Origin of the sequence: Sediminispirochaeta bajacaliforniensis DSM 16054, from assembly GCF_000378205.1 — a bacterium.
Lineage (GTDB): Bacteria > Spirochaetota > Spirochaetia > DSM-16054 > Sediminispirochaetaceae > Sediminispirochaeta > Sediminispirochaeta bajacaliforniensis.
Map to the genome: position 1 here is coordinate 1 of NZ_KB899411.1, position 114,261 is coordinate 114,261.

Here is a 114,261-nt window from a genome sequence, read left to right on the forward strand (position 1 = left end):
TTCCCTCCGGCCTTGATGCTCATATCACCTGAGGCATCAAGGCCCACATTCCCCTTTGAGCTGGCCTTCAGATTTGCGTTTGCCTTGATGATGGCCTGGCTGGATGAAGCGGTAAGCTTTCTGCACTTGATGTTGATGTCCCCAAGTTCGTTGACGATCTGAATGCCGGCCGATGAGAGGCTGATCCTCATCTTACCCTCCCTGGCGCTGATCACAAGCTCCTCTTCTCCTTCCTTGTCGTTCATCATGATCTCAAGGCCGCTTCTTGTCCTGATGTACTTCTTGTCGTTGGCTCCGTCCTGCTCGTAGTAGGGAGGGGTCCGTTTGGTGTGCACCGAGCCGATGACAAAGGGGCAGTTGGGATTGTTGAGGTAGAATCCCACCACCACCGCATCCCCGATGTCAGGCAGGCTCCAGATCCCGTAGCCCTTTGAGGCCCAGGGGCTTAAACATTGTATCCAGGGGCTGGGGGTATCATCCCCGAAGACCAAAGGTGCTATGACCTTTACCCTGCCAAGCCCGTCGGGGTCGTGGTTGTCCACCACCTTGCCCCAGGTGGCCGTTGCCTTCAGGCGGGGGTCTTTCCATTGATGCCAGATAAAGCGTGAGGTCCTGTTGGCAGGATCGTAGTATTTAGTTTTGATACGCTGAAGTTCGCGGTAGTCGATACGCATGCTATGTTCTCCTTTTTTATGATAATTTTTTAATCAAATAAAACCCTAAGGCAGGAATATTGGACTGTCAATTGCTTCTGTGGCCGACGGGAGGAAAAAACGCAGTTTTCTTTGTAGTTTCTAATTACTTATATAATAAATAAATAAAAGAATTGGATTCATATATCAAAACATATGAACTATTTTTGTATGAAAAAGCATTGCACATATATGCAAAGAGATTTCATATATACTTTTTTTGATTGCTTCTTGCAATCTTTATTCAAATTTTATTTGACCTTTAAGAATTGGTATATTTTTGACTAAGCATTCATAAAAGCCTTGATTTTTACTTCTACGAGAGTAACATAAGGATCAAAGAATCAAGTTTTATGGAGGATATCAAGATGCGAAAACGAAAGACATTGCTCCTGCTGCTGGTGTCTGTTGCGGTGCTGCTTTCATCCTGCGCCGGGGGTACTTATGTCCAAAAGTCTCCCGAAACGGTGTACGACCTTACGGTGCTGCACACCAACGATCACCACGGTCACGTCCTGAAATTCTACGACTACCCTGCTCCGGACAACGGAGGGCTTCCGGCACGGGCGACCTATGTCAAGCAGGTCCGTCAGGAGGTGCCGAACGTATTGGTTCTCGATGCCGGTGATGTGAATACCGGTATGCCCGAATCGAATTTTTTTAACGCAGAACCCGATTTTATCGGCTACAGTTACATCGGCTACGATGCAATGACCCTCGGAAACCATGAGTTCGACAATCCGAAAGAGGTTCTTGCCGCCCAGATGGAAGAGTCGAACTTTCCCTTCCTTTCGGCAAACATAAAAGATGCCAATGGTAAGCTTATCGCCACTCCCTACATCATCAAGGAGTTCGACGGCTTCAAGGTTGCCATCTTCGGCCTCACCACAAAGGAGACCGCAACCATCGGAAATCCACAGATCGTGGCCGACCTCACCTTCGAAGATGAGGTTGAAACGGCAAGGGCCCTGGTTCCCGAGCTGAAGAAAAAGGCGGATATCGTCATCGCCCTGGTCCACATGGGGATCTATGATGAGAGCAAAGAGGGTCTGGGCAGCCGCTGGCTTGCCAGGAATGTGGATGGCATCGATATGATCATCGACGGTCACAGCCACACCTTTCTTGAAAAGCCCATTGTAGAGAACGGCGCCTATATCGTTTCGGCAAAGCAGTGGGGGCTTTACGTCGGAAGAGCCGACATCAAGATCCAAAACATGAAAATCGTCGACTTCTCCTGGGAGCCGGTACCCATCAACCTGAAAACACGGGAGAAAAAGGCGGACGGCAGCTCGGTATTCCACTATGTGGACAAGGAGATCCCCGAGGATGCGCAGCTTTTGGCCATACTTACCCCCTATGCAGATAAGGTTGAAGCCGCCCTTGCCGAAGAGATCGGAACAGCGGCGGATGTCTTTCCCAACGAGATGGTCAGACAGGAAGAAACGGCCTTGGGTGACCTGGTTGCCGATTCCATGAAATGGTATGCCGAAAAGATGAACCTCGATGTCGACTTTGCCATCAATAACGGCGGAGGCATCAGGGAAACCCTTCCCACGGGAACCATAACGAAAAAGACCATCTACCAGATTCTCCCCTTCGACAACTCGGTTTATGTGATCACCATGAAGGGTAGCGATCTCAAGGGCCTCTTTGATTACATCCCCACGGTTGTCGGAGCGGGAGCATACCCCCAGGTATCCGACGGCATCAGCTTCACCATCGATCTTGGTACAGGGAAGGTGAAAGATCTCCTGATAGGCGGAAAGCCCCTCGATCCGAATGCCACCTACAAGATCGCGACCAACAGTTACATGGCAACGGGAGGAGACGGCTACGTGGTCTTCAAGAATGCTTCTCAAGGCTACGACACATCGATGTTCCAGAGAGACGCAACCATCGAATATATTCAGCAGCTCGACGGAGCGATAGTTCCTGAAATTGCCGGCCGCGTGAAGATTATCAAGTAGCGCTGCCTTTTGCGTCTTAGCAATAGAATCCCCGTCCGCCAAACGGATGGGGATTTTTTATGCATAAAAATTGATTTTAAACGCATATTATTTCACAAAGCCGCTGGCAGCACCTGTTGACAGAAACATCGATCAAAGTATATACAATGATACATGGAAACACGGGAACTTTACGAAACAGCGTCCCTTGCCCGGCTCTCCCTCGGGGAGGATGAAGCCGCCGTTCTGGCCGAAGAGGTCGGAAGGCTTCTGGAATATGTTTCCCGTATGCAAGAAGTCGACATAGAGGGACTCGAACCCACCACTCATGCTCTTTCCGAAGAGCCAATTCTCCGCAATGACGAGGTGCACGGGGAGAATCTTTCAGATTCTCTCCTGGATAATGCCCCGGAACTGGAAGACCGGTTCATCGTCATCCCCAATGTGCTGTAAGCATCGCGAACAGCGCGCCCGGTCAAGACAACAGACAAGACGATACCCAAAAATTATGAAACAGGAAAGCGGTTCAGGGTTGGACCAACCGCTGGTTAAGGAGGAATCATGAGCGATGCTGCTCTATTCGGATGGAGTTCCACCGCCGAATATTGTACTTATCTAGATGAGAACGATAAAAAGGTGGGCGCCTTTTTATCAAGAACCGGTGCCGACGAATTTCAATCCGCATTGGAGCGAAGTCGTTCAGAAGCGAGCGACCGAAGTCCCTTGAGAGGGATGCCCTTTGCGGTGAAAGACAATATTGCAGTTAAGGGTCTCCCTCTCAGTTGCGGCTCCAAGATGCTTGAAACCCTAAGCAGTCCCTATTCGGCCACTGCCGTAGAAAAGCTGCAACAAGCGGGAGCCGTGGTCGTGGGAAAAACGAACCTGGATGAATTCGGTATGGGTTCATCCTGCGACAATTCGGCCCTGGGGACGACACACAATCCCTGGGATGTCGCAAGGGTTGCAGGCGGATCGAGCGGAGGTTCGGCTGCGGCTGTCGCCGCAGGGATGGTGCCCTTCGCCCTCGGCAGCGATACCGGAGGCTCAATCAGGCAGCCTGCCGCTTTTTGCGGGACCTACGGACTCAAACCCTCCTACGGGGTTGTCAGCCGATTCGGTCTTGTCGCCTACGCCTCAAGTCTTGAAACCATCGGGATCATCTCCCTGGATGCACAGCTGCTGCGTACCGTTTTCGATATCATGCGGGGGCAGGACCCGAAGGACCAGTCCAGCCGTCCTTTTTCCCCGCAGGCCTCGGAAAAGAGGCAGGGTGAAAAGCCGCGGATCGGTGTCATTACCGATATAGAGGGGCTTGCGCCTGCTATGGAGAGCGCCTATCGGGAACGCCTGGACTTGATTCGCAAGAAGGGTTATGAAATCGTCGAAATCGAACTCCCCATGCTCGAATATGTGGTACCGGCCTACTACACCATCGCCTCGGCGGAAGCAAGTGCAAACCTCGCCCGATATGCAGGAATTCGCTATGGCCACAGAACGGACTGGGCCGACGAACATAGTGAATTAACGGAAAAAAGTCGCGACGAAGGCTTCGGCGATGAGGTAAAGCTGAGGATACTCCTGGGCACCTATGTGCTGAGATCGGGATTCAAGGACCAATACTACCTCCGGGCCCAAAAGATCAGGACCCTGCTTCGCAACGAGATCCTTTCGGCCTTCCAAAAGGTCGACCAGATTCTTTCGCCGGTATTTCCCACGGCAGCCTTCCCGCACGGCGATGCCGGTTTAGACCAGTTTCAGCAGAAATTGGCGGACAAGTTTACCGCAACGGCAAACCTTGCAGCTATCCCCGCCCTCGCCTTCCCGGCCGGGCAGTCAGAGGGCCTGCCCTTCGGACTCCAGCTCCTGGGCCCGGAGTTCAGCGAACACAAACTTATCGATACTGCATCAGAATTTACCGAACTGTGGGAGCCGAAAACGGCACCCGGCTTCAGGGAATGGAGGTAAGCCATGTACGACACCTTTATTGGACTTGAAATTCACATTCAGTTGCTGACGAAGACAAAGGTATTTTGCGGCTGCTCCAATAACTATGGCGACGAACCAAACACCAACGTCTGCCCCGTCTGTCTTGGTTATCCAGGAACCCTGCCGGTTCTTAATACCGATGCACTCTTCATGGCCTACCAGGTGGTCGGCGCCCTCAAATGCAAGCGTGCGGAAGCAGCAATCTTTGAACGAAAAAACTACTTCTATCCAGATATGCCGAAAAACTATCAGATCAGCCAGTTTGCCGATCCGGTCGGCATCAACGGCGAGGTAATCTTCCCCTTCCAGGGAGAAGAACACAGGGTCCGCATCCACGACGTCCACCTTGAGGAGGATGCGGGGAAGATGATCCATGCCGGGGATATGTCCCTCTTGGACTACAACAGGGCGGGAACACCGCTGCTTGAGATCGTCACCGAACCCGACCTTCGAAGCGGAGAGGAAACCGAAGCCTTTCTCCGCTATTTCCGCACCCTGGTACGGACCATCGGGGTTTCCCGCGGAAACATGGAAGAGGGGAACCTCAGATGCGACGCAAATATATCGATAAACACCCACGGAGCAGGCCTTGGGACCAAGGTGGAACTCAAAAACATCAACTCCAGCCGCTTCGTTCGCCTTGCCCTCGAATATGAGAAGGAACGTCAAATCGGTATTGTCGAAGCTGGAGGAAGCGTAGACCAGGAAACACGGCTCTGGAACGAAAACAAAGACATTACCGTGGTGATGCGGCGCAAGGAAGAGTCCAAGGATTACCGTTACTTCCCGGAGCCCGACCTGCCTCCCTATCGTCCCGGTGAAGATTTCTTCCGCAGAGTCGAAGAAAGCCTGCCGGAACTCCCCCTTGACCGTCAGAAACGCATGGAGGCAGCTTTTTCCCTGACAGACGAGCAAGCCTCCTACCTTTGTGAAGAAAAGGCAAGAGCAGACTACTTTGAAGCGGCAGTTGCGGCCGGGTCCGAGGCCCAGCATCTTTACTTTTGGATGTCCGGCGATCTTGCGGCCCTCGTTAACAAAAGCGGAACTCCCCTTGAGGAAAGCAGGCTTTCACCTGAGAAACTGGCGACCGTACTCAGGCTCCTTGACAACGGAGCGATACACGGTCCCATCGCCAAAAAGATGGTTGCGCTGCTCTTCGAGGAGGAACACGATCCGGAAGGGCTGATCGCTGAGCGAGGATGGAAGGCCCTCGACGACACATCGAAAATCCTTCCCATCGTAAAGAAGGCCGTAGACGCGAATCCCTCGGCAGCAGAGCAGCTCAAACAAGGAGAGACAAAGGTCCTCGGCTTTTTCATGGGCCAGGTCATGAAAGAAACCGGCGGAAGGGCGGACCCGGAAACCGCAAAGGCCTTAATTACTTCATATGTGAAGGGAGAAATAGTATGAGAGTTTTATGCAAAGATATAGCAGGCAGCAATGGACAGGAGGTTGAGGTAAAGGGCTGGATTCACCGTATTCGCGACCTCGGCGGGGTCTGTTTCATCATGCTCAGGGACCGAAGCGGTATGGTTCAATTGATTTTCGAATCAGCGCCCGATGTAACCCTGGAATCTGTAGTTTCCGTCGAAGGAACGGTGCAGGAAAACCAGAAAGCTCCCGACGGCTATGAAATACAGGTCTCGACCATGAAGGTGCTCTCCCGTGCTGCCGCCGATCTTCCGATCCAGGTAAACGGCGATCCCGACAAACTGGGCATCGAGGCGATCCTCGACAACCGGGTCATCAGCCTTCGGAATCCCAAGATCCGCTCAATCTTTCACCTTCAATCCAATATCCTTGCCTATTTCGCCGAATATCTTCGCAGCCAGGACTTTACCGAAATTAAAAGTTCCAAGCTGATCGGCAGTGGTTCGGAGGGAGGAACAGGCCTTTTCGAGGTTGAGTACTTCGACCGAAAGGTATATCTTGCCCAGAGTCCACAGCTCTACAAGCAGACCATGGTCGCCTCCGGGATGGAACGTGTCTTTGAGATCGGCGCAGCCTACCGGGCCGAAAAACACGACACGCCGCGACACCTGAACGAATACGTCAGCCTCGATGTGGAAATGGGATTCATAGAAAGCGATCAGGACCTCATGGATCTGGAAACGGGAATCCTCAAGCATATCTTCGGCCGCATTGCCGAATCCGACAGTGCGATTCTCGAACAGTGGGGAGCCAGCGTACCGAGTCAGGAGGCCCTGGACCATATCCCCAGGATCAGCCACGACGAGGCAAAGGCGATCCTCTCCGAACGACTTGGCAAGCGGGTATTCGAGCTCAATCCCGAAGGTGAACGGGAGTTGTGTGAATGGGCCCTTGAGAACCATGGCGTCGAGCTGGTTTTCGTAAACGCCTTTCCCAGAAAAAAACGCCCCTTCTACACCTACCCCGACGGCATGAAAACCATGAGCTTCGACCTTCTTTTCCGGGGACTCGAGATAACGTCGGGGAGCCGAAGGATCAACGAATACGATATGCTGGTGGAAAACATCAAGCGTTTCGGTCTTGATCCGGCAGGCCTTGCAGGCTACCTCGAGGTGTTCAAGTACGGAGCCCCTCCCCACGGGGGATTTGCCATCGGCCTTGAACGTTTCACCCAGAAGGTCCTTGGGCTCTCCAGCATCAAAGAGGCATCGCTCTTTCCCCGGGATAGGAAGCGGGTTACTCCCTAACAGGAAGCATATGAAAGCTTCGGCGAAGCTGAAACAACGGGCCCTTCGGCTAAAAAAAGAGATAGGCGCCATTGCCTATCTCGTACAAGAACCGGGGCTCTCACTTTTGCCGAAGCTGCTGATGTTTCTTACCCTTGCCTACGCCCTCAGCCCGATTGACTTGATTCCCGATTTCATTCCAGTCCTTGGTTATCTGGATGATCTTCTCATCCTTCCGGCCCTCATAGCACTTACCGTCAAAACCATTCCGAACGATGTCATGAAAGCCGCAAGGGAACGGGCGGAAAGAGAGCCGCTTCAACTTAAAAAAAGGTGGTTTTTCGCCGTCATTTTTATTGTGATATGGCTCTCTCTCGCCGGACTGATACTTAGGTCTCTATTTAAAGCGTAATACTCTCCTCGTTTTTTAACAGTGTGCCCTTGCAGGAAATCGACTTAAGAAAACGCTGGGCATCCTTTCGCGTACCGACAATGTCCCCCCAATGATAAGGGACAACCATGGAGGGTGCGATCGCTTTCGCGGCCTTGGCGGCCTCCTCCGCATCCATGGTAAAGGTACCACCCACCGGCAAAAGGGCCAAATCGATACCGTCGAGTCCACCCATCTCCTCTATAAGGTCGGTATCACCCGCGTAATAGACCTTTTTGCCTTCCATGGAAAGAATAAAGCCAAGCCACTGCTTCTCACGCGGATGAAACTCTTTTTCGAGATTGTAGGCAGGAACGGCCGTAATAGCTATGGAACCGGAAACCGTAACCGAATCTCCCGGCTTGACGGCGGTTCCATACCCAAGTTCCTCGACAACATCGGCAGATGCAACGATCTCGGTATTATCCCTTCGCAGGGCCTTGATGTCGTCGATTGAAAAATGATCGTAATGGGAATGACTTATGAGGATTACGTCGGCGTCGTGGGGTTCTCCTTCAATCTTCCACGGATCGATATAAACGGTTTTCGAGCCAAAGACTAGAAAACTTGCATGCCCAAGCCATGTAAGTGTAAGCGACATTGCACGCCTCCTTATCAGAGAACAGATAATACTATAATTATAATGATGACTTCCTGACGGAAGCAACTTTTTTTAAACGGGCAGCCCCTTATTCTTCCGCTTTCACCATTTTCCCGTCAAAAAAACTACGGTAGGCGGCATCGCTGCCCAGAATATGGTTTTGTACCCAATCCATGAGGAAATTCAGGGCATCCACCGAAATGAAAAGCTTACCTGCCTGAAATTGCTCTTGAAGATCTATTGCCTTTTGTGTGAAGAATTGATGTTCGGCCTTATGCTTATCAGTGTCGGGATAATCATATTGCTCAAAGGCCTTCTCTTCGGAGCTAAAATGATAGACGGTATATTTTACGAGTTCATCAAGAACTTTCGCGATGATCTCATTGCTCTTTCCGTTACGCATTGCATCGTGAAGGGCATTCAAATGACCAATCAGGACTTTATGCTGATCATCGAAGGTGTCAACTCCCACACTTAAACTTTGATTCCAGCTTATCAGTGCCATATCATCTCCTTTTCTTAGGAATTAGGTCAACATACCACAAAGGATACCCTTTGGCCAGTTCAAAAAAAAACGCATAGGAACTGCTGTTATAAGCCTGCCGTAGTTGGCGAGAAGCGAGCGCTTCGCTACAATATCCCTATTATGATCGACGGATATAAACAACAGTTGGGATTAATGGCTACCGAACGTGGTATTAAACTGATCAAGGATACCTTTGAGCAGGAGCTTTCCAGAGGACTCGATCTGCAGAGAGTCAGCGCCCCCAAATTCCTCGAGGTAGGAGACGGGCTTCAAGACGACCTTGCAGGAACCCAGGAACCGGTCAGTTTCCGAGTAAAACACCGCCCGGCTAACATCGAAATCGTACATAGCCTTGCAAAATGGAAAAGAATGGCCCTTTCCAGATACGGTTTTGCTCCTGATACGGGCCTGTACACCGATATGGATGCGATACGAAAGGATGAGGATGTCAGCGAAATCCACAGCATCTACGTCGACCAATGGGACTGGGAAAAACGCATCACCCCTGAATATCGAAATTTGGACTACCTGAAGGAAACGGTGCGTTCGATCTATCTTGCAATGCGAAAGACAGAGCAGATTGTCCACGAAGCATTTCCTATCATCGAACCTCGAATGCCTCATCAGATTACCTTCATCCACTCCGCCGAATTGGAAAAACGATGGCCGGAACATACCCCAAAAGAACGCGAGGAGCTGGCTGCAAAGGAGTATGGAGCCTTCTTTCTCATCGGCATCGGTGCAAAACTTGCATCGGGTAAGCCCCACGATCTGAGGGCTGCCGACTACGACGACTGGATCACCGAAAACAGCGACGGCTATCAGGGGCTGAACGGCGACATCATTGTCTTTGATCACACCAGAGGGCGGGCCATGGAACTCTCCTCCATGGGGATTCGAGTCTCCCCGGAATCGCTGAAGGCCCAGCTCAGTGAGATGGGTCAGGAAGAGCGGCTCTCCTGGAGCTTCCACCGGGGTGTTATCGACGGATCTATTCCCCTCTCCATCGGGGGAGGAATAGGACAGAGCAGGCTCTGTATGTTGCGGCTTCATAAGATGCACATCGGAGAGGTTCAGGCAAGTATCTGGCCGGACTCAATGATCGAAGAATACGCAAAAATCGGGGTCTCCTTTCTATAGAAAGAAGCCCCCCGCCCTTTTATTCTCCGGGAAGGACCCCTTTCTTGAGTATGATGCATGCATACAACGCCTGATCACCGGTGGAAACCACCGCGTATGCGGATTTGGCCCGTTCGTAGAAGGCAAAGCGCTCAATATACTCAAAATCGGTAAAGCCTGTATGGTGACGTTTTACGATACTTCGGAACTCATCCCACCGTTTCGGCTTTGTCGAATCGCCGGGAACCACCTCAAGGAGCCCCGCCGGTTTTTCTACAAAGGTATCAAGAGGAAAAAGCTGGAGGATCGCGTCAAGCACCTCGGGCACATTGTGCCCGTCGCAGCGCACAAGCCGTTTTGCGCATGATGCATGGGGGAAGTTCCCGTCTCCGATGACAAGATCGTCTCCATGTCCCATCTCCATCAAAATTTTCAAAAGATCCGGGGGAAGGATCTTGGGAATACCTTTCAGCATACTAACCTCCTCGTGCTTCCTGCCCTATTCGTGGCGATACAGCTCCCAGCCGAGATAACGCCCCGTCGCTTCCTCAATAATATCGGCGACAAGCCCCCGGCTCATGGCAATATGATGCTCAAAGCCATTCCGCGTGATGTGGCGAAGCAGGTTGTTCAAATTTTTGACCTTACAGACCGCAATTCCCCCGTCCATGCCGTAGGGATCGTCGGTAAAGGCCCCCTCACCCAGATAGGATTTTATCACACCTCTGCGATCATCGGTGGAAATTCGAAAGAAGGTAAAATATCCGGGTGCAACCTTTCCCTTAATCGCACCAAAACAGCGGTCGGGCCCGATGGTATTGCCCAAAATGTCGAGGTTGGAGATCTCCAGCTCGCTTCCCATGAAACTCTTCGGGTAGTTCGAGCAGTGGGTACAGACGCAGGTATCGGCGCCGTAATCGAAATTGTTATTCCAGTCGAGGAATCCCGGGGGATTCCCGGATGCAAGAAGAAGGGTATACATAGAGACAGCACCGGCAACATCCATCTCACAGGCAGAGGGCCTTTGCTTCTCTCCCATCATACTCATGGTCAGGCAGGAAGCACAGCCGTAATTGTACTCCAGGGAGTCCCAACACTGTATGGCACTGGCATCCAATTCGTTTTCCTCCATGAAACGATTCACGGCAACGGAGAAACGGGACTGAAGCAGAATATGCTCCTCGGAAATGCTCTTTGGAATCCTGCCATAGGCCCCTATGGCCTCACGCATCGATTTCACTGCGGGATCGGAGGTCCCGAGGGAACGGGCTGAAGCAAGGATCTCGGAGAGATCTATCGGCACCACCGTTATACCGGATGCCTGCAGCAGCTTCTCCGAAAAGCGGACCGTTTGGAACCCGGCAGGTCGTGCTCCAATGGCTCCGATACGGGCCCTTCGCAAGCCACGAACCGTCCGACAAACGGCGGCAAAGCGGTGAAGGTCGGCAAGAAATTCATCGCTTCGAAGATCGCAGGTATGGTGGGTCGTGTCGGTAAAATCGATACCGTACTGGTAGAGATTATTGCATACCGATATTTTTCCGCAGAAGGAATCTCTGCGCTGAAGGATACCGACCTTATCGTTTTCATCATTTGCGGCCTGGACCAACACGGGAACCTTAAGATCCGCCATGGTCAGGGTATTCACAACCCCCAACTCGTCACCGAAATTGGGTAGTATGACGATGACTCCGTCGATATCACCCCGGTGTCCGTCGAAGAGTTCCGCGCAGAGTTTTGCATCCCGATATGTCTCGATACAGCCGCTGGTGGTCTGCCCTTCATCGGGGATGACATAGTCGTAGCCGGTTTTATCCAGGATCTCCAGAAGCGCCCTGCGGTCGGTCAGGGCAAGCTCGGCATTGAAGATATTCCGTGTAGCGGGAATGATACCGAATGTAAGTTTTTTCTCCATGATTTTCATGCGATCTCCGCCTCCTCACGTTTTTTTGTTTCGCCGCCGGTCAGCGAGACCGACGAACGCGCCTTCATCTGCTGCTGCATCTGATCGAAGATAACAGCCGCAACAATAACGACTCCCTTGATAACATTCTGCCAGAACTCGGAAACCCCCATCATCACCAAACCATCGCCCAGGACCCCCATGACAAAGGCACCGATAATGGTTCCGCCGATGGTCCCGATGCCACCCGAAAGGCTGGTCCCGCCGAGAACGGCAGCCGCGATTGCAGACATCTCATAGGTTTCACCGGTTGCAGGATGGGCGGCAACAAGCTGCGATGCGATGATAAGTCCCACGATGGCGGAACAGAAGCCGGAAAAGGCGTAGACAATCGTGGTTATTCGCTTCACCTTTACCCCGGACAACCTGGCAGCCCTGGCGTTGCCCCCGATGGCGTAAATGTGCCTGCCCAGAGGCGTCTTTTTGGCCACATAAATACCAATGGCAAGGATGATGATCAGAATCCAGATTGAAACGGGAATACCGATGATCTTTCCGGCACCGAGGAAGGGAAATCCGGTGTTCCCAAGCCGTGGCTGTCCCTGAAGATTGGGGAAGGTGGCACCACCTGAGCGAATATTAGCAAAGCCCCTGGCTATATACATCATGCCGAGGGTCCCGATAAATGGGGCCACATTGAAGCGTGTTATCACAAGACCGTTGACAAGCCCGATCAAGGTACCGAGGACCAGGGTCAGAATGATAATGACCCATACATGATAGTAGATCGTCATGCGAAACATCGGAAGATTTAGGCCCTCATGGATCAAACCTCCCGCAATCATGCCGCAAAGGCCGACAATGGAACCGACGGAGAGGTCGATCCCTCCGGTGATGATGACAAAAGTCATGCCGATGCCGAGGATTGCCGTAATCGCCACATGCTTCGTGACGGTAAGGAGGTTTATCGGCGAAAGGAAATTGATCCCCCGATTCGACAACAGCAACGTAAAGGCAACGGTAAGAATGAACAAAGCGATAAAGGTACGCGCCTGCATCAGAATCATACCGATCGAGATATTCTGTTTATTGTTTTTCATGGTACTCCTCTTCGTTTAGTTCCGGCCTTCCCGCACAGCGGTGGTGATGTGCCCCACGGCCGAAGCCTCGACAAGGGCCTCTTCACTTGCCTCTTCCCGGGGGAAGATGCCGGTCACCGCCCCCTTCGACATAACGAGAATGCGATCGGAAATCGCACGTAACTCTCTAATTTCGCTGGTGACAAAAATGATGCCGAGTCCCTGCCTGGCAAGCCTGTTCATGATGGAAAAAACTTCCCCCTTGGCGGCCACATCTATTCCCCGTGTAGGTTCGTCCATCAGAAGGATCTGGGGTTGGGTCAGGAGGCTTTTCCCTATTACGACCTTTTGCTGATTTCCTCCGGAAAGACTGCTTACCAAAACCGCTGAACCGGCGGTCTTCAGGGACATCTCACGAATAAGGCGATCAACCTCTCCCTGCTCATCCTTTTTCCGAAGATGGATTCCCTTTATAGCGAGGCGAAAGAGACTGGCGAGAGTCATATTATCCGCCACCGACATGGTCGGAACCAAACCTTCCCGCTGCCGGTCCTCAGGGATAAGTGCAAAACCATCCCGGATTCTTCCGGCGATGGTGGTGCTTAGGATCTTCTCCCCTTTGAGATACACCTCGCCGGTAGCCTCAGGATGCTCCCCGATGAGCGTCTCAAGCAGTTCCGACCGGCCCGCACCCATCAAACCGTAGATACCGAGAATTTCACCGGCATGAAGCGCAAAGGAAACATCGCGGACGCTGTAGCCCTCTCCCTCCCGGGGGAGATAGATGTGTTTACACTCAAGAATCGTATCACCAAGAGCATGGGCCTCTCCGGTAAAAATCTCATCCGACTCTCCGCCCACCATCTGCTTAACAATCCACTGAAGATCGATGGAGGCTATCGTACTTTCCGTAACAAGGCGCCCATCCCGCAGAACGGTAATATAGTCACCGATCTGCAAAAGTTCTTCCAGCCTATGCGATATATAGACGATGGTAACCCCGTGGGCCCTCAGTTCATCGATCATCTCGAACAGTATATCGACCTCACTTGTAGAGAGGGCCGAGGTCGGCTCATCCATGATAAGAATCTCTGCATTCTGGGCAAGAGCCTTGGCAATCTCCACAATCTGCTGCTGGCCGATCCTCAAAGAACTCACCAAGACCCGGGGATCGATATCCTGTTTCAGCTTTTTCATGAGTAAAGCGGTAAACTCCTCCTGAGAGCCGTAATCCACTCGTCCGCCCTTTTTGATCTTTTCCCTTGCAATGAAAATATTGTCGCTGACGTTGAGATTGGGGAAGAGATTCATCTCCTGATATATAATGGAAATTCCCCTGGCCGCGGCATCGTTCGGAGAGAAGAAACGGCATTTTTCGCTCTTTAGGAAGATATCGCCGGAACTTGGCTGTTCAACTCCTGCGAGAATCTTCATCAAGGTTGATTTTCCCGCACCGTTTTCTCCCACAAGGACATTCACCTTTCCACGATATACGGTAAAATCAACATTACTCAGGGCAATCGTTCCAGGGTATTTCTTGTAGATTCCTTTTGCCTGAAGGATAATCTCGTCTTCTTGCTGTTTCGCCATTCCTATTCCTCCGGCTTTAGTTCCACGGGAGTGATAAGGATGCTCTTGCCTTCCACCCACTGGAAGGCGCCGAGAAAGGCGACTACTTTTCCCTGAAGCGCCTCACGATCAAGATCATTCAGTACCACGGCCTTTATCTTGTTATTCAGTTCGCGGGAGACATTGGCAAATTCCAGCTGATTGGTAAAATCATCAAAATTAATAAAATCCATCGAGTCCCGAACGGCTGTTCCCTTTATAACAGGGCCTATCTGAATTTCGACCGGTTTACCATCGGGACCGGTAAGGTCGAGAGAGATGGTGGATGCAGCCGACTCGGTGTTGACCGATACAACCTTTGCCGCACCGCTTACCATAAAATTAAAGGGTGCGGTAATCTCGATTCGATATCCATATTTCTCGATGGCCGTATCAGGTTTTTCCTTCAGCATGCCGAAAAGGGTGTCGGCTTCCACTGCCTTCTCCCTGATTCGGGGCAAAACACGCTCATTCCACATCGAATCGACATAGACTGCTGCATCGAATTCCCCGGTGTCGAAATAGATTGAAATCCCGCCATCCTCGTTCTCCTGCTCATCATCGTGTCGTACAATGGTACAGCCGCTGCCGAAGGTCAAAAAAACGACAAGCATAAGACCGAAGACCGGTGGGGCTGAATCTCTTATCATCATGTGCACAATGCGCTCCTCTTGGTGATATCAAACCGGGTCGGGGCCTCCCCGACCCGGAAGATGGTGTCGAACTTTTCGATTATGCTACTGCTCCAGTACGAAATTGTCCAATTTTTCCGCATTGCTGCTGTCGATGAGCACGCAGTCGGTAAGCTGTTTTTCGGGGGCCCCTGTTGAACCTGTCTTGATGTATTTGTCTGCCTGCTGAACGGCAAGGCGGGCATTATATGCACAGGTTTGGAGAACGGTAGCCTTGATGTCACCCGCAAGAATAGAATCACGTACATCGTTTGAGCCATCGAAGCCGACAACGATAACATCACCCATACCTGCAGCCTTTAGAGCAGCCATAGCTCCCATTGCCATGGTATCATTACCGCAGATAACACCTTTGATATCGGGATTGGCCTGCAGGATCGATTCCATCTTTTCATAGGCTTCGGTTTGGCTCCAGTTCGCACTTTGCCTGGCAACCATCTCAAGGGCCGGATATTGGTCGAGGATCTCATGATACCCCTTTGACCGAATACCCGCATTGGTGTCCGATTCTTTACCCACCAGTTCCACAAACTTTCCTTTCTCACCCATCAACTCGACGAATTTTTCGGCCCCGATAACCGCACCCTGATAGTTGTTCGATACGATCTGACTGACGGCAAGGCCTGTTTCATTGATCTCACGGTCGATAAGAAAGCTGGGGATCCCCGCCTCTTTTGCCCGTCGTACGGGACCGATCGTTGCGTCGGCGCCTGCATTATCCACGATGATGGCCAGTGCACCGGCGGCAATGGCGGTGTCGAACTGCTGATCCTGCAGGTTCGCATCGTCATCATGGGAAAGCACCGTTGTTGCGTATCCCATTTTCGTTGCCTCGTCGTCGGCGGCCACAGCTTCGGTTTTGAAAAAGGGGTTGTCATGGGAAGGAGTAATAATAAAGATGGTATTACCCTTTTTTTCCGATTTTGCCTCCTGATCTCCGGACGCCCACAATCCAACGGTCATAAACGTTAGCAAAAGAAAAATAATCGCAGTTTTTTTCACCTTTTTATCCTCCTGGTGATCTTGTTTTGGATAACACTTACGTTTTAACACGACATAACTCAGCTGTCAAACATTAATTTTCTATTTTTTTCTTTATTTTCTTGTTTTTATTTTGTTTTACTTTGTTTTATACATATTTTTTCTTTGACTACTTTCGTATACTATGCTATCCTTCACCTATATGGAGGCCATATGAAAAATAAATACCGGCTGTCTCACTCCGAAATAGCCATAAAAGCACGTAGTATCAGAAAAAAAATCATCGAAATGAACGCTCACGCGGGGGCGGGACATACAGGTACGGATCTTTCCGAGGTCGATATCCTGGCGACTCTCTACTTTCATATCCTGAATGTCGACAGCGAAAGGCCTGATGACCCTGATAGGGATCGTTTTATCCTCAGCAAGGGACATGGAGCCGGAGGCTATTATTGCACCCTCGCCGAAGCAGGATTCATCGAAGAAGAACTGCTGCAAACCTATTTGCAGGCGGATTCGAAATTACCGGGACATCCCGTCAGGCAGAAAACAGCCGGAGTGGAATTGAATACGGGAGCTCTCGGCCACGGTCTCCCGGTAGCCTTTGGCCTTGCTCTCGCGGCCAAAAAGCAAAACAAGAGTTGGAAAAGCTACGTCTTGCTCGGAGATGGGGAACTGGGCGAGGGCTCGAACTGGGAGGCTGCCATGGCGGCAAGTCATTACAAGCTGGACAATCTCACGGCGATTATCGACCGCAACACCCTGCAGCTTGCCGACCGTACCGAGAAAATTATGGGGCTTGAGCCTCTGGCCGATAAGTGGAAGGCCTTTGGTTTCGAGGTACATCATGCTGATGGAAATGATCCCCAGTCATTACTGGAATGTTTTGCCAGTCTCGAGGTGGGAAATAATAGGCCGAAACTCATTATTGCCCGAACCACAAAGGGGAAAGGGATATCGTTTATTGAAGATAAGGCAGCCTGGCACCACAGGATTCCAGTGGGCAACGAAGTGTTTGCCGCAATCAAGGAGTTGGAATAAAATGAAAGCGGGATTACGAGAAACAATGGTCGAAGTAATGACCGAAGAGGCCGAAAAGGGTAAAAACCTTGTGGTCATGGTGAGCGACTCGACTTCAACATCAAAAATACAACCCTTTCAGGAAAAATTTCCGGAGAAGTTGGTGAATGTCGGTATTGCGGAACAAAATCTGATCGGTGCGGCGGCTGGGATGGCTCTGGGAGGAATGATTCCGATAACAGCGAATGCCGCCCCTTTTCTGATCGGCCGATCAAACGAGCAGGTCAAGAATGATATCTGCTACTCAAATACCAACGTAAAGCTTGTCGGACTCAATCCAGGCTTCGCCTATGGCCCCCTCGGTCCGACCCACCACTGCATCGACGACATATCGATCATGAGAGGCTTTGGAAATATTACGATCTTTGCCCCCCAGGATCCGAGAGAGGTCCGTGCCCTCTTTCACTACCTTCTTTCCCATGAGGGACCAGCCTATATTCGTCTCGATTCCCTCAGCTGCGAAAACCTGCCGGGCACATCGGAAATCTTCAAACCCGGGGCCCTAACCTTCCATAGAGGAGGAAGGGGGGACGATTCCGACCTTGCAATCATCTGTCTCGGTACCGCCTCTCATGCAGGCCTTGCCGCGGCCGAACGCCTCGCAGCCGAGGGCATTAATGCGGCAGTTGTCGGAATATCCTCCATTCGTCCCATAGACAGGGGGGCCCTTTCAGCGGTGATGGCAAGCTGCGGCAGGGTCCTTACCGTGGAAGAACACTCCGCTCATGGGGGAATAGGGAGCCTTGCGGCGGAAGTGATTGCGGAAAACGGGCTGTCGGCCATACTCAGGCGGCTTGCGGTACCGGAAGGCCAGTTTGCTCCCGCAAGTCCCGTTCCGGCGATTCGAAAAGGCTATCAGCTCGACAGCGAGGGAATCGTGGCTGCAACACATGCATTTCTCCGGGAAACAAGGAAGGACGATTGATGAAGGAAGCTGCACTCCTCTCCATCGACCAGGGAACCAGCGGCTCCAAAGCTATTCTATTCGGCCTAAGCGGGAAGCTGGTGGCCAAGGTAACCGTGGCCACTAGGCAGAGGTATCCACAGGCAGGGTTTGTTGAGCAAGATCCCGAGGAACTCTATCGATCGGTTATACAAGCGGTGGAAACTGCGGTAAAACAGTACGAAGGGGAAGGCGGAGACAGAAGGACCATTCGCTGCTGCGGGATCTCAAACCAGAGAGAGACCTTTCTTCTCTGGGATCCTGAAGGAAAGCCTCTTCGCCCTGCCGTGGTCTGGCAGTGTAAAAGGTCGGTTGCCGTCTGTTCCAGGCTTGAGGAGGAAGGATACGGCGACGATCTTACCCGGCGGACAGGGCTTATCATCGATCCCTATTTTTCGGGAACAAAGCTGACGGCCATACTGGAGCAGGAGAACGATATTGCCGAACAGGTACACGCCGGCAAGGCCTTCTTCGGGACGGTGGATAGCTGGTTGCTTTTCAGACTTACCGGGGGAGCGTATGCAAGCGACTTTACCAACGCCTCCAGAACCCTCTTCATGAACCTCGACTCCCTAAGCTGGGATGAAGAGATGATTGCGCTTCTTTCCGCAGAGGGCCTAAGGCTTCCTGAACTCGGCCCTTCTTCACGAATATTCGGTACAAGTGATTTCGAAGGGATTTTCCCTTCTCCCATTCCCATCAGCGCGATGATAGGCGATTCCCATGCCGCAGCCTTCGGTGAACGCTGCTTCTCTTCGGGCAACGCCAAGGCTACCCTGGGAACGGGGTCCTCGATCCTCATGAATACCGGTTCACAGCGTCCGGTTTCGAAAAACGGCATGGTTGCAACCATATGCTGGAGTGCAGGTGACAGGGTCGACTACGCCCTTGAAGGTATTATCGTCTCCTGCGGGTCGACCATAACCTGGATGCGCGATCAACTCGGACTTTTCGACGAGAGCCGCGATTCCGATATCCTGGCCGAAAGCGTAGCAAGCAGCGAGGGCGTATGCCTCATCCCGGCCTTCTCAGGCCTGGGGGCCCCCTATTGGAAGATGGATCAGAAAGGGATGATCACCGGCCTTACCTTCGCAAGCAGCAAGGCCCATGTCGTTCGAGCGGGACTCGAATCGATTGCCTTCCAGATCAAGGATGTGATAACGGCAATGGAAGCCGACAGCGGCATAACGCTTCGAAGCCTCAAGGCAGACGGGGGACTGACAGTCAGCAACTTCACCCTCTCGCTGATAGCCTCACTATTGCAAGTGCCGGTAACAGCCATCGACGTAAAAGAGGCATCCGCCCTTGGAGCGGGCTTGCTCGCAGCTCTCGGTGCAGGAATTTTTTCGAGTATTGATGAAATCGCGGCAATACCCTACAATTCTGTCGACCACAAGCCGAAAGCCAGCCCTTCAGCCCTTGAGGCCTATGCTTTGTGGAAACAGACAATAAGGACATTATAGCCGAGATGCTCGCCGAACAACGCCGACAGAAGATCATTGAACTTATCCGGGAAAACGGGAGTGCACGGGTAAGCTACCTTAGCGAAACCTTTGGGGTCACGGAACCGACTATTCGCCAGGATCTTATGAAACTGGAGAGCGACGGGGAAATTGTCAGGGACCACGGCGGTGCTTTCTTAAAGGACTTTTCAAAGGGCGTAAAAGAGCTATCCCTCCACCATATGGAAAATCTCGACAAAAAGATTCCGATAGGGAAAAAGGCCGCCGAATTCATTCACGACGGAGACACCATCATTCTTGACTCAGGCTCCACGGTAACCGAGGCGGCAAAGAATATCGCAGGGAGAAAGAATCTGAAGGTCATTACCAACAGCTTGAATATTACCCTCCTGCTTGGCGCCGAACCGAGCCATGAAGTACATCTTACAGGAGGGGAATTCAAGGCACCGACCCTTTCCCTCACAGGAGAAAAGGCGGCGGAGTTTATTGCAAACACCTTCGTCGACAAGCTGTTTCTTGCAACGGCGGGAATATCCTTGAAAGCTGGTCTGATGTATCCCGGATTCAGCGATCTCCCTGTAAAACGGGCCATGATAGACGCCGCAGAAACTGTCTATCTCCTCGCCGATTCAACCAAGATAGGAAAGACTGCCTTTGCCCTTTTGGGAGGGCTGGAGTGTATCGACTATCTGATTACCGACCCGGGAATCTCAAAAGCCGACATCGAGCAACTTCAGGATTTGGGCATCGAAGTGATTATTGCCGAGTAAAAAAGAGAGGATCTCAGAATAAAAGTATTATTCGGGAAAGCGCTCATCCATCTCGGCGACAAATTTAGCGAAACTTCCCCTTGAGAAATGCTTTATCTCATTTTCAAAGGTGAGATAGGTTTCAACGAACCCCTCGCCGTACTCGGTAAGGACCGCCCCCTCCCGGGCTTCGCCCCCCTTGCGTCGGCTTAAAACCTGTCTACCCAGGGCCTCTTCCAGTCTGCGCATCATCATATGGGCCTTGGCGTAGGAAAGGTTCATCTCTTTAGCCGCCTTCCGGATGGAACCGTGGCGCCGGATCCCCTCTAAAAGCCAGAGGACCCCGGCGCCCATAAACTTTTCACCCTCTTCATCCACAAAGTAGATCTTGAGTTTCAAATCCATGGCGTACTACAGCACCTCACCGGCCGCTTTCAGTATCGTCTGGTAGAGTTCTTCAAGGTTTTCGATCTCCACACTGGAATAGGCGATCCTGAGATACTTCTCCTGAATCGATATGGTCCCGACTCCATACTTCTCCAAAAGGTGAAGCCGGAGTTTTTCACTATTGCCTTTATAGACAAACGTCATGAAATAACCACTGTTAAAGGGAAGGGGCTGAAGCGGCGCATCGGAGGGAAAACGGCCGACAACATCACGGACCTTGCGGTATCTGGCCTCAAGAATGGAAAAAGCCTCCTGCTTTTGATCGAGATATCCCGGCTCTTTCATGCCCCGAAGCAAGAGGCTCTGAGCAATCTTACTTGAATTACTGATGGATGATCGAATGGCACCCATGGTTTTCTTTTCCAAAGCCTCATACTGATCACCACTCATTCCATGACCGGCGTAGGTGATGAAACCGATCCGAAAACCCCAGGCGAACTCCTCCTTGGTTGCACCGTCCACTTTCACGGCAAAAATATTCTCGTGAAGATCGGCAAGTCGTGCAAAAAGCGACTCGGTACAGGTTCCCTTTTCATAGAAGAGACCGAAATAGGCATCATCGGTAATACACAGGACCTTCTTTCCCTCATCGGCAAGGCTCTTGAGAACGGCCACGATCTGGTCGGCCTCACGTTCGGAGGGACTGTAACCGGTGGGGTTATTCGGAAAATTGAGGATGAGGGCCACCTTATCCCCCTCGACCGATTCGAGGGTATCTTTAAGGGCGGAAACATGGAGCCCGCCTTCATCATTGAAAAAGGGAAAAGAGAGAATTTTCGCCTTGTTCCTGCCCTCGAATATCAGACGATAATTGCCCCAGAACATATCGGGCACAACGATGCTGTCCCCTTCGTCGAGAAAAAGGTCAGAAACAACGGAAATTCCGTGGGTTAGGCCGCTGGTAACAAGGGGAAGACTCGTGTTCTTTCCTTTGAGAGAAGGATTCTTCCGGTCCATTTCGCTTCTCCAAAGCTTACGAAGCTCGGGGACACCGGGGGTCGGAGCATAGGGAAATATCTCCTGTTCCTCGATTCCCGGAACAAGATCCTTGATTCCCTTCAGGTACATCGGTACGGGCCCTTTTGTGGCCATTCCTACCGTTGCGTTAAAGCGATGGGCTTTCTGCTTCGCCTCTGCGGATTGAGCAACGATCCCCTTTGGAAAGTAAAACCGTTTTCCAAAATCGGACAAGAGCCGATACGCAGTACTTCCTTCCAAACGCTCGTTCAGTTCATGTGCAATTGTATTCATCGGACCTATACCTCTTTCACTTCCAGTTTTCGCTGGCCTTAGTGTAGCATTTTCCCGGGGGCCGCGCAATTTCTTTCCTCCCAGCTTCCCACAAAAAAGGGACGCCGGTCATCCGGCGTCCCTGCCCCTACTATGTCTTCAAAGAAAAACATACTGAAAATCAGGCCCGTATGTGTGTCCCCGTTTTCCCTTCAATGGCATCCAGTGCCTTATCCAAACTGGTAATAATCGCTTCTTTTCCGCTCCACGAGGCGAACCGGATCGCCGCCTCAACCTTCGGCCCCATGCTTCCAGCAAGGAAATGCCCCTCTGTCATGTAAGCCTTTGCCTCGTTCACCGTAATTTCACCAAGCTCCTGCTGGTTCGGTTTATTGAAATTGATGCATACCTTCTCAACATCGGTAAGAATCATGAGAATATCGGCGGATACTACCTGGGCAAGGCAAAAACCGGCACGGTCTTTATCAATAACAGCATCCACCCCGGAATAGCTACCATCATCCTCTTTCTTAACGGGAATTCCACCGCCGCCGGAAGCTATCACAAGTGCACCATGTCGTACGAGGTCCTGGATAATTTCCTTTTCAAGGATTGATATGGGTTCAGGAGAGGGCACGACCCTACGCCATCCCTTGTGAACGCCGGGCTTAACCTCTTTTATCCTGTATCCTTTTTCGCGCTCCAGCCGTACCGCCTCATCTGCGTTATAAAAAGGGCCTACCGGCTTTGAAGGATTTTGAAAATCGGGATCATCCGCGCTTACTTCAACTTGCGTCACTAAAGAACAGACGGAAGCCGTAAGGTCTGCTTTTTGCAGGTGGAAGGCTATTCTGTTCTGCATCATCCATCCGATCTGTCCCTGCGTCATGGCACCGCAAACGGCAAGACTCTGAGGAGGAACACTCGCCTTGGCCTCTTCCTGCTGTATCAGAAGTGCGCCTGCCTGGGGGCCGTTTCCGTGGGTAATAACCGGTTTATATCCCGACTCCACAATTTTGGCGATCTGTTCGGCAGTCTTATCCACATTGAGAAACTGTTCTTCCGTCGTGCCCGTCTCATGGGCTTGTTTGATGGCGTTTCCGCCGAGAGCAATAACGATTACTTCACCAGCCATTGGAACTCTCCTCATCCGCTGCAAAATGCATGGGAAATTTGGCTCCATTCAAAGCAGAAAAAGAGGGCTACGTCAAGTACCGCAACAGCTTGCAACATATTTTTTTTCGAAAATCGTACAAAATGGACCGTTTACCCCATGCAAAGAGTCATAACAGCATCGGACCAGATCTCAACGGCACTCAGTAAGTCGGCCTCGGTGATATATTCATCAGCCTTATGGGCCGTCAATTCCGAGCCGGGAAAGAGGGGACCGAACCCGACGCAGTTACTCATGGCACGAGCGTATGTTCCACCGGACATGATAACGGGGCGGGCCGAAATATCTCCGGATATGGATCGATAGGAGGCAAGGAGCTTCCCGACAAGGGGGAGCCCTTCGGGAAAGGAGATGGGAGGCAGATGTCGGAGCGGAAGAACATGCCCGCCCCATTTCTCAAGACTGCTACGGATCATCCCGGTCACGAAATCAGGAGAGGCGCTTATGGGATAACGAAGCTGGACCACAATCGAAAAGCGGCCTGACTGCAGGCAGGCAAGCCCGGGATTACAGGAAACCTTACCGGATTCATCGGAAAGCTCACCAAGGCCGAGGCCCTCCCCGTGAAACTGCTCCAACAGAGAAGCGGTGCCAAAGGCGGCGATGCGGTCAAAGGGAGAAGCAAGAGGTATCCTCACAGCACAGCGATCAAGAAACGAGAGAGCGGCGACAAGCGCATTCACCCCCAACCAGGGCGTGGTCGAGGGGGCTGCCACACCCGAAAAACGGAGTTCGACCCTGCAGGGTTTAAGCTCATTTGGAATGGCAAAATCAACCATAGGTTCCTGCTCCACCAAACCGCGAAAATCATCAAGCAGGCGGCAAGGAACGGAAAGGAGCATACGGCAGAAGGCGGGGACCGACCTTACCGAAGCATCGGGACCGTTTTCAAGCTCCAGGAGCACAATGGAGTCTTCATCTTCCGCAGAATGTGAGGAAGAAAGCTCCCAGACAAACTCACAATCAAGGATGCCTTTCTCGCCGCGGACAACGGGAAAGGGAGCATCGGGGGTAAAGGAGAGATGAGGATCGGGACGACGGCGACGGTATTCGGCAATTCCCTGCATACCGCTTTCCTCGTTTGTGCCGAGAATGATACGGATCGGTTGAAAGGGGAGAAATCCCTCTTCACGGAGGGCAGCAAGGGCATACAAGATCCCCAGGGCCGGACCTTTGTCGTCGAAGACCCCTCGTCCGAACAATTTCCCCTCGTTACGGCTCAAGCGAAACGGGGGGACGCTCCATGTACCGTAGGCCGGGACCACATCTACGTGGACTATCACCCCGATTCCGGCGTTTCCAGTCTCAAAAGGATCCCAGAGGACCTCTCCGGCAAATCCATCAAAATTTGATGTATGAAAACCGAAGCTACGGGCCCGGGAAAGGTACCACGAAAGAGCAGCGGCAGGCCCAGGTCCGAAGGGGGCCCCAGGTAAAGGCTCCCCCTCGATGCTCTCTATTGAAATAAATTCGTCAAGATCAGAAAGAAATTGATCCCATGATGTTTCGAGGAATCCCTTAATCGACAAGTGCTACCATCTCGATTTCAACCAATCCCCCGAGGGGAAGTTTGGCTACCTCGACGCAGCTTCTCGCAGGATAGGGTTCGGAAAGATAGGAGGCATATACCCCATTCATTGCGGCAAAATCGTCCATGCTGTTGAGAAAGACCATCACCTTCACTACCCGATCAAGTCCGCTCCCCGCAGCTTTAAGCACAGAGATAAGGTTTTCAAAGGATTGGCGTGTTTGCGCCTCAATACCCTCTGCAAGCTCACCACGATCCTTGTCGAATCCGAGCTGCCCCGAAGTAAACACCAGGTTTCCCGCCCGTACGGCATGACTGTAGGGACCGACGGCGGCCGGTGCGCCTGGAGCATTAATTGCTTTATGCATGAAGAACCTCCCGAAACATATGCTTTTACCGATGATAGCCCGAATCAAAATGTCAGTCCAGTCGCGCTATCCCCTTTTCCTGATCCAAGGCCCGGGAGAGATCATAGAGGCTCGTGAAGCTTCTAACCCCGTTCTCATCCTCCACTTCCCAGGTGCAAAGCGTCTCTGCACGACGGATACGTATCCTGAAATCGGCATGCTCCCGATCACCATCCTCGACGGAAGCCACGCCGACACGGGAAAGAGCGCGACCGGTCCACATCTTAATTGGTGCCTCCGCCTCGTCCGAGAGATCAACAACGGCACGAGCCAGAACAGGACGGTCGGCAACAAAGGCCCCAAGCTCCCGATTGAAGCTGACCCCTTCGCCATGGAAAACCTCTTCCAGCACGCCGCTTAACACCAAATCCTCGGGAGCTCCGAAACGCATTCCCCCTCTCTGTTCCATAAGCCACACCCTGTCGCTTGAACGGAGCACGAGTTCGAGATCATGGCTGGAGAGCAGGATAGAGGTCCCTTCCTCCCTGGCAATGGTGCGAAGGAGATGCATGAGTTCGACCCGACGGGTAAGATCGAGAAAAGCAGCAGGCTCGTCGAGAACGAGGAGCTCCGGCTCCTGCGCCAGAGCCCGTGCAATCATGACCTTTTGGAACTCTCCATCGGAAAGATCGGAGGCCCTCACGGAGGCAAGATCTTCTGCTCCGACCAAAACAAGAGAACGGTCAACGATAGCCTCATCCTCTTTTTTCGTCCCCGTACCATAACGCCTGTGGGGATAGCGTCCCATGGAAACAAGTTGCCGCACGGTAAGAAAGCCGGAATCTGGGCGGCCGGTAAGAACAACTGCAATAGAGCGGGCACGATCCCCGGCGCTTATCGAAAGAAGCGGGACCTCGGAAAGATAGATACTCCCCGACAGAGGAGGAATCACCCCTGTCAGGGTCTTTAACAACGTTGATTTCCCGGATCCATTGGGTCCGATAAGGCAGACCATCTCACCGCGATACAGTTCAAGATCAGGCAGTCGCCCGAGAATTCGCTCGCGATGCCGACTGCGGTATCCGGTAACCAGGGCATGAGTGGACAGAATCGGCTTCCGCATTACAGGGCCCCCGAGCCGCTTCGCTCCCGCAGGAGCACATACATCACCACGGGTGCCCCGAAGAGGCTGGTGACGGCGTTTAACGGCAGGGAAAGATTACTGCCCGGCAGCCGTGCTATCAAATCCGCAGCAAGAGCAACCGAAGCCCCCGAAAGGGCGGAGGCGGGAATCAGAGTCCGATGATCCGAAGCCGAAAAGATCCCCCTGGCAAGATGGGGAACGGCAACGCCGAGAAAGGTAACGGGTCCGCAGAAGGCCCCGACGGTTCCGGCAAGAAGAGCGGTACAAACTATCATGGCACCCCGTACAGCAATGATCGGAACTCCCATGGTTACGGCATAGACCTGTCCAAGGATCATCACATCGGAGGGGCCGGCAATCATGAACGAAACAAACAGGGCAAGACCGAGGACAGGAGCCATGACGGCCAGATGGTCCCAACTCGTGGAGGCAAAGCTCCCGAAACTCCAGGTGATATAGGAGTGGATCTGCTCGGCAGCGGAAAAATGGATCAGCAGGGTAACGAGGGCATTTGCGGCATAGCCAAAAAGGATGCCAAAGAGCAGGAGCACGGTGACGGAGGCCACTCTTCTGGAGGCAGCAAGAATAATCAAGAGAACAAGCAGAGAGCCGCAAACCGCGGCAATGGCGAGGCTCCAGCGCCCGGCACCGTTAAGCCCGGTAAGCAGGCCGGCGCTGCCTCCGATACCACTGCTGAGAACCACCAGGGCGACCCCAAGGTTTGCACCCGCATTGATACCCAAAACAGAAGGCCCTGCAAGGGGGTTTCGGAATAACGTTTGCATGAAAAGACCGCTTACGGAGAGAGCTGCCCCGGCTAAAAGGGCGGTAAGAGATCGGGGAAGCCTGAATTCGACGATGATGGTTCTCCATTGTTCGGGAACCCCACCGGTAGTATATAGCGCTCTCCACACCGTAGACAAGGGAAGATCCACCGAACCGAAGAGGATTCCAGCCAGCAAAAGAAGCAAAAGAAGCAACAGCAATCCGCTCCATTGAAAGATTCTATTCATTACCGCCCCTCCTTAGAAAGCGGGCGATAGTAGACGAAGTGGTGGTCGGGCAGAAGGTCGGGATGAAAGATGGCAACCAGATCGGACAATATCAGATCGGGGCGAATGATTCCCGACCCATAAAACTCATTGCCGCCTCCCGGGGTACGCGCCTTATCGTTATTGATCACCGCCCCGTTTCGAACCGCCCGAAAATCGGCGAATCGAGGGTCGGCGGCACGAACATCACCAAGAGAACTCCAACCGTATTGGTGGAGCCATATATCGGCATCATACGCCCGAAGAAAAACCGCTTCCAGGTCAAGAGAAACGCTGCCGGTTCCCGGAACATCGTCCCATAGATAGCGCCCCCCCGCATCTTTAATCAGGCGGGCCATATAACTCTCCCCTCCGGGAACGGTCCAACTGCCTCCGAAGGGATTGTTGAGGAGGACCGTCGGCCTATCGGAAAAAACAAGATCCGAGGTAAGCTCAGCCGTTTCGCGATAGCGTTTTTCGATCGTGGAAAAGATTTCCTTTGCTTCCTGCTCCTTACCAAAAAAGAGTGCGATAAATTTGATCCATTCCGCCCGCGCAAGGGGAGATGCCTCGAGATAATCGCCATTGAGTACGGCCGTCAGCCCCCCCTTTGCAAGCAGCGGTACCAGGTTCCACTCCCCGGAGGCACCGGTAGTCATAACGATATCGGGTGCTGCCATGAGAAGCCGTTCGATATCAAGTCCGGGGCCGTTGCCGACTTCGACAATCTTTCCGACATCAAAACGTTCTAAAATCTCCTCATCCCCAACAGAGCTCATTGCATCATGGGCGACAACGGCATCGGCAAGCCCCAACATCACCAGGGGATGAAGATAGGTTGAGGAGAGGGTTGCTATGGAGTGCACCGGAATTCTGACAGGAAGAGCTCCCGCAAACTCCGGAGTATCTGTATCAACCTCACTATCCGGCGGAAGTAAAAGATAAAGGGCGGGGGCCGCCGCAGCACCAGCCCAGGAACGCTCTACCGAGAGAAGGGCATATTCGCCGGAACCAGAGGTTCTGTAACGGACGGAAAATCCCTTTGCATAGCGGGGTGAAATCCGAAAAACGGGATCCTGCCAATATGCCCCGTCCCCCTTCCGCTCGACGGGAACCTCCACCGCCACGACAGACGAAGAAGGTTCCGGCACTCCGGATGCAAAAAGATATGGAGGAAGGAAGGCGATTTTCAACAGACAAAGGATAAAAACAGTACGTAAAGATGGTTTCAAGCAGCCATACTCCTTTCCGCTTACTTTCGACTGTCCAATTATTGTAGTCGCTCCGCTGTTTCTTGACCAGATGCAGGAAGAATACAAAAGTATTGATTCTTCTGCCTGAGCGCCGTACTATCTTTTCATGAACAACTACGACACAACACCGGACAGACGGGGAACGGGGTCGATCAAATGGGATCAAAAACCCCATGAAAGCGCCCCCGAACAAATTCCCCTATGGGTTGCAGATATGGATTTTCCGACTCCGGAAGCGGTAACCAAGGCCATTGCCGAACGGAACAGCCATCCCATATTCGGATATACCATGGCAGGCGACGGTTATTACCGGGAACTCGACAGATGGTTCTCAAGGAGGTTTGATTTTTCGATAGAAAAAGAGAGCGTTACCATATCCCCGGGAATCGTTCCGGCAATACATGCCGCGATAAGGGCCTTTACCGAACCGGGAGACGATGTCATCATCCAAAATCCGGTCTATTACCCTTTTGCTTCGGCTGTTACTGATAATGGCCGAAATCTCATGGTCAATAATCTTGTTGAAAGACACGGATACTACACCATGAATCTTCAAGAGCTCGAAGAGATGGCCGCCTCTGCAAAATTGATGGTCCTTTGCAGCCCGCACAATCCTGTCGGAAGGGTGTGGGATCCCGGAGAGTTGGAAGATGTTGCCCGCATCGCGAAACAGCATAAGCTTATCGTGGTTTCCGACGAGATTCACTGCGATTTAGTCATGCCTGACGCTCCCCGTCGCCACACACCCTTTCCTCTGCTGGATGAGGGAGTCGCGGAACAGACAGTTCTCTGTACGGCACCGAGTAAGACCTTCAATATTCCGGGACTTGCAACCAGCAACATCGTCATCACCGATAGTCGGTTGAGAAAGCGTTTTCGCGAGGAACTCAAGCGAAGTTGCGGTGATCTGCCCAATTGCTTCGGCGCCGTTGCCTGCGAAGCAGCCTACCGAGAGGGCGAGGCATGGCTCGAGGAGACATTGAAATACATTATGGGTAACAGGGATGCCTTGACCCTTTTCCTAAAAGAAAATATCCCTGATATCACCGTCATGCCCCTGGAGGCGACATACCTGCTTTGGCTTGATGTTCGGCCGATTCTAGCGAAGAGCAGTTTGACAAGCTCGCAGCTGGAACGCTTATTCATCGATGAAGCGGGAGTCTGGCTGGAATCGGGATCGCTCTTCGGCACTTCGGGCGAGGGTTTTCTCAGGGCCAATATTGCCTGCTCAAGAACGCTTCTACTACAGGCTTTTGAGAAGGTGGCGGCGGTTCTGCAAGCATAAGGTATTGCATTTTTTTGAAAAAAAATGCAATATCGAATAGTGATGGCGCGTTATACTGGCGCTTTCATTGATAATGACGGATGAAATAACGGAAATCTGTGAAAATCAGATGCGGGCGTGCCGCCGTAAGCGATCATGACAAGGTCGTAAGCCGGAAGACGATTTTATCCGTCAGGGGTCACTTCGACCTTCATTACCGCATCTCTCACGTACAGGGAACGGTAAAGTGACATGCTTGCAACCAATCGCAAAAGCAGGTTTCGTCTCTTTACCTCCTTCCGGAGGCTACATGAACCACAGATTCATTTCAATCGTCATTCTCGTTTTCACCCTTATATTGTTTGGGCTCATTCCCATCTGGGCCGGGGAAGAGGCAGAAAACGGAGAAGCATCAAAAATCAGCGTTGTCGTAACCGCAAACAGGGTTCCGACGAAAGAGAGCGAGACTACCGCGGAGGTGACTGTCATCACTGCCGATGAAGTACAAGAAAGCGGAGTTACATCTATTGTCGATCTGCTGGAAAGGGTCCCCGGGGTTCAGTTCCGCAGTGATTCCACAACGGCAAAGAGCCAAATTTCCATGGGCGGTTTCGGAGAAAGCTCCTTCGGCAGGGTTGTGGTAATGGTAGACGGGAAACGGCTCAACAATCCCGATATGAGCTCGATCAACTGGCAGTCTATCTCGCTGGAATCCATTGAGCGGATCGAGGTCCTCCACGGTGGGGGTTCGGTACTCTACGGAAGTGGAGCAATAGGTGGCGTCATCAATATCATTACAAAAAAGCAAAGCGCCCCCCTGTCTCTGAGCATCTCGAGCACCTTGGAAAGTTACCAGAGTTTTATGGAAGCCCTCTCCGCCGGGGTTGCGAAGGGAAGTGGATCACTCTGCGTCAGCGGAGACTATTATTCGAGCGACGGCTATCGGGATAGCAGCGAACAACAGGCAGCCCACGGGAAAATAACAGGAAGCCTTTACCCCACGAGCAACCTGGTCCTTGATCTCGGTCTCGGCTACAGCTACAACTATTACCAGATGCCGGGCGGTCTTACCAAGGATCAGTTCGAGGAAGATCCCACCGAGGCCGTCAATCAGGCCGACGAGTCTACCGAACACATCCTCTCGGCAGATCTTCACGGCGAATATCAGGCAACGGACAAGCTGCTTTTCGATAGCCTCCTGGCCTATGAGTATAAAAATTTCTCCCCGGATATGCCGTCATGGGGTAGCTGCTATTACGACAACATCTATCACTCGCTAAGTTTTCAACCCCAGGCAAGCTTCGAAACCACTGCCGGGGAACACTACCCTATCACCATGGTTTCAGGAATCGACACGAAGTACAGTTATCTCGACTCCAGCACATACGATTCGGCCGAACGAAATAACGCCACGGCCGAGACAGAGGTTTCTCTCCTTTCCCTTGGAGGCTACACGAATATGGAGGTTAAGATCGGCGACAGCATAGGGGCTTCCGGAGGTTTCCGTTTTGACGGTGCCGATATCTTTACCGACGATGATAATGCGTGGCACATCGGCCCGGCTTGGTCCATAGGCCTGCGCTGGAACCCCGACGAAAATTCAAAACTCTATCTGCGTCACGAACGGGTCTTCCGTTATCCCTTTACCGATGAACAGATAACCTACGGAACATTCCTTCCCGACCTGGAAGCGGAAAAGGGCTACCTTTTCGAAACGGGGGGCTCGCTAAAAATTTCTTCCCTGCTCGAAATAAAGGGCCGGGCCTATCTCAATCTCATGAAAGATGAAATTGTCTATAATACGGCCACCTCTCAAAATGAAAACATGGATGAGACCCGGAGAATCGGCGGCGAGACAGAGTTAACGTTGAAACCGAAACCATGGCTGACCATGACCGGCTCTTACGCCTATGTGTTACCGACCTTTATACACGGGGACAACGAAGACAAAGAAATTCCCCTTGTTTCCAAGCATGTAGCCGGAGCATCGCTGCTCTTTGCCCTCCCCTATCGATTTGAAACGGAGCTTGGAACAAGCTACCACGGCTCCTCTTACCAGGGGGGTGATAATGCCAATACCCAGGAAAAGGTCGACGGCTATGTTATAGTCGATGCATCTTTACGCTGGAAACCCACAACACGAATGGGTAACCTTACCATCATCTTTTCAGTCGATAATCTTTTGGATGAAAACTATGCATCCTACGTCTATTACAACAGCTGGTCGGACACCAGCAGCTATTACCCAGGTCAGGGAAGATCATGGACCCTGAGCGGACGCTATAGCTTGTAGATAAGGATGTCGGCAAAGGTGTCTGAGCAGCTTGAAGAACACAGGAGGCAGGCGGTGGCGATAGCCGCGGCTGCCTTGCTCCATGCTCTCTTTTTTCTTTGCTTCGGAAGATGGCTGGATGGTGCACTCTTTCAAAATCCATCCCACATGGAGAAGCAGATCTCCGAGCTCTATCTGGATCTCGGATCACCCGAGCAAAAACGTGTTGTCACTCAGGACAGGCCAGAGTCCCTGCCCGATTCGGGAGATCGGGAAACTTCCCCGCCGAAAGTAGAAACACCTGCCGTTCAAAAGCAAGACGAGGCACCGGCAAAGGTGGGTTCAAAGTCAACAGAACATCAACAAACGTACGACTCATCTACACACTCCCGCGCTTTACAAGAGCCAGAAACGATACCTCGTCCTCATGAGGGAACGGCAGGAGGAAGGGAACAGGCATACCGTCACGTCAATGAAGGCTCAACAGAAACCGGGGAGGAAGCGGGCGCCGATAATGTAGCCGATGTTTCCGACCTTTTCCTCATGATTCTCAAAAACCGCATATCACGAAACTTCACCTATCCTCCCATAGCCAGAAACAGAGGAATAGAAGGCCTTGTAGCGGTAAGGCTTTCGATAGCGCCCAACGGAAGCCTCGAAGAGTGCCTGCTCCAACGCTCTTCAGGAAGCTCGCTGCTGGATAAAGAGGCCCTTGCCCTTCTCAGATCGCTTTTCCCCTTCGACATCGCTCCCGGCGAACAGATACAATGTTCAATCGAGGTAGAGTATACCCTCAGCGACAGCTAATTCGATAAAGCAATCCAGTGAAGCAATCCCTTTTCTCTTGTTTGAAAAAAGGCTTCGAAGTATACTGCTTTGGCACAATAGCAACAACATGAGCTTTTCGAAAGGATATAGCATGCTCGACCCGTCACTACACAATCACATAGCAGAAATGATGACAAAATCACTAAAACCTGACCAAATAGATGAGCTGGGATCTCTTCTTATGAACCACTATTGCTCCCATACCATCCTGGGCCTCGATCCCCATATAACCGTTCCGACCAGGAAAGCGGCAACTGCCTTTATCCAGGAATGTGAGCAAAAAGGATATGAAGAACGGCTTTTGAAACTTCTAATAGAAATCGACGGAAATCAGCTTCTCGGGAAAACCGTGAATCTCGAAGGCATCGAAGAGATGAGAAACATGATGATCTATTCGGGGATAGTTTACGATGAAAAGAAGCGTAAAATTCGTAAGCTCAGGGAAGATCCTTCGGAGCTTTCAAATTGGGGTGCCTTAAAGAAGGGAAAGCGTTACGACATGACCATTGCGAGTGTCGATATTGTCGGGAATTCTGCCATTGTAAAAAAGCACGGAATAAAGAAGGCTGAAAAGCTTTATTTCAGATTCTGGGCCTTTTTGCGAAAGGTTTTGGAGGATTACGATGGCAGAATCTGGAACTGGGCAGGAGACGGCGGTATTCTCGCTTTCACCTTTAAAGCGCATCAGCAGCGTGCCGTGATGTTCGCCCTGGAGGTGCAAAGCCTCATCGGGGTTTTCAATGCCTCCCCCGACAAGCCGATCAACGAAATCATTCGTCTCAGGATCGGCCTGGATACCGGGAAAGTAAAATTCGCAGATGAAACCGGACAGATCGTTTCGGAAACCATCAACTATGCCGCCCACTTGGAAAAAAACGGTACCGATCCGGGCAGCATATCCCTATCGGATGAGCTGATCGGCTCCCTTCCGAAGTCTTTACGTTCTCTTTTTAAGGAGAACGGGGTTTTTGAAGAACGAACGGCCTGGAAATATAAAGGAGCGCTTCAATGAAACGACTCTATCTCATGCGCCATGCAAAGCCGGAACATGGCGATGGTAAACGGGACTTCGATAGAGAACTGACCACTCAGGGCCGTATGGATGCCGAGGCAATGGCCGCCCGGCTCATAGAGCTTAGCCCGCTGCCACGTCAAATCTTCTGTTCCGAGGCTGCCAGGGCCCTTGAAACCGCCCGCATCATGGCAGCAGCCCTCCCCCAATGTTCCACCCCCGTCCCGCTTGCGGGACTCTACACAGGAACAGCAGACGATTATCTGAACCTGATAGCGGGCACGGCATCGGCCCCGGCCGTTATTGTCGTGGCGCATAATCCGGCGATGGAACAACTTGCCGCTTTTTTCGAGAACAGCAACACGGGAATGTCTGCGGGAGATATTGTTTGGTTTGATTTTCCCATCGACCAGTGGGAATCACTCAACGCCGGATTAAGGCCGTTATCCGGAGGACGACTTCATCGGGATTCTGCGCGTAAAGCGAAATGAGCCAATAATGGATGCGGCCAACTCCTACGCGCTTTTTTCCTATATCCTCTGGGCAATGATAGCGGAAGCCTTGCCTTTTCTCCTTTTGGGATCGCTGATTGCGACCATTGTTCGCTACTATCTGAAACCCGAGACCATAGAGCGAATCACGGCGGTACCGATCTTCGGAATTTTGCTTGCATCACTCATAGGACTGATATTTCCCCTCTGCGAATGTGCCATCGTACCTGTTGCACGCAGCCTGAGAGAAAAGGGGCTCTCTCCCGCGGCCGCTTACACCTTTATGATAGCGGTGCCTCTGATCAATCCGATAGTCATTTTTTCAACCGCCTACGCCTTCAGAGGAGAAGCTAAGGTGATCGCCGGCAGGTTCATCCTCGGATGGGTGGCCATTCTGATTATCGGTGCGCTGTTGTTGCTCATTCTGCCCTCCCCCAGCGGTGAAAAGAAAAAGCATCTACACCACAAACACAGCGGGGACAATCATGACACCAGTTGCGGCTGCGCAAGCTGCAGTTGCGAAGCAACGCTACATGAGAAGCACGGCATAAAGGCCTTTATATCGTCGGTCGCCGGAGAGTTTTTTTTCATGGGGCGATATTTTCTCCTCGGGGCCGTGATCACCGCTGCGGCACGAAGTTTCATCCCCATGGAATCGCTCATGAAGATTGGGAGGATTCCGATCCTTTCCGAAATTATCATGATGGTGCTGGCTTTTCTCTTTTCGGTCTGCTCCGAAGCCGACGCCTTCATCGCCAGAGGCTATCTGCCGTGGTTCTCACAAAAAGCGATACTGGCGTTTCTCATTCTCGGTCCCATGCTCGACCTGAAAAACACCCTTCTCCTTTTCCGTTCTTTTCCTCGGCGGGAGGTCATCCTTCTCATCATCATTATCGTGGGAACGGTTTTTGTAACGGCGGCTATAGCATGAGGGGTTCATGGATTACGCGGCTTGCCTCACTCTGCTATGCGGCAGTTTTTCTCACGCTTGTGACCACCGACCGGGTAAGGTTTCTTCTCGCCCCCCGCTACATCCCTGTGCTGCTTGCCGCATCGGCCTTGTTTCTTCTCTTTGCCATCACAGGCGCTCCAGCGCCGAAGGACGGCATGCTGGCCTTTTTCCTCCCCTTGCTTTTTCTTCCGGGAATCTATACTGCACGGTTTCCGGAAGCCTCGGGGAGCCAGGCCGTATCCATCGTGAACAAACAGAAGCCGGCGGTTCAAAGGCAGGAAGAAGCGGAAGAGGCGATTCCGCAGGAGGGGCCTATCGTGCTGGACCAGGAACACTACTACTCGTGGTACCAAGCGCTCTATGATCATCATGAAGCCTATATGGGAAGAGAGATCACGGTCGACGGCTTTATCCATACCGGAGCAGGACTTCAGGAGGGGCAGGTATTGCTCGGACGAATGCTGATGTGGTGCTGCGCGGCGGATGCTCTTACCATCGGTTTTCTGATACACAACCCGGAAGTATTGCCTGCCATAACAGAAGAAAGCCAGTGGTATCGGATAACAGGGCGCATCACCGAAACCAGCTATTACAACCCCTCAACGGGAGAAAGCTACAGGGTTCCGGCAATCGAAACAGAGCGCTGTAGCCCTATACCGACGCCGGAGCTTCCCTGGGTGTATCCCGACCTTTAGCACAAGAGAAAGTATACCGCAGACAACGATTCCTCTATCGCTATTTCAGACGATCGGGATTCAGGGCCTGGAAGGCTTCATGGACGAAGCGGCCATCCTTCCGGACCAATTCGCCGTCGATGCTGATCTCACCGCCGCCCCACTCCGGCCGCTGAATGCAAACGAGGTCCCAGTGGACCGCACTGCGGTTCCCGTTGTCGCAGTCGTCATAGGCGTTCCCCGGTGTAAAGTGAAACGACCCCGCAATCTTTTCGTCGAAAAGGGTATTGTCCATGGGACTTTCGATCCAGGGGTTGCATCCAAAGGAGAATTCCCCGATATAGCGTGCCCCTTCATCCGTATCAAGCACCTGGTTGATACGTTCACTGTCATTGGCCTTTGCCTCGATGATCCGCCCCTTTTCAAATCGAAAAGAGATATCACGGTAGGTAAATCCATCCAGAGTAGAAGGAGTATTATACAGGATCGTCCCCTCAACGCTCTCACGAACAGGACAGGTATACACCTCCCCGTCGGGAATGTTGGCGCTCCCGTCGCACTTGACCGCAGGAAGGCCCTCGATAGAAAAGCGGAGATCGGTCCCAGGCCCGGTGATGTGGACCGATTTTGCCTGGGAAATGAAATCCGCGGCCCGATCCATGGCCCGGCTCATTGCCGCATAATCGACTCCGACGGAAACTCGATAGTAGAAATCCTCAAAGGCCTCGGTGGACATTGCCGCCTGATACGCCATGGTTGGCGTAGGATAACGGAGCACAACCCACTTCGTGTGAGGCACCCGAATACCGAAATGAACGGGCTGCACGTAATCGGTTCGATAGAGGCTGCGCTGATCGGCACCGATATCCCCCATCTCCAGCTCGTTCCAGGAAGCCCTGATCCCAATATAGGCATCCATCTTTTTCATGCGGTCCGATTCGGTCTCAGCAAGCGAGGCAATGCTTTCGGCACTTGCTCCCGCCGCAAGGGCCCGCTGGACCCGTTCACTGGTCATATTAACGATCGGATGTCCGCCCACCGCATACACTGCACGAATCAGTGCTTCCACCATTTCAACAGGAACATCGACGCTCTGAATCAGACAGCGCTCCCCCGCTTGCAGGCGGATAGAGTATTCGACCAGCAGTTTCGCCAGCTCATCATGTCGTTGATCTTTCATTTCTTGCCGCTCCTTACGGATTTTTTTATATTAATACAAGGAGGTGTTTCTATGTCCGATATAGATTCAATCGCCCCGAATACATACCCCAGCCCGGTTCCCGGCCCGGTGGAAGAAGTTCCTCCAGAGGAAGAAGAACATCCACCTGCCGAGGCTCCCGATACACATCACTATGAGCAATGGGACGACCAGCGAGGAACCCGGATCGATACCACTAGATAAACTGTCCCACCTCTTCTTCCGGAAATGATATATGCTCAGCACCCATCATCGCGGCAATCCGCTGAAGGGATGAGAGAATAAGGTTTTGTTCCCATGTTTCAAGGGTCTGAAAGCTATTGATAAAATCGGCCTGAAGCACCGAGGGATTGGTTTTCAGTATCTCCTCTGCCTTATCGGTGGTTCGTACAATGACCCTCCGCTTGTCGAGGGTACTGCGTTCCCGGGTTACCATACCACGCTTTTCAAGACGATCGATAATATTGGTGACTGTAGCCTGGCTCAGGGAGACCTTCTTCGCCACATGACCGATGGTGATATCCGTACCCGATCGAATTTCTTTCAGAATCATGAGTTGCGGGCCGGTAAGCCCATATTCCTTGCCAAGCCTCTTTGAATGCATATCGATTGCTCTAATGATACGACGAAGCGTAACAAGCACATCGTAGCTGATATCATAGTGTTCAGGCATCCATCCGACCTCCGAAACGATCTCTACCGTTATTCTACATGGTTTTCATTTTTCCGGCCAGTCTTCTTTACAGCTCTAAAGAAATCAATCTATGGAATTTTTTCCCTGATAATATATTTAGCAGTATATTTTATTAAACATAACACTATAAACATATATTGTTCTTAAAACGATAAAAACATAATATAATTACTATTATTGTAAACAATTAAATTATACATAACATACTTACATCACAAATTTTAAATATCCTTTCATTGACCAATCTTCAATAAATTGTTTATACTAATAAACACAATTCAACATATAGGGAGGGCGTATTAACCTTTCGACCTATCTTCATTATTATGGGCCGACCTTGTTGCTGCAGTTTCTCCAGCATCTCAAGGTTGTGCTTCTCAGCATCCCCTTCTCGATTATCATCAGCGTACCCATTGGTTTTTTCATATCGGGCAAGCCAAAATTGGCAAAGATCATCATATATATCTGCAGTATTCTGATGACCATCCCCAGTCTGGCACTTTTCGGAATCATGGTGGTTGTTCTGGCGCCTGTCAAACTCGGCATCGGTATAACCCCAGCTATTCTGGCAATCATGATGTATTCCCTTTTACCAATCATTCGAAACACCTATGCAGCCCTCAATAGCGTGTCTCCCCGGATGATCGAAGCTGCAAAGGGAATCGGCCTGACCGGACAGCAGATACTCTTCCGCATAAAGCTCCCGCTTTCGATTCCGGTCATCATGGCAGGGGTGCGAAACGCCATTGTACTCGGCGTCAGCGTTGCTACATACGCCTCCCTGGTAGGAGCCGGAGGTCTGGGCTATTTCATCTTCAGTGGAATCGGACGAGCCAACTTTCTTATGGTGCTTTCCGGAGCCCTTGTAGTATCGGCCCTCGGTATAGGAATCAACATGCTTCTCATGAAGGTCGAAGAATTGCTAACCCCTCGCGGATTGAAAATCACCCCCGTATCGGAGCGTATAGAATGATAGAGCTCAAACGTGTAACCAAACGATTTGATAAGAAACTTGCAGTAAAAGACCTCTCTATGACCATCGAACAGGGAAAGATTACCATGCTGATCGGTCCTTCCGGGTGTGGGAAAACCACAACGTTGAAAATGATCAACCGGTTGATTGACGCAACCGAAGGGGATATTACGATCTCCGGGCGTTCTATCTACGATCTCGATGCGGTACAGCTACGAAGAAGCATCGGTTACGTCATTCAAGAAACAGGACTCTTTCCCCATATGGACGTCTTTACAAACATAGCGATGGTACCGAGGCTCATTGGATGGGATGAGCGGAAAATCAAAAACAGGGTGGATGAACTGCTGCATCTTGTGACCCTAAACGGCAGCTACGTTCATAAATATCCCTTGCAGCTCTCCGGAGGAGAAAGACAGCGGGTGGGTCTCGCACGTGCCCTTGCTGCCGATCCGGAAATTTTACTTATGGACGAACCCTTCGGAGCCATTGATCCGATCAATCGCTCTCGCCTGCACGACTCTTTCTTATCGATTCAGGAAAAGATAGAAAAGACCATTGTCTTCGTTACCCATGATATCAATGAGGCGATAAAGCTCGGCGATAAGATTGCAATCATGCAAAACGGGAATCTTGTACAATATGACAATGTAAACAACATCCTGTACGAACCTGAAAACAAATTTGTAGAAAAACTCCTTGGTCATGACCGAAACATCAAGGCCCTTGTCCTGAAGAAAAACAAAGACTACATCGTTACCACGGGATATGTGCAGGTACACAAATCGGATAAGCCGGAAGCCGTTATCCGAAAGATGGAAGAAAAGGGAAAGCGGGTTGCGATCGTCACCGACAGCGAAGAGAAATTTCTCGGCCTTTTCGCTCTGGAAAAGAGCAGAAAGGATCCTCAACCACACCTCTCATTTATCGACAACGCGGTTACGGTAGAAAAAAACAACAACCTCCAGGAGACCTTCAGCCTGATGATTGATGCAGGGGAGAGTTCGCTCCCTGTCGTCACCGAGGGCAACCGCTTCGTCGGAGCTATAAACCTCGAAGACATTTTCAATGAATTCAAAAAGGCACAGGAGGATTGATGTCGATAGTAGCATATGTCTCGGAAAACCGGGAACAAATACTTGCCCTCGTAGGGCAGCACCTGGTCCTTTTTTCCGTTTCAATCCTGTTCACCGTGGTTATAGGACTTGCCGTCGCGATTGCCGCCAGCAATGAGAAGAGGAGGAATCTCGGCAGAATCATTCTAACGACAACAGCGGCGGCCCAGGCCGTTCCCTCTATTGCCGTCGTAGCCCTCGTATTCCTGATTGTCGGCATCGGTATGAGGCCGGCCATCATTGCACTTTTCTTCTACAGCCTGGTCCCTATTGTATTCAATGCGACCAGCGGCTTACTGAGTATCGATACCAAAACAATCGAAGCGGCCAGAGGCATAGGACTGACCGACCGCCAAATCTTATGGAAAATTAAGTTTCCTATGGCCAGCCCCGTTATCATGGCCGGCATACGAAGTGCCGCGACTATCAACGTGGGAACCGCCACCGTTGCCGCGGTAATCGGCGGAGGCGGATTGGGAGACCTTATTTTTATCGGACTCAAACTTAATAAAAACTACATCATACTTACGGGCGCACTATTAACCGCACTTATCGCAATTATCGTAGATACCTTCCTTGCCGTAATGGAACGGCGAGTGACGCCGAAAGGATTAAAACTCGGCCGATAAGGCAAAGTTTTAATATCGAAGAACACTATCTGTACAAAAAGGAGAAGATCATGAGACAAAAAGCCAAACTTTTTGCGGCCTTTGCTATTGTCGTCCTTACATCGGCCATCCTATTTCCGGGATGTGCAAAAAAAGAGGAGACGGGAAAAGAGGAGCAAAAGGGAACACTAACCGTCGGAGCAAAGAATTTCACAGAACAATACATCGTGGGCAACATGATGGCAGAACTTTTAAGGAATAAGGGCTTCGAGGTAAAGGAACAGTTCGGCACAGGAAGCAAGATTACCAGAGACGGTCTTGACACAGGACAGACAGATCTTTATGCCGAATATACAGGTACAGCATGGTCCGTATACCTTGGGCATGACACAACAATTACCGATCCGGAAACACTTTATACAAAGGTAAAGGAAGAGGATCTGTCCGAGCACAATATTGTCTGGCTCGATCGATGGGAGCTCAACAACACCTACGCCCTTGCAATGAAGCAGGACGAAGCGAAAGAGCTCGGCTTCGCCTCAATAGGTGATCTCGGTAGCTACGTTTCCAAACAGCCGGAGGCACTGAATTTCGGTATCGATCAAGAGTTTTACGAACGCCCCGATGGATTCTTTAAAATGGTCGAAACCTATGGCTTCACAGTACCCAAAAAACAGGTAAAAACCATGGATGTGGGGCTTTCCTACGAAGCCCTGGATCGAGGTCAAGTTGATGTTGCCATGGTCTTTGCCACCGATGGTCTCTTAAAGAAATACGGCCTAAGGGTTCTTTCCGACGATAAGAACTTCTTTCCCGTCTACAACCTCGCGGTAACCGTGCGAAAAGAGATCCTCGACAAACACCCCGAGATTGCCGATATCATGAAACCCCTTGCCCAGCTCCTTGATGACACAACAATGCAGGGTTTAAATTATCGGGTCGATGCGGAGGGGTTACCGGCTAAAATGGTGGCAGAAGAGTTCTTGAAAGATAATGGTTTAATTGAATAGATATGTACTGTTCCGAATCCTGGTGATTTCATCAATCGGCATGAGAGGAAAAAGAGTAACATAGTCAATCTACCACACCCATGAGCCGCAGAGCTCTTCTGCCCGGCTCATGGGTTGATTTTTTCTTACGTTTACATTTCAAGAGATCTTGTTTTAAAACCGTATCCCACCACATCATGCACATCATGCATAACCATAAACACCTTGGGATCTTCCTCCAAAGCAATCCGTTTTAGAACGGCGGTCTGTCGCATATGAAAGGTTACATAGATCACCTTGATTCCTTTTCGCGAATAAGAGCCCATGCCCCTCAGGAACGTCACCCCCCGATCCATCTCCTCGTAGATTCGTTCCTTTATCCGTTCAACCGCTCCGTCGTCCATAGAGATAATATAGGCAGCCTTCACCCGACTAAAGCCTTCGGTCATGATGTCCGCAAAGCGCGAGGAAAGGAAAAGGGCAAAGTAGCTCCAAATGATTATATTGATATCTCTAAAGACAAAGCCGGTAAAAAGAATGATGACCGACTCGATGATAAGGTAGCCATTTCCAATCGAGATATTGAATTTCTTTTTCATGAGAGCAACGGGAATATCGGTCCCCCCCGTAGAGGCTCTGCTCTTAAAGATAAGACCGATACCTATTCCCATCAGAATCGAACCGGCTATGGCCGCAACGAAAACATCATCAGTAAGGGCCCAGTCGAGAGGATCGGTCAGAACACCATTTTTTGTATTGTATTTTTCAATGAGATCCCGCATAAGATTCCAGCAGTAAAGACGCTTGGGTGCCACAAGATCGGTCATAAGAGCACTGACAAAAAAACCGACAAAGGTTCCAAGGCCGAATTGCCTGCCGACAAACACTATTCCCATAATCCAGAGGGGAAAATTCATGATGATCATGCTGATTCCCATACTCCAGCCGAACATGTGATAGAGAATTTGACTAAGGCCCCCTACTCCGCCGGGAACAATTTTAAAGGGGACCAAAAACCAGGACAGCCCGATTCCATATACAAGGCTGCCGGCAAAAATCCCGCAGAGTTGGCGAAACAGTGAAAAAAAGCTATGCTTTCGCATCACACCCTCGGACATACACTCCTCCCACTATTTAAAACAAGAGCCAGATTGCGATCAGGGAACCTCCAAGGAATAGATAGTTGTGCGCTTTCAGCTTCTCTCTCCAGACAAAGGCACTGGTGATGCTGGTAAGGACGATGATGGAGATACCGTTAAGCGGATAGGCAATCATCCCCGGAAGCAGCTCAACAGCCTTCATAAAAAAGACTGCCGCATGATAATTTATCAAGCCAAGGATCACTCCCAGAAAAACAGATCTGAAAGTGATTCGGTTCCTGCGAATTCGAATCCACAGAATGGAAAAAAGAAGCGAGATAATGTAGACGACAAAAAGGAAAGAGTTCGTATCGAGAGAGAGGTAAAACTCACTTTTCAATTTGAATGCGAGATCATTCATGCCGAAAAAGAAAAAGAGGGCGAGGGCCCAGCCAAGACCTCCATGGACCAGGCGACGCAGGTTCTGGCGATCGGGAACCTCATCTCCCGAAAGCGGGATAATGGCAAGCGCAAGAACCAGCCCTATGGTTTGCTTCCAGTCAACGCTTTCGGAAAACAGCAGGATGGAACAGAGGGTTGGTATGACGAGGGAAAGCCGCCCCAAAGAAACAGTAATCGAAACCCCAAGCCTTGGAATCGCAAGATTCATCACTGCGTAACAGAAAACAAAAAGTGTGCCCAACAGTACGGCAAGAAAAGAGGCGCCGAGGTCCATACCGGAAAGAGAAAAGTGATCGGATCGTATGATGCTCAATACAATGGCAACCACATAATTTGTCATCAATATGGGATAGATCGGCAGGTCCCGCTTTTCCCGGTATTTAAAGAGATGGCCAATAAGAACGGCACATGCGACGGAAATGAAAAGATATCCCATACGTTAACCTTTACTCGCTTAATCGATTTCAGCGTAGTGCTTAAGAACGGCAAAAAGATCGTCAAGGGCGCGGCAGTGGGTCCGTTCGTAACCATGACTTGCCGAAACCCCAGGCCCGATTAATCCGTGACGCAGGTCGTTACCCGCAGAAAGTGCGGCATCGGCATCACTTCCGTAAAAGGGATAGACATCCAGCGCAAAGTCGACATTGAGCGAACGAGCGGCAGCGGTTAATCCTTGCAGAACCTTCCGATCAAAGGGCCCCCTGGAATCCATGGCGCATATGGAAATCGTGGTATCGGAACCGGAAAGGTCCTCTCCGACCACCCCCATATCCACTGCAACAAATTCTCCGACATCGCTTCCGAAACCGGTTGATCCTCCATGACCGACCTCTTCATGAAGGGAGAAAAAAAGCGACAAACGCCGCTTTGGATGAAAAGATCCGTCCGCGACTGCGTCGGATAAGGCCAAAAGCACCGCTACGGCAGCCTTATCGTCGAGATGCCGGCTTTTGATAAAGCCTGTCTCGGTGACGACGGTCCTCGGATCAAAAGAAATCCAATCTCCGGGAGCAATTCCAAGCTCCCTGCACCGGACATCAGAATCGATACATTGATCAAGGACGATTTCGAGATTTTCATCACTTCGCTTGGCCTCCGAAGCATCCTTGCTTGCATGAACGGAAGGGTTGGAAAACTGCACTGTGCCACTATAAGACAGCCCTGATGCAGTATGGACCACACAATTCTCCCGCTCGACAGAGTGGTCGGGGTAAGAACCGATCTTGGCAAAGCGAAGCCTTCCGTTGGATTTTATCGTACGGACCATGGCCCCCAGGGTATCAAGGTGAGCGGAATAGACCAAAGGTCGCCCCGCTCCTCCAAGATGACACAACAACTCTCCCTTACGCATTCTCTCACATACAAATCCAGCGGCCGAAAGTCGCTTTTCAAGCTCATCTGCAAGAGGCTCGGCAAAGCCGGTCGGCGATGGAAACGCACAGAGATATTTCAACCGTTCAAGGATTGTTTTCAGTACAGCGGCATCACGGTAGGAGTAACTCATGGCAGAAAGTGTATCTCATTGTTGCACTTTGTTCCAGCAAAATAAAAACCGGCGGCAGCGGCTGCCAATGCAATCCAAGAAAACGAAACGCATATGCTCATAGCTCGAGCCCTATTCCGATTCCGAAAGATTCCAGACCAAATCCCAGATTATTTTCATCGAGGCTGAGAGCTCTTCACTCTCAATGATCAGGCCGTAGCCTTCCTTGTTTGACGAAGCAATACCCAGCCTACCGTCGTATATATACAAACTGATGAAATCCGTCCGACTTGCCTGCGGAAAAAAACGAACATTTCGCAAGTTTTGCCGGCTGCCTTTCAGAAAGTCAAGATCCACTTCAGCATTCCTTACCCTGAGAGAATTGGACCAGATTCCCCGTTCAATCCGTTTCGTTACGAAATTCTTTAGATAATCTGCTCCAAGCAGGTCGATCATTTTTATCCCGACATCAAAATAGAAATATTCACCCGACCTGATTTCCAAGAGTTCATCATGTATCTGTTTGAGTCCGGACGGACCGTCGAAGTATCTGATATTCGGCTTGTTCGGGCTGTTTTCGTACATCGTTCTCAATTCCGGCAGAATGCGATCAATCATATTGAGAGTCTGGCGCGGTTGTTCTTTGAGATTTTCGGGATCAAGTACATAAAAGTATCTGCTCCGTGACTCCTTGTTGTTGACTGCAATCAGCCCGCGATGCATGAGATCGGTAGAGATGTCATAGACAGTTGTACGCTTTATTCCGGTCTCACGTGAGATTTGAGCGGCATTCGCCCGGCCCAGCTGCAGCAACGTCATATAGATGGCCGCCTGTTTCTCACTCAAACCTGCCTCTATCAGTTCGAACTCGGTAATCCTCACTTCATGCCTCCAAAGTTGTCGAACATTATCGACAAATCAAAATGACATATCTTAGCATTTAATTATACAATAATGAGTTATTCGTTAGATTGATTCAAAGTAGTTGCATGATTTTCTGACACCTTCTATACCAAGAATAAGATATCTTATAGGAGAAAATCATGAAGAAAACCGCTGTAGTTTTATTCCTGCTTGTGTCGGCACTGTCCGCGGCATTCGCAGGAGGTTAGAAAGAAGATAACGTTCAAGAACTTATTGTGTATACGGCCCTTGAGGACGACCAAATTCCGGTTTACCTAGAAGCCTTCTACAAAGAACACCCTGAAATGGAGGGCAAGGTACATATCGTCAGGGATTCTACCGGTATCATGACCGCCAAGCTCCTGGCGGAAAAAGACAACCCGCAGGCCGATCTTGTCTGGGGTACTGCAGCAACCAGCCTCCTTGTGGCAAAACAGCAGGGGATGCTGGAACCCTACAGTCCCGCAGGTCTGGACAGGATTCTCAAGGGCTTTCGCGATCCCGCAGAGGTTCCGAGCTGGGTCGGAATCGACGCATGGATGACCGGAATTGTCGTCAACACTATCGAAACCGAAGCAAAAGGGCTCCCTCATCCGAAATCTTACAAGGATCTTCTTGATCCGGTTTATGCCGGTTCGCTCGTCATGCCAAATCCTGCCTCTTCCGGAACAGGCTTCCTTACCGTATCCGCAATTCTTCAGCTTATGGGCGAAGACGCAGGCTGGAAGTATCTCGACGACCTGCACAAAAATATTGCGGTATACACGCATTCCGGATCACAGCCCGCCAAGCTTGCCGGTGCGGGAGAGTATCCTATCGGCATCTCCTTTTTCTATAGAGGAGTCAAGCAGAAGAAATCGGGCCAGCCTGTTGTCACCTACAGCCCCGCAGAAAGCAGCGGATTCGACGTTGAAGCAAATGCTCTCATCAAAAAAGATGGTATCAAACCAGAAGCAAGGATGTTTCTCGACTGGGCAATATCCGACAGTGCAATGGAGCAATACGCAAAAAGCTATCCGATTACCGCCGTTAAGAATATGTGGGGAATTCCCGATGGCTTCCCGCAGAATCCGACCGCGCTCATCATCGACAACGACTTCGAATGGGCGGCTTCAAACCGGCAGAGGATATTGGAAGAATGGACAAGAAGATACGATTCCAAATCATTACCTAAAAACTAAAACACGAATTTCAGCTGATGTTGACGAGGGCGGGGAATGTCCCTGCCTTCTATGCATGACCGGAGAAGGATATGAGCGAAAGTTTTTTGAAAGTAGAACATGTCGATAAATCGTTTCAGAATTTCCAGGCACTGAAAGATATTAATGTCGAGGCAGAGGAAGGAGAGTTTCTTTGTCTTCTCGGTCCCAGCGGATGCGGGAAAACCACCTTACTCAGAATAATCGCCGGACTGGAAAATCCGGACTGCGGCAGGGTGTTTCTTGCAGGAAGAGAAGTTACGAAATATCCTGTTGCCGCACGAAATATCGGCATTGTATTCCAGTCCTATGCCCTTTTCCCCAACCTGAACGCGTACGACAATATTGCCTACGGACTGAAACAGAAAGGGATATCAAAGTCAGAAGCGGCGGATAAAGTACATCGTATTCTCGAAAAGGTAGGCTTGGGGAAAAAGGCCAAACACTACCCGGCGCAGCTTTCGGGAGGACAGCAGCAAAGGGTTGCTCTGGCGCGTGCATTGGTTCTTTCCCCGGATATACTGCTGCTCGACGAACCCTTGAGTGCACTTGATGCAAAGGTCAGAAACAAGCTTCGGAAGGAGATCAGGAATCTTCAAAAGGATTTCGGTATTACCACAATCATGGTAACCCACGATCAGGAAGAGGCCCTCACCATGGCCGACAGAGTGCTTGTCATGAATCAGGCAGAAATAATCCAGAGTGGTACTCCCGCTCAGATCTATGCCGAGCCTGCAACATCGTTTATCGCCAATTTTATCGGTGAGATGAATCTCCTGAAGAAGTTTACGGCACAGGATATCGAAGCGCTGATAGACCGGGATGCTGAAACCTACGTTGATGCGGTGAAGATTGCAATTCGGCCGGAAGAAGTAAGGGTCGAAAAATCCGGCACCGGTGCGGAATCGAGGCTGATCAATACTGAATTCCGCGGTTCATTTCTTAGACTGACATTTGAAACATGTACGGATTCCGCGCTCAGGATTGATGCGGATATGTCCCGGGACAATTTCAATCACCTTGCAATTGCCCCGGGAGATTCGGCAGGCCTCATCTTTCCCAAAGAAGCGGTGCATATTTTCCGAGACAAAGAAAATGATTAGAACGGCCCAAGGCCTTGAACAGCGGCTGATAAAGTTGATTCTCATTGTTTTTCTGTTATTTCTTTGTATTTCAGTTGTCTTCCCGATCATCATGCTGCTTGACAGAAGCATGCACGACAGAATGGATAACTTTGTCGGGGCCGCAAACTTTGTAAAATTCTTTACCAATCCCGGTTTATTCACATCGCTGATAAACACACTTTTTGTTTCGGTTATGACGACTGTCATTTCCCTCCCCCTCGGTCTCGGATATGCTTTTTTTCTCAGTCGTTTTGAAATTCGAGGCAGGGTCTTCTTTCGTCTGATTGCGATGGTTCCGCTCTTTGCGCCGACGATGCTGCAGGGGATAGCGCTACGATACCTTTTCGGTAATAAAGGACTTATTACAACCGGTTTTTTCGGCTGGACAGAGCAGGTATTGGGAGTCGGCGGTATCAATATTCACCTGTATGGTCCTGTAGGAATAATCATAGCCGAGGTCTTTTACACCTTTCCCCAGGTTTACATGATTCTGACGATGGCCCTTTCCATGAGCGATGCACGGTTGTATGAGGCCGCCGAATCACTCTACGCAAAGAAACATCGGCTCTTTCTGGACGTAACCCTTCCAGGGATTAAATACGGCCTTATCAGTGCGGCTTTTGTGGCCTTCACCCTTTCGTTTACCGATTTTGGAGCCCCAAAGATAGTGGGAGGAAACTTTAATGTGCTCGCCGTCGGCATCTATAAGCAGGTCGTCGGTCAACAGAATTTCGGGCTCGGATCAACCATCTCGATAATACTTATGCTGCCGACCTTTATAGCATTCCTTGTCGACCGTTACATTCAAAGCAGACAGCGAATGACCTTCTCCTCCAAAGCCGTTCCATTACAGAGAAAATACAACAAGCTGATGTCCAACGTGGGCTTCATCTACTGTCTAATCATCGTTTTGATGATTCTGCTCATAGTCGGTGCAGCAATTTACGCCTCGCTTGTTGTTGCATGGCCATATAATCTAAACATAGGATTGCGCCATTTCAATTTTAATGATGTTGCGGGGAACGGAATTCAGGCCTTCTGGAATTCGATCACCGCGGCACTGCTTTCAGCCTTCATCGGCACGGCAATCGTCTTCTCTTCCGCCTATATGATTGAAAAAATTGTTGAGCTTCCCTGGCTGCGAAAAATTTCCTACTTGTTGTCGATTATTCCGCTGGCTCTGCCCGGGCTTGTCATTGGTATCGCATACATCTTCTTTTTTAATGCACCAGCCTTTGACGTTCTGGGCATGGAGATTCCGAATCCCTTCAACGGAATATACGGAACAATCTGGATAATCGTGTTGGCAAACATCATCCACTTTTATTCGGTCAATTTTCTTACCGCAACCACATCACTGAGGAAACTCGATAAGGAAATAGAAGAGGTCTCAAAATCTCTTGCGATTCCCTTTTACAAGGCCTTCGGCAGAGTCACGCTACCGGTAAACCTCCATGCAGTAATTGAAATATTCTCATATTTTTTTGTCAATTCGATGGCCACAATCTCTGCCGTGATCTTTCTTTACAGCCCGAAATTCAAGCTGGCCTCCGTTCTGATTGTCAACATGGATGATGCCGGAGACATTGCCGAAGCGGCCGCCATGTCAGTACTGATTCTGCTTACCAATATCCTGTTCAGGATGATCATAGCTTTTATACAAGGCAACATCGAAACGTACACGGAAAAATGGAAAAGAAAATGATTTTGACGACAAGGAGAATGAGCGTGAAACATATAGAAATGGTTGTTTTTGACTGGGCGGGAACTACGATAGATTACGGTTGCATTGCGCCCCTGGACGCATTTGTTTCGTCGTTTAAGGAATACGGCGTCGACATAACACCTGAAGAAGCCAGGGCCCCAATGGGAATGAAGAAACGTGATCATGTGGCCGCCATTCTTGGGATAGAGCGGGTGGTCCGCATCTGGCAGAACAAGCATGGACGATTTCCGGATGAAAACGATATTGAAGGTATTTACACAAGCTTTGAAAAGAAAATATGTGCCACCCTTTCCAGCTACTGCACCCCTATCCCCGGTGTCATCGAAACGCTGGAGCAATTGCGTGATAACGGATTAAAAATAGGTTCAACCACCGGGTATACGAGGGAGATGATGGATATTGTTGTTCCAGAGGCAAAGAAAAACGGTTACCATCCCGATTATCTCGTGACCTCAAGCGATGTTCCTGCAGGCAGGCCATATCCGTATATGATCTGGTCTAATGCTGTTGCGCTTGATGTTCCGGATCTTCAGCACATCGTAAAAGTCGGAGACACAAAAGCAGACATCGCCGAAGGGGTTTCGGCAGGCGTGTGGACGGTTGCCATCATCGAAGGCAGCAGTATATGGGCCTTGTCAAAGGAAGAAACCAAAGCACTTAGTCCCCAGAACTACCACAGCCGTTTCTCCACATGCCAAAACATCTGCATGAATGCAGGTGCTCATTATGTGATAAAGGATATCACCAAGCTTCCCGAAATCCTTGCAATAATCGACAGTCAGATTGAACTTGGAAAACGGGCATAAAGCGAAGAAACATATGGTGAATTCTTATGATTCGGATTCGTGGAAACCTACGTCAAATAAAGCCGCTGAAGATAGCTTCATTGAGTATTATGCTAAAATTTTTAGTCCGTACAAAATTGATACCATGCATGATTGTACCTTTGGGAGTGGATCGCTAACGTATCCCCTATATAAAATGGGATATTCAATGAGTGGCTCAGATTTAAGTGAGAATATGATTACCCTAGCGAGAAACTATATTCAACAGGAAGGTTTAGAAATAGAAGTTTTTCAGAAAGATTTTCGGGAAATAAACCTAGATAATAAAGTCGATTGCTTAATTTCCACAGGGAATTCATTACCACATGTTTCGAATACTGACTTGCAGAAAGCAATAAGAAATTTTGCCGATCAGATTAGAAGTCATGGCTATTTCTATTTTGATATAAGAAACTGGGATAAAATATTAACCAACAAGCAAAGATTTTTTTCTTATGCTCTGAGTTTTAAAGGCGATATTATACGGCATCTCATGCAAGTGTGGGATTTTAGTGATGATATGAAAACTGTGAAATTCAACCTGGTATTTACGGATTATGATAAAGACGGAAAAATAATAAACAGAAAAATTGAAACTATACCAACCTATTATCCAATCAGATGGAATCTTTTAGAGAAATACTTGGAAGAAGCCGGATTTGAGATTATAAAGCGATACAATCATGATATTTTTCACAACTTTGGATCAAAGACTGAAGCCATATTTGAGATAGGCAGTGAAAGTACCTTTATGGATGTGGATTGGTATGCTGTTCTATCAAGGAAAATACATTAGTCTTTATTATTACCTGCTCACCATCACCAGTAATTGGAGTGGACATTGCTTCTGCCTTGGTCTTTACCGGAGATTTGCCGGCTATAGAGTTAATATAAGTTTGTTAGGAAAAAGATAAATATGCTGTAGCTATTTGCAAACGAAAGACTCATTCGATAATCTAACAGATGAAGTATAGATGTTTATTCTTCAACTTCCGATACAAATCAAGAGGAGGTTGGTATGGGTATCAATATTACATTGATGCACTTTATTTCCGCCTTGCCGATGTGGACTATCAAGCTCACCTCAATAATTGTCGGCTACCTCGTCGTTCGGCTCGGATATAATTTGCTGATGGCTGGAGTAAAGGGTGAATTTACGTTCACAGGCGACATGAAAGGAATAAAAGCAGGACTTGCCAGCACTTCTCCAGGCCTGCTTTTCTTGTTGCTTGGAGTCATCTTAATGATTTACGCAGTAAGTCCTACTACCTCTTTTCAAACGACACTACCGACAAAAGAAACGACTGCCGAGAAACCAGAAGTGGGGTTTTAGTTATGTCACGTAATCGGCTGAGAGTCCTAATCGCGATTTCCATAGGAAGCTTATTTGGCGTCTTTTGTTTTGGGGAAACGACCGCACAACTTCGGCAGCAAGGAATCCAGGCCTACAAAAAGAACGACTATGTTTCCGCGCTAAAGTATTTGTTCGCGTACCAACAAATAGCGGGCCACGATCTCGAACCGGAAGCGCTTCAAAACCTCGAGTCTATTATCGCCTATTGTGAAGACCATGTTGTTTCGATTACTACGTCTTTGGGAACGACATCCGGTTCGTCCTCTGCTTTGTTTCAGTGGGTTTCTCCTGGACGACTTACAGAAGTCAACATGCCATCGACAGGTGGCGTTTTTCTTACCTCAAGTGGATTTCTGTATATAATCGATAATGCAACTGGTGGTGTATTGCTATCATCCGATGGCACCGTACGACCAATCCCGAAACAACAAGAGGAGCAAATCATCACAGAGCTTGAACAGCCGTCTCTGTTAAGCATGCCATTGATCGAAACCAATAGATTACATCAACAAATACAGGAACAGCAGGAATTGCTTGAGGAAATTAAGAAAAGCGTACAGGAGCGTTAATTCATCTGATTATCGTTTCTAACATAGCATTCGTTTCTTGCTTCATTCGATAACTAATCATGCCAGTACGACTTTATAGTTTTGGAGGAACTATAATGAGTAAAAAAGAATTTAGTGTTGCAACTTTTAATCTTTACAATCTGAATGAGCCGGGAAAACCTATGTACAATACAGAGGGGTGGAGTGAAGAAGATTATCATAGTAAGAATCGAATTTGGCTATTTCAGGAACTTATAGTCTTCAATGACCACCTTAACTCTGAAGACCATAAACATGATGGCACAAACGACCATGGAATATTGAAAGCAACATTTTAGCATCCTTTTATGTCTCATTTTCTTTCAGCATTCGAAAAGCCATTTCTAATGGCTCATAACGTTCTATAACCCATCCTAACGTCGGGGCTGACAGCGCGAGAATTCCTCATGGTCAGGCGAAATGAGTTGCCATCAATGAAAAATAAAGTTATAATATCAGACAAACAGGCAAATTATTGAGATTAATAGGAGGATTACACATGGTTAAGGTTGGAGTAGCCGGATACGGAGTTATTGGCCAGAGATTGGCCGATGGAGTTGCACGGCAGAAAGATATGGAGCTGGTTGGGGTCGCCGATGTTGCCCCTACCCTTCCCGTCAGGGCCCTTGCTGAAAAAGGAATGCCCTATAAACTTTTTACGGCGGTGCCGGAAAAAAGGAATCTTCTTGATGATGTAGGGATCCCTGTTAGCGGAACTCTCGAAGACCTTGTCCAGGAAGTGGATATCATGCTGGATGCCACCAATGCCGGTGTCGGAGCAAAGAACAAAGAGATCTACCAAAAATACAACACCAAGGCTGTATTCCAGGGTGGAGAAAAAAACAATGTTGCCGATGTTTTTTTCCACGGCTATGCGAACTACGAAAAGGGTATTGGTGCTGACTACCTCAAGCTCACCAGCTGCAACACAACAGGACTCATCAGGGCCATCGACGCCATCGACAGGGCCGTCGGTGTTATCAAAACGGCTATTACCATCATTCGAAGGGTTGCGGACCCTGGTGACTATCACCGCGGACTGACAAATGCCCTGCAGGTAGCCGAGGCACCGAATCATCAGGCCCTCGATCTTATGACCATTATGCCCCATGTCGATGCAACGGGAATTCTTATCCATACCCCGGTGACTCACGGGCATATCATCACCCCCGTGGTTACGACCAGGAAAAAGATGCACAAAGAGGAGCTCCTCGAAATCTTCAAGGCTCATCCCCGTATCCGAGTGGTCCGTCTGGCGGACGGTTTCCTCGGAAATGCAAGCCTCTTTAAATATGCCAGAGACCTGGGACATCCCCGCGGCGATATGTACGAGATTGCCGTATGGGAAGAGACCATTGTAAACAGCGGTGACGATATTATGTTCGCCATCAACATTCCTCAGGAAGCGGTTGTTATTCCTGAAAATATGGATGCGATCCGTGCCGCTTTGAAGATGCAGACAACCCGGGACGAAGGTGTCGCAAAAACCAACGAATATCTCGGAATGAAGGCCAGGGGTTAAAAGGAGAAAATCGGCTTTTATTGCCGTACCGTTTTTACATGAAGGGGCCCGGCAGGGCCCCATTTTAGGAGTCATACCATGGCTGAAGTAAGTCTTGGATTTAAGCCGATGGAGGCATTCGACGTCAAAGGCAAACGGGTACTTTTACGCGTAGATATCAACAGCCCCATCGATCCGAAAACAAAGAAAATCGTAAACGAAAACCGCATACAGAAAAGTCTGCCGACCATTTCCTGGCTCCTTGATCATGGGGCAAAACTCGCAATGATCGCGCACCAGGGTGATACCCTCGATTATCAAAACCTGATCCCGTTGGAAGAACATGCTCAAAAACTGAGTGCCGGTCTCGGACGACCAGTCGATTATATCGATGATGTTTGCGGTCCGGCGGCCCAGCAGAAGGTGAAGGAACTTGCCGAAAGCCAGGCCATCCTTCTTGGTAACCTGCGCTACCTCTGCGAAGAGATATCGACTTTTGAGAATGCGGTAAAACTGAAGGCTGAAGAGATGCTGGATACCTATTTGGTTCGCTCTCTTGCCCCCTTATTCGACCTCTATATCAACGACGCCTTTGCTGCAGCACACAGAAACGCTCCAAGCATGGTGGCCTTTCAGGAGCTTCTTCCTTCTGCCGCAGGACCGCTTTTCTTTAAAGAGGTCTCCGCGCTGACGAAGGTAATGAAAAGTCCCGAGCATCCTTCGGTCTTCGTTCTCGGCGGAGCAAAGATATCAGACGCCTTCGGGATGATGGAACAGGTTCTTTCATCGGGCACAGCCGATAAAATTCTGGCCTGCGGCGTCACCGGTGAGGTGATGCTCATCGCTTCCGGCAGGAGGCTTGGAACAGCCACGGATAAATTCCTTGCAGACAAGGGACTGGATGTTTTTATCGAGCCCGCGGCCAAATATTTGAAAGAGTATCCGGGAAGAATCATTGCTCCCGACGACCTGGCCTACGAAGAAAACGGAAAAAGACAGGAGTTAAACATCGAAGCGCTGCCGAAGGAAGCACTGTTCCTCGACATCGGAACAAAAACGATAGAACGCTTTGAAGCGGAAATCAAAGCGGCAGGCACTGTCTTCGTCAACGGTCCTGCCGGGGTATTCGAAGATGAGAAATTTGCAAAAGGGACCAAAAGGGTTTGGCAGGCAATAGCATCGGCCCCCGGCTACACGGTAGTGGGGGGTGGCGACAGCGTAAGCGCTGCGGCCCGCTTTACCAATATGAGTGATTATAGCTATGTCTGCACCGCCGGCGGAGCAATGGTTCGCTTCCTTTCAGGCAAGAAGTTGCCGCTCATTGCCGCCATGGAAAAGGCCGGGAAGAAATGGAAGTAGCACTTCCCTATTTGAAGAATACCATTTCCGTCACGGTTCCGGACAAAAACGTCCTTGCAGTAGTCGAACCAAATGACCTTCGGGCCAAGGGTGATACTGCAAGCATCGTGAATGCAGCCATTGCCTCCCCTGTTGAGAGCAAGCCATTCGAAGCCTTTATAGCCGGAGCAAAGAACTTACTGGTCATTGTCAACGACCAGACTCGGCCGACCCCCACACGTGCGGTGCTCTCCGCCATTGCTCCGGCCCTGGCGAAGGTTGATCCTTCCTTCATCATTGCAACGGGAGTCCATAGAGGCCCCACGGAAGAAGAGTATCGGCAGATATTCGGAGATGAACTGTTCGAACGCTACCGGAACAAAATTCATGCCCATGATGCAAGAAAAGATGAGATGGTCTACCTCGGGACCAGCCGGGCCGGCACCGAAATGTACGTAAACAAGATGGGTGTCGATGCCGACAGAATTATCGTTATAGGATCGGTGGAACCCCACTACTTCGCAGGCTACACTGGAGGACGAAAAGGGTTTCTCCCCGGAATAGCCAGTTACCACACCATCGAACAGAACCATCGTCATGCCTTGCACCCCGGAGCAAAGGCGCTCAATCTCGAGGGAAACCCGGTACACGAGGACATGATCGATGCACTCTCCGTGGTAAAAAAAGAGATCTTTGCGATCATGACGGTTCTGGACAAAAGCCACAACATCTACGCGGTAACCGCCGGAGATATTAATGCATCCTTTTATCAGGCCATCGACAAGGCCGATGAAATTTTTGTGGCGGATATCCCCAGTCGGGCGGATATCGTGGTAAGCGTCGCCAAATACCCAATGGATATAGACCTCTATCAGGCGCAGAAGGCAATCGACAACGGTAAACTGGCTATGAAGGACGGAGGGATGATGATCCTCGTTGCAAGCTGCCGTGACGGAATCGGAGAGGAGGCCTTTGCACGCCTCCTCTCTTCCTCGGATACGCCCGAAGGGGTACTCAAGACAATTCAAAAAGAGTACAAACTTGGGTATCACAAAGCGGGAAAGATGGCGGAGGTGTTTCTTCGGGGAGAGGTCCATGCCTATACCCAGCTCCCGGATGAACTGTTAAGCTCTTTTTTCATCATCCCGGAGCATGATCTGCAAGCTGCCATTGACGAGGCCCTTAAAACAAAAGGCAGGGATGCCACAATTCTCTTTCTGCTTGACGGTAGCGTCACGGTCCCGAGAGCAGTAAGATAGCAAGAAGCGAACGAACAACGATAGGAGATTAATGAGATGGATGAATTAAAAGAGAAGGCCCTGGCCTACCACAAACTTGACGGAAAACCGGGGAAACTCGAGGTGGTCCCGACAAAGCCGTGTCAGACCGCAGAGGATCTCTCCCTTGCCTATACGCCTGGGGTTGCCAAGCCGGTTCTGGAAATCGAAAAGGACACTGAGACTGCGTACGAATATACCAATAGGGGTAACCTTGTGGCAGTCATCAGTAACGGTACTGCTATTCTCGGTCTGGGGGATCGAGGCGCCCTTGCAAGCAAGCCGGTTATGGAGGGAAAAGGTGTCCTTTTTAAAAGGTTTGCCGACGTCGATGTTTTCGATATCGAAGTGGATACTCATGATCCGGAAAAGCTTATCGAGGTTGTTAAGATGCTGGAGCCTACCTTCGGCGGGGTGAACCTCGAAGATATCAAGGCGCCGGAATGCTTCGAGATCGAAAATCGTTTGAAAGCCGAAACCAATATTCCCATCTTCCACGACGACCAGCACGGTACGGCTATCATAGCCACCGCAGGTCTGATCAATGCGGCGGAAATTACGGGGAAAAAGCTTTCGGAGATGAAAATCGTCTATAACGGAGCAGGGGCCGCAGGAATCAGCTGCGCACGCATGTTCGTCGCCGCAGGGGGCAAAAAAGAGAACATCATTATGTGCGATTCCAAGGGGGTTATCTTCAAGGGACGAACAGAGAGGATGACACCTCAAAAAGAAGAGTTTGCCTCCTCGACCTCGGCACGAACCCTTGCCGAAGCCATGAAGGGCGCCGATGTTTTTATGGGGCTCTCTGTTGCCGACTGTGTATCACCGGAGATGCTCGCAAGTATGGCATCTCAACCGGTGGTCTTTGCTATGAGCAATCCGAATCCCGAAATCGATTATCCCACCGCCGTGTCCGTGCGAAAAGATCTCATCATGGCCACCGGTCGAAGCGATTATCCCAACCAGATAAACAACGTCCTCGGTTTTCCCTTTATCTTTCGGGGAGCACTTGATGTCCGCGCGACCGGTATAACAGAAGGCATGAAAATGGCGGCCAGCAAGGCCCTCGCAGAACTTGCAAAGCAGCCCGTACCCGAGATTGTAAAGCGGGCATACGGTGGCAAGGAGTTTTCCTTTGGCCAGAACTATATCGTTCCCAAGCCCTTCGATCCCCGGGTCATCGAGTACGAAGCCGTCGCCGTTGCAAAGGCAGCATGTGAAGAGAAAGTCGCACGTAAGCCCATAACTGATTGGGATGCATACCGAAAAGAACTTGTCAAGCGCATGGAAAAGTACTGGAAATAGCTAGCCGCTTTTATAGTAGGCATGGCCGCCGAAAGGTGATCATGCCTTTTTTTTGTTGCTCTCCTCAAGTTCAAAGGCGCAGACCAATTCTTTTTCGGAATTTGCAAGAGTCGATAGCTCTTCCGCACGCCGTGCCACCGCAACAATCTGTTTGTTCAGTTTATCGCTTGAGAGACGTACCCGATCGAATTGGCCGCTGTTTCGGTGATGAATTTCCATTACCGATAGAACGGTGGTCGCAACGCTCTGTGCCGAGGTCTCCATTTCGGAAAGAGCATTCAAGACTTCTTCCATCTTTGTGCGGTTGACAGAGGCCGCTTCATTTATCTCGGAAAGATGATTCTCCGCCGCCGATACCTGTTCATTGCTGGAACGGACAACATCGACAACCTCATCAGCATGTTTTTCGGCACTTTCCACCGAATTCAAAACCTCTTCCAACAAAGCGGTGATCTTTTCCGTAGCACTACTTGCACCCTCCGACAGGGTACGAATCTCATGCGCCACAACGGAAAACCCGGCACCGGCTTCTCCTGCTCGTGCAGCTTCAATCGAAGCGTTCATTGCAAGTAAATGAGTTTGGGCCGCAATATCCTCTATGGCGCCGATGATCGTCCGTATCTCACGTGAACGTTTTGCAAGCTCATTGATAAGCTCTTGCGTCGCTCTTGTCGAAGAGGTCAAGCGATCGCCGGCCTTCTTGGTCGCCATAATGGCCGCTCGTCCCCCGACGGCGGCGGCGGCAACCTGTTCGGCACGACTTCCTGCCGAGTGTGTTTCTCTGGCAGCTATACCGACAAGTGAGGAAAGAGTATCCATTGCAAGCCGTGCTTCTTCCACCTCTTGTTGCTGAGAATCCAAAACATTCCGTACTGAAGAAAGCGCATCCTGAATATCGACAGTTGCCGATTCCGAATCACTTGCCCCACGTCTCAACTTCTCTCCTATCTTTGCCACGCGGTCGGCCTTCTCTTCTACTTCAACAATCATTCCTCGAAGGCTGAAAGGTTCCTGATTATAGGTGACGACCAGAAGCCCCTTGTCTACAGCCTTGTTTATGACAGGGATCAAACGATCGCTGAAAAGAGGAATGGCAAAGCCATCGTACGTATCGGTAATAAGTCTTTCGATCATGTCTCTCCAGGCATCGACATCATAGTGATCTTTCCCCTTTGGAGGCAGTATGATGTCGACTGCACAATTTTTGGCCGCCAGAATCCGCCGTGCATCCTTGGCCCCTTTATAGACGGGAGGCCAAAAATCCTCATTCTTCGGTATAAGAAAGGCCAGTTTCAGCCCCCTGGAGGGACTCTCTTCCGAAAGCACGGCAAGCCCTTCACTTTCTGTGCTGTGGCCCAGATGTTCGCGAAAGTTGTCTTTGGTAATGACCTTCGGCGTGATAAGCATTTTGGGATGCTCAGGTCTCCAAGAAGAAACCATCGAATTGAAAAGATAGACAAGAGGATTATACCCCTGCAGATAAGGACTCTGCGTAATAGTCGTGGTTAGGTACCCCGAATGGAAAAAATTGGAAAAACCCTCTCGTTTTCCGTGTCCGAAAAATGATATCGCTCCCGGAGATTTCAGTCGACGAAGTTCATCAAGGCTGTCCAGGGTAGTGGCTTCCTCAAGCTGGTAAACAGCCGCAAGATGCGGAAAATCCTGCAACAGATTTCTTATCCCCTCTCTCGCACGCCTTGGATCCCTGCTTGTGTAGACAGTCCGAACAACATTTATCTTCGAAAAATCATTGTGAAGTGCATTTACAAAACCACGTTCCCGGAGGACCGAATAGTTTGTTTCTTCATTGACAGCAATAATCGCTATCTCGCCTTCCCCTCCAAGACGAGCCCCCACGATCTGTCCCATCAGTTGGCCGTGTAGATAGTCGTCGATACCGGTGAAACAAATTCGCCGCACAGGCTCGGCAGTTAGTGAAGCGATACCGAGCATTGCCCGGTCAATTGCATCAGAAGATGCCGAAAATGCCGAATATAGTGATCGGTAGAGGGCACCATAAGGAGGGGTCACATCAATAGCAGAAAGATCGACATGGGCACAAAGATTTCCTCTGGCGATTTCCCAAACGGCTCTTTCAAAAGGAGCAATTCCTTGATTACGAATAGCACGGGCGGCTTGCACGCCATATCGTACAAGCCGTCTGTTGGCAATAAAAGAGGTTCCCCAGCCATAGAGAACGACCACAAAAAGTAAAACCGTCAGGATAAATAAAACCGGATCCGCTATACCGGCGTGAAGTAAACGCACAACAACTATAGCCAATAGCGTAGAGCCGGAAAGAATACAAGCTATCGTGTTTTTTCCCAAAATTTTACCTCACATTCTATCTTTATTTTTCTATGTTTAGGATACCATGGGCATTCCGAGGCGTAAATAACAATCGTCAATAAAATTTTGACACTTGTTCACTTTGTTTTGTGTCAGGAATATTGGTGGCACACACCAATCTACTTAACGATTGTAATGAGAAATACATATCACCAGGATTCGAAACACTAAGCAAGCCTCGAAAGATGTTCGTTCAATACGGTTATGCCGGTAAGGGGCTTATCAGCAAGCGGATTCTGCGAAATAGTTACGTCGGGAAACGCTTCAGCGACACGCTCTGTCCATTCACCCATCCCAGTATATTTATTGACGATGATTCGGCCGATTTCCATTCCGAACCCCGCCAATTGGCGTTTGATCAGAAGACTTTCCGAAAAGCTCAACTCGTCTTCATTAAGTATAAGTACGATTTCGGTTTGCGTTCGATCACAGAGCAACGACAAAAGCGTATCGTAACGCTTTTGCATACGCACCAGGCGAGAAAAGATCGGATCATGGTCTCGGTCGATGGAAGACTCGCTATGTATTTCGGCTACACGATTTTTCTTTAGAAGTATCTCTTCCCTCATCGCTTTTAAATGGCGAATCCAGTGAAGATTTACCCCCGGCAAAGCCAGCATCTTCATGGTGAGCGCCGTTGGGGGAGTATCGATAACAAGCTCATCGTAGCGACGCTCATCATAACATCGTTGAAGAATCAAAAGTGCGGCGTATTCTTCCATACCAGGAGCAAATTTCAACAAGTTAAAATACTTATCGATGTTCAAGGCTTGCTGATAGTGGTAGAGATTCTTCAACTCTCCACGAATTTCCGCCATATACTCACGCCCCTTCTGGCTCGTATCTGATTCTCGAACGGTAAGAGTCGGCAGAATTTTCTTTCCCTTTGCCCCCAGTTCTGTCCGAAAAATATCATGGAGATTATGAGCAGGGTCCATGGAGTCAAGCAGCGTTTTACGCTGCGAAGAAGCCAATCTCAGAGCCTCCAGGCAAGAGCAGGTTGACTTCCCGACACCGCCCTTTCCCACGAAAATATGATATCGCGGCATCACGGTTCCCCCATGATACTTGCAAGCTCACTCAAACCGTTTCCGGTTTGACTCGCCCTAAGGAGCATATGTTCCAACTCCTCCGCCATATCCGGCAGCAGCTCTAAGGTTAAGGGCATTGAAGGCCCAGGCAAGCCGATAAAATTTCCAAAAAGCATGAGAGTAAAGGAATTTTCCATCTCGGAAATTTCATACTCAATTTGGGCCGTTGCTTTGTAAAGCATGGCCTGTTGAAATCCCCGAAAAAAAGCACGAATAGATAGCCACAAACGATTATGTTTCATCACTTTTTACCCTAAAAGCAGCAATATCCTTTTTATATGTTTTATTGGCGGGAAAAACCGAATAGATCCCGTATATCGTAACCAGGACCGAAAGGTAAAGATGATATCGATACACAGGAACAAGATAGGCAAAGAGAGTGAAAAGTGCCCCAAACAAAACGCACAGAACGAGGCACCTCTCCATACGAAAAAATTCAGACAGGCTAAGCCCATCCTGATGTGCACTTTTCCGATAAAAGGCCATCCTAACAAGAATGGGAAGAGCAACAGCGCCTGTCGTGCTCCCCAACAGACCAACCATCGATAAAACACGGGTCGGTTCGGCGGGAAAAGCCCACCCCAGATAACGCATAAACCAAATCGCCACTAAACCAAGGGAAAACAGAACCATCATCAGGTACGCCTGAAGGCGGATTCTATGAAGTAATGTTTCAAGCATTCAGTATCATCCTTCAAGAAAAAAGCCGGGCGATGAAAACTCACATCGCCCGGCAAGGTTCACTATGCCTGAGCAGCCTGCATATCTTCTTTACTGAAGAGCTTCTTTAGGCTTTCGAAAGCTACAAAAATCACGATGAGAATAATGGCCAGATTGATAATCCCCAAGAGCACCTTTGTACCGGCAATATAACTCATCTCGTTCTCAATCAAAGCCCAGAAGGTCAGAACGAGCATGAAAATGCCGGGAAGCAGGGTAACCAAATACTTTTGCCCGCCCCGTTGCTTGAGATAGACCGAAGCGGTAAAAAGGGCCAGAGCGGCAAGGGTCTGGTTGTTGGCGCCGAAAAGAGGCCAAAGAGCCATGGCTCCCTTTCCATTGGCTCCGGTCGAGAAGGCCAAAATTCCTGCGGTAAGCAACGCGAGAATAGTTGCACCGTATTTGTTGGTGAAAAAGCTTTTTTTCTCGGCGGCACCTACACGATTGGCCCCCAATAATTCCTGAATAACATAACGCTGGAGTCGTGTTGTGGTATCCATTGACGTTCCGGCAAAGGAAGCAACAAATACCCCCATGATGATCAGGCCGAGGTATTTGGGAATGCCCAAGTAGCTTATCATGTTGGCGGATCCTTCGACGAAGGCTCCGACCTTGGCGCCCAAACCTGCAGCAGCGCTCCAGGATGCATAATGCTGGGTCCACTTTGCAAGACCGGTAACCGCCCCGGTCTCTCCACGTGCAGCAAGGCCGATACCGGCGGCAGTCGCAATAATGACAATGACAGCCAGGGCCCCTTCCATCAGCATAGAGCCGTATCCGATAAACTGTGCATCTTCCTCTTTTGCAACCTGTTTCGCCGTCGTCCCCGAGGCAACCACCGAGTGGAAGCCGGAGATAGCGCCGCAGGCTATGGTAATAAAGAGAAAGGGCCAGAGAGACGGAGCTCCCTCAGGAGCCGCCTGTACCGCAGGCGCAACAATCTTCAGTCCGTTAAAGGACGCTGCAATAACAGCGATAACAACCAAGCCCATTGCAATAAAAAGTTCCCAGGCATTAATATAGTCCCGAGGTTGAAGCAATGTGGTAACCGGCAAAGTAGAAGCGATGAAGCAGTATACAAAGAGAATGAGGGTCCACACGCCCGTTGCCGGCATTCCGCCGATGGTAGGCATGTCGAGGGGAATGACATGGCCTAAAACAACGGTAATATACATAGCGACAACAGCTAAAACGGTTGCTCGGTTGACATGTGCATTGCGCTTGTAAATTGCCCACCCCAGGATTATAGCAATGGGTATCTCCATCCATACCGGGAAAACCGCCTCAGGGTACATATGAAAGATGACGGCGATGATCATGCCCAATATAGCCAGAAATAACCACAGCTCGATAAAGACAATCAGGAAAAAGGCTACACGAATTCTTTTACTGATATATCCCGCTGCGACTTCGGATATAGACTTTCCCTGGTTCCTGAGCGACATAACCAGAACACTGAAGTCCTGTACCGCTCCCATAACAATAGAACCCACGAGTACCCAAATGAGTGCCGGTAGCCATCCCCATATGACACCGATGGCAGGTCCTACAATCGGTCCGGTTCCGGCAATGGAAGTAAAGTGGTGGCCAAATATAATTCCTCGTTTTGTCGGAACATAATCGACACCATCCGTGAACTCTACCGCCGGTGTTTTGTTCTGATTCGTCAGTTGGAAGATCTTTTTTCCGACAAACTCACCATACAACCGGTAGGCTATGATATAGCCGGCAAAAGCTACTATCATAATTAAAACAGCATCCATGGAAACCTCCTGAAATGAGATTGTTGTATACTATATTAAACACCCATTCGAGATATTTGTCAAAAAAAGTGCCATATAGAAACACAATTCTCATTATCAGAGGTGGGCTAAAAAAGAAGTCAAAAAAAACCGTCTCTCCACAAGGAAGAGACGGTCGTCTAAGGCCTTACAAACACGATAGAAAAACCTATTCAGCGGCAGGTGCGGCCTCTTTTTTCTCCTCTTCAGCAGGAACAGGAGCGGCGTCGGCTTCAGCCTTGGGGGCCTCCGCCTTTTTAACTTCATTCGCCTTCTTATCCTCTTTCACAGCCTTTGCTTTCTTGGCCTTGGCAGGCTTCTTTTCTTCCTGCTTCTTTTCGACCAATTCGAGGATAACCATTTCGGCGGCATCACCTTTTCGTCTTCCCAATTTGAGAATACGCGTATATCCACCGGGCCGGCTTACAAAACGGGGACCTATCTCGGTAAAGAGCTTTGCAAGAACCTCTTTGTCCTTAATGTCCTTGGCGATAGTGCGCCTATTATGTACCGAATCAACCTTTGCCCGGGTAATCATTTTCTCAGCTGTTCGACGAACCGCGAGAGCTTTTGCCTTTGTAGTGGTAATTCTCTCATAACGGAACAGAGAGGTGGCCATATTCCTGTGGAGAGAAAGGCGGTGAGCAGCACTTCGACTCAGCCTGTTAAATCCAACTCTATGCTTCATCTTCTTCTTCCTTGTTCATCGGGAGTTTCGTCGAAGTCTTCAAAACACTGTAATCGGTCATTCCGAGACTAAGGTTCCACTCCTTCAGTTTTTCCTTTATCTCCTGAAGGCTCTTTTTACCGAAGTTTCTGTTCTTTGCAATCTCTTCCTCGGTCTTCCGGGTCAGGTCACCGATGGTCCGGATATTTGCGCTCTTCAGGCAGTTGAACGAACGAACCGACAATTCCAGCTCCTCAACAGGAGTATCCAATACGGCCCTTACCCGTTCTTCCTCTTCATCAACATCATCATCACCATCGATCGCATCCTCATCAAAATTGATGAAAATGGTAAAGTGATCCTTGGCAATCTTCGCAGCCTCAGCCAGTGCATCCTCGGGAGCAATCGTGCCATCGGTGTAGATTTCCATCGTCAGCTTATCGTAATCGCTCCGTTGCCCGACCCTGGTATTCTCGATACCATAGGTAACACGATGTATAGGGCTGAAGACCGCATCAATCGGAATCGTGCCGATCTCTTCGATATACTTCTCGTTTACTTCAGAGGGAACATAGCCCCGACCAAGATCAATCTGAACTTCCAGATCGAAATTGGCCTTTTCCATCATGGTGAGGATTTTCCAATCCTTATTGATAATTTCAACATCATTGTCTTTTTCAAAGTCGGCACCCGTGATTTCTCCCGGCCCCTTACACTCAATAAGCAGGGTTTTCTGCTCGACCTCTTCCGGCAACTTAATTTGCAATTGCTTGAGATTGGCAATAATTTCCGGTGTATCCTCAACCACCTCGGGAACCATTTCAAATTCACTCGAGACCATGTGCGGAGTACCCTCTTCGTTATAACAGGTAATCTTAACGGCACTTACGGCATACCCCTGAATTGACGAAAGCAAAACTCTCCGAAGCGTATTACCGACCGTCGTACCAAATCCCCGCTCAAAAGGGTAGGCCACGAATTTACCATAGTTGGACTGTAGCTCACTATGTTCAAAAGTGATTCCCCGAGGTTTTTTGAATCCCTTTAACAGATTCTTCCGCGCCATGGATACTCCTATCTTGAATAGAGCTCAACGATGAGCTGCTCGTTCACATCCGAAAGATCGGTGACATCATTCCTACCGGGAATTGCACTCAGACTTCCCTTCATGGCATCCGGATCAAGCATGATCCACGGCATCACACCGCTTTTCGTGTATTCCTTGAGGGCATCTTTGATGACAACCATCTTCTTACTGGCTTCACGAATTTCGATCTCATCACCCTGACGAACAACATATGAAGGGATTGTTACCCGTTTGCCGTTGACAAGGATGTGACCATGGGAAACCAACTGCCGGGCCTGCTTTCTGCTGTTGGCGAACCGAAGACGGTACACCACATTATCAAGCCGTCGTTCAAGAAGGATGATCAAATTTTCACCGGTCTTTCCTCTAAGCCGTTCAGCCTCAACAAAGGTGAGTTTGAACTGTTTCTCGAGAAGACCATACATTCTTCTCAACTTCTGCTTCTCTCGAAGCTGGATACCGTAATCGGACATCTTTCGAGCCCGAAACCTCGGTCCCTTTCCGGGAGGGTTTTTCTTCTTTGCAATCGGGCACTTGCCCGTATGACACCGCTCACCCTTAAGAAAAAGCTTGGTCTTTTCCGCCCGGCAAAGTCTGCACTGTGGTCCTACATATCTGGCCATTACTATTCTTCCTCTTTACACTCTTCTACTTTTCCGCGGTCGGCAACCATTGTGCGGGATCGGCGTAACGTCCCGGATGCTTCGCACCGAAAGGCCGAGATTTCCAAGAGACCGGATAGCTGACTCACGGCCGACTCCCGGACCCTTCACAAAGACATTCACTTCCCGCAAACCGTAATCCATGGCCTTTTTGGCAGCCGTTTCAGCGGTAGTCTGGGCCGCATAGGGCGTAGACTTCTTTGCACCGCGAAAACCAAGACCACCTGCACTGGCCCAGGAAACGGTATTTCCCTGGAGGTCGGTCACGGTCACAATGGTATTGTTAAAGGTGGCCTGTATATATACATTCCCTTCGTATACCGTCTTCTTCGTTCTTTTCTTTCCGCTTGCTTTCGCCACGTTCTATTTCCTCCGAACTACTTCTTCTTGTTCGCGACGGTCTTCTTCTTACCCTTTCGCGTTCGGGCGTTTGTCTTTGTCCGCTGCCCGCGAACAGGAAGTCCTCTTCTGTGCCGAAGACCACGGTAACATCCAATATCCATAAGCCTTTTTATATTCAAGGCAATCTGAGTCCTCAGCCGACCTTCCACAGTATAATCACTGTCGATTAGCGTTCTGAGCTTATTCACATCTTCCGCAGAAAGGTCATTCATTTTGGAATCGGGGTCGATACCCGCTTTCTTACAAATTTCCATGGCGGAACTTCGACCAATGCCATAAATATAGGTCAGCGATATTTTGGTCGCCTTGTTCGGTAAATCTATACCAGCAATACGTGCCATCCGGGCTTCCTCCTACCTCTGCCGCTGCTTATGTTTCGGATTTTCGCAAATAATGCGAACAACACCGTTTCTTCGAATCACTTTGCACTTATCGCAAATCGGTTTAACGCTTGCTCTCACCTTCATCTCTTTATCCTCTTTATAGATTCCTGGACTTGATTCTGCCCTTCTTTACCAATCCATCATGATGATGCATTCTCAGGTGACCTTCGATCTGCGACATTGTGTCAAGATCAACACCTACCATGATCAGCAACGACGTACCACCCATGAGCATAGCAACTTCCGCCGGAAAGTTAAAGAGGCCCTGAATGAGTGTGGGGATGACCGCAATAAAGGCAAGGAAAATCGCTCCGGGAAGAACAATCCGATTCAAGATAGTCGAAAGATACTCTTCCATCTTTTCAGACCGGATCCCGGGAATCGATCCGCCATTTTCCCTTATCTGTTTTGCAATCTCCACAGGATTTAAGGTAACCTGGGTGTAGAAGTACGCGAAGAAAATAATCAACAGGGTGTAGATGATAATGTAGGGGGCACCCTGCGGCCGAAGCCAGTATGAAAAGCGTGCAAGCCAGCGTACTTCCGGTCCGAGGCTCTGTGCAATCTGCAACGGAAAGGTCATAACCGAAGAGGCGAAAATAACAGGAATAACACCTGAAGGGTTAATCTTAAAAGGGATATAGGTACTCTGGGCACCATACATTTTTCTGCCGATTACCCTCTTGGCATAATTAACCGGAATCTTTCTCTGCCCCTGTTGTTCATATACAACAAGAGCAACAACAACCACAAACATTGCCACAACGATGATCACGAAAACGGGATTCAATTCCTTGGCCTGTACCTTGCGGAACAAATTGATGAGGGCATTAGGCATTCTGGCGACAATACCGGCAAAAATCAGCAGGGAAATGCCGTTGCCAACACCCCTCTGAGTAATCTGATCACCAATCCATATAAGGAATACAGAACCGGTCGTAACCGTCAACATCGCAATAATGGTGTACTGGAGTCGCGGCATATTTATAGCATCCGGAATCGAATCGGCATATCGAGTAACCACATAAGACTGAATAAGACAGACAAGGATCGTACCGTAACGGGTATACCTGTTGATCTTCTTCCGTCCGCCCTCTTCTTCGGAGATACGTTTTAAAGAAGGGAATACCAACACCAAGAGCTGCATGATAATCTGAGCCGTGATGTAGGGCATGATACCAAGCATAAAAATGGAAAAGTTTTTGAAAGCGCCACCTGCAAAGAAGTTGATATACTCGGTAATACCTATCCCACCACTCCCCTGCTGGGACATAAAATAAAGCTTTAAAGCGTTTAGATTTATCCCGGGAATCGGTATCGTAGCTCCGAGACGAAAGACCACAAGCATGCCGATTGTAAACAAGATCCGCTGCCTGAGGTCCTTCACCCGAAAAACATCAATTAAGGCGTTATTTGCCATCGCTACCTTCTTCTATTCCTGTCACCTTCCCACCGGCTTTTTCAATTTTGGCCTTCGCTCCGGCAGAAACCATATCAACCTGAATCATCAATTTTTTGTCGATCTCACCGTTTCCCAAGACCTTTACCTTGGTTACACCCTGCTTCAGCACCTTTTTTTCCTTAAGGCTTTCGAGTGTAACGGTATCGCCGTCATCAAAGCGGCCTACAAAATCGCAGATATTGATCGTTTCATACTCTTCGCGAAAATCCGCATTGGAAAAACCGCGCCGGGCAATCCGGCGATACAAGGGCATCTGTCCGCCTTCGAAACCAAGGCGAACACCACCACCTGACCGGGCATTTTGTCCATTCCGTCCGCGTCCAGAGTAACCGCCGCGGCCACTACCGCTTCCGCGCCCTACTATCTGCTTACGTTTTCTTGCTCCGTCTGGAACCCTGAGATTCTGCATGGCTTTTACAACTCCTCGACCTTCACTAAATGAGAGACCGCATCAATCATCCCCTTAATGGAGGGATTAAGCACATGTTCGGCGCTGCTACCGATCTTTCCCAGACCAAGCGCCTTCACAGTCCGCCGCTGCTGCGGTTTTCTTCCAATCAGGCTCCTTTTCAGGGTTACCCGCACCTTTTGCTCACTCTTTTTCGCCATACCATCAACCCCACATCTCGTTGAGTGATTTCCCTCGAGTCTTGGCAATGCTCTTGGCGTCCATAATCTCATCAAACCCGGCAAAGACAGCCTTCACGATGTTCATGGTATTCTTCGACCCAAGAGATTTGCTGAGAATATCATGAATGCCACAGGCATCCATCACCGCACGAACCGGGCCGCCGGCGATAACACCGGTACCGGGAGCCGCCGGTTTTAAAAGGACGCTGGCGCTCTTGTACTGCCCAACCACCTCGTGGGGAAGCGTAGTCCGCTTCATGGGAACAGTAACCATATTCTTTTTGGCCTTTTCCATTCCTTTTCGAATAGCCTCGGCCACGTCATTAGCCTTTCCAAAACCGTATCCGACTCGTCCCTTCTGATCACCGACAACAGTAAGGGCCGAAAACGAGAATCGTCGACCACCCTTGACCACCTTTGCAACGCGGTTAAGTTTGATCAGCTTTTCTACATATTCATTATCTCTGTCTCGTTCCACCGTTTCCCCCTATAACTGTATCCCGGCTTTGCGGGCACCGTCGGCAATACTTTTCACCACTCCGTGGTACAGGTAACCATTCCTGTCGAAGACAACCTTCTCAATTTTCTTTTTCTTCAAACGCTCACCAATTTCCTGTCCGATCTTGGCACCATTTTCAACCGTAGGTTTCAGCCCCTTAAAGGCAGATTCCATGGTGCTAACGGAAGCAATAGTATTCCCTGCCAAGTCATCAATTACCTGGACATAGAGATGCCTGTTGCTACGATAGACCGACATTCTGGGAAGTACGGCAGTTCCATTAATTCTCTTCCGGATGTGCCGCTTCCGCTTGAGCCATTTTCGGCGTTTGTCCGATACATTCTTAAGACTTATCATCCTGCTACTCCCGCACCTACTTCACACCAGACTTACCGATCTTACGTCGGATATGTTCTTCCTCATACTTGACACCCTTTCCCTTATAGGGTTCAGGAGGTCTGATAGAGCGAATCTCAGCACAAGCTTGACCTACTCTCTCTTTGCTTATTCCACTGACGGTAATCTTATTCTGAGCATCGACAGCCACAGAAAGCCCCTCTTCCAGCTCATACTCAATCTGAGTGGAGTATCCAAGGTTGAGGAGTAGTGTATTACCCTTCACTTCGGCCCGATAACCGACCCCGTTGATCACGAGAGAGCGCTCAAAGCCTTTCGTTACGCCAATTACCATATTCTGAATCAACTGGCGATACAGACCATGGAAGGAACGCGCCATCTTGGAATCATCCTTCCGATCAACGGTCAAGAGATTTCCTTCGACAGCAACGGTAATCACAGGCTGAACGTCCTGCTTCAGTTCTCCCTTGGGTCCCTTAACCGTCACAAAGCCGTCGGTGATAGTAACACTAACCCCCTGCGGTATCTCGACGGGAAGCTTACCTATTCTAGACATACGACAGTCCCCCTCTTACCACACGGAGCAGATGAGCTCTCCGCCCACCTTCTGTTCCGCGGCCTTCTTTCCGGTGATAACACCGACAGAAGTCGATACAATCATGATGCCGTGCCCGTTAAAGATTCTGGGCATATCACGATATCCGGAATATACCCGTCGTCCCGGTTTGGATATCTTTTCGATTCCATGTATGACCGGTTTATCCTCTTCGGTATATTTCAGGAACACCCTGATATTATTCACACCATCAACATTGGTCTTTTTAAAGTTCTTGATATACCCCTCATTCTTGAGGATCTTTACCACTTCAAGCTTTTGCTTTGATGTGGGAATATCCACCTTTTCATGCCCAGCTTTGCTGGCATTTCGAATTTTGGTCAGCATATCAGCTACTGGATCCGATATAGCCATTATCCTCTCCTACCAGCTCGATTTCGTAACACCGGGGATTTTTCCCTCGCTCGCCAGTTTCCGAAAGCACACTCTGCACATCTGAAACTTCCGCATGTATCCACGAGGACGCCCACAAATCCGGCAACGATTGACCTTTCGGGTCATATACTTCGGTTTGCGCCGCGCCTTGATAATCATTGACTTCTTGGCCATTATCTCGCTCCCCTATTTCTTCCTGAAGGGCATGCCAAGTTTCTTTAACAACTCTCTGGCTTCCCCATCGGTATTCGCCGTCGTAACGATGGCTACATTCAATCCACTCACCTGCTCGATCTTGTCGTAGTCGATCTCGGGGAAAATAATCTGCTCCTGGATACCCAAGGAGTAGTTCCCGTGTCCGTCGAAGGCATTGGGATTGACACCACGAAAGTCCTTAACACGAGGGAGAGCCACATTCATGAGTCTATCGAGAAACTCCCACATCATAGCGCCGCGAAGTGTTACTTTCGCACCGATCTCATTTCCCTGCCGCAGCTTAAAATTCGAAATAGACTTTCGAGCCTTTGTCTTTACGGCATGCTGCCCGGTTATCTGTTCGAGTTCTTTTACGGCAGATTCGAGAAGCTTTTTATTATTCAAAGCCTCTCCGACCCCCATACTTACCGAAACCTTGGTAATTCCGGGAATCTGTTGCCGAGATGTATAAGCGAACTCTTCCATCAGTTCGTTGGCAATCTTTTCGCCGTACAGCTTTTTCAATCTAGGTACGTACTGTTCCATCAGACCGCATCCCCACTTTTCTTCGCGTAGCGGATCTTTTTTCCGCCCTCAAACCGATAGCCAAGCCGGGTTGTCTGCCCTCCCTTGCCCACAAAGGCAAGATTGGAAAGTTCAATGGGGGCTTCAACTTCAATGATGCCGCCCTTATCCTGCTGGCTCTTCGGACGAACCGCTTTTTTCACCATGTTGAGCCCCTGTACGATGGCCCGGTTTTTTGCGTGATCGATACGGAGGATCTTACCGGTTTTTCCCTTTTCCTTTCCGGTCAAAACCTTTACCGTATCGTCCCGTTTCAGCTTTGTTCTCATAACACTCATCACCAACCTCCTAAAGGACCTCAGGGGCGAGAGAGACAATCTTCATGAATCCATATTCACGAAGCTCACGGGCCACCGGCCCAAAAATACGCTTGCCCCTAGGATTAAGGTTAGCATCGATAATGACACATGCGTTATCGTCAAACCTGATATAGGTTCCGTCCGGTCGACGGTACTCCTTCTTGGTTCTAACAATGACCGCTTTCTGCACATCGCCTTTCTTAATATTTCCATTCGGCAGGGCATCTTTCACCGCTACCACAATAATGTCGCCAACGCCGGCGGTCTTCCTCTTGGAGCCGCCGAGGACCTTGATACATTGTACGCGTTTAGCCCCGCTGTTGTCGGCGACGGTCAGGTTTGTCTGCATCTGAATCATAACTGCACATCCTCCCTCACGTCTTACTTTGCGCGTTCAACAATCTCGGTCAGCCGCCAGCACTTATCTTTGCTGATGGGGCGACACTCTACAACACGTACCAAATCACCAACTCCGGCCTCATTGCGCTCATCGTGAGCTTTCAGCTTCTTGGTCTTGTTCACGTACTTCTTGTAGAGCCTGTGCAGGGTACGCTCTTTTACCGCAACGACGATGGTTTTATCCATCTTATCGCTGACAACCATTCCGGTATAACTCTTTTTATGGCTATTCATATCCGCAGGCCTCTCTTTCACCACTAAGATTCCTTCCGAATTCCGAGAGCGTACTCATGGACAATCCCATTCAGACTGGCAAGCTTCCGCCGTACCGTCCGGATTTCAAGGCGATTTTCCATGTGACCGATGACCTTATTCACCCGCAAATCGAGGTACTTCCTCCGCAGCTCTTCCCGCTTCTCTAGCAACTCTTGATAGGTAAGGTCCTTGAATGAATCTTTCATACGCTACTCCAGATCCCGTCTAACAATAAATTTGGTTTTGATCGGGAGTTTACTACCAGCTAAGGCCATAGCGGACCGTGCCAGCTCTTCGCTGACGCCAGCCATCTCAAACATGACAGCTCCCTTCTTCACCACTGCAACCCAACCTTCGGGGTTACCTTTTCCTTTACCCTGCCTGGTTTCCGCAGGCTTCTTGGTATAGGGCATATCCGGAAAGATCCGGATCCACACTTTACCGCCACGCTTAACGTGTCTGGTCATCGCGATACGAGCCGCCTCAATCTGCCGGTTGGTAATCCATTTAGGCTCGAGAGCGACCAGACCGAAATCGCCGAAGGCAACATGGGTACCGCGACGGGCCACGCCGTCGGTCTTACCACGCTGCCGTTTCCTATATTTGGTTCTCTTCGGACTCAGCATAGCTCGCTATCTCCTCGCACCGGTCTTCTCACGCTTTTTACGCACAAGCAGCCCGGCATCTTCTTTCTGATCTTTCTGGTACACCTCGCCGTTAAAGGTCCACACCTTTACACCAATGGCACCAAAGGTTGTCCTGGCTTCGGCAAAGCCGTAATCGATATCGGCACGCAACGTATGAAGAGGAACCCGCCCCTCATGATGCCAGGCGACACGACTCATCTCAGCACCGCCAAGCCGTCCGGAGATCCGGACCTTAACACCTTGAACACCGGACTGCATGGCCTTACTTACCGCCATCTTCAGCGTTCTTCTAAAAGCTCCCCGCATTTTCAACTGCCTGGCGATATTTTCAGCAATGATCTGAGCATCCGCCTCGGGTCGCTTTACTTCCTTTATCTTAATCTGAATCTTCTTCTTGGCAATTTTCTGAAGCCGAGCACCGATCTTCTCGATATTGCTACCCTTCGCACCGATAATAATACCGGGACGACTGGTTTTCACAACGATGGTGATCCTCTGGGGATGACGAATAATCTCAATATCGGAAATATCGGCCCCCTGCGTTTCAGGACAGCTTTCCAGTTCCTTTCTCAGCGCAAGGTCTTCATGAAGTGTATCCGCATATTCCCGGGGATCGACGTACCACTTTGACTTCCAGGTCTTGTTGATGCCAAGACGCATTCCTATCGGATTAACTTTCTGACCCATCTACTCCCCCATGTTCGCGATTTCGTCGACAACGACCGAAATATGGCTGAGTCGTTTCAGCAAAATATCCCGACGCCCCCGGCTCCTCGGCCATACCCGCTTATAACGGGGGCCCTCATTCACCTGAAGCTCTTTCACATACAGCATCTCTTCGTCAAGCTTCTTGTTCTGCGAAAGCGCGTTAGCTGCTGCAGACATAATCACTTTGCGGAGGTATGTCGCACCCTTATTGGGCATGCTTTCAAGAATGGCGACGGCCTGAACGTAAGGCTTACGCCGTACATTGTCGGCAATCGGCCGAAGCTTCTTCGGAGAAATCATCAGATGCTTGGCATGTGCCTGATATCCTTTCTTCCCTTCCATCACTTCACCTATCTCTTACTCGCCTTTTTGTCGGAACCTGCATGACCCCGAAAAAAACGCGTCGGCGCAAATTCGCCAAGCTTGTGACCCACCAAATTCTCGGTCACATAAACGGGGACCCATGTCTTCCCGTTGTAAACCGAAATGGTGAAACCAACCATCTCCGGAATAATCGTCGAACAGCGGGAGTAGGTCTTGATCATCTTCTTATCCCCGGCCTTACCGGCTTCGACGATCCGTTTATACAGCTTCTTCTCAATGAAGGGTCCCTTTTTAATCGATCTGGACACGTATCAACTCCTACTTCCGTCTTTTGACGATAAACTTGCTCGAAGACTTGCTCTTCTTCCTGGTCTTATAGCCCTTGGTAGGAACACCCCAGGGAGAAACAGGATGACGTCCGCCGGATGTTTTTCCTTCACCACCGCCATGCGGGTGATCAACAGGGTTCATAACAACACCCCGAACCTTCGGCCGATGCCCCATCCATCGTGAACGTCCAGCCTTTCCGACGGAAACATTCATGTGGTCTTCATTTCCAACTATCCCGATGGTGGCAAAACATTTGCCGAACACCATCCTCATTTCACCGGAGGGAAGTTTTACGGTAACGTAATCGCCCTCTTTAGCAAGGACAGATGCGCTGACTCCGGCGGCACGAACCATCTGCCCGCCGCGCCCCTTCTGCAGCTCGATGTTGTGAACAGGCATACCAAGGGGAATATTCTCAAGAGGAAGAGCATTTCCGATCTGGAGAGGAGACTTAGCCCCACTCTGTACGGAATCACCAACCTGCAACCCCTTAGGCGCAAGAATGTACCGTTTTTCTCCATCGGCATAGTAGACAAGGGCAATATTCGCAGAACGATTGGGATCGTATTCGATCGCCTTCACTGTCCCGGGAACATCAAACTTATCCCTGCGAAAATCTATGGTTCTGTAAAGCCTTTTATGGCGACCGCCACGACGCCGAACGCTTATGCGTCCGCCGGCACCACGCCCAGCCTTAAAAGGTATACCCTTTGTAAGTTTTTTCTCACCGGGTCCGTCGGAAAGCCCCTCAAAAGAAAGACTTGTCGTATAACGGAGACTCGGTGTTCTTGGTTTATACGTCTTAAGTGCCACGTTCTCCCCCTCTCCTTAGACGCCTTCGATCTGTTCGATCTTGTCGCCGGCAGCGAGGGTGACGATGGCCTTTTTCCAGCCGGTCGTCGAGCCCTTTCTCATACCCGCTTTTGTACGGGTCGTCTTCGGCTTTGCCTTTACGCTCACCATATTACACTTAACGGGGCGTACCTTGAACAGTTCCTCAACGGCGTACATTACCTGTACCTTATTTGCTTTCGGGTCGACACGAAAAATGTACTTCTTCTTATCGTCTTCCCGCATACTGTTCGATTTTTCCGTCAATACCGGCTCTATAATGATCTGATCCGCTCTCACCTGCTCCCCCTTACGCCTTATCGCCATAGAAGTCGTTCAGGCTGCCGGCGGCAGTCTCAAGAAGCACAATATTCTTCCCGTAAAAAAGCTCACGGACACTCATCCGATTGTAACTGAGCATTTTTACCCACGGAATATTCTTTCCGGCCCGCCTAATCATGGCGTCGTCATCTTTCAACACAACAACGGTTCGTGTTTCAGGAACCAATGTCTTAAGAATTCCGACCAGATCTTTCGTCTTACCGCTTTCGACGGTAAAATCCTCTACCACTTTGATGGCATTTTCTTTCGTCTTCAGTGATAAAACGGATTTCATTGCCAACCGCTTCATCTTTTTCGGCAACCGAAAACCATAATCTCTCGGCTTCGGTCCGAAAATCGTACCACCGCCAACCCATACGGGAGACTTTTTATCCCCACTTCTGGCATGTCCGGTTCCCTTCTGTCGCCAGGGCTTGGAATTGCTCCCTTTCACTTCGGCCCGTGTCTTCGTACAAGCCGTTCCGACCCGACGGTTTGCAAGTTCGCTGTTCACCGCATAGTAAATGGCGCCCTCGCTCACTTCGCGTCCGAAGACCGAATCATTAAGTGCAATGGTACGAACTTCCTCGCCTTTTATTGAAAAGACCTTAGCATCCATAGTTCGCCTCTATTTCTTCTTCGCTTTTTGTACGATAACCATACTCTGGCGCGGACCAGGAATAGCTCCCTTCACCATAAGAACCTGCTTTTCTTCATCCACTTTGATAACACGCAGATTCTGAACCGTCGTCCTTGCAGCACCCATGCGGCCGGGCATCTTTGCCCCTTTCAAAACCTTCGAAGGAGTAGCAGCCATCCCGGTACCGCCAAGTCCTCTATGAAACTTGGAACCGTGGGTCGCCCTACCTCCTTTGAAACCATGCCGCTTCATGGCACCCTGGTAACCTTTACCCTTGGAGGTGCCTACAACATCCACAAAAGATATCTCTTTGAAAATTCCGACTCCGAGGGTCTCCCCTACCGAGCTCTCAGCCTCAAAGTCCCGCATCTCAACGAGGTACCTTTTGGGATGAACATTCTCGGGGAACTGACCGCCGTACGGTTTCGTAACATGTTTACTCTTCAAATCTTCAGCACCGATAACCGAGGCGGTGTATCCGTTCTTCTCTTCGTCCCGCTTATCGATAACAACGTTATCTTCTATCTTGATGACGGTAACGGGAGTCAAAACCCCACGTTCGTCAAATATTTGCGTCATTCCGACTTTCTTGCCGATCAGCCCTAACATGTCATACCTCGACTGTAGATTTCTTCGTACCCTTACTGCTTAATCTCTACATCAACACCAGCAGGAAGCTCAAGCTTCATTAGGGCATCCATCACTTTCGATGTAGGATCAAGAATATCTATAAGTCGCTTGTGGGTCCTCATTTCGAACTGTTCCCGCGACTTCTTGTTCACATGCGGCGACCTCAAAACAGTAAACTTGTTAATTCTGGTCGGCAGCGGTACGGGCCCGGCAACCTTGGCACCAGCCTTGGCAACGGTTTGTACAATCGCCCGTGAGCTCTGATCAATCAGCTCAACATCAAAACCTCTCAGCCGCACGCGGATTCTGTCCTTGGCCATTCTTCCTCCCGAAAAACCGGCCCCGCGAACTCCTTCCGGCATCGCGGGGCCCGAAAATCCGTTATTCGATAATCTCGGTCACCTGGCCACTTGCAACAGTTCTACCACCCTCGCGGATAGCGAAGCGAAGACCTTTTTCCATGGCAATCGGGTGAATAAGTTCAATCTCAAGCTCGGTGTTATCTCCGGGCATAACCATCTGCTTATCGGCAGGCAGGTTTACCGTTCCGGTAATGTCAGTGGTCCGGAAGTAAAACTGAGGCCGATAACCGCTAAAAAAGGGCGAGTGACGACCACCCTCTTCTTTGCCTAGTACGTACAAAGCACCCTTAAACTTCTTATGAGGAGTAATTGTTCCCGGTTTTGCAAGAACCTGACCGCGAACAACATCCTTTTTATCCACACCACGAAGAAGAGCACCGATATTATCACCGGCCTGTCCTTCATCGAGAAGTTTGTTGAACATCTCAACACCGGTACAGGTGGTCTTCTTGGTGTCTTTGATCCCGACAATCTCGATTTCATCACCAACATGGATAACACCGCGCTCCACACGACCGGTAACAACGGTTCCACGTCCCTGAATCGAAAAGATATCTTCGATGGGCATCAGGAAGTCGAGATCGACAGCCCGCTCGGGAAGCGGAAAGTAGCTATCCATAGCATCGAGAAGATCGGCAATGCACTTGGTCTTCTCGGGATCATCGATATGAGTCATCGCTTCAAAAGCGGAACCCTTGATGATCGGAGTTTCATCACCGAGAAATTCATACTCCTTAAGGAGATCACGCATCTCCTCTTCAACCAGCTCAATCAGATCGGGATCATCAACCTGGTCACATTTGTTGATAAAAACAATCAATGCAGGCACACCAACCTGACGAGCAAGAAGGATATGCTCTTTGGTCTGAGCCATTGCTCCGTCGGTGGCCGCAACAACGATGACAGCACCGTCCATCTGAGCAGCACCGGTAATCATATTCTTGATATAGTCGGCGTGTCCCGGGCAATCCACGTGAGCATAGTGACGATTCTCAGTCTGGTATTCGATGTGACGGGTATTGATGGTGATACCACGCTGCTTCTCTTCGGGAGCATTGTCGATATCTTCATAGCTCATAACCTTGTCACCGGTCTGCTTGGCGCAGTACATTGAGATAGCCGCAGTCAAAGTTGTCTTTCCATGGTCGACGTGACCAATGGTACCAACGTTAATATGTGGCTTTGTTCTCTCAAATTTTGCCTTAGCCATCCGTTCCTCCTTGTGTTTCTCCACACACAAATAAAATTAAATTATATAGCTCCTAATTAAATGGAAGCCACACATGAGACCGATCGTTCGGAAAATCCGAATGTAAAAAATGATGAGTTCATTTAAGGAAGGATTCCAGAGGTCAAAACGGTCGATCCAGCCGTCTGACGTGGCTGCTTGATTCGCTACAGCGTCTGGAACCACCTTATCATCCCTCGGCGGACGATCGGTTTGGCTCACACAAGCCTTCATTATGCGAGAGCGGAAAACTCTCTATGTGTTGGCGATTTTATAATCAAACGCCTTTTTAGTCAACAGCCCTATTCCCTCAAAAAAGAAGAATAGGGCTGTATTTACTACCAGCGGTAGTGAGAAAAGGCCTTGTTGGCCTCTGCCATCCGGTGAGTATCCTCTTTTTTCTTAAAAGCGGTACCGGTGGAATTAAAAGCATCAAGCATTTCGGCCGACAACTTCTCGCTCATGGAGCGACCGCTTCTGGAACGGGCCGCCTGAATGATCCATCGCATGGCCAAAGCATCCCGACGCTTTTCCCGAATTTCGACAGGAACCTGATAGGTTGAACCACCGACTCTCCGGCTCTTAACCTCAACCACAGGCCTGACGTTCTCCAAAGCCTTCTGAAAAACAACCATCGCCTCTTCGCCGGCCTTCTCGGCCATGATGGCGAAAGCATCATACATAATCCCGGTGGCGGTAGATTTCTTTCCATCTTCCATCATCCGGGAAATAAATTTACTAACGGTTTTACTGCCGTATCTGCTGTCGGGCAGGATATCACGCTCTTTTGCAACTCTTCGTCTGGACACCTCTCCCCTCCTTACGCCTTCGGCCGCTTAGCACCATATTTGGAACGGCCCTGACGACGGTCATCAACACCAAGGGTATCTTTTGCCCCTCGCACGATGTGATACCGCACACCGGGAAGATCCTTTACACGACCGCCTCGGATGAGAACAACCGAATGTTCCTGAAGATTATGACCAATTCCCGGAATATAAGCGGTAACTTCGATCCCGTTGGTGAGCCGCACACGCGCAACCTTCCGAAGAGCGGAATTCGGCTTCTTCGGCGTGACTGTCATAACTCTGGTACAGACACCCCTCTTCTGCGGGCACGCTTCGAGGGCCGGTGCCTTTCCCTTCTTTCGAATTTCCTTCCGTCCATTCCGGACGAGTTGGTTAATCGTCGGCATTTACTGGATACACTCCCTTAACGTATCGTTTTATCCGCAAAGCGGCCAAGCCCAGCATGGAGGCGACACCTATTCATCATCGGTATCGTTCTGATCAATCGCTTCGGGCTCGTTCACCTCACCCTCATCATCGACATCGTCCTGACCAGCCTCGCGCTCGGCCTCTTTTTGCAATCTTCTCTGTTCAAGAATCTGTTGAACCGAAGCATCCAGATCCTCACTGTTTTCGTCAAACAATTTGACATTCCGGTAATGTTTCATGCCGGTTCCGGCGGGAATAAGATGTCCGATAATGACATTCTCTTTCAAACCCCGCAGGTTGTCAGTACTACCAGCTATGGCGGCATTTGTCAAGACCTTCGTGGTCTCCTGAAAACTCGCCGCCGAAATAAAGGAGTCGATATTAAGAGACGCCCTGGTAATACCAAGCAGCAAGGGCCTGGCAACGGCAGGCTGACCGCCCTCACGCATAACCTTGCGATTTTCCTCGTGAAACTTATACTTATCAACCTGCTGACCGTAGATAAAATTGGTATCCCCGACCCGGACGATCTCAACCTTACGCATCATCTGGCGAATAATCACACCGATATGCTTATCGTTGATGTTTACCCCCTGGAGCCGGTACACCTCCTGAACCTCGTTGACAAGAAAGGTCTGCAAAGCATTCTCACCCAGAATATCAAGCACGTCATGGGGATCGGTGGCACCGTCGCACAACGCCTCCCCGGCTTGAACAAGGTCTCCGTCCCGAACAAGCATGTGCTTGCCCATAGGGACAAGGTGCTTGAAGGAACGCTGATAATCATCCTCTACCTCGATAACGCGCTTACCTTTTACAACATTCTTAAAGATGACCTTACCGGTAATCTGGGCAAGCACCGCGGCATTCTTGGGACGCCGCGCCTCAAAAAGCTCACCGACCCGGGGAAGACCTCCGGTGATATCGGTGGTCTTCACACTCTCCTTCAGCAACTTGGCAAGAGCACGCCCCTGCCGGACCGTTTCACCATCTTCGACATTGAGATAGGAATTACCCGGCAGATAATAGGTCGCAAGGTCCTTCCCCTCTCCATCTTCGATGACGATACGAGGCTGAAGCGATTCCAGGGAGAATTCGGTAATCTTCTTTTCAATGTTACCGGTATCTTCGTTTATCTCTTCCTTCAGGGTCGTTCCCTGAACGATATCTTCAAAGCGGACCTTACCGTCGACCTCGGCAATGATCGGTTCGGAAAAGGGGTCAAAGGTTGCAATCGACTCATTGGCAGGAACGATATGGCCTTCTCCCACAAGAAGTTCCGCACCATTACGGATATCAAGCTTCTGATCCTGAGCAATAAGGATGACACGCTTTCCATCTTCCGGGACATAGGCAAAAGCAACCTCTTTCGCAAGAAGCTCTTTGCCTTCCTGCTTTGCCAGCACCTCGCCTCCGGAAAGTTTCTGCCCATTTGCGACAACAATCTCCGCACCAGCTTTCAGATCGAGGACCCTGATCACCTTTGCAACGACAAGGAATCCCTTTCTGGTAAAGAGAACATCCCCGCTATCAAGGGTAACGGTATTTCCGTGAATCTCTTTCACCAAAACAGGATAACTCAGGGCCGTCCTGTTTTCCTCGCTCATCTTGGTGGCGGCACCTCCGATATGGAAGGTACGCATGGTAAGCTGAGTACCGGGCTGACCGATCGATTGTGCTGCGATGATCCCCACCGCTTCACCGATATCGACGGTATGACCGGTTGCAAGGTTTCGTCCGTAACATTTGCGACAAACACCATGTTCCGCCTCACAGGTAAGCACCGTACGGATACGAACCTTTTCAACCCCGATCTCTTCTATCTTCTTTGCAATTTCACTGGTTATCTCTTCGTTTACGTCGATGATAATCTCGCCGGTAATGGGATGCTTTACCCGTTCAAGAGTAAAACGCCCCTCGATTCGGTCGGCAAGGGATTCAACAATCTCCTCACCATCCTTTAGGGCACTAATCTCGATACCGTTGATGGTTCCGCAATCATCCTCGTTGGTTACCACATCCTGAGCAATATCCACAAGGCGCCGGGTAAGATAACCTGCGTCAGCCGTCTTTAGTGCGGTATCGGCAAGCCCCTTTCGGGCACCATTGGTGGAGATAAAGAACTCAATAATGGAGAGTCCCTCTTTAAAGTTGGAGCGGATCGGCAACTCGATAATGTCGCCGGAAGGCTTTGCCATCAAACCACGCATTCCCGCAAGCTGACGGATCTGGGCGCGGCTTCCTCGGGCACCGGAGTCGGCCATCATATGAACCGGGTTAAAACCACCTCGATCCTGCTTCAAATCCTTCATCAGCTCGTTGGTAAGATCCTCGTTGGTTTTACTCCACACCTCGATAGTTCGGTTATAGCGCTCTTCCTGGGTGATGTGTCCCTGGAGGTACTGATTCTGGATCTCAAGAACCTTCTGGTTTGCCGCTTCGATCATCCCCTTCTTTTTCTCCGGGATGATGATATCACCGATACCGATGGTAGCCCCAAAAACAGTGGCATACCGAAAGCCGACATCCTTGATCGAATCGAGCATCTTTACGGCAACCGCAGCACCGTGCGCCATAAAGGTATCTGCGACAAGGGAACGTAATTCCTTATCGCCAAGCTGTTTATTAACGAAACCAACCTCTTCCGGCATCGCCTCGCTGAAGATGGCACGACCGGCACAGGTTTCAACCACTTTGTCACCGACCTTGAGCTTAATCTTGGCATTGTAGCCCACGGAACGGACCTCAACCGCCATCATCAACTCATCGAAGGTAAGGAAAAACTTTCCTTCCCCCCTATCCCCGGGCTTCATTCTCGTCATGTAGTGAATACCGAGAACCATATCCTGAGACGGGAAAACAATAGGACTTCCGTTTGCAGGGTTCAGCAAGTTATTGCTGCTAAGCATCAGGGTCCAGCATTCGATCTGGGCCGCCTGGGTCAGGGGAACGTGAATGGCCATCTGATCGCCGTCGAAGTCGGCGTTGTAGGCATGACAGACCAGGGGATGCAGCTTCAGGGCCTTTCCTTCCACAAGCACCGGTTCAAAGGCCTGAATACCAAGCCGGTGTAGGGTCGGCGCGCGGTTTAGAAGAACGGGATGCTCCTTTACCACCTCATCGAGAACGGCAAAGACCTCCTGAGACTCCTGTTCCACAAGGGTTTTCGCCTTTTTGATATTGTAAACAACATCCCGCTCAACCAGCTTCTTCATGATAAAGGGCTTGAAGAGCTCCAGCGCCATCTTGGTGGGAAGCCCGCACTGATGCAGACGCAGATCCGGTCCGACGACGATAACAGAACGGCCGGAATAGTCTACACGTTTACCGAGCAGATTCTGCCGGAAACGCCCCTGCTTTCCTTTCAGCATATCACTTAGGGATTTAAGGGGGCGATTACTTGCACCCTTGACCACCCGTTTCTTCTTCGAGTTATCAAAGAGGGCGTCAACCGCCTCCTGCAGCATCCGCTTTTCGTTTCGAATGATGATATCGGGGGCGTTAAGCGACATGAGCCGCTTAAGACGATTATTTCGATTGATAACCCTGCGGTAGAGGTCGTTCAGATCGCTGGTGGCAAACCGTCCGCCATCCAACTGTACCATGGGCCGCAATTCCGGCGGAATGACAGGAATAACATCGAGGATCATCCACTCGGGCTTGTTGGAAGAATCCCGAAAATTTTCAACAATTTCGATACGCTTTAAAAGGCGCTTATCCGCTTTTGCCCCTTTCTCGATCATCTTCATACGAAGCTCGGCCGAAAGGGCATCAAGATCGAGCCCTTCAAGAAGGGTCCGAATCGCCTCGGCACCGATTCCGGCGGTAAAACTCATTCCGAATCGCTCACGGGCCTCGTTAAATTCTTCTTCGGTGAGAAGATCCATCTTCTTCAGGTCCGTATCACCGGGTTCGATCACGATATACTTTTCATAGTAGAGCACCGAACGAAGAGCAGCAATGGAGAGATCCAGCAGGAGCCCCATGCGGGAAGGAACGGAGCGATAATACCAGATATGACTCACAGGAGAGGCAAGTTCGATATGCCCCATCCGCTCACGCCTGACCTTGAAGTGGGTAACCTCAACACCGCAACGGTCGCAGATAACACCCTTATACCGAATCGATTTAAACTTACCGCAGTAACACTCCCACTCCTTCGTCGTCCCGAAAATTCGCTCGCAGAAGAGACCATCCTTCTCCGGACGAAGGGTCCGGTAGTTAATCGTCTCCGGCTTTTTCACCTCGCCGTAGGACCAGGCTCGTATCTGCTCCGGCGAGGCAAGCTGTATCATGATACTGTCAAAGTCTTGAATTTCTTTCATCCAAACCGCTCCTCTTAGAACTGGGTTCCCTGTCGGTTGATCAGTTCTTCATCCCGCTCGGTCAGCGGAATCCTCTTTCCCTTACTGTCGTAGATCGACATATCCAGGGCCAGTCCACGCAGCTCCTGTACAAGAACATTGAAAGATTCCGGCACACCGGCGGCGGTCGAAGGTTCACCCTTTACAATGCTCTCATATATCTTTGCTCGTCCATTCATATCGTCTGACTTGATGGTAAGCAGCTCCTGCAGGGTATTGGCGGCACCATATGCCTCAAGGGCCCAGACCTCCATTTCACCAAGCCGCTGCCCACCGAATTGGGCCTTTCCACCAAGAGGCTGCTGGGTAACCAGCGAGTACGGTCCGGTGGAACGTGCATGCATCTTGTCATCCACAAGGTGGTGCAGCTTGAGCATATACATCACCCCTACAAAAACGGAATTCTCAAACGGAATACCGGTCTGTCCGTCGCGAAGAACGGTTTTTCCCCCGATAGGAAGGCCAGCTTCTTTCATTTTCTGTTCGATCTGATCGGTGCTTGCAGACTGAAAGACCGGAGTGGAAAACCACTTATCCAGGGCAAGAGCAGCCCAGCCAAGTTCGGTCTCCAGGATCTGGCCGAGGTTCATTCGGCTTGGAACACCCAACGGATTAAGGCAAAGATCCAGAGGAGTACCGTCGGCCATGTAGGGCATATCCTCTTCCGGAAGCACCCTTGCAACGACACCCTTGTTTCCGTGACGACCGGCCATCTTATCACCCTGCCGCAACTTTCGTTTGGTGGCGATCAACACCTTAACCACTTCTTCCACCCCGGGAGGAAGATCGTCCCCCTCTGAACGGCGCAGACGCTGGACATCGATAACCGTACCTTCGACTCCATGAGGAACCTTTAGGCTGGTATCCCGGACCTCTTTCGCCTTTTCACCGAATATCGAGTTGAGCAGCTTAAACTCAGGGGTTGTTTCGGTCTCCGACTTCGGCGTTACCTTTCCGACCAGGATATAGCCGGACTTCACCTTGGCACCAATCCTGATAATCCCCTCTTCATCCAGCTGTTCCAGAGACTTTTCGTTGGTATTGGGGATATCCCGAGTCAGCTTTTCGGGACCCAATTTCGTTTCCCGAACATCGACGGTAAATTCCTTGATATGAATAGAGGTATAACTGTCCTCTTTTACCACTTTCTCGCTGATCAGGATGGCGTCTTCATAGTTATAACCGTTCCATGGAACAAAACCGACTATCATATTTTGGCCCAGAGCAAGCTCCCCCGCCCTGGTGGCAGGCCCGTCTGCAAGAACCTGACCCTTATCGATTTTCTGGCCAAGCGAAACAACAGGCTTCTGATTAAAACAGGTATCCTGGTTCGTCCGCTGAAACTTCTGCACGTGATACACATCCCGGTCATGGTCGTTCTTAGGACTATCAGGCTTGATCACCACCTCAAGACTGGTAACATGCTCCACAACACCGGAACGTTTCGCCTTAAGCAAGACACCGGAGTCGTAGGCAGTCTTCGCCTCCATACCAGTCCCGACCCTCGGAGGCTCGGGAAAGACCAGAGGAACAGCCTGGCGCTGCATATTCGATCCCATGAGGGCCCGGTTGGCGTCATCATGCTCAAGGAACGGGATAAGGCTGGTCGCCACCGAAATAACCTGCTTCGGCGAAACATCCATATACTGAATATCCGAAGAGGGCTTTGTGGTATAATCACCGCCCTTACGTATGGAAATCATCTCATCAAGAAAGGTTCCGTTTTTATCGATCTTCGCATTGGCCTGGGCAATATTATACTTTTCTTCATCCATTGCGGAGAGGTATTCGATATCCCGGGTCGCATGACCATTCACAACCTTTCGATAAGGGGCCTCAAGAAAGCCGTATGAATTTACCTTGGTGTAGTTCGCCAAGGAAACAATCAGCCCGATATTCGGACCTTCAGGGGTCTCGATGGGACACATACGACCGTAATGGGTATAGTGAACATCACGAACCTCGAAACCCGCACGATCCCGGGAAAGGCCACCGGGTCCAAGGGCGTTGAGCCGCCGCTTATGGGTAAGCTCGGCAAGGGGGTTTACCTGGTCCATAAACTGAGAGAGCTGACTGGAACCGAAAAACTCTTTTATCGCCGCCACAACCGGCTTGATGGAAATAAGATCCTGAGGACGAACCGTGTCGGTCTCCTTCAGGCTCATCCGCTCCTTGGCGATTCGCTCCATCCTGGCAAAAGCGGTTTTCAGCTGATTTGCCAAAAGCTCACCAACCGAACGTATCCGGCGGTTTCCAAGGTGATCGATATCATCAACATAGGCTTCACCAATGTAGACCTTGATAAGGAAAAGCATGGTGTTGACAATGTCCATCTTGCTAAGCACATGGGAATCATCAGGATTCTCATAATCGAATTTCTTATTAAGTTTATAACGACCAACCCTGCCGAGGTCGTAACGACGGCTGGAGAAAAACATCGAATGAAGGTCTTTTTCCGCGGCTTCGAGAGTAATAGGTTCTCCCGGCATCAAAACAGAATAGACCGCAATAAGGGCATCCTCTTTCGTCGGTTCATCGACATTCGGATCATCCTTAACGATCTTAACCTCTTCACGCTCAAAACAGTTGAGAATAATTTGACTGTGAAGGGATTCGGGATGAGAGAAGTCGATAACCTCGATTTCACGAACCTCGGAATGGAGCAGTTCATCCACATCATGAGGGTGGAGCTTCTCTCCGGCACGATAGAGCTTACGAGTCTCACCATCCCGTTCGACAAAAACAGCCCTGGCGAGAACCTTATTCACCAGCTGCTCTTTCTTCTCCCGTTCCTCGGAAACATGCTCTAAGGTCTTCTTATAAAAGAGATCGATAATCTTCTCACGAGCATCAAAGCCGAGAGCCCTAAGAAACAGGCTTCCGAGAATCCGTTTTTTCCGGTCGATTTTGGCATATATCAGCTCTTTTTTCTGGTCTATCTCAAACTCGAGCCACGATCCCCTGTAGGGGATTATCCTGGAGGAGAAGATTCCCTTTTCGTGACTAAAAATAACACCGGGAGAACGGTGAATCTGACTAACAACAACACGTTCGGCACCATTAATAATAAAGGTACCCCGCTCGGTCATCAAAGGGATATCCCCGACATAGATATCCTTCTGACGAATCTCACCGGTTTCATGAAAGACAAGATTGATCTTCGCCTTGACAGGAACCGCGTAGGTGAGGCCTTTTCGCTTACATTCTTCCTGAGAAAATTTGATATTTTCCTCATCCAGGGTATACTGGGTATACTCAAGACTCATGTCCCCGTTGGGACTTTCGATAGGAAAAACAGTCTGAAAGACTTCTTCAAGTCCCTGTTCCGCAAGATCCTGACCGGCGAGGAGCTTGGAACGCTGCAGGAACCGGTCGTATGAAGTGAGCTGAATATCAACGAGGTCCGGCAGCTCCATCACTTCCTGGAACTCTTGGCCGATATATGTTCGTTCAATGGCTTTGCCTTGAGCAACCATTCTTCCCCCCTGGACAGTTGGATAGTATCCTATTCATTCAAAAGACACAAATCGCCACCGGAGAAACCTGTCTCTCCGGTGGCAAATGGGTAACAAAATCAATAATTCGAGACGACGTGATCGCCAAAGACTTATTTCACCTCAACAACGGCGCCAGCAGCCTCAAGCTTCTCCTTCATGGAAGCAGCATCCTCCTTGGAAACCCCTTCCTTAATCGCCTTATCACCGGCTTCAACGATATCCTTAGCCTCTTTCAGGCCAAGACCGGTAATTGCTCGAACTTCCTTAATGACGGGAATCTTCTTTCCGTCGGCAACACTCTTAAGTATAACGTCGAATTCGGTTTTCTCTTCCTCTTCGGCAACGGCGGCAGCAGGAGCGGCACCGGCAGCGGCGACAGCAACGGGTGCTGCAGCGGTAACGCCGAACTTTTCCTCCATCATAGTAATGAGCTCGCTCACCTCAAGAACACTCATGTTCGCAATTGCTTCGAGGATATCCTCTTTCTTCACATCAGCCATATTATCTTCTCCTTCAATCTTTTAAGCCCGACGATAGCATGGCTTCTTTCGAAGACTAACGTCGAACAATTAATATGGACTCGCCGTCAACGACGGCGAAAGGTTTCTATACTCAACCGGCCTGCTTCTTGTCGGCAACCGCCTGAAGCGTTCTGACCAATTTTGTAGGAACGGCGTTCAGAACATATACGACATTCTGCACCGGAGCCCTCATGGTCCCCATCAACATTGCAATCAGTTCATGCCGCGTCGGCAACTTACTGAAGGCCTCGACCTGTCCCGCATCAAAAACATTCCCATTAATGATACCGCCCTTCACTTCAAGAGGAAGTTCCTTAGCGATCTCAAAAAGGATCTTGGCCACAGGACCGGATTCGCCCTTTGCAAGGGCAACCGCGGTAGGGCCGGTCAGATGCTCATCAACGGCAGGCTGCTCCATATCACGAAGGGCAATCTTCGCAAAACGGTTTTTAACAACCTTAAAAAGAGCGTTTTCTTTTCGCAGCTTATCCCGAAGCTCGGTGATTTGAGCGACGGTAAGTCCCCGATAGTTGGTAAAGATATAATCCTGTACCCCTTCAAACTCACTCTTCAGAGAATCTACCGCTTCGACCTTGTAGTCCTGAATTTTTGTCTGGTATTCAGCCATCTTACACCCCCGCCTCGCGGAAATCGATCTTCACACCAGGTCCCATGGTAGAGGAAACGGTAACCGTCTTGACGAAATCACCCTTAACATCACTGGGACGCTTCTTCTCGACTTCATTCATAATGATGTTGATATTCTCGGCAACCTTGGCAGGCTCCATGGAAACCTTACCGACCGCAAGGTGAATAACTCCGGTTTTGTCGGAACGGAATTCCACACGCCCCTTTTTCAACTCGGCAAGAGCACCCTTAATGTCAAAGGTAACCGTCTGAGTTTTCGGGTTAGGCATCAAGCCCCGACGCCCGAGAATAGGTCCAAGCCGTCCGACATCCTTCATCATATCGGGAGTTGCAACGGCAACATCAAAATCAAGCCAGCCCCCCTTGATCTTTTCGACAAGGTCGGCATCGCCGACATAGGTGGCGCCTGCTTCTTCCGCTTCCTGGGCTTTGTCGCCTTTGGCAAAAACAAGTACCTTTTTCTCGGCCGTAAACTGGTGAGGAAGAACCACGGTATCACGCACCGACTGGCTCTTCTTGATATTAAGATTAATCGACAACTCAACGGTTTCGTCGAACTTTGCATATGCAAGTTTCTTCACCGTTGCAACACCTTCCTCAAGAGGAAAAAGCTGCTGGCGATCGAACTGTCCCCGTGCCTGAACATACTTTTTTCCACGCTTCATCAGTTCGCCACCTCGACACCCATACTTCGTGCCGTTCCTGCAATGATTTTGACTGCCGCTTCAATGTCGTTGGCACTCAAATCCTGCATCTTAGTCTCGGCTATCTGCTGCAGCTGCTCTCTGGTGATCTTGGCAACCTTCACCTTATGAGGTTCGGCAGAACCGCTGGTAATACCGCATGCCTTTTTGATAAGGACGGCCGCCGGCGGCGTTTTGGTAATAAAGGTGAAGCTTCGATCCTGATAAACGGAAATCTCCACCGGAATGGTAAGACCGGCCTCGAATTCCTTGGTCCGGTCGTTAAACTGCTGGCAAAACTGGGGGGCGCTTACACCATGAGGACCCAGAGCGGGACCCACGGGAGGCGCCGGAGTAGCCTTGCCGGCAGGAACCTGCAGCTTAATGACTGCGGTTACCTTTTTCTTTGCCATACATATGCTCCTGTGTGGTATTGACGTTCCCTCTTTTCAAGAGAACTCCCATCACCCTCCTCAACGAGGAGATATTACCTCAGATTTTTTCAACCTGAAGAAAATCAACTTCAACGGGGGTTGAACGGCCGAAAATACCGACCATCACCCGCAATTTACCCTTTTCAAGGTTAACCTCTTCGATATTTCCGGTAAAGGTATCAAAGGGACCGTCAACAATACGAACCACTTCACCGACGCTAAAGCTCTGCCGGGGACGAACCGTACGATCGGCTTTAATCTCTCCACTCTTCTGAAGAATCGCCTTTGCCTCATCGGAAGAGATCGGCTGCGGCTTCGCACCCACCGGCGCTCCCACGAATCCGGTAACACCTTGAATTTTTTTGATCTGTGAACAAACGGCCTTCCACCCACGATCGGGCAGATCCATCTCAAGTAGTATGTAGCCGGGAAGAAATTTTCGGTTTGTAACCTTTTTCTTACCATCCTTCACTTCAACTACTTCTTCGGAAGGGACTTTGACATCGGTAAGCGCATCTCCGAAATCACCGTCCCCCATCATCTTTCGGAGAAACCGTTCGATCTTGTTCTCATACCCGGAATAGGTATGAAGAACATACCACCCTTTCGCCATACAAATCCTCTTTCAACACAGAAAGCCCACCCGCAGAAAGATTTCCTGCGCTGGGCTTCTGTCGCGCCGATGCCCGCTCTTAAAAAATAAAATCGATACCCTTGAGAAGCAGAAAATCAACAACCCCAAGGACCAGAGCAAAAAGAACCGTCGACACGATCACAACCTTTGTCGAAGAAATAACCTCTTCCCGACTAGGCCAAACGACCCGCCGCAACTCTGCGTAACTATTCTTGAAAAATTGAAGGATTTTTTTCATCCTTACGCTCCTCGCAACAATTAAAAAAAAGACAGGCCAGGTAGGATTCGAACCTACAACATCCGGTTTTGGAGACCGGCGCTCTAGCCGTTGGAGCTACTGGCCTGTGTGGGTCCTATTTAATCTTCGTTTCCTTATGCAGTGTATGCTTGCGGTCGAACTTACAATACTTCCGGAACTCAAGCTTTCCCTGGGTATTCCTTCGGTTTTTCTGGGTAGTATAGTTCCTGCGACCGCACTCTTCGCACTTCAGCGCAATCTTCTCCACTGCACCTTTCTTCTTGCTTGCCATACCCGTAAACTCCTTACTTCCCCGCAGGGACAAACGGTTCTCATGAGAATACTCTGAACCGAACAACTGTGTCAACGCATACTAAGGGATAAAAAAAGAGCCCTCGATCGGACTTGAACCGATGACCCCCACCTTACCATGGTGGTGCTCTACCGACTGAGCTACAAGGGCTTGCTTGACGCGCAGTTAAGCTACCAGAAGCATGATGATTTTGTCAAGAGGAGGAGGGAAAAGGCGCCCTAAAACTTTCAAGCGCCGTCTATATTTCCCGACTCTCACGGCAGGTATTCCGGAAGCCTTCTCAGCAGGAGAGCTTCCATAGTTTTTATAAGTTCATTATACTAACATCTTATAAGCGGAAGGCACTGTTTCAATCAATAGATGCGCATAACATGCCGCCTTGCTTAGAAATTTACATAGAACGCGGGGGCAGGAGAGATATCGGCGTACTGCTTACAGAGCGTCTGTCGACCGTCTACGATACAATCACCTATGGAAGAGAGTTCAGAACATTACAGGCGAAAAATAGCAGAACTGGAACTTTTGTTCGAAGTAAGCCAGACTTTGGATCGAAGTCTCGAAATAGAGGACGCCATCCAACCGGTACTGGAACTTTTGCGCGAGCATGTTCAGCTCCGAAACGGTATGGTTACCTTGATGAACCGCCACACCGGCCTGATCACCATCGAGTCGGCAACGGAACTCAGCAGGGAGGCCCAGAAGAAGGGGGTCTATAAACCGGGCGAAGGGATCACCGGGCAAGTTGTCGCCTCTGGCGAGGCCATTGTGATCCCCGACATTAAAAAGGACAAGCGTTTTCTCAACAAGACGGGGACCTTCATCCCCGGAGGAAAGGTTTCCTTTATCTCGGTCCCGGTCACCCACAACAGGGACATCATGGGAACCATCAGCGCCATGCGCGTCGGCGGCGATGAAATGTCTTCCGATGAGGACTTTCGGATACTGACCATCATCGCATCCATGATAGCCCAGGCCGTCAGGCTGAGAAGACAGATCGAGGAAGAAAAGCAGCGTCTGGAAGAGGAGAACAATCGCCTCAAAAAAGAGCTGGAAGAGCGTTACCGGCCCAGAAACATCATAGGAAGCAGCGCAGCGATGAAAGAGGTGTATGCCCTCATCAGCCAGGTTGCTCCAAGCGATACAACCGTCCTCATACGGGGAGAAAGCGGTACGGGAAAAGAGCTGATCGCCCATGCCATTCACTATGCAAGTCCGAGGCAAAAGGGTCCCTTCATCAAGGTAAACTGCGCGGCCCTTCCCGAAGGGGTCATCGAGAGTGAACTCTTCGGTCATGAAAAGGGGGCTTTCACCGGGGCACACCAAAGCAGAAAGGGTCGCTTCGAACTGGCGGACGGCGGAACCATCTTTCTCGATGAAATCGGAGACCTTTCGCCGGCAACCCAGGTAAAGCTGCTGCGGGTCCTGCAGGAACGGGAGTTCGAACGGGTCGGCGGTGTCCAGACGGTCAAGATCGACGTCAGAATTGTCGCCGCTACAAACCGTAATCTCGAAGAGTTTATCGCCGAAAACCGTTTTCGTGAGGACCTCTACTACCGGCTTGCCGTCTTCCCCATCCATGTTCCGCCCCTTAGAAAACGAAAAAGCGACATTCTCCAGCTTGCGGATTTCTTTGCGGAAAAGTACGGCCATAAACAGGGGAAGCGGATCAAACGAATATCCACCCCCGCCATCGAACTCCTTTCGATCTACCACTGGCCGGGAAACGTTCGCGAACTGGAAAATGTGATAGAACGTGCGGTCCTTCTTTCCACCGACGGGGTTATCCACGGCCACCACCTTCCCCCGACCCTGCAGTCTGCGGAGTCGAGCGATACCCGCTTTAAGGGGACACTTCAGGATGAAGTGGAGAAGTTCGAAAAAGAGCTTATTCAGGAGGCCCTGAAATCGTCCCAGGGTAATGCCGCCCTGGCCGCACGAAACCTCGGCATTACCGAACGGATCATGGGATTGCGTATTCATAAATACGAAATAGATACAAGTCGTTTCAAACCAAGATAGCTTTAGAATCCGCACAGGAGGCAGCTATGACGGAAAAAAAGAAAAGCGACGAAAAGCGAAAGGACGAGGGAGCGAGCCGCAGCGGCTTCGATGTGGAATCGATTACCTGGGGTTTTGCCGAACACCTCAGATACACCCTCGGCGACGATCGCTACAGTGCCACCGACCACGATCGATTCATGGCCCTCGCCTATGCCATCAGGGACAGGATCCTCCATCGCTGGATCAAGGCACGGCAGCTCCATCGCCAAAGCGATGTAAAGCGCGTCTACTATCTCTCTCTCGAATTTTTGATCGGCAGGGCGATGACCAACAATGTGATCAATCTCGGTATCGAATCGGAAGTACGCGAGGCAATGGAGGAACTGGGATATCGCTATGAAGAGCTCGCCGACCAGGAAGTGGACGCAGGGCTCGGCAACGGAGGGCTCGGGCGTCTTGCAGCCTGTTTCATGGATTCTTTAGCCACCATGAAAATTCCCGCTGTAGGATACGGCCTCAGATACGATTACGGCATCTTCCGACAGAAAATAGAAAACGGTATGCAGGTGGAACAGCCCGACGACTGGCTCCGCTGGGGCAATCCGTGGGAAATCGAACGGCCGGATATCAGCTTTCCGGTTCATTTCGGCGGCAGGGTCGAATCAGCCAGGGAAAAAGGGGTGCGCATCTACCGCTGGGTGGACACCCAGCCGGTGGTCGGCATCGCCTATGACATGCCCATCGTCGGCTATGGCGGTGATACGGTCAACACCCTCAGGCTCTGGAGTGCCAGGGCTGCGGAGGAGTTCGATTTCGACGATTTCAATGCCGGTGATTATGTAGAGGCTGTCAGCGCAAAGGTTATGGCAGAAAACCTCACCAAGGTACTCTACCCCAACGACAAGCTTTATCTCGGAAAAGAGCTTCGGCTGCGCCAGCAATACTTCTTTGTTTCATCCTCCCTTCGGGATATCTTCAGGCGTTTCCGTGCAACCGGAAAAAGTTGGGATCGTTTCCACGAGAATGCGGCGATCCAGCTGAACGACACCCATCCATCCCTCACCATCCCTGAGTGTATGCGTATCCTCATGGACGAAGAACACCTTGCGTGGGACGAAGCATGGGATGTGACGGTCCGTTCCACCGGCTACACCAATCATACCCTGATGCCCGAAGCGCTGGAAAAGTGGCCGGTTCCCATGCTCGAATCGCTTTTACCGCGACACCTTCAGATCATCTACGAAATCAACCACCGCTTTCTTCAGAAAGCGATTACCGTTTTCCCCGGCGATATGGCAAAAATCGCAAAGGTAAGCCTGGTTGAAGAGAGCGATCCGAAGCAAATCAGAATGGCGAATCTCAGCATCGTCGGAACCCACTCGACAAACGGGGTTGCGGCCCTCCATACCGAGCTGCTGAAAAGCAGGCTGGTACCGGAGATGGCACAAATTTTTCCTCAGCGGTTCAACAACAAGACAAACGGCATAACCCAGCGGCGCTGGCTTCTTCAGGCAAATCCACCGCTGGCAGAACTTATCACCGGAGCCATCGGAGAAGGATGGATTACCGATTTTTCCAGGCTTACCGAGCTGAAACCCTTTGCCGACGATCCCGGTTTTCTTGACGAGTTCCGAAAGGTCAAAAAGCAGGCAAAAGAGGCCCTGGCACTTCAACTGCGGCGGGAACAGGGGATACGGCTGGAAATCGCCACCCTTTTCGATGTACAGGTTAAGCGGATCCACGAATATAAACGACAGCTCCTCAATGCCCTTCACATCGTCATGCTCTACAACAGGATCAGGGACGGGAAGAAGGATGATTTTCAGCCAAGGAGTTTTCTTATCGCCGGAAAGGCAGCCCCGGGCTATGCCATGGCAAAGCTCATTATCAAACTCATCAATAATATCGCCCAGGTCGTCAATAGCGATACGGCAATGAAGGGAAAGCTCGCTCTTCACTTTGTTCCCAACTATCGTGTAAGCCTGGCCGAGAAGATCATTCCTGCTACAGATATTTCCGAGCAGATATCCACTGCGGGAACAGAAGCCTCGGGCACGGGGAATATGAAGTTTATGTGTAATGGTGCCCTTACCATGGGAACCCTCGACGGAGCGAACATCGAAATTGCGGAAGAGGCGGGAGCCGAAAACCTTTTCCTTTTCGGTTTAAAAGCCGATGAGGCAGAGGCATTGATTCCCCACTACGACCCGTCACCGTATATAACGGAAGACGAAGAAATCAGAAGGGCGGTGGAACTACTCTTTTCAGGCCATTTCAATTTTGCCGAGCCCGGCATTTTCGACCCCGTTCGGGATATGCTGCTGGGAGGAAGGGACCGATACCTCCACCTCGCCGATCTGCGCAGCTATGCCGACGCCCAGCGCAGAGCCGAACAGCTCTACAGGAACGAACCCGAGGCGTGGTGCAAAAAGGCGGTCCTCAATATCGCTTCGGCAGGGAAATTTTCAAGCGACAGAACAATAGCCCAATACGCATCGGACGTGTGGGATATCGGCCCAAGGCCGGTGGGTGAAGACGGATCGGCACGAGAGATTATCGAAGATGCCCGGGCCATCCAGGACCGACGAACAAGAAAAGAGCGGCGCCACGGATAGCCGACGAGGCACCGGAGGGAGCCTTAGAAACCGAAAAAGGACTTTGCGACGGGGAGCCAATAGGGCTCCGCGCCGGTAAAGGCAAGGACCATCAGCAAGGAGGGAAGGAAATTCGCCGTTTTTATCTCCCTGAGCCCGAGGAGATTAATACCGATCATCATAACGAGAACACCTCCGACGCCGGATATCTCACTCAGGCCGAGTTGCCCGATCATCGGCCCGATCCACCCGGCGAGAAGGGTTAAGCCCCCCTGGTAGACAAGAATGGTGATAATGGAAAACATCACCCCTACCCCAAGGGCCGCAGAGAACATGATAGCCATAAAACCGTCCATGATCGACTTCATAAGAATGAGGTCGTAATCCCCCTCGGCTCCTGCCTTCATCGCTCCCACGATGGTCATCGCACCAACACAGAAAAGGACAGAGGCGTTGAGAAAACCGAGAGCGAAGTTCTTGTTTTCCGCCTTCTCTTGCCTTCCACGTTTTACCAGGGATTCAAGAAATGTTCCGAAACGCATGATCCAGCCCTCGATGTTCCAGATCGTCCCGAGAATACCACCGAGAAAAAGGCTGAAAACAAGGTAAAGAACCCGGGCGGACTCAAACGCCATCTGTAGTCCGATTACAAGGCTTATACATCCGGCGCCGATATAGACAACATCCCGAATATCATCCCGAATTTTAGCATGAACGGTGATCCCTATCAGTGAACCGAAGAAAACTGTGATACAATTCACAATAGTAGCTATCATAATGTGCGGTAGTGTATCGATTTTTGAGTATTTGGAAAAGTAGCTGCTGAGAGAGGAAAAATCTCAACTCTTGACGGTGCTATTTCGATCATTGTACTATACCGCTAAACAAAAAGGGGGAAATATGAGCGGCTGCGAAGATGACGAAAAACGGTATTGTGCCAATTGTATTCACTGCAAGACGGTTCGTGTACCTGCCGGAGACGGACGCAGCTATCAACTCCGTATCCGATGCGAAGCCGGGCAATGGAGAAAGAAACTGGGCGAGGAAAAGCTCCACAAGTATTTCACCGTTTCGCGAAGAGATGCTTCGGACTGTCCCCATTATGAAGAGATGGGAGAAAGTCGCGATTTTATAAAGGAGTTAAAAAAGAACCTCCCGATTAAGGATGAAATTTACTCTCCGTCGGAATACTAGACAATCGAGGTTAACCATCAACATGAAATGCAGAAACCTGTTTTCTTATCTCACGGCAGCCATTGTTGTGTCGATTCTATCATTTTCTATGCTTGCGTCCTGCGCCTCAGAACCTGAGCCGGTTCTCTCCGATCTCACACCGGCGCAAATTTTTCAACAAGCCCAGGAAGCGGCCTCAAATGATAAATACCAGCGAGCAATTGAGTATTACCACTACTTTCTGGATAGTTACCCGAATGAAACCTCAAGAAGGGTTGAAGCCGAATATGAAATAGCCTTTCTGACCCATAAAATGGGTAACGACCAGGAAGCTCTGAGATTATTTGATGCGCTTTTGGAAAAGTACCGGAGCGAAGAGGCGGCGGTTTACCCCCAGTGGCCCAAAGTCCTCGCCACAAAGGTAAGCGAAGAAATCAGGCAACAGCAGCAGGGGAATCAGCCACCGCCTGCTACTGCGGCAGAATAATTACGTTTAATTCGATCCCCGCCGCCTCCGCGTCGGTGTAGACCAGCTCCTTGGTCACTCTCCCCCTCGGCATAGGATGAGGGGGAGCATCCCCGACGAGAATGATCATTTTGGCATCACCGGACCAGGGGTATTCGTGTATGCCGGCATACAGCGCTTCATACACGGCTTCGGGGATATCCCTTCCTCCGAAAACGCGAATTCCAGACAGTACCCGCTGGAGCGATGAAAAATCCTCCTGAAAGGGGAAGGTCTTGGTCAGATATTCCTCGTAGTAATCCCTGTAGAGAACAAGGCCGAAACGAAAACGGGCAAAACGTCCACTCACCTCTTTCAGCATCGGAATCAGTGAGGTTTTCAGATGGGGGATATCGTTTTCCATACTCTTTGTGGTATCGAGACAGAGAACCAAATCAAGGCTGTCGCCATCGGCCTTGTCGATGAGTTTCTTTATATCACCGATGAGGTCGCCCTCACCCTTTCCGTAGATGATCTCTCCCTCCCCGTTTTCGCTGATCTCTTCGTAGGCTTCAAGGGCCTCTTTCATATACCGGCTCCGATCAGGCTCTTCCTCCGGTTCGACGGGTTCGGGAGGAGGAAGGGGATGCTGAATGACCCGCACGACAAAGGGATTGTCGACGAAAGAACCTTCATAATCGGCATAGGGAAGGGAAAAGGTACGTATGTTAAACCAGCTTCCGTCCAGGATCTGAATTTTGCCGTTACGCGACCATTCATAACCGAACTGCACCACATAAGGGATAAAAATCCGGAAAGCCGATCCAAGCTGGGGATGGGGCTCTGGAGAAGAATCGACAAGGAAATAACGACCGGTTTCCGCAGGATCAAGAATTTTGCCATCGAGCATCCTGATCTCATTCCCGTTCGCCGGATGATACTTCGGATTCTGAAATGCATAGCTATCTACCCGCCTATCAGGATGTGCGGTAGATTCGGTAAGAAGCACCGACCCTATACCCTTCTTGGCGCGGATATAGAGGTAATAACCGCCCTCCAGGCTTTGTTCGATCACAAGATCGTCGGGCGTTAGGATCAGATCGCTCTCCTGGGCATATAACGGCGATGCAAGCATACATGCCAGCAAGAACGAAACAGCAGCGATACAATAAGCTGGAGCCTTCATATAGAAAGTATCGGCAGCAAAGACCCCGCTGATAAGCAGGGCTTTGCCGATAGCTCACCCTTTCACGGCTCCGCTTGTCATCCCCTTGATGATTTTGTCGTGAAACAGGATATAGACGAAGATGGTCGGAATAATGCTCAGGACAATGGCCGCATACATGCTGGTATAATCGGTAATGAACTGGCTTTTGAAGAATCGTATTCCCAGTTGGAGGGTCCTCGCCTTCACCGAACTGGTCAGCAGCAGTGCATAGATAAATTCGTTCCAGCTGAAAAGAAAAACAAAGGTCCCGGCCGTTACCAACCCGAGCCTACTGAGAGGGAAAATCACCCGGGTAAAGCGTTGAGCCAGGGAACAACCGTCGATAACCGCCGCCTCCTCCAACTCCCGGGGGATGCTTCGCATGAATCCGTGAATCAGAAAAACCGATACGGGGATGCTGACGGCGGCATAGGTTATGATCAAGCCGAAAAGCGTATCGTAAAGGCCCAGGCCGCTGATAAGGCGGAAATAAGGAACCATGAGTGCGATAACGGGGACTAAGATTCCGGCAACCACAATATTAAAGACGGTTTCGTGTCCCCGAAAGGGCTCCCTGCTTATGACAAAGGCAGCCATGGATGCTGCAAGGATATTGAGGGCCGTCGAGGCAAAGGAGACGACAATGGTGTGCAGAAACAGCAAATGAAGGCCACTTATGGAGACAGCATTAATATAGTTTGCAAACTGCCACAGCTCAGGGATGGAAAAAGGTTTGGTCTGAAATTCAAGATTGGTTTTGAAACTGGAAATCACCAGCCAGATCAGGGGAAAGAGGGTGATGATGAGGAAAAAAAGCAAAAAAAGCCATTTTGCAAGGCTTGCCGCACGGTCCGCTATTAATGATGGTGAACGATTCCTTCCCATACTTCTCACCTACTGTACCGTCTCGCTGGCAGATTCCACACGCCCGAATATTCTGCGGATGAAAATGATAAGGAGGCCCCCTGTCAGAACGAGGACCGATCCGATGGCATTGGCCTGGCCATAGTCAAGGGCCCCCATCTTTTTGTAAAGCAACAGCCCCAATACGCTGGTGGAATTTGCAGGTCCGCCGTTGGTCATCAGGTAGGTTGCCTCAAAATGCCTAAGGCCGTAGGCAACGGCCAGGGTCATGGAGGTGACAAGGAGTCCCCGGATCATGGGCAGGGTGACATACAATTCCTGTCGCAGGACCCCGGCCCCATCCATTTCCGCGGCCTCGTACAATGAGTCGGGAATAGAAAGGATACCGGCAAGGATGATGATCATGAAATAACCGATATAGAGCACCTGCTGGGCGATGACGGCAGGAAGTGCAGTCCCGATCTCTCCCAACCAGTTATGAGTCCATGATTCAAGCCCGATCGCCGACAAAAAATGGTTGAGTATGCCGTATTCGGCATTATAGAGAGCCATCCACATCATGGCGATTGCAACCTGACTGATGACATTGGGAAGGAAGTAGACGGTCCGCAGGAAACGCCACCCCCTGGGCTTCCTTGCCAGGACCATCGCCGTTATCGTGGCAAGGGGCACCTGTATAAAGGCAAGAGCAAAGGCCCATATGAAATTATTACGAAGGGAGAGGCGAAAGGTCCCGTTTCCGAAAAGTTTGATGTAATTGCTAAGCCCCGTGAACGACATCGCCCTGATGCCGTTCCAGGAGGTACAACCTGTGACAAAGACAAAGACAAGTGGATAGAGAAAGAAGGCACAATACAGTAGCGCCACCGGTAGAAGAAAGAGCATGATCCCCTTCCAATTCGTTCTTGATGCACTCATATGTTGTCCCGTTGGAACGAAACCGTTCGTCGTTCGCCTATTCGGTCGCTTCGATAATCTGATCCACAAATTCCTTCGGAGCGGCCTCCCCGAGGACCATCTTCCCCAAGGCCTGGCCGAATTCGGCGGCCACATCGGTTGTGACATTGCCCTGAAAGTGAGAGGTGATAAAGGTGGCGTTGGCAGCCGCTTCCATAAACTGCTTCTGGAGTGGGTCCACAGCCTCATCACCGACCTGAAATTTTACACAAAAAAGGCTCCCCGAATCCATGGAAATCCGTTTTATGTTCTCAGGAGCGGTCATCCACTTCATAAAGCTAATGACGGCAGCACGACGGGTAGGATCATCTGTTTTTGCCGCAGCCAGATTGGAAAGGAGAAAACCAATCTGAGCCCCTGAACTGCCCCCCGGAGTCTGAGGCGCCGCAGTCACCTTGGTATGGGCATATACCTCCGGAGCATCGCTTTTTACCCTGCCGATATACCACGGCCCGTTGATGAAAATCGCCGTGTCTCCTGCCAGGTAGTGTCCCCCGGAAACAGCGGCATCTCCGCCGACAGCATCCTTGGTCGTATTTCCGTCCTGGTACATGTGCAGAAGGATAGCCGCCGCCTTCTCAAAGACAGGATCGGAAAAAGGCTTCTTCCAGACATCAGGACCACCAAGCCCGGCCACGATGTGGCTGTACCACAACATGCTGGTCCAGGCATTGGTTCCGCCCGTCATCTGGCTCGTGGGAACGATGCCTGCCGCCTTCAACTTGTCGCAGGCAGCCCAGAACTCATCAAAGGTTTTTGGAAAGGAGCCGATGCCGGCCTTATCAAAAAGTGCCTGATTGTACCAAATCGGGGTGATGGCCTGTTCGTACGGGATCGACTTTACCATCTCGTTTTTAGTGGCCGCGTCGATGGTACCTGAAACAAAGGTGTCCCCCCAAGAGCCCTTAAGATCTTCGGAAAAATCCATCAAAAGGTCGCCTTCGTAATACTGGAAGGTTGTCGGATCCGGATTGAAAACGAAAATATCCGGTACCTGTCCGCTGGCTATGGCCGTATTAAGCTTGTTCCGATATCCGTCGTAGTCGGGATTCGGCTCAATTTCGACCTTAATACTACCTGCGTGCTCCTCGTTGAATTCGGCAACGAGCTTCTCAACCATCGGAGCCTTCGAATCTTTCCCCACCCAAATGGTCGGCCATTTGAGAACAATCTCGTCCTCACCTGCATCTTGCCGGTCGCAACCGGAAAAAAGAGAAACGAGGACAAGGCCAGCTGCAAAGCATAACGCCCGTCCGGTTGTCCGCATCGGATATTTCATCTGTTCTACTCCTCATATCTGTTTTTTCACACACTGTTCACGTCATGAGAATAATCGGTATCAAGGGTGGAAAGGAAATCGAAGACATGCCCATCATTCTATCATATTCGGCCAAAGAGGTGGTACAAAAGGGAGGAATCGACTCTTTTTAGCACCTTTCTAACACGCTTCATGGCTTCCTTCTCATAGTCAATCGTCCTCGTACAGTTCGCTAAACCGATCCCAGGCCTCGGCTTCTCCCTTACGAAGACGAAGGAGAAAGCGATAATGGTGCAGGAGGGAACGCATCTGGAGCAGCCGCTTTTCGTCAAGATCTGCGGAAGTATCGAAGCCGTAGCGTATCAAAGCATCATCATCAGACTCAAAAGCCTCTTTCATCACCCGCAATAGCTTCTCCTTATCCATGCGGACGAAGCCGTTGACGGGCCAGAGCAGGGTCGGAGCATAGTGATAGCCTTCCAGGGTGGCCGCCGTCTGATCGAGCTGGCGGGAATCATCGAGATCGATCATGGCCTCTGCTTCCGAAAGCAGCGCTTTGGCTTCTTGTTTGAATGCATATTTGTCCATAAGCACCTCCCCCTTAAGGATAATCGTGATAACGCTTGCTGGCAAGAATTTCCAAATCCGGGTACAGTAGGTGAGCATGAAAGAGCGAACACCCTATTATTGTATCATGGCGGCTGCAGGAACCAGCAGCCGCATGGGCGGCACATGGAAATTGATGCTTCCCTATGGCGACGGTACTATTATCGAAGCCTCTCTGCGGGCGGCGGCCGCCTGTTGCCGTACTATTATCGTTGTCACGGGCTTCCGGGCAGAGGAACTCGAAAGCTATATAGAAGGCCTCTCCTTCGACCATGCCGCCGTCACAACGGTCAGAAATGACGAATATCCAAAGGGGATGTTCTCAAGCATACGGCGGGGGGTTGCAAAGATGCGGCAAATCGAGGGAAACAATGCCGGGACGCCCTTTTTCATCGCCCTTGCTGATATGCCCGCAGTCACGACTGCAGGATATCGCTGCCTCTGCAGGGAAAGCGGCAGAGCAGAGGTGATTCGGCCGCTCTTTCAGGGATTGCCTGCCCACCCCGTTCTCTGTAGCTACACGGTAGGAGAAACGATTATGGGGGAACCCGATGACTCTGCAATGAAAAGGGTCCTTGCTCAGCATACGCTTTTGGAGCTTCCCATATCAAACAAAGGACAGGTGCAGGACGTTGACACACCGGAGGCCTATCGAATGGCTGTCGAACAGGAAAGGGGTACACGGGAACAATGAATCGCGCTCCTGCCATACTTTTTATATTCCTGATCATCCCGTGTATCGCCTCAGCCCTTCCCCAGGACATGATAGCTCCTCCTGTGCTTTTCAACCTCCACCCCCTTTATACCGCAGGGGCCCAACCCCTCTGCAATCCGGCGCAGACTGCCGGCGAGGGAGAGGTTTTTCTCAAGGCGGCGATAAGCTACGGAAACAATTACATCGTCGAGGGGCTGCAGGACGACGACACCACCATCGACCTCGAGCTTGATTCGGAAGGGGTGGCAGCCGATCTCTCGGCCAGGATCGGTCTGAATAGTCGCAGCGAGTTCATTGTCGGGCTTCAAGCCTCAGGCCAATACGGAGGGTTCCTCGATCCCATCATCAACGGTTTCCACAACCTTTTCGGTTTTCCCAACGGCGGGCGAAAATTGAGGGATCCCAACGAGACGAGTTTCATCGTATATCAGGATCATCAGACCATCCTGGAAACGGATGATAATCTTGGATCGCTTTACATGACTTTGGAACCGAGGTTGCTGCTTTTTCAGGATAAGAGGGTTGGGAAGTTTTTTACAACGATGAGCCTTGGACTTTGGAGCGCCCTTCCTCTCTTCGTCCCCGACCACCCCCTTGCAGCATCGAAAAAAGAGAGCTTCAAGGCAGGAATACGATGCTACCTCGCCGTTGAGACAGGCCCCTACTTTCTTCAGGCCTCAGGCTCACTGGCGGGAACAAGTACCCCGAGGTTCCTGGATTCCGAAGATCTGGACGATCTGCAAGTCCTCTTCGATTTCACCATCGGAAGATGCTTCGGCGAGGAGGTCAGTGCAAAGTTTTCGGTTTCGGGAACAACAAGCCCCTTTCATCTCGGATATGAGCGTACGGATACGTTCTCGGCCGTTTTTTTGCTCGGGGGCTGCCTTCGGACAAGCCCCCGCGACACCCTGGACTTTGGTTTCAGCGAGGAGTTCTCTACCTTTGCCGCAACCGATATCGGCTTTCACATCTCCTGGAGCCACCGCACCGGAGGCCGTTAGACCTTCGGTGCCGGCGCAAAGGGCTTAAAGGTAAGGTTTCCTCCCGAAGCCGAAACCTCGGCCCCACCGCCATCCTGGATCTCCCCTGCGAGCATCATCTTTGCCAGCCGATTCTGAAGCAGATTTTGGATGGTCCGCTTTACCGGGCGGGCACCAAATGCAGGATCATAGCCGAGGGAGGCAAGAAGCTCCTTCGCCTTAGGCTTCAGCACAAGCGAGATATGCTGCGAAGCAAGCCGCCGCTGGAGCCGCTCGAGCTGAATATCGACAATAGAGAGAATCTCCTCCTTACCTAAGCGGTGAAAGGTGATGATCTCATCAACCCGGTTGAGGAATTCGGGCTTAAAGGTGGCACGCATCAGCTGATGTACCTTCTCATTGATTTCGTCGCCGTCTTCAGCCTGAAGAATAAGGTCGCTTCCGATATTACTGGTCATGATGATGATGGCGTTGCGAAAATCAACCAGACGCCCCTGGCCGTCGGTCAGCCTTCCATCATCCAGAAGCTGCAACATGATGTTGAAAACATCGGGATGAGCCTTTTCGATTTCGTCGAACAAGACCACCGAGTAGGGGCGCCTTCTCACCGCCTCGGTAAGCTGCCCCCCCTGATCGTAACCGACATAGCCCGGAGGCGCTCCGATAAGACGACTGACCGCATGCTTTTCCATATATTCGCTCATGTCGATTCTGGTAAGGGCGCGCTCGTCGTCAAAAAGAAAATCGGCAAGAGTCCTGGCAAGTTCGGTCTTTCCAACTCCCGTCGGCCCGATGAAGATAAAGGAACCGAGAGGTCTGGCCTCGTCGGAAAGGCCGGTCTTGTTTCGCCTGATGGCATCACTGACGGCACGGATCGCCTCCTTCTGGCCGACCACCCGCTTTTCCAGGGTCGATTCCAGCTGGAGATACTTTGCCATCTCGCTTGCAAGCATCTTACTGACGGGAATACCGGTCCAGGTTGAGACAACCTCGGCAATATCTTCTTCGGTAACCTCTTCACGGAGCAGCGCGCTTTGGCCCTGCATTTTTGCAAGCTCGGCGCTTTTTTCCTCGATCTGATGTTTGATCTCCGGTATCTTACCATGTTTTATCTCTGCGGCACCGGTGAGATTCCCGTCCCGTTCGAAACGGACCTCATCGCTTTTGTACTGTTCGAGACGACTTTTCAGCTCACGAATCCCATCGATCACCTTTTTTTCATTGTTCCACTGAAGCCGCATGGCGTCCCTACCGCTCTTTAAATCGGCCAGTTCACGGTCGAGCTTCTCCAAACGCTCCTTACTTGCCTCATCATCCTCCCGGACCAGGGCCTGACGCTCGATATTGAGCTGAAGAATTTTTCGCTCGATCTTGTCAAGTTCGATGGGCTGGCTCTCGATCTCCATCTTGAGCCTACTGGCAGCCTCGTCGACAAGGTCTATCGCCTTATCGGGCAGGAAACGGCTGGTGATGTAGCGGTCCGAAAGGGTGGCCGCAGCGATCAGCGCCTCATCCTTGATCCTGACCCCGTGATGTACCTCGTAACGCTCCTGAAGTCCCCTGAGAATGGCGATGGTGCTTTCCACCGAAGGCTCGCTGGTCATCACCGGCTGAAAGCGGCGTTCCAACGCAGGATCTTTCTCGATATGCTTTCGGTACTCATCCAGGGTCGTGGCACCAATTGCCCGCAATTCTCCCCGGGCAAGGGCAGGCTTGAGAAGGTTACTCGCATCGGTGGAACCTTCGGCAGCTCCCGCGCCGACAAGGGTGTGAAGCTCATCGATGAAGAGAATAATCTGACCGTCCGACTCCCCTATCTCATGGATAACGGCCTTAAGACGCTCTTCAAACTCTCCTCTGAACTTAGCCCCAGCAATGAGCGCTCCAAGGTCGAGGGCAAGCAGACGCTTGTTTTTAAGAGAATCGGGGACATCACCGGAAACGATCCTTCGGGCAAGCCCCTCGGCAATGGCGGTTTTTCCGACCCCCGGTTCGCCGATCAGCACGGGATTGTTCTTTGTCCGCCGACTCAACACCTGCATTACCCGACGGATTTCCTCGTCTCTTCCAATGACAGGATCGAGCTTCTCTCTCCTGGCAAGAGCCGTGAGATCCTTACAATACTTATCAAGGACCTGATAACGCTCCTCAGGGTTCTGGTCGGTCACACGCTGATTTCCACGGACAGCACGAAGAGCCTCGAAGGTTCTGTCCCGGGTAACCCCCTGTCGCCCGAGCAAGTCCGCAGCGCCCCCCCCCACGGATAGCATAGCAAGGAGGATGTGTTCAGCACTTACATATTGGTCTTTCAGCCCCTTTGATTCCTGCTCCGCCTTGTGGAGGATATTACCCATCTCCGCAGAAAGGGTAATCTGAGAAGCACTCCCGTAGGCCCTGGGCTTTGATTCGAGAGCCTCCTGGACATCGGCTTCTATGGCTCCTCGATCGGCCCCAAGCCTGTCGAGAAGAGGCGGCACGACACCGTCTTTCTGCCGCAGCAAGGCCAGCAAAAAGTGTTCCGGTTCAATAGTTGAATGATTGTAGTCCCGGGCGATGGAGTCGGCCTCCTGAAACGCCTCCTGTACCTTTACCGTCATGTTTTCGTATCGCATAGATGCACCTCTATCTTATATGTCTATATCTTTTCGGTTGATTGCACTCCGATTTTTCTTTACGCTTATAAAATACTTACGCTTTTGTCGGCGGTCAAATTGAAAGGATGATTATGGAAGAAGAGAAAAAAGACGAACGAATGGTGCTGCTTCACGGTTTCAACAACCAGGAAGCGGTGGCCATCATGAGGGCCGTAAAGTCGGTCATAGAAGATCCCCAGGGAGTGGCTTTTTCGGTAACAACCCCGACGAATATACAGTGGCAGGTCGGTCAGCTTATTCGTGAGGTCAGGGAAGAGCACGAATACATGAAGGAAAACCCGCCATCGACAAAATAGATTATACTCCTTCAACCACCAGAATTCGGAACAGTAGGCAAACTTGAGGGAAATTCATCCATCAATTAAGGCCTAAGCGGCTAATAGTTTCGGCAAGCGCCCTTCCAAGGGCCCTATGGCCATCCTGGTCGAGGTGGATACCATCCACAAGGCTTGAAGATGCAACGGTCGCCACATCAAAAAAGGAACAAGCCAAACGATCTGCAACATCCCTGAAAAGATTTGCAAAATGCAGGGATTTTGCCGCCCCCCCTGTATACGAGGCGGCAAAACAACCCGTCTCGATAATCGGTGGCGGCGCGAGCAAAAGCAGCTTAGGTGCACCTCCGGCGATTCCGCAGCCGCTGGAAAGAATCATGTTTCCGAGGATCTCACAACCCTGTGCCACGGCCTCGGCAGGCAGATTAAACTGCATTTTTAGATCATTTGTTCCAAGCATAAGGACAGCAAGGTCGAGAGGGGCATGCGTCTCAAGACAGGGCATCAGATAACGCTTTCCGTTTCGCTCTTCCATAAGGGGATCATCGAAAAGCGTGGTTCGCCCGCAAAGCCCCTCCTCAATAACAAACCACTCAGGCCCCAGCTTATCTTGCAGGATCCCAGGCCAGCGCTGGTCACGATGATAGCGGCTTCCATCTTCAGGCCTGTGTCCCCAGGTATTGGAATCTCCGTAACATAATGCTGTCTTCATAGTATCTGAATTATCACATAAAAAGGGCTTGACCGACAATCGATCACCTTGTACCCTAAGATGATAACTAAACCGGTTTACATACCAAATCAACAGCGGTCAAGGAGCAATCAGCATGAACAATGTATCCAGCGATCTAATAGAAGCACTATCCCCGAACATCGGAACTTCCCTGAAGAGCGCCGGAACTCTGCGTTCTTATGATCTCTCCATCGATGGGTATGCCATCACCTTTGATTTCGAAGAGGCCGAACTTATGGTAGAGCCGAGAGAGGGCGGTCTTGTAGAACTGACGGTAAGTTGTCACAGCGAGACGGAAAAGAGGCCGTTTCCCGCTCGAAGCGACCAAAGCTGGGCTGTAGAGGAGGAGCCTGCGCCTCTCCTCGTTACCGCAGGAAAACAAGATAACCTCGTCACGGCAGAGTGGGAAGGAGGACGTGTCGAGGTAGAGCCCGTATCCGGGGCCATGATGATATGTGATGCGGACGGGAGAGCCATCTTTGACCTGGCGGATGGAGCGGTTATGCTCTCCCCTACACTCTCGGGTCTCACATTCCTGACGCAAGAAGGCGAACAGTTTTTCGGGCTGGGGGAAAAGAGTGGAAATCTCGATCGCCGAGGCAGGACCTATCAGATGTGGAACAGCGATGAACCGCGTCATACTCCGGAGAGAGATCCTCTGTACGTTTCAATTCCACTGCTTTATCGTCATACAGGCGATAACGTAAGCGCCCTTTTTCTGGACGAGCCGGGAAAAAGCTGGTTCGATCTCGCCGACAGCCGGAGTGATCGCTGCACAGTGGCGGCCCCCCTTTCACGGCTGCGTTTCTATCTTTGGAACGGAGCAAGCATTGCAGATGCCTTTGCCCACTACTCCCGTCTCACCGGCAAACCGCCCCTTCCACCGCTTTGGAGCTTGGGCTATCACCAGAGTCGATACAGCTACTTTACCGAAGAAGAGGTGACCCATCTTGCCGAAACCTTCCGGCAAAAAGCGATCCCTTGCGACGTCATTCATCTTGATATCGATTATATGGAGGGCTACAAGGTCTTTACCTGGAATGGGAAAAGCTTCCCCAATCCCAGAAAGTTACTGACACAACTGAAGGAGAAGGGCTTTCGAGTCGTCACCATCATCGACCCGGGAGTCGGGGCAAAAGAAGAATACGATGTTTTTCAGGAAGGGACCGAAAAAAGATATTTTTTGGCTGACAAGGACGGGAAGCCCTATATCGGGAAGGTATGGCCGGGGAAGGCCGCCTTCCCCGATTTCACCAGGAAGGAGCCGAGCAGGTGGTGGAGCGGCCATGTGAAGCAGCACATGGAATTGGGGGTTTCCGGTATCTGGAACGATATGAATGAGCCGGCCGATTTTACCGGTGATCCCTATAATCGTTATAACTTCACCCTCCCCAATTCCGTCCGAAGCGTCGGAGACGGCGGCGAGGTTCCCTTTGTTCAACTTCACAATGTATTTGGACAGGGAATGTGCAAAGCAACCCGTGCAGGCATACAATCGGCAAAACCGGACGAAAGGCCCTTTGTACTTTCCCGGGCCGGATATGCGGGAATCCAGCGTTATGCGGCCCTTTGGACCGGCGACAACAATAGTTGGTGGGAGCATATGGCAATGTCGATTCCCATGCTCATAGGACTTGGCATCAGCGGGGTGCCCTTTACCGGGTCGGATGCCGGAGGTTTTCAGAGTAATGCCAGCGGAGAGCTTTTTGCACGATGGATTGCCTATGCCGCTTTCACCCCGTTTTTCAGAGGCCACAGCAACCTTGCCACCCGCCCCCATGAACCCTGGGCCTTCGGGCCCGAGGTCGAGAGGGGGGCGAAACTGGCAATCGAGCGACGCTACCGCTTCCTTCCCTATACCTATTCGCTTTTCCACAAGGCGGCAGAAACGGGGGCCCCGATCATGCGTCCGCTCTTTTGGGAGTTCCCGGATGATCCAAGATGTCGTACCGTATCGGACCAATACCTCTTTGGTCCTTCCCTCCTGGTGGCCCCCATACTGACGCCCGGGGCACGGGCACGGTCGGTTTATCTTCCGGAAGGAATATGGGAAGAGGTGGAATCGGGGAAACGCTATCTTGGCGGACAAGATATTCTCGTTAAGGCATCCTTGGATCAGATTCCTCTTTTTGTTCGAACGGGAACAATCCTCCCGATGTGCAAGGTGGCACAGCATACCACCGATGCCTGGTGGAATCCCCTCCAGCTGCATCTCTTTCTCCCCTCACGAGAGGAAGCTTTCGGCGAAAGCTTTTGCATTATCAGGGAAGACGACGGAATCAGTATCTTCTCGGGCGACAAAACCGATTTCCGAACAAGTCGTGCAGTACTTAAACGTAGTTCGTCATCGACATTGCATTTCTCCCTCGCAACGATTGAAGGAGAGGGTCCTGAAACGGACATCGAATTCTATATGCACCGCGGAGAAGATCATCCCACGGAAGTCATAGAAATTCAGCGCGGTGCAGGACCTATCGACTTCTCACTCTGAGAAAGGAGGCGCAAGGCTGTCTCCCAAACGAAGGGAAAAAGGAAGTATAGCGGATTCGGCCTTCTCGCCGCGAATGAGAGAAAAGAGGGCGGCTGCGGCACAGCTGCCCTTCTCTTCCCCAGGTTGCACAATGGAAGAAAGGCGAGGCACGGTAAGATTCGAGATAGATGATCCGTCGAAGGCCAGGACCGAAACGGAGCGGGGAACGGGCATATCAAGTTCCCGCAGGGCACGAAGAGCCCCCGCCGCTATGATGTCGCTGAAGGCAAAGATGGCCGTTGGGAGTGAAAAGGCCTCCTCAGACGGCGATGAAAAAATACGACGAACTGCCTCGGCACCGGCGTCGGGCGTAAGTTCACACGATTCGAATATGAGCACATCATCCGGGTCGTCGGGAAGCGAGAGGGATTCGAAAGCATCATGGATACCTGCAAGACGTCTGGCATGGAGGGAGCTGTAGCGATAATTGACCGGTGGGTCGGGTGCGCACAAGCCAAGGACCAGAATATGTCGGTGGCCCAGAGAGAGTAGATGCTCGGTAGCGGTTTTTGCCGCCTTGCGGTCGTCAATTCCTACCGACGGGACACCAGCCACGGCGTCGCCGTCGATGGTGACAAAGGGAAGCTCCCGACGTCGAAGCGCCTCAAGGAGTTCATCATCAGGATCGAGACCGATTGCGATCATTCCGTCGACAGCGGCCTCGCCAGCGAGTTCTGAGAGGCGCCCTTTCACGGGAGGGATGATGGAAAGGCTTTTTTGTCGCACATGACACTCGCGGCCCACTCCTCGGACAATATCGACAAGATAGGGATTTTCAAAGGAGTGTTCCACGGGTTGAGGGAGTAAAAGGCCTATGGTATCGGAACTGCAGCGGGAAAGATTCCTCGCAAAAGGGTCGGGAATATAGCCAAGTCGTTCGGCTGCCTGAAAGATGGCACGTCGCGCCTGTTCGGAGATTCGTTCGGGGCGGTTGAAGGCAAAGGAAACAGCGGTCTTCGAATAGCCTGAGGCAGCAGCAATATCCTTAATTGTGATTCGTTTCATTCTCAAGTACCCACCTTCTGCGGTTTCTTCAGGCACGTTTCGCTCATACTTTAAAATTGTAATGGAAAATCGACAAAAAAGGGAATCGAAAATTTTCACATAGGGTTTCGATCAAGCCCCCCCTTTTTCTGAGGCAAAAAAGGGGGAGGGACCTTTAGTAGGCGTTATACCGAGGAGCTTCGTTTTGCATGACCTGGACAACCTGCCTGGCAATTGATGAACGTAATTCAACGATGGCGGTCTCCGAATAAAAGGCGATATGGGGAGTGAGCAGCAGAGAAGGCAAATGGGCGATCTCCTCAAACGACTTCGGAGGCTCTTCGGGAAGCACATCGAGGGCCGCTCCCCTTACTTTTCCCTGACGAAGAGCGAGGGAAAGCGCATCTACGTCGATGACCGGCCCCCTGGAAGTATTTACAATATAAGCCTCAGGCTTCATGAGCCCTATCATGGCAGCATCTACAAGGTTTTTGGTTTCATCGGTAAGAGAACAGTGAACCGTGATGCAATCGGCATATTGCATAAGGTACGGCAGGGCGACCCTACGCACACCATGGGAATCGAATGTCTCCTGAGATACATAGGGATCATGCGCAATGCAGGGAAAGCCAACGGCCTGCAGCTTTTGCGCAATTCTCCGGCCGATATGCCCAAAGCCGATGATACCGATGGTAGTTTGTGACGAAGCCTTTATCGGCGTGAGTTTCGTAAAATCCCACATTCCCTGTTTAACAAGATCGGTACCGGAGGCTATTTGCCTCTGCAGGGTCATGATCATGGCCAATGCATGGTCGGAAACTTCGTCGATACAATATTCGGGGTTATGGGCGACATAGATCCCCAGCTCCTGGGCAGCAACGACATCGACATTGTCGATACCAATGCCATATCGGCTGACAATCTTGCATGAAGGAAGGTGTTCAAGCACATTGCGGGTGATTGGAGCATATTGAACGATAACGGCATCGGCATCGGCAGCAAAGTCGATAAGCTCTTGCTCATCCCGGAGATGGGCCGATTTCAGCTCTCCCCCGGCTGCTTCAATAATTTCTCGTTCAATCCTGGTATCGGGGTAATCATAATCAACTTGCGCAACAAGAAAACTCATACGGCCGCACCCTCTCCCAGGGAAAAAAGAACCCTCATTACCCCATCCCCCTGTTTTGCTGCCTTAAAGGCCTCCTGATATTGTCTAAGAGGGAAGACGCGGTAGAGCTTTGAGAGCTCGATGGTAAGCCCTTCAAGCAATTGTATTGCGCGTTTAAAGTCATAGTATTCATATACCCTTACTCCGACAAATGAGATCTCCTTAAAGGCGATGGGCGTATATGAGATCACCCGATCCTGAGGAGGCACCGCAACGATGACCACCTCTCCACGCACCCTTGCAAGATCAACGGCGGAACGGAGCGTCGGCGCCCCTCCCGCTGCGTCAAACACCACATCGAAGCCTTTCCCGTCTGTTACCTCATCCCGTCTGGTCATATCGCCATCGGAAGGAAGATCGAAGAGAGAGAAACCCATTTCTTCGATAATCCTCCGCCGAAAGGGATTAATCTCTGCGATATGGACCTCCGCTCCGGCCTGGCGTGCCGCAGTAGCAACAAAAAAACCGATAGGGCCGCCTCCTATGACCAAGACGGTATCCATGACCTTTGTTCGAGACAAACGTACCGCATGAACTCCAACCGCCAAAGGTTCGACAAGCGCCCCATGCACCAACGGGATGGAATCGGGAAGACGGTAGACACTTTGTGCAGGAACGACACAGTAATCGGCAAAGCCTCCGTCCTGGTCGATGCCGTACAAACCAAGGTTCGCACAGACGTGCGGGAAACCGGCACGGCAACTGTAGCAGGTTCCGCAGCTGATAAGGGGCTCTACAATCACATGCTCTCCGGGAGTAAAGGTGGTATCACTGCCTGCCTTATCTATAATTCCGGAAAATTCGTGTCCCATTGTTAATCCTGCCTTGGCCCTCGGATGTTGCCCGTCGGAGATATGCATATCGGTGCCGCAGATACCTGCGTAGGCTATTCGTATACGTACCTGGTCCTTGTTGGGCTCCGGAATCGGTTTTTCTCCAATCCCGATCGTTGCGTTGCCGCGATATTCAAGTGTTCGCATAATCTTGTTATACCTCTCTTACCATTCGACTATTACAAAGATGCGAGGATTCCACCGTCGATATAGACGATTTGTCCTGTCATAAAATTGGATCCCCCTCCGGCAAGAAAAAGAACGGCTGAACATAGTTCCGCTTCATCACCCCACCGCTGCATAGGAGTCCTTTGTTTAAGCCACGTATCAAAGGCTTCATTGGCTTTCAGGGGTTGATTCATCTCAGTTTCAAAATATCCGGGACCGATACCGTTCACTTGAATGTTGAAAGCGGCCAAGTCAATGGCCATGGCTTTTGTCAGCATCTTTACACCGCCCTTTGAAACGGTATAGGCAGGGATCCCCGGACGGGCAAGCTCACTCAGCAAAGAACAGGTATTGATAATCTTTCCACTCTTTCGCTTTGCCATATATGCTGCAACGGCTTGCCCGACGTAAAAGACACTATCGAGATTCGTTTTTAGTACGGTCTCCCAGTGTTCTCTGCTCATGGTGAGAAAGTGATCGCGTATATTGATTCCCGCATTGTTCATGAGAATATCGATTGGTGCGATATTCTCCTCGATATGATCGATTCCCTGCCGTACGGCCTCTTGGTCGGTAACGTCGAAGGAAACAGCGTATACATCGTAGCTCTCCTGTTTCATTGCCAAGCGGGCCTGCTCAAGACGATCCTTATCTCTGCCATGCAGGATAACGGTGGCACCTTCGGCCGCAAACGCCCTGGCAAAGGTATTCCCCAGGCCTCTACTTGATCCGGTGATAAAAACAGTCTTCCCTAAAAACGATTCCCCCGTACTTTTCATAATGGCACACTGCTTTTGGCTTCCGCAAAAATTGAGAGAATCTTGTCCAGATGCTTCCGATCGGCAACCGAACCCATATGGCCGATACGCACAACAAGCCCCTTGGACGGGC

At 50.5% G+C, this 114,261-nt stretch carries 124 protein-coding genes and 2 tRNA genes (1 of these 126 only partly in view); 43 read left to right on the plus strand and 83 right to left on the minus strand.

What is annotated here, in order from left to right:
* The coding region (locus F459_RS0106695) for a phage baseplate assembly protein V (RefSeq protein ID WP_020611968.1) at positions 1–674 on the minus strand (674 nt) is incomplete at its 3' end.
* Positions 675–1,060: 386 nt separating this feature from the next.
* Here F459_RS0106695 and F459_RS0106700 point away from each other — a divergent pair.
* The 6 genes from F459_RS0106700 (at position 1,061) to F459_RS24515 (ending at position 7,693) form a co-directional block, all read left to right on the plus strand.
* Positions 1,061–2,659, plus strand: coding sequence for a 5'-nucleotidase C-terminal domain-containing protein (locus F459_RS0106700; protein ID WP_026294931.1), 1,599 nt, complete (start codon positions 1,061–1,063; stop codon positions 2,657–2,659).
* 153 nt (positions 2,660–2,812) lie between these two features.
* Complete coding sequence (gene gatC, locus F459_RS0106705; protein ID WP_020611970.1) at positions 2,813–3,091, plus strand: Asp-tRNA(Asn)/Glu-tRNA(Gln) amidotransferase subunit GatC; 279 nt, start codon at positions 2,813–2,815, stop codon at positions 3,089–3,091.
* Between the two features lie 108 nt (positions 3,092–3,199).
* Positions 3,200–4,603 (plus strand): Asp-tRNA(Asn)/Glu-tRNA(Gln) amidotransferase subunit GatA, encoded by a 1,404-nt coding sequence (gatA, locus tag F459_RS0106710; protein WP_020611971.1) that lies wholly within the window; start codon positions 3,200–3,202, stop codon positions 4,601–4,603.
* Between the two features lie 3 nt (positions 4,604–4,606).
* A complete protein-coding gene (gene gatB, locus F459_RS0106715; protein WP_020611972.1) occupies positions 4,607–6,034 on the plus strand; it encodes an Asp-tRNA(Asn)/Glu-tRNA(Gln) amidotransferase subunit GatB in 1,428 nt (475 codons plus the stop codon).
* On the plus strand, positions 6,031–7,302 hold the full coding sequence (gene aspS, locus F459_RS0106720; protein ID WP_020611973.1) for an aspartate--tRNA(Asn) ligase: 1,272 nt from the start codon (positions 6,031–6,033) through the stop codon (positions 7,300–7,302). The genes gatB and aspS overlap by 4 nt, the downstream gene beginning before the upstream one ends.
* A 10-nt stretch (positions 7,303–7,312) precedes the next feature.
* The gene (locus F459_RS24515; RefSeq protein ID WP_020611974.1) at positions 7,313–7,693 is read left to right on the plus strand and encodes a YkvA family protein; all 381 of its coding nucleotides are present in this window, start codon (positions 7,313–7,315) and stop codon (positions 7,691–7,693) included.
* Here F459_RS24515 and F459_RS0106730 read toward each other — a convergent pair.
* Together F459_RS0106730 and F459_RS0106735 are read right to left on the minus strand one after the other, a co-directional pair.
* A complete protein-coding gene (locus F459_RS0106730) occupies positions 7,683–8,312 on the minus strand; it encodes an MBL fold metallo-hydrolase (RefSeq protein ID WP_020611975.1) in 630 nt (209 codons plus the stop codon). The genes F459_RS24515 and F459_RS0106730 overlap by 11 nt on opposite strands.
* An 88-nt stretch (positions 8,313–8,400) precedes the next feature.
* Entirely contained in the window at positions 8,401–8,817 is a 417-nt protein-coding gene (locus tag F459_RS0106735; RefSeq protein ID WP_020611976.1) for a bacteriohemerythrin, read from the minus strand.
* A 141-nt stretch (positions 8,818–8,958) separates the two neighbouring features.
* Here F459_RS0106735 and asnA point away from each other — a divergent pair, with 141 nt between their 5' ends.
* Complete coding sequence (gene asnA, locus F459_RS0106740; protein WP_026294932.1) at positions 8,959–9,978, plus strand: aspartate--ammonia ligase; 1,020 nt, start codon at positions 8,959–8,961, stop codon at positions 9,976–9,978.
* Positions 9,979–9,997: 19 nt separating this feature from the next.
* Here asnA and F459_RS0106745 read toward each other — a convergent pair whose 3' ends face one another.
* The 6 genes from F459_RS0106745 to F459_RS0106770 all read right to left on the minus strand — a co-directional run bounded on the left by F459_RS0106745 (position 9,998) and on the right by F459_RS0106770 (position 16,241).
* The gene (locus F459_RS0106745; RefSeq protein WP_020611978.1) at positions 9,998–10,432 is read right to left on the minus strand and encodes an RbsD/FucU family protein; all 435 of its coding nucleotides are present in this window, start codon (positions 10,430–10,432) and stop codon (positions 9,998–10,000) included.
* A gap of 24 nt (positions 10,433–10,456) precedes the next feature.
* Entirely contained in the window at positions 10,457–11,881 is a 1,425-nt protein-coding gene (locus F459_RS0106750; protein WP_020611979.1) for an L-fucose/L-arabinose isomerase family protein, read from the minus strand.
* Positions 11,878–12,960 (minus strand): ABC transporter permease, encoded by a 1,083-nt coding sequence (locus F459_RS0106755; RefSeq protein WP_020611980.1) that lies wholly within the window; start codon positions 12,958–12,960, stop codon positions 11,878–11,880. The genes F459_RS0106750 and F459_RS0106755 overlap by 4 nt, the downstream gene beginning before the upstream one ends.
* A gap of 15 nt (positions 12,961–12,975) precedes the next feature.
* Complete coding sequence (locus F459_RS0106760; protein WP_020611981.1) at positions 12,976–14,529, minus strand: sugar ABC transporter ATP-binding protein; 1,554 nt, start codon at positions 14,527–14,529, stop codon at positions 12,976–12,978.
* Between the two features lie 2 nt (positions 14,530–14,531).
* The gene (locus F459_RS0106765) at positions 14,532–15,200 is read right to left on the minus strand and encodes a DUF2291 family protein (protein WP_020611982.1); all 669 of its coding nucleotides are present in this window, start codon (positions 15,198–15,200) and stop codon (positions 14,532–14,534) included.
* Between the two features lie 84 nt (positions 15,201–15,284).
* Positions 15,285–16,241 carry a D-ribose ABC transporter substrate-binding protein gene (locus F459_RS0106770; RefSeq protein WP_020611983.1) on the minus strand — a complete coding sequence of 319 codons (957 nt, stop codon included), beginning with the start codon at positions 16,239–16,241 and terminating at the stop codon, positions 15,285–15,287.
* A gap of 192 nt (positions 16,242–16,433) precedes the next feature.
* Between F459_RS0106770 and F459_RS0106775 the strand changes: the two genes are divergently transcribed.
* Genes F459_RS0106775 through F459_RS0106790 form a run of 4 tightly spaced genes read left to right on the plus strand, consistent with a single transcriptional unit; the run spans position 16,434 to position 20,476 of the window.
* Positions 16,434–17,261 carry a transketolase gene (locus tag F459_RS0106775; RefSeq protein ID WP_020611984.1) on the plus strand — a complete coding sequence of 276 codons (828 nt, stop codon included), beginning with the start codon at positions 16,434–16,436 and terminating at the stop codon, positions 17,259–17,261.
* Position 17,262: 1 nt separating this feature from the next.
* Positions 17,263–18,225 carry a transketolase family protein gene (locus F459_RS0106780; protein WP_020611985.1) on the plus strand — a complete coding sequence of 321 codons (963 nt, stop codon included), beginning with the start codon at positions 17,263–17,265 and terminating at the stop codon, positions 18,223–18,225.
* Entirely contained in the window at positions 18,225–19,706 is a 1,482-nt protein-coding gene (locus tag F459_RS0106785) for an FGGY family carbohydrate kinase (protein ID WP_020611986.1), read from the plus strand. The genes F459_RS0106780 and F459_RS0106785 overlap by 1 nt, the downstream gene beginning before the upstream one ends.
* Positions 19,679–20,476, plus strand: a complete 798-nt coding sequence (locus F459_RS0106790; RefSeq protein WP_245540105.1) for a DeoR/GlpR family DNA-binding transcription regulator — start codon at positions 19,679–19,681, stop codon at positions 20,474–20,476. The genes F459_RS0106785 and F459_RS0106790 overlap by 28 nt, the downstream gene beginning before the upstream one ends.
* 27 nt (positions 20,477–20,503) lie before the next feature.
* Here F459_RS0106790 and F459_RS0106795 read toward each other — a convergent pair whose 3' ends face one another.
* From F459_RS0106795 to F459_RS0106830, 8 genes are all read right to left on the minus strand, one after another.
* Positions 20,504–20,860 carry a winged helix-turn-helix domain-containing protein gene (locus F459_RS0106795; protein ID WP_020611988.1) on the minus strand — a complete coding sequence of 119 codons (357 nt, stop codon included), beginning with the start codon at positions 20,858–20,860 and terminating at the stop codon, positions 20,504–20,506.
* A gap of 6 nt (positions 20,861–20,866) precedes the next feature.
* Entirely contained in the window at positions 20,867–22,153 is a 1,287-nt protein-coding gene (locus tag F459_RS0106800) for an aminotransferase class I/II-fold pyridoxal phosphate-dependent enzyme (protein WP_020611989.1), read from the minus strand.
* 160 nt (positions 22,154–22,313) lie between these two features.
* Positions 22,314–23,267, minus strand: a complete 954-nt coding sequence (arcC, locus tag F459_RS0106805) for a carbamate kinase (protein ID WP_020611990.1) — start codon at positions 23,265–23,267, stop codon at positions 22,314–22,316.
* Positions 23,268–23,398: 131 nt separating this feature from the next.
* Positions 23,399–24,835 (minus strand): Sapep family Mn(2+)-dependent dipeptidase, encoded by a 1,437-nt coding sequence (locus tag F459_RS0106810; protein ID WP_020611991.1) that lies wholly within the window; start codon positions 24,833–24,835, stop codon positions 23,399–23,401.
* A complete protein-coding gene (locus tag F459_RS0106815) occupies positions 24,825–25,202 on the minus strand; it encodes a RidA family protein (RefSeq protein WP_020611992.1) in 378 nt (125 codons plus the stop codon). Before F459_RS0106815 ends, F459_RS0106810 begins: the two co-directional genes overlap by 11 nt.
* A gap of 52 nt (positions 25,203–25,254) precedes the next feature.
* Positions 25,255–26,304 (minus strand): ABC transporter ATP-binding protein, encoded by a 1,050-nt coding sequence (locus F459_RS0106820; protein WP_020611993.1) that lies wholly within the window; start codon positions 26,302–26,304, stop codon positions 25,255–25,257.
* Complete coding sequence (locus F459_RS0106825) at positions 26,304–27,338, minus strand: iron ABC transporter permease (RefSeq protein ID WP_020611994.1); 1,035 nt, start codon at positions 27,336–27,338, stop codon at positions 26,304–26,306. Before F459_RS0106825 ends, F459_RS0106820 begins: the two co-directional genes overlap by 1 nt.
* The gene (locus F459_RS0106830) at positions 27,338–28,588 is read right to left on the minus strand and encodes an ABC transporter substrate-binding protein (protein ID WP_020611995.1); all 1,251 of its coding nucleotides are present in this window, start codon (positions 28,586–28,588) and stop codon (positions 27,338–27,340) included. The genes F459_RS0106825 and F459_RS0106830 overlap by 1 nt, the downstream gene beginning before the upstream one ends.
* 127 nt (positions 28,589–28,715) lie before the next feature.
* Between F459_RS0106830 and F459_RS0106835 the strand changes: the two genes are divergently transcribed.
* The 7 genes from F459_RS0106835 (at position 28,716) to F459_RS0106865 (ending at position 36,123) form a co-directional block, all read left to right on the plus strand.
* Positions 28,716–29,894, plus strand: a complete 1,179-nt coding sequence (locus tag F459_RS0106835; protein ID WP_020611996.1) for a MalY/PatB family protein — start codon at positions 28,716–28,718, stop codon at positions 29,892–29,894.
* 289 nt (positions 29,895–30,183) lie between these two features.
* Entirely contained in the window at positions 30,184–32,166 is a 1,983-nt protein-coding gene (locus tag F459_RS0106840) for a TonB-dependent receptor (RefSeq protein WP_020611997.1), read from the plus strand.
* A gap of 18 nt (positions 32,167–32,184) precedes the next feature.
* Complete coding sequence (locus F459_RS0106845) at positions 32,185–32,952, plus strand: energy transducer TonB (RefSeq protein WP_245540106.1); 768 nt, start codon at positions 32,185–32,187, stop codon at positions 32,950–32,952.
* Positions 32,953–33,040: 88 nt separating this feature from the next.
* Complete coding sequence (locus tag F459_RS0106850) at positions 33,041–33,985, plus strand: adenylate/guanylate cyclase domain-containing protein (RefSeq protein ID WP_245540107.1); 945 nt, start codon at positions 33,041–33,043, stop codon at positions 33,983–33,985.
* The gene (locus tag F459_RS0106855) at positions 33,982–34,476 is read left to right on the plus strand and encodes a SixA phosphatase family protein (protein WP_020612000.1); all 495 of its coding nucleotides are present in this window, start codon (positions 33,982–33,984) and stop codon (positions 34,474–34,476) included. Before F459_RS0106850 ends, F459_RS0106855 begins: the two co-directional genes overlap by 4 nt.
* A gap of 7 nt (positions 34,477–34,483) precedes the next feature.
* Positions 34,484–35,407 carry a permease gene (locus tag F459_RS0106860; RefSeq protein WP_020612001.1) on the plus strand — a complete coding sequence of 308 codons (924 nt, stop codon included), beginning with the start codon at positions 34,484–34,486 and terminating at the stop codon, positions 35,405–35,407.
* The gene (locus F459_RS0106865) at positions 35,404–36,123 is read left to right on the plus strand and encodes a TIGR03943 family putative permease subunit (protein ID WP_020612002.1); all 720 of its coding nucleotides are present in this window, start codon (positions 35,404–35,406) and stop codon (positions 36,121–36,123) included. Before F459_RS0106860 ends, F459_RS0106865 begins: the two co-directional genes overlap by 4 nt.
* A gap of 40 nt (positions 36,124–36,163) precedes the next feature.
* On the opposite strand, the gene F459_RS0106870 is transcribed toward F459_RS0106865, so the two are convergent.
* Positions 36,164–37,282 (minus strand): aminopeptidase, encoded by a 1,119-nt coding sequence (locus tag F459_RS0106870; protein WP_020612003.1) that lies wholly within the window; start codon positions 37,280–37,282, stop codon positions 36,164–36,166.
* Between the two features lie 51 nt (positions 37,283–37,333).
* Here F459_RS0106870 and F459_RS23920 point away from each other — a divergent pair, with 51 nt between their 5' ends.
* Positions 37,334–37,504 carry a hypothetical protein gene (locus tag F459_RS23920; protein ID WP_020612004.1) on the plus strand — a complete coding sequence of 57 codons (171 nt, stop codon included), beginning with the start codon at positions 37,334–37,336 and terminating at the stop codon, positions 37,502–37,504.
* On the opposite strand, the gene F459_RS0106880 is transcribed toward F459_RS23920, so the two are convergent.
* Positions 37,497–37,973, minus strand: a complete 477-nt coding sequence (locus tag F459_RS0106880; RefSeq protein WP_020612005.1) for a MarR family winged helix-turn-helix transcriptional regulator — start codon at positions 37,971–37,973, stop codon at positions 37,497–37,499. The genes F459_RS23920 and F459_RS0106880 overlap by 8 nt on opposite strands.
* A gap of 358 nt (positions 37,974–38,331) precedes the next feature.
* Between F459_RS0106880 and F459_RS0106885 the strand changes: the two genes are divergently transcribed.
* From F459_RS0106885 to F459_RS0106900, 4 genes are read left to right on the plus strand one after another with little or no spacing between them, the layout of a single operon-like run.
* Positions 38,332–38,967, plus strand: a complete 636-nt coding sequence (locus F459_RS0106885) for an ABC transporter permease (protein ID WP_020612006.1) — start codon at positions 38,332–38,334, stop codon at positions 38,965–38,967.
* The gene (locus tag F459_RS0106890) at positions 38,964–40,064 is read left to right on the plus strand and encodes a betaine/proline/choline family ABC transporter ATP-binding protein (protein ID WP_020612007.1); all 1,101 of its coding nucleotides are present in this window, start codon (positions 38,964–38,966) and stop codon (positions 40,062–40,064) included. Before F459_RS0106885 ends, F459_RS0106890 begins: the two co-directional genes overlap by 4 nt.
* Positions 40,064–40,711 carry an ABC transporter permease gene (locus tag F459_RS0106895; RefSeq protein WP_020612008.1) on the plus strand — a complete coding sequence of 216 codons (648 nt, stop codon included), beginning with the start codon at positions 40,064–40,066 and terminating at the stop codon, positions 40,709–40,711. The genes F459_RS0106890 and F459_RS0106895 overlap by 1 nt, the downstream gene beginning before the upstream one ends.
* Positions 40,712–40,761: 50 nt before the next feature.
* Complete coding sequence (locus F459_RS0106900; protein WP_020612009.1) at positions 40,762–41,700, plus strand: glycine betaine ABC transporter substrate-binding protein; 939 nt, start codon at positions 40,762–40,764, stop codon at positions 41,698–41,700.
* Between the two features lie 131 nt (positions 41,701–41,831).
* Here F459_RS0106900 and F459_RS0106905 read toward each other — a convergent pair whose 3' ends face one another.
* From F459_RS0106905 to F459_RS0106920, 4 genes are all read right to left on the minus strand, one after another.
* The gene (locus F459_RS0106905; RefSeq protein ID WP_020612010.1) at positions 41,832–42,797 is read right to left on the minus strand and encodes a YitT family protein; all 966 of its coding nucleotides are present in this window, start codon (positions 42,795–42,797) and stop codon (positions 41,832–41,834) included.
* A gap of 16 nt (positions 42,798–42,813) precedes the next feature.
* Complete coding sequence (locus F459_RS0106910; RefSeq protein WP_020612011.1) at positions 42,814–43,656, minus strand: hypothetical protein; 843 nt, start codon at positions 43,654–43,656, stop codon at positions 42,814–42,816.
* 18 nt (positions 43,657–43,674) lie between these two features.
* Entirely contained in the window at positions 43,675–44,724 is a 1,050-nt protein-coding gene (locus F459_RS0106915) for a M42 family metallopeptidase (protein WP_020612012.1), read from the minus strand.
* A 111-nt stretch (positions 44,725–44,835) separates the two neighbouring features.
* Positions 44,836–45,585, minus strand: coding sequence for a TrmB family transcriptional regulator (locus F459_RS0106920; protein ID WP_020612013.1), 750 nt, complete (start codon positions 45,583–45,585; stop codon positions 44,836–44,838).
* 254 nt (positions 45,586–45,839) lie between these two features.
* Between F459_RS0106920 and F459_RS22125 the strand changes: the two genes are divergently transcribed.
* From F459_RS22125 to F459_RS0106980, 12 genes are all read left to right on the plus strand, one after another.
* Positions 45,840–46,787, plus strand: a complete 948-nt coding sequence (locus tag F459_RS22125; protein WP_154651646.1) for a putative 2-aminoethylphosphonate ABC transporter substrate-binding protein — start codon at positions 45,840–45,842, stop codon at positions 46,785–46,787.
* A gap of 71 nt (positions 46,788–46,858) precedes the next feature.
* Positions 46,859–47,908: an ABC transporter ATP-binding protein gene (locus F459_RS0106930; RefSeq protein ID WP_020612015.1), complete on the plus strand. Its 1,050-nt coding sequence runs from the start codon at positions 46,859–46,861 to the stop codon at positions 47,906–47,908.
* Positions 47,901–49,634 carry a putative 2-aminoethylphosphonate ABC transporter permease subunit gene (locus F459_RS0106935; RefSeq protein WP_020612016.1) on the plus strand — a complete coding sequence of 578 codons (1,734 nt, stop codon included), beginning with the start codon at positions 47,901–47,903 and terminating at the stop codon, positions 49,632–49,634. Before F459_RS0106930 ends, F459_RS0106935 begins: the two co-directional genes overlap by 8 nt.
* 17 nt (positions 49,635–49,651) lie before the next feature.
* A complete protein-coding gene (phnX, locus tag F459_RS0106940; RefSeq protein WP_033301377.1) occupies positions 49,652–50,461 on the plus strand; it encodes a phosphonoacetaldehyde hydrolase in 810 nt (269 codons plus the stop codon).
* Entirely contained in the window at positions 50,445–51,275 is an 831-nt protein-coding gene (locus F459_RS0106945) for a class I SAM-dependent methyltransferase (protein ID WP_245540108.1), read from the plus strand. Before phnX ends, F459_RS0106945 begins: the two co-directional genes overlap by 17 nt.
* 222 nt (positions 51,276–51,497) lie before the next feature.
* Positions 51,498–51,812 carry a hypothetical protein gene (locus F459_RS0106950; protein WP_020612019.1) on the plus strand — a complete coding sequence of 105 codons (315 nt, stop codon included), beginning with the start codon at positions 51,498–51,500 and terminating at the stop codon, positions 51,810–51,812.
* Positions 51,813–51,814: 2 nt separating this feature from the next.
* Positions 51,815–52,402 (plus strand): hypothetical protein, encoded by a 588-nt coding sequence (locus F459_RS0106955; RefSeq protein ID WP_020612020.1) that lies wholly within the window; start codon positions 51,815–51,817, stop codon positions 52,400–52,402.
* 95 nt (positions 52,403–52,497) lie between these two features.
* Positions 52,498–52,719, plus strand: a complete 222-nt coding sequence (locus F459_RS0106960) for a hypothetical protein (protein WP_020612021.1) — start codon at positions 52,498–52,500, stop codon at positions 52,717–52,719.
* 200 nt (positions 52,720–52,919) lie between these two features.
* Positions 52,920–53,942: a type II glyceraldehyde-3-phosphate dehydrogenase gene (locus F459_RS0106965; RefSeq protein WP_020612022.1), complete on the plus strand. Its 1,023-nt coding sequence runs from the start codon at positions 52,920–52,922 to the stop codon at positions 53,940–53,942.
* Positions 53,943–54,020: 78 nt separating this feature from the next.
* On the plus strand, positions 54,021–55,280 hold the full coding sequence (locus F459_RS0106970; protein WP_020612023.1) for a phosphoglycerate kinase: 1,260 nt from the start codon (positions 54,021–54,023) through the stop codon (positions 55,278–55,280).
* The gene (locus F459_RS0106975) at positions 55,271–56,518 is read left to right on the plus strand and encodes a lactate racemase domain-containing protein (protein ID WP_020612024.1); all 1,248 of its coding nucleotides are present in this window, start codon (positions 55,271–55,273) and stop codon (positions 56,516–56,518) included. The genes F459_RS0106970 and F459_RS0106975 overlap by 10 nt, the downstream gene beginning before the upstream one ends.
* A gap of 36 nt (positions 56,519–56,554) precedes the next feature.
* On the plus strand, positions 56,555–57,841 hold the full coding sequence (locus tag F459_RS0106980) for a malic enzyme-like NAD(P)-binding protein (protein WP_020612025.1): 1,287 nt from the start codon (positions 56,555–56,557) through the stop codon (positions 57,839–57,841).
* Between the two features lie 39 nt (positions 57,842–57,880).
* Here F459_RS0106980 and F459_RS0106985 read toward each other — a convergent pair whose 3' ends face one another.
* The 47 genes from F459_RS0106985 to F459_RS0107205 all read right to left on the minus strand — a co-directional run bounded on the left by F459_RS0106985 (position 57,881) and on the right by F459_RS0107205 (position 91,375).
* Positions 57,881–60,169 carry a methyl-accepting chemotaxis protein gene (locus tag F459_RS0106985; RefSeq protein WP_020612026.1) on the minus strand — a complete coding sequence of 763 codons (2,289 nt, stop codon included), beginning with the start codon at positions 60,167–60,169 and terminating at the stop codon, positions 57,881–57,883.
* A 188-nt stretch (positions 60,170–60,357) separates the two neighbouring features.
* Positions 60,358–61,239 carry an ArsA family ATPase gene (locus tag F459_RS0106990; RefSeq protein ID WP_020612027.1) on the minus strand — a complete coding sequence of 294 codons (882 nt, stop codon included), beginning with the start codon at positions 61,237–61,239 and terminating at the stop codon, positions 60,358–60,360.
* The gene (locus F459_RS0106995) at positions 61,239–61,523 is read right to left on the minus strand and encodes a hypothetical protein (RefSeq protein WP_020612028.1); all 285 of its coding nucleotides are present in this window, start codon (positions 61,521–61,523) and stop codon (positions 61,239–61,241) included. Before F459_RS0106995 ends, F459_RS0106990 begins: the two co-directional genes overlap by 1 nt.
* Complete coding sequence (locus F459_RS0107000; RefSeq protein WP_020612029.1) at positions 61,513–61,962, minus strand: hypothetical protein; 450 nt, start codon at positions 61,960–61,962, stop codon at positions 61,513–61,515. Before F459_RS0107000 ends, F459_RS0106995 begins: the two co-directional genes overlap by 11 nt.
* Before the next feature lie 62 nt (positions 61,963–62,024).
* Positions 62,025–63,764 (minus strand): carbon starvation CstA family protein, encoded by a 1,740-nt coding sequence (locus tag F459_RS0107005; protein WP_020612030.1) that lies wholly within the window; start codon positions 63,762–63,764, stop codon positions 62,025–62,027.
* Between the two features lie 187 nt (positions 63,765–63,951).
* Positions 63,952–64,470 (minus strand): 50S ribosomal protein L17, encoded by a 519-nt coding sequence (gene rplQ / locus F459_RS0107010; RefSeq protein ID WP_020612031.1) that lies wholly within the window; start codon positions 64,468–64,470, stop codon positions 63,952–63,954.
* Positions 64,460–65,515, minus strand: a complete 1,056-nt coding sequence (locus F459_RS0107015; RefSeq protein WP_020612032.1) for a DNA-directed RNA polymerase subunit alpha — start codon at positions 65,513–65,515, stop codon at positions 64,460–64,462. Before F459_RS0107015 ends, rplQ begins: the two co-directional genes overlap by 11 nt.
* An 8-nt stretch (positions 65,516–65,523) precedes the next feature.
* Positions 65,524–66,159, minus strand: coding sequence for a 30S ribosomal protein S4 (gene rpsD / locus F459_RS0107020; protein ID WP_020612033.1), 636 nt, complete (start codon positions 66,157–66,159; stop codon positions 65,524–65,526).
* Positions 66,160–66,174: 15 nt separating this feature from the next.
* Entirely contained in the window at positions 66,175–66,558 is a 384-nt protein-coding gene (gene rpsK / locus F459_RS0107025; protein ID WP_013253576.1) for a 30S ribosomal protein S11, read from the minus strand.
* Positions 66,559–66,575: 17 nt separating this feature from the next.
* On the minus strand, positions 66,576–66,941 hold the full coding sequence (gene rpsM, locus F459_RS0107030) for a 30S ribosomal protein S13 (RefSeq protein ID WP_013253575.1): 366 nt from the start codon (positions 66,939–66,941) through the stop codon (positions 66,576–66,578).
* Between the two features lie 12 nt (positions 66,942–66,953).
* Entirely contained in the window at positions 66,954–67,067 is a 114-nt protein-coding gene (rpmJ, locus tag F459_RS23555; protein ID WP_013253574.1) for a 50S ribosomal protein L36, read from the minus strand.
* Between the two features lie 13 nt (positions 67,068–67,080).
* Positions 67,081–68,403 carry a preprotein translocase subunit SecY gene (secY, locus tag F459_RS0107035; RefSeq protein WP_020612034.1) on the minus strand — a complete coding sequence of 441 codons (1,323 nt, stop codon included), beginning with the start codon at positions 68,401–68,403 and terminating at the stop codon, positions 67,081–67,083.
* A complete protein-coding gene (gene rplO / locus F459_RS0107040) occupies positions 68,393–68,854 on the minus strand; it encodes a 50S ribosomal protein L15 (protein WP_020612035.1) in 462 nt (153 codons plus the stop codon). The genes secY and rplO overlap by 11 nt, the downstream gene beginning before the upstream one ends.
* 5 nt (positions 68,855–68,859) lie before the next feature.
* The gene (rpmD, locus tag F459_RS0107045; protein ID WP_020612036.1) at positions 68,860–69,054 is read right to left on the minus strand and encodes a 50S ribosomal protein L30; all 195 of its coding nucleotides are present in this window, start codon (positions 69,052–69,054) and stop codon (positions 68,860–68,862) included.
* Positions 69,055–69,058: 4 nt separating this feature from the next.
* Positions 69,059–69,553, minus strand: a complete 495-nt coding sequence (gene rpsE, locus F459_RS0107050) for a 30S ribosomal protein S5 (protein ID WP_013253570.1) — start codon at positions 69,551–69,553, stop codon at positions 69,059–69,061.
* Positions 69,554–69,562: 9 nt separating this feature from the next.
* Entirely contained in the window at positions 69,563–69,931 is a 369-nt protein-coding gene (gene rplR, locus F459_RS0107055; RefSeq protein WP_020612037.1) for a 50S ribosomal protein L18, read from the minus strand.
* Positions 69,932–69,947: 16 nt separating this feature from the next.
* A complete protein-coding gene (rplF, locus tag F459_RS0107060; RefSeq protein ID WP_020612038.1) occupies positions 69,948–70,487 on the minus strand; it encodes a 50S ribosomal protein L6 in 540 nt (179 codons plus the stop codon).
* A 15-nt stretch (positions 70,488–70,502) separates the two neighbouring features.
* Positions 70,503–70,901: a 30S ribosomal protein S8 gene (gene rpsH / locus F459_RS0107065; protein ID WP_020612039.1), complete on the minus strand. Its 399-nt coding sequence runs from the start codon at positions 70,899–70,901 to the stop codon at positions 70,503–70,505.
* Positions 70,902–70,910: 9 nt separating this feature from the next.
* Positions 70,911–71,096 carry a type Z 30S ribosomal protein S14 gene (locus F459_RS23560; RefSeq protein ID WP_013253566.1) on the minus strand — a complete coding sequence of 62 codons (186 nt, stop codon included), beginning with the start codon at positions 71,094–71,096 and terminating at the stop codon, positions 70,911–70,913.
* Between the two features lie 12 nt (positions 71,097–71,108).
* The gene (gene rplE / locus F459_RS0107070) at positions 71,109–71,663 is read right to left on the minus strand and encodes a 50S ribosomal protein L5 (protein ID WP_020612040.1); all 555 of its coding nucleotides are present in this window, start codon (positions 71,661–71,663) and stop codon (positions 71,109–71,111) included.
* Positions 71,663–71,980: a 50S ribosomal protein L24 gene (gene rplX / locus F459_RS0107075; protein ID WP_020612041.1), complete on the minus strand. Its 318-nt coding sequence runs from the start codon at positions 71,978–71,980 to the stop codon at positions 71,663–71,665. Before rplX ends, rplE begins: the two co-directional genes overlap by 1 nt.
* Before the next feature lie 10 nt (positions 71,981–71,990).
* Positions 71,991–72,359, minus strand: coding sequence for a 50S ribosomal protein L14 (gene rplN / locus F459_RS0107080; RefSeq protein WP_013253563.1), 369 nt, complete (start codon positions 72,357–72,359; stop codon positions 71,991–71,993).
* A 23-nt stretch (positions 72,360–72,382) separates the two neighbouring features.
* Positions 72,383–72,634, minus strand: a complete 252-nt coding sequence (rpsQ, locus tag F459_RS0107085) for a 30S ribosomal protein S17 (RefSeq protein ID WP_013253562.1) — start codon at positions 72,632–72,634, stop codon at positions 72,383–72,385.
* Positions 72,635–72,657: 23 nt separating this feature from the next.
* The gene (gene rpmC / locus F459_RS0107090) at positions 72,658–72,861 is read right to left on the minus strand and encodes a 50S ribosomal protein L29 (protein ID WP_020612043.1); all 204 of its coding nucleotides are present in this window, start codon (positions 72,859–72,861) and stop codon (positions 72,658–72,660) included.
* 3 nt (positions 72,862–72,864) lie between these two features.
* On the minus strand, positions 72,865–73,281 hold the full coding sequence (gene rplP / locus F459_RS0107095; RefSeq protein ID WP_013253560.1) for a 50S ribosomal protein L16: 417 nt from the start codon (positions 73,279–73,281) through the stop codon (positions 72,865–72,867).
* A gap of 6 nt (positions 73,282–73,287) precedes the next feature.
* Complete coding sequence (gene rpsC, locus F459_RS0107100) at positions 73,288–73,989, minus strand: 30S ribosomal protein S3 (protein WP_020612044.1); 702 nt, start codon at positions 73,987–73,989, stop codon at positions 73,288–73,290.
* A complete protein-coding gene (gene rplV, locus F459_RS0107105) occupies positions 73,990–74,352 on the minus strand; it encodes a 50S ribosomal protein L22 (RefSeq protein ID WP_013253558.1) in 363 nt (120 codons plus the stop codon). It lies immediately after the preceding gene.
* 8 nt (positions 74,353–74,360) lie between these two features.
* On the minus strand, positions 74,361–74,642 hold the full coding sequence (gene rpsS, locus F459_RS0107110; protein ID WP_013253557.1) for a 30S ribosomal protein S19: 282 nt from the start codon (positions 74,640–74,642) through the stop codon (positions 74,361–74,363).
* A 10-nt stretch (positions 74,643–74,652) separates the two neighbouring features.
* Entirely contained in the window at positions 74,653–75,477 is an 825-nt protein-coding gene (gene rplB / locus F459_RS0107115; protein WP_020612045.1) for a 50S ribosomal protein L2, read from the minus strand.
* A 15-nt stretch (positions 75,478–75,492) separates the two neighbouring features.
* Positions 75,493–75,795: a 50S ribosomal protein L23 gene (gene rplW / locus F459_RS0107120; RefSeq protein ID WP_020612046.1), complete on the minus strand. Its 303-nt coding sequence runs from the start codon at positions 75,793–75,795 to the stop codon at positions 75,493–75,495.
* Positions 75,796–75,805: 10 nt separating this feature from the next.
* A complete protein-coding gene (gene rplD / locus F459_RS0107125; RefSeq protein WP_020612047.1) occupies positions 75,806–76,435 on the minus strand; it encodes a 50S ribosomal protein L4 in 630 nt (209 codons plus the stop codon).
* 9 nt (positions 76,436–76,444) lie between these two features.
* Positions 76,445–77,065 (minus strand): 50S ribosomal protein L3, encoded by a 621-nt coding sequence (gene rplC / locus F459_RS0107130; RefSeq protein WP_020612048.1) that lies wholly within the window; start codon positions 77,063–77,065, stop codon positions 76,445–76,447.
* Between the two features lie 32 nt (positions 77,066–77,097).
* The gene (gene rpsJ, locus F459_RS0107135) at positions 77,098–77,406 is read right to left on the minus strand and encodes a 30S ribosomal protein S10 (protein WP_013253552.1); all 309 of its coding nucleotides are present in this window, start codon (positions 77,404–77,406) and stop codon (positions 77,098–77,100) included.
* A 61-nt stretch (positions 77,407–77,467) separates the two neighbouring features.
* Positions 77,468–78,658, minus strand: coding sequence for an elongation factor Tu (gene tuf, locus F459_RS0107140; RefSeq protein ID WP_020612049.1), 1,191 nt, complete (start codon positions 78,656–78,658; stop codon positions 77,468–77,470).
* Between the two features lie 356 nt (positions 78,659–79,014).
* The gene (gene rpsG, locus F459_RS0107145; protein WP_020612050.1) at positions 79,015–79,485 is read right to left on the minus strand and encodes a 30S ribosomal protein S7; all 471 of its coding nucleotides are present in this window, start codon (positions 79,483–79,485) and stop codon (positions 79,015–79,017) included.
* Between the two features lie 11 nt (positions 79,486–79,496).
* Positions 79,497–79,871 carry a 30S ribosomal protein S12 gene (gene rpsL, locus F459_RS0107150; protein WP_020612051.1) on the minus strand — a complete coding sequence of 125 codons (375 nt, stop codon included), beginning with the start codon at positions 79,869–79,871 and terminating at the stop codon, positions 79,497–79,499.
* A gap of 69 nt (positions 79,872–79,940) precedes the next feature.
* Positions 79,941–84,218, minus strand: coding sequence for a DNA-directed RNA polymerase subunit beta' (rpoC, locus tag F459_RS0107155; protein ID WP_020612052.1), 4,278 nt, complete (start codon positions 84,216–84,218; stop codon positions 79,941–79,943).
* A 14-nt stretch (positions 84,219–84,232) separates the two neighbouring features.
* Complete coding sequence (gene rpoB, locus F459_RS0107160; RefSeq protein ID WP_020612053.1) at positions 84,233–87,733, minus strand: DNA-directed RNA polymerase subunit beta; 3,501 nt, start codon at positions 87,731–87,733, stop codon at positions 84,233–84,235.
* 131 nt (positions 87,734–87,864) lie between these two features.
* On the minus strand, positions 87,865–88,254 hold the full coding sequence (gene rplL, locus F459_RS0107165) for a 50S ribosomal protein L7/L12 (protein ID WP_020612054.1): 390 nt from the start codon (positions 88,252–88,254) through the stop codon (positions 87,865–87,867).
* A 112-nt stretch (positions 88,255–88,366) separates the two neighbouring features.
* Positions 88,367–88,903 carry a 50S ribosomal protein L10 gene (gene rplJ, locus F459_RS0107170; protein ID WP_020612055.1) on the minus strand — a complete coding sequence of 179 codons (537 nt, stop codon included), beginning with the start codon at positions 88,901–88,903 and terminating at the stop codon, positions 88,367–88,369.
* A gap of 1 nt (position 88,904) precedes the next feature.
* Complete coding sequence (rplA, locus tag F459_RS0107175; RefSeq protein WP_020612056.1) at positions 88,905–89,588, minus strand: 50S ribosomal protein L1; 684 nt, start codon at positions 89,586–89,588, stop codon at positions 88,905–88,907.
* On the minus strand, positions 89,588–90,019 hold the full coding sequence (rplK, locus tag F459_RS0107180) for a 50S ribosomal protein L11 (protein WP_020612057.1): 432 nt from the start codon (positions 90,017–90,019) through the stop codon (positions 89,588–89,590). The genes rplA and rplK overlap by 1 nt, the downstream gene beginning before the upstream one ends.
* A 79-nt stretch (positions 90,020–90,098) precedes the next feature.
* On the minus strand, positions 90,099–90,653 hold the full coding sequence (nusG, locus tag F459_RS0107185; protein WP_013253542.1) for a transcription termination/antitermination protein NusG: 555 nt from the start codon (positions 90,651–90,653) through the stop codon (positions 90,099–90,101).
* 79 nt (positions 90,654–90,732) lie between these two features.
* Complete coding sequence (gene secE / locus F459_RS0107190) at positions 90,733–90,912, minus strand: preprotein translocase subunit SecE (RefSeq protein ID WP_020612058.1); 180 nt, start codon at positions 90,910–90,912, stop codon at positions 90,733–90,735.
* Positions 90,913–90,944: 32 nt separating this feature from the next.
* A tRNA-Trp gene (locus tag F459_RS0107195) sits at positions 90,945–91,018 on the minus strand.
* A gap of 9 nt (positions 91,019–91,027) precedes the next feature.
* On the minus strand, positions 91,028–91,204 hold the full coding sequence (rpmG, locus tag F459_RS0107200; protein ID WP_013253540.1) for a 50S ribosomal protein L33: 177 nt from the start codon (positions 91,202–91,204) through the stop codon (positions 91,028–91,030).
* Positions 91,205–91,302: 98 nt separating this feature from the next.
* Positions 91,303–91,375, minus strand: a tRNA-Thr gene (locus F459_RS0107205).
* Positions 91,376–91,696: 321 nt separating this feature from the next.
* Here F459_RS0107205 and nifA point away from each other — a divergent pair.
* Together nifA and F459_RS0107215 are read left to right on the plus strand one after the other, a co-directional pair.
* Positions 91,697–93,244: a nif-specific transcriptional activator NifA gene (nifA, locus tag F459_RS0107210; RefSeq protein ID WP_020612059.1), complete on the plus strand. Its 1,548-nt coding sequence runs from the start codon at positions 91,697–91,699 to the stop codon at positions 93,242–93,244.
* Positions 93,245–93,270: 26 nt separating this feature from the next.
* Positions 93,271–95,841 (plus strand): glycogen/starch/alpha-glucan phosphorylase, encoded by a 2,571-nt coding sequence (locus F459_RS0107215; RefSeq protein ID WP_020612060.1) that lies wholly within the window; start codon positions 93,271–93,273, stop codon positions 95,839–95,841.
* Between the two features lie 23 nt (positions 95,842–95,864).
* Here F459_RS0107215 and F459_RS0107220 read toward each other — a convergent pair whose 3' ends face one another.
* Positions 95,865–96,581, minus strand: a complete 717-nt coding sequence (locus tag F459_RS0107220) for a DUF554 domain-containing protein (protein ID WP_020612061.1) — start codon at positions 96,579–96,581, stop codon at positions 95,865–95,867.
* Between the two features lie 139 nt (positions 96,582–96,720).
* Between F459_RS0107220 and F459_RS0107225 the strand changes: the two genes are divergently transcribed.
* Complete coding sequence (locus tag F459_RS0107225; protein ID WP_013253536.1) at positions 96,721–97,014, plus strand: hypothetical protein; 294 nt, start codon at positions 96,721–96,723, stop codon at positions 97,012–97,014.
* A gap of 22 nt (positions 97,015–97,036) precedes the next feature.
* A complete protein-coding gene (locus F459_RS0107230; RefSeq protein ID WP_154651648.1) occupies positions 97,037–97,480 on the plus strand; it encodes an outer membrane protein assembly factor BamD in 444 nt (147 codons plus the stop codon).
* Here the strand turns inward: F459_RS0107230 and F459_RS0107235 are convergent.
* The 5 genes from F459_RS0107235 to F459_RS0107260 form a co-directional block, all read right to left on the minus strand.
* On the minus strand, positions 97,464–98,624 hold the full coding sequence (locus tag F459_RS0107235) for a vWA domain-containing protein (RefSeq protein WP_020612063.1): 1,161 nt from the start codon (positions 98,622–98,624) through the stop codon (positions 97,464–97,466). The genes F459_RS0107230 and F459_RS0107235 overlap by 17 nt on opposite strands.
* Before the next feature lie 54 nt (positions 98,625–98,678).
* Entirely contained in the window at positions 98,679–99,530 is an 852-nt protein-coding gene (locus tag F459_RS0107240; protein WP_020612064.1) for a carbohydrate ABC transporter permease, read from the minus strand.
* Between the two features lie 9 nt (positions 99,531–99,539).
* A complete protein-coding gene (locus F459_RS0107245; RefSeq protein WP_026294938.1) occupies positions 99,540–100,427 on the minus strand; it encodes a carbohydrate ABC transporter permease in 888 nt (295 codons plus the stop codon).
* Positions 100,428–100,464: 37 nt separating this feature from the next.
* Complete coding sequence (locus tag F459_RS0107250; RefSeq protein ID WP_020612066.1) at positions 100,465–101,745, minus strand: ABC transporter substrate-binding protein; 1,281 nt, start codon at positions 101,743–101,745, stop codon at positions 100,465–100,467.
* 189 nt (positions 101,746–101,934) lie between these two features.
* On the minus strand, positions 101,935–102,312 hold the full coding sequence (locus F459_RS0107260; RefSeq protein ID WP_154651649.1) for a hypothetical protein: 378 nt from the start codon (positions 102,310–102,312) through the stop codon (positions 101,935–101,937).
* Positions 102,313–102,388: 76 nt separating this feature from the next.
* Between F459_RS0107260 and F459_RS0107265 the strand changes: the two genes are divergently transcribed.
* Together F459_RS0107265 and F459_RS0107270 are read left to right on the plus strand one after the other, a co-directional pair.
* Positions 102,389–103,024, plus strand: a complete 636-nt coding sequence (locus F459_RS0107265; RefSeq protein ID WP_020612069.1) for a nucleotidyltransferase family protein — start codon at positions 102,389–102,391, stop codon at positions 103,022–103,024.
* Entirely contained in the window at positions 103,021–104,046 is a 1,026-nt protein-coding gene (locus F459_RS0107270) for a DUF3187 family protein (protein ID WP_020612070.1), read from the plus strand. The genes F459_RS0107265 and F459_RS0107270 overlap by 4 nt, the downstream gene beginning before the upstream one ends.
* On the opposite strand, the gene clpB is transcribed toward F459_RS0107270, so the two are convergent.
* On the minus strand, positions 104,043–106,637 hold the full coding sequence (gene clpB / locus F459_RS0107275; RefSeq protein WP_020612071.1) for an ATP-dependent chaperone ClpB: 2,595 nt from the start codon (positions 106,635–106,637) through the stop codon (positions 104,043–104,045). The two genes, F459_RS0107270 and clpB, sit on opposite strands and share 4 nt — an antisense overlap.
* 113 nt (positions 106,638–106,750) lie before the next feature.
* Here clpB and F459_RS0107280 point away from each other — a divergent pair, with 113 nt between their 5' ends.
* A complete protein-coding gene (locus tag F459_RS0107280; protein ID WP_020612072.1) occupies positions 106,751–106,975 on the plus strand; it encodes a DUF3783 domain-containing protein in 225 nt (74 codons plus the stop codon).
* 61 nt (positions 106,976–107,036) lie between these two features.
* On the opposite strand, the gene F459_RS0107285 is transcribed toward F459_RS0107280, so the two are convergent.
* Complete coding sequence (locus F459_RS0107285) at positions 107,037–107,666, minus strand: SGNH/GDSL hydrolase family protein (protein WP_026294939.1); 630 nt, start codon at positions 107,664–107,666, stop codon at positions 107,037–107,039.
* 115 nt (positions 107,667–107,781) lie between these two features.
* Here F459_RS0107285 and F459_RS0107290 point away from each other — a divergent pair, with 115 nt between their 5' ends.
* The gene (locus F459_RS0107290) at positions 107,782–110,178 is read left to right on the plus strand and encodes a glycoside hydrolase family 31 protein (protein WP_020612074.1); all 2,397 of its coding nucleotides are present in this window, start codon (positions 107,782–107,784) and stop codon (positions 110,176–110,178) included.
* Here F459_RS0107290 and F459_RS0107295 read toward each other — a convergent pair.
* The 5 genes from F459_RS0107295 to F459_RS0107315 all read right to left on the minus strand — a co-directional run.
* Positions 110,170–111,222 carry a LacI family DNA-binding transcriptional regulator gene (locus F459_RS0107295; protein WP_033301406.1) on the minus strand — a complete coding sequence of 351 codons (1,053 nt, stop codon included), beginning with the start codon at positions 111,220–111,222 and terminating at the stop codon, positions 110,170–110,172. The two genes, F459_RS0107290 and F459_RS0107295, sit on opposite strands and share 9 nt — an antisense overlap.
* A gap of 154 nt (positions 111,223–111,376) precedes the next feature.
* A complete protein-coding gene (locus F459_RS0107300) occupies positions 111,377–112,330 on the minus strand; it encodes a C-terminal binding protein (protein WP_020612076.1) in 954 nt (317 codons plus the stop codon).
* Positions 112,327–113,349 carry a zinc-dependent alcohol dehydrogenase gene (locus tag F459_RS0107305; RefSeq protein WP_020612077.1) on the minus strand — a complete coding sequence of 341 codons (1,023 nt, stop codon included), beginning with the start codon at positions 113,347–113,349 and terminating at the stop codon, positions 112,327–112,329. Before F459_RS0107305 ends, F459_RS0107300 begins: the two co-directional genes overlap by 4 nt.
* Positions 113,350–113,381: 32 nt before the next feature.
* Positions 113,382–114,149 carry an SDR family oxidoreductase gene (locus F459_RS0107310; RefSeq protein WP_020612078.1) on the minus strand — a complete coding sequence of 256 codons (768 nt, stop codon included), beginning with the start codon at positions 114,147–114,149 and terminating at the stop codon, positions 113,382–113,384.
* Positions 114,146–114,261: the final stretch of a pyridoxal-phosphate-dependent aminotransferase family protein gene (locus F459_RS0107315; RefSeq protein WP_020612079.1), read on the minus strand. It continues 985 nt past the right edge of the window; 116 of the gene's 1,101 nt are visible here — the last part of the coding sequence; the start codon falls outside the window, past its right edge; its stop codon occupies positions 114,146–114,148. The genes F459_RS0107310 and F459_RS0107315 overlap by 4 nt, the downstream gene beginning before the upstream one ends.

Excerpts from the sequence above, each read along its gene's own strand:
- rpoC (WP_020612052.1), bottom strand. The coding sequence starts at position 84,218 with ATGAAAGAAATTCAAGACTTTGACAGTATCATGATACAGCTTGCCTCG.
- rpsQ (WP_013253562.1), bottom strand. The coding sequence starts at position 72,634 with ATGAATAGCCATAAAAAGAGTTATACCGGAATGGTTGTCAGCGATAAG.
- rplV (WP_013253558.1), bottom strand. The coding sequence starts at position 74,352 with ATGGAAGGGAAGAAAGGATATCAGGCACATGCCAAGCATCTGATGATT.
- phnX (WP_033301377.1), top strand. The coding sequence starts at position 49,652 with ATGAGCGTGAAACATATAGAAATGGTTGTTTTTGACTGGGCGGGAACT.
- secY (WP_020612034.1), bottom strand. The coding sequence starts at position 68,403 with ATGGCAAATAACGCCTTAATTGATGTTTTTCGGGTGAAGGACCTCAGG.
- F459_RS0106835 (WP_020611996.1), top strand. The coding sequence starts at position 28,716 with ATGAACAACTACGACACAACACCGGACAGACGGGGAACGGGGTCGATC.
- F459_RS0107300 (WP_020612076.1), bottom strand. The coding sequence starts at position 112,330 with ATGAGTTTTCTTGTTGCGCAAGTTGATTATGATTACCCCGATACCAGG.
- rplK (WP_020612057.1), bottom strand. The coding sequence starts at position 90,019 with ATGGCAAAGAAAAAGGTAACCGCAGTCATTAAGCTGCAGGTTCCTGCC.
- rpsL (WP_020612051.1), bottom strand. The coding sequence starts at position 79,871 with ATGCCGACGATTAACCAACTCGTCCGGAATGGACGGAAGGAAATTCGA.
- rplR (WP_020612037.1), bottom strand. The coding sequence starts at position 69,931 with ATGATAAGTCTTAAGAATGTATCGGACAAACGCCGAAAATGGCTCAAG.
- F459_RS0106910 (WP_020612011.1), bottom strand. The coding sequence starts at position 43,656 with ATGGGATATCTTTTCATTTCCGTCGCATGTGCCGTTCTTATTGGCCAT.
- F459_RS24515 (WP_020611974.1), top strand. The coding sequence starts at position 7,313 with ATGAAAGCTTCGGCGAAGCTGAAACAACGGGCCCTTCGGCTAAAAAAA.
- tuf (WP_020612049.1), bottom strand. The coding sequence starts at position 78,658 with ATGGCTAAGGCAAAATTTGAGAGAACAAAGCCACATATTAACGTTGGT.
- F459_RS0106785 (WP_020611986.1), top strand. The coding sequence starts at position 18,225 with ATGAAGGAAGCTGCACTCCTCTCCATCGACCAGGGAACCAGCGGCTCC.
- F459_RS0106895 (WP_020612008.1), top strand. The coding sequence starts at position 40,064 with ATGTCGATAGTAGCATATGTCTCGGAAAACCGGGAACAAATACTTGCC.
- aspS (WP_020611973.1), top strand. The coding sequence starts at position 6,031 with ATGAGAGTTTTATGCAAAGATATAGCAGGCAGCAATGGACAGGAGGTT.
- rpmD (WP_020612036.1), bottom strand. The coding sequence starts at position 69,054 with ATGGCGAAAAAGAGTGAGCAAAAGGTGCGGGTAACCCTGAAAAGGAGC.
- rpmJ (WP_013253574.1), bottom strand. The coding sequence starts at position 67,067 with ATGAAGGTGAGAGCAAGCGTTAAACCGATTTGCGATAAGTGCAAAGTG.
- F459_RS0106980 (WP_020612025.1), top strand. The coding sequence starts at position 56,555 with ATGGATGAATTAAAAGAGAAGGCCCTGGCCTACCACAAACTTGACGGA.
- F459_RS23560 (WP_013253566.1), bottom strand. The coding sequence starts at position 71,096 with ATGGCCAAGAAGTCAATGATTATCAAGGCGCGGCGCAAACCGAAGTAT.
- F459_RS0106955 (WP_020612020.1), top strand. The coding sequence starts at position 51,815 with ATGTCACGTAATCGGCTGAGAGTCCTAATCGCGATTTCCATAGGAAGC.
- rplA (WP_020612056.1), bottom strand. The coding sequence starts at position 89,588 with ATGAAGCGTGGAAAAAAGTATGTTCAGGCACGGGGACAGTTCGATCGC.
- F459_RS0106890 (WP_020612007.1), top strand. The coding sequence starts at position 38,964 with ATGATAGAGCTCAAACGTGTAACCAAACGATTTGATAAGAAACTTGCA.
- F459_RS0106855 (WP_020612000.1), top strand. The coding sequence starts at position 33,982 with ATGAAACGACTCTATCTCATGCGCCATGCAAAGCCGGAACATGGCGAT.
- rplD (WP_020612047.1), bottom strand. The coding sequence starts at position 76,435 with ATGGATGCTAAGGTCTTTTCAATAAAAGGCGAGGAAGTTCGTACCATT.
- F459_RS0107310 (WP_020612078.1), bottom strand. The coding sequence starts at position 114,149 with ATGAAAAGTACGGGGGAATCGTTTTTAGGGAAGACTGTTTTTATCACC.
- rplC (WP_020612048.1), bottom strand. The coding sequence starts at position 77,065 with ATGTTAGGGCTGATCGGCAAGAAAGTCGGAATGACGCAAATATTTGAC.
- rpsJ (WP_013253552.1), bottom strand. The coding sequence starts at position 77,406 with ATGGCCAAGGACAGAATCCGCGTGCGGCTGAGAGGTTTTGATGTTGAG.
- F459_RS23920 (WP_020612004.1), top strand. The coding sequence starts at position 37,334 with ATGTCCGATATAGATTCAATCGCCCCGAATACATACCCCAGCCCGGTT.
- F459_RS0107240 (WP_020612064.1), bottom strand. The coding sequence starts at position 99,530 with ATGGGAAGGAATCGTTCACCATCATTAATAGCGGACCGTGCGGCAAGC.
- F459_RS0106730 (WP_020611975.1), bottom strand. The coding sequence starts at position 8,312 with ATGTCGCTTACACTTACATGGCTTGGGCATGCAAGTTTTCTAGTCTTT.
- F459_RS0107015 (WP_020612032.1), bottom strand. The coding sequence starts at position 65,515 with ATGGCGCGGAAGAATCTGTTAAAGGGATTCAAAAAACCTCGGGGAATC.
- F459_RS0107305 (WP_020612077.1), bottom strand. The coding sequence starts at position 113,349 with ATGCGAACACTTGAATATCGCGGCAACGCAACGATCGGGATTGGAGAA.
- F459_RS0107005 (WP_020612030.1), bottom strand. The coding sequence starts at position 63,764 with ATGGATGCTGTTTTAATTATGATAGTAGCTTTTGCCGGCTATATCATA.
- F459_RS0106860 (WP_020612001.1), top strand. The coding sequence starts at position 34,484 with ATGGATGCGGCCAACTCCTACGCGCTTTTTTCCTATATCCTCTGGGCA.
- F459_RS0106865 (WP_020612002.1), top strand. The coding sequence starts at position 35,404 with ATGAGGGGTTCATGGATTACGCGGCTTGCCTCACTCTGCTATGCGGCA.
- F459_RS0106780 (WP_020611985.1), top strand. The coding sequence starts at position 17,263 with ATGAAAGCGGGATTACGAGAAACAATGGTCGAAGTAATGACCGAAGAG.
- F459_RS0106850 (WP_245540107.1), top strand. The coding sequence starts at position 33,041 with ATGAGCTTTTCGAAAGGATATAGCATGCTCGACCCGTCACTACACAAT.
- rpsC (WP_020612044.1), bottom strand. The coding sequence starts at position 73,989 with ATGGGTCAGAAAGTTAATCCGATAGGAATGCGTCTTGGCATCAACAAG.
- F459_RS0107250 (WP_020612066.1), bottom strand. The coding sequence starts at position 101,745 with ATGAAATATCCGATGCGGACAACCGGACGGGCGTTATGCTTTGCAGCT.
- F459_RS0106960 (WP_020612021.1), top strand. The coding sequence starts at position 52,498 with ATGAGTAAAAAAGAATTTAGTGTTGCAACTTTTAATCTTTACAATCTG.
- F459_RS0107285 (WP_026294939.1), bottom strand. The coding sequence starts at position 107,666 with ATGAAGACAGCATTATGTTACGGAGATTCCAATACCTGGGGACACAGG.
- F459_RS0106965 (WP_020612022.1), top strand. The coding sequence starts at position 52,920 with ATGGTTAAGGTTGGAGTAGCCGGATACGGAGTTATTGGCCAGAGATTG.
- rplL (WP_020612054.1), bottom strand. The coding sequence starts at position 88,254 with ATGGCTGATGTGAAGAAAGAGGATATCCTCGAAGCAATTGCGAACATG.
- F459_RS0107290 (WP_020612074.1), top strand. The coding sequence starts at position 107,782 with ATGAACAATGTATCCAGCGATCTAATAGAAGCACTATCCCCGAACATC.
- F459_RS0106825 (WP_020611994.1), bottom strand. The coding sequence starts at position 27,338 with ATGAATAGAATCTTTCAATGGAGCGGATTGCTGTTGCTTCTTTTGCTT.
- rpoB (WP_020612053.1), bottom strand. The coding sequence starts at position 87,733 with ATGGTTGCTCAAGGCAAAGCCATTGAACGAACATATATCGGCCAAGAG.
- F459_RS0106870 (WP_020612003.1), bottom strand. The coding sequence starts at position 37,282 with ATGAAAGATCAACGACATGATGAGCTGGCGAAACTGCTGGTCGAATAC.
- F459_RS0106990 (WP_020612027.1), bottom strand. The coding sequence starts at position 61,239 with ATGCCGCGATATCATATTTTCGTGGGAAAGGGCGGTGTCGGGAAGTCA.
- F459_RS0106760 (WP_020611981.1), bottom strand. The coding sequence starts at position 14,529 with ATGGCGAAACAGCAAGAAGACGAGATTATCCTTCAGGCAAAAGGAATC.
- F459_RS0107235 (WP_020612063.1), bottom strand. The coding sequence starts at position 98,624 with ATGAAGGCTCCAGCTTATTGTATCGCTGCTGTTTCGTTCTTGCTGGCA.
- F459_RS0107260 (WP_154651649.1), bottom strand. The coding sequence starts at position 102,312 with ATGGACAAATATGCATTCAAACAAGAAGCCAAAGCGCTGCTTTCGGAA.
- F459_RS0106700 (WP_026294931.1), top strand. The coding sequence starts at position 1,061 with ATGCGAAAACGAAAGACATTGCTCCTGCTGCTGGTGTCTGTTGCGGTG.
- rplP (WP_013253560.1), bottom strand. The coding sequence starts at position 73,281 with ATGCTGAGTCCGAAGAGAACCAAATATAGGAAACGGCAGCGTGGTAAG.
- rpsM (WP_013253575.1), bottom strand. The coding sequence starts at position 66,941 with ATGGCACGTATTGCTGGTATAGATTTACCGAACAAGGCGACCAAAATA.
- rpmG (WP_013253540.1), bottom strand. The coding sequence starts at position 91,204 with ATGGCAAGCAAGAAGAAAGGTGCAGTGGAGAAGATTGCGCTGAAGTGC.
- gatB (WP_020611972.1), top strand. The coding sequence starts at position 4,607 with ATGTACGACACCTTTATTGGACTTGAAATTCACATTCAGTTGCTGACG.
- F459_RS0106995 (WP_020612028.1), bottom strand. The coding sequence starts at position 61,523 with ATGAAACATAATCGTTTGTGGCTATCTATTCGTGCTTTTTTTCGGGGA.
- F459_RS0106735 (WP_020611976.1), bottom strand. The coding sequence starts at position 8,817 with ATGGCACTGATAAGCTGGAATCAAAGTTTAAGTGTGGGAGTTGACACC.
- F459_RS0106775 (WP_020611984.1), top strand. The coding sequence starts at position 16,434 with ATGAAAAATAAATACCGGCTGTCTCACTCCGAAATAGCCATAAAAGCA.
- F459_RS0106840 (WP_020611997.1), top strand. The coding sequence starts at position 30,184 with ATGAACCACAGATTCATTTCAATCGTCATTCTCGTTTTCACCCTTATA.
- F459_RS0106950 (WP_020612019.1), top strand. The coding sequence starts at position 51,498 with ATGGGTATCAATATTACATTGATGCACTTTATTTCCGCCTTGCCGATG.
- F459_RS0106820 (WP_020611993.1), bottom strand. The coding sequence starts at position 26,304 with ATGCGGAAGCCGATTCTGTCCACTCATGCCCTGGTTACCGGATACCGC.
- rplX (WP_020612041.1), bottom strand. The coding sequence starts at position 71,980 with ATGAGTGTTATGAGAACAAAGCTGAAACGGGACGATACGGTAAAGGTT.
- gatA (WP_020611971.1), top strand. The coding sequence starts at position 3,200 with ATGAGCGATGCTGCTCTATTCGGATGGAGTTCCACCGCCGAATATTGT.
- F459_RS0106930 (WP_020612015.1), top strand. The coding sequence starts at position 46,859 with ATGAGCGAAAGTTTTTTGAAAGTAGAACATGTCGATAAATCGTTTCAG.
- F459_RS0107270 (WP_020612070.1), top strand. The coding sequence starts at position 103,021 with ATGAATCGCGCTCCTGCCATACTTTTTATATTCCTGATCATCCCGTGT.
- secE (WP_020612058.1), bottom strand. The coding sequence starts at position 90,912 with ATGAAAAAAATCCTTCAATTTTTCAAGAATAGTTACGCAGAGTTGCGG.
- gatC (WP_020611970.1), top strand. The coding sequence starts at position 2,813 with ATGGAAACACGGGAACTTTACGAAACAGCGTCCCTTGCCCGGCTCTCC.
- F459_RS0107000 (WP_020612029.1), bottom strand. The coding sequence starts at position 61,962 with ATGCTTGAAACATTACTTCATAGAATCCGCCTTCAGGCGTACCTGATG.
- arcC (WP_020611990.1), bottom strand. The coding sequence starts at position 23,267 with ATGGCTGGTGAAGTAATCGTTATTGCTCTCGGCGGAAACGCCATCAAA.
- F459_RS0106905 (WP_020612010.1), bottom strand. The coding sequence starts at position 42,797 with ATGTCCGAGGGTGTGATGCGAAAGCATAGCTTTTTTTCACTGTTTCGC.
- nusG (WP_013253542.1), bottom strand. The coding sequence starts at position 90,653 with ATGGCGAAAGGGTGGTATGTTCTTCATACCTATTCCGGGTATGAGAAC.
- F459_RS0107215 (WP_020612060.1), top strand. The coding sequence starts at position 93,271 with ATGACGGAAAAAAAGAAAAGCGACGAAAAGCGAAAGGACGAGGGAGCG.
- rplQ (WP_020612031.1), bottom strand. The coding sequence starts at position 64,470 with ATGAAGCATAGAGTTGGATTTAACAGGCTGAGTCGAAGTGCTGCTCAC.
- F459_RS0107280 (WP_020612072.1), top strand. The coding sequence starts at position 106,751 with ATGGAAGAAGAGAAAAAAGACGAACGAATGGTGCTGCTTCACGGTTTC.
- rplN (WP_013253563.1), bottom strand. The coding sequence starts at position 72,359 with ATGATTCAGATGCAGACAAACCTGACCGTCGCCGACAACAGCGGGGCT.
- asnA (WP_026294932.1), top strand. The coding sequence starts at position 8,959 with ATGATCGACGGATATAAACAACAGTTGGGATTAATGGCTACCGAACGT.
- rpmC (WP_020612043.1), bottom strand. The coding sequence starts at position 72,861 with ATGAAAGATTCATTCAAGGACCTTACCTATCAAGAGTTGCTAGAGAAG.
- F459_RS0106795 (WP_020611988.1), bottom strand. The coding sequence starts at position 20,860 with ATGGATTTGAAACTCAAGATCTACTTTGTGGATGAAGAGGGTGAAAAG.
- F459_RS0107230 (WP_154651648.1), top strand. The coding sequence starts at position 97,037 with ATGAAATGCAGAAACCTGTTTTCTTATCTCACGGCAGCCATTGTTGTG.
- F459_RS0106915 (WP_020612012.1), bottom strand. The coding sequence starts at position 44,724 with ATGAGTTACTCCTACCGTGATGCCGCTGTACTGAAAACAATCCTTGAA.
- F459_RS0106750 (WP_020611979.1), bottom strand. The coding sequence starts at position 11,881 with ATGAAAATCATGGAGAAAAAACTTACATTCGGTATCATTCCCGCTACA.
- F459_RS0107225 (WP_013253536.1), top strand. The coding sequence starts at position 96,721 with ATGAGCGGCTGCGAAGATGACGAAAAACGGTATTGTGCCAATTGTATT.
- F459_RS0107245 (WP_026294938.1), bottom strand. The coding sequence starts at position 100,427 with ATGAGTGCATCAAGAACGAATTGGAAGGGGATCATGCTCTTTCTTCTA.
- rplE (WP_020612040.1), bottom strand. The coding sequence starts at position 71,663 with ATGGAACAGTACGTACCTAGATTGAAAAAGCTGTACGGCGAAAAGATT.
- rpsD (WP_020612033.1), bottom strand. The coding sequence starts at position 66,159 with ATGGCCAGATATGTAGGACCACAGTGCAGACTTTGCCGGGCGGAAAAG.
- F459_RS0106900 (WP_020612009.1), top strand. The coding sequence starts at position 40,762 with ATGAGACAAAAAGCCAAACTTTTTGCGGCCTTTGCTATTGTCGTCCTT.
- rplJ (WP_020612055.1), bottom strand. The coding sequence starts at position 88,903 with ATGGCTGAATACCAGACAAAAATTCAGGACTACAAGGTCGAAGCGGTA.
- clpB (WP_020612071.1), bottom strand. The coding sequence starts at position 106,637 with ATGCGATACGAAAACATGACGGTAAAGGTACAGGAGGCGTTTCAGGAG.
- F459_RS0106765 (WP_020611982.1), bottom strand. The coding sequence starts at position 15,200 with ATGATGATAAGAGATTCAGCCCCACCGGTCTTCGGTCTTATGCTTGTC.
- rplO (WP_020612035.1), bottom strand. The coding sequence starts at position 68,854 with ATGCAGAATCTCAGGGTTCCAGACGGAGCAAGAAAACGTAAGCAGATA.
- F459_RS0106755 (WP_020611980.1), bottom strand. The coding sequence starts at position 12,960 with ATGAAAAACAATAAACAGAATATCTCGATCGGTATGATTCTGATGCAG.
- F459_RS0106970 (WP_020612023.1), top strand. The coding sequence starts at position 54,021 with ATGGCTGAAGTAAGTCTTGGATTTAAGCCGATGGAGGCATTCGACGTC.
- rpsH (WP_020612039.1), bottom strand. The coding sequence starts at position 70,901 with ATGGCTATATCGGATCCAGTAGCTGATATGCTGACCAAAATTCGAAAT.
- F459_RS0107295 (WP_033301406.1), bottom strand. The coding sequence starts at position 111,222 with ATGAAACGAATCACAATTAAGGATATTGCTGCTGCCTCAGGCTATTCG.
- F459_RS0106975 (WP_020612024.1), top strand. The coding sequence starts at position 55,271 with ATGGAAGTAGCACTTCCCTATTTGAAGAATACCATTTCCGTCACGGTT.
- rplF (WP_020612038.1), bottom strand. The coding sequence starts at position 70,487 with ATGTCTAGAATAGGTAAGCTTCCCGTCGAGATACCGCAGGGGGTTAGT.
- F459_RS0106745 (WP_020611978.1), bottom strand. The coding sequence starts at position 10,432 with ATGCTGAAAGGTATTCCCAAGATCCTTCCCCCGGATCTTTTGAAAATT.
- F459_RS0106935 (WP_020612016.1), top strand. The coding sequence starts at position 47,901 with ATGATTAGAACGGCCCAAGGCCTTGAACAGCGGCTGATAAAGTTGATT.
- F459_RS0106800 (WP_020611989.1), bottom strand. The coding sequence starts at position 22,153 with ATGAATACAATTGCACATGAACTGAACGAGCGTTTGGAAGGAAGTACT.
- F459_RS0107265 (WP_020612069.1), top strand. The coding sequence starts at position 102,389 with ATGAAAGAGCGAACACCCTATTATTGTATCATGGCGGCTGCAGGAACC.
- F459_RS0106880 (WP_020612005.1), bottom strand. The coding sequence starts at position 37,973 with ATGCCTGAACACTATGATATCAGCTACGATGTGCTTGTTACGCTTCGT.
- F459_RS0106815 (WP_020611992.1), bottom strand. The coding sequence starts at position 25,202 with ATGCATAAAGCAATTAATGCTCCAGGCGCACCGGCCGCCGTCGGTCCC.
- nifA (WP_020612059.1), top strand. The coding sequence starts at position 91,697 with ATGGAAGAGAGTTCAGAACATTACAGGCGAAAAATAGCAGAACTGGAA.